Genomic DNA, 115343 nt, shown 5'->3' on the forward strand with positions numbered 1-115343 from the left:
GCAAGATGTCTTATTATAACACCGCGTTTTATTTTTTCTTTCTTTTCACCGTTTTTTGAAACTTCTTCTATTTTAAGCGGAAATTTTTTTATCATCCAGCTGATGCTTTTTTTTGCAACAAGCGGATAATCTTCTGCCATAAAAAGTTTTTTGCTTGCCTTGCTGCTGATTGTTTTAAAATCCGGAAGCCATATATCGACAACATTTTTTAAAAGCTCAAGACTTTCAACTGATTCATAAGCGCTGGAATTCCAGGCAACCGGAATTTCAAGCCCTGAATTTTTTGCTGCTTTTATGAACTGCGCGATTTTTGGAATGTGATGGCTTCCAGTAACTAAATTTATATTTTCAGCTCCAAGCTCTTGAAGCGTGATGCAGATTTTTACAAATTCCTTTTCATCTACATTTGCGCCCATTCCTTGCTGGCTTATCTGATAATTTTGGCAGAACGAGCATTTTAAAGTGCAGCCCGTAAAAAAAATTGTTCCGCTTCCGCCGAAAACTGTAATGAGCGGTTCTTCGCCAAAATGCAATCCTGCAGAAGCGATTTTCAAATTTTCTGTTTCTCCACAGAATCCAGTTTTTCCGCTATTTCTGTCTGACTGGCATTTTCTTGGACACTGAATGCAGTTCTGGTAAAAATTTTTTTCCATATTATTACATTGCCTGTTTGTCTAAAAAAATCATCATCATGCTGTTTAAAGTTTCAATTGGAATTTCTTCTGCCTCGCAATTTGTAATTTGGCAAAGTTCTTTCCAGTCATCTTTGCTCAATGCTTCTGTTGAAAAAATATCATTTTCTATGAGAGCCTGCATTGCTCCAAGAATTTTTATGTGCTCTTCTGTCGGCTCATTCTCTGGCTGGTTTGAATTCAAAATATATTTGTTCATCCAGTAATCAGAAAAAGCGTCCGCAAGCGACTTTAAATTTCTATTTGAGTTTGAAAATAAATTCTGAATTTGAACGCAGACTTTTTTTCCATCGTAAACTGGATTTTCTGAACGATAATGCTTTTTGATTTTTTGAATATCTGAAAAAAATTTTTGAATGTTATCCATGAAGTAAATATACATTTAATTTTCGAAAAATAAAATAGCAGTTTTTAATTGTGTCTATTTTGTGCTATAATATTTTTATGGAAAATAATAGATTTAATTTTTGTCCTGAATGCGGCTCAAAAAAAATCCAGACTCTTTTGAACGGAAGGCAATGGTTCTGCCCTGACTGCGGGCTTGAGCTTTTTAACAATGTTGCTTCTGCGGTTGGCGTGATTCTTGAAAATGAAAAACATGAAATTCTTTTTGAACGCCGGGCAAAGGAACCTAGAAAAAATTTTCTTGCATTTCCAGGAGGATTTTGCGAACCTGATGAAGAGCCTGAAAAAAGCGTGATGCGTGAATGTTCTGAGGAAATTGGAGTTGTGCCGGAAAAAATAAAATTTGTCGGAGCATTTCCAAATACTTATGTTTACAAAAAAATAATTTATAAAACCTGCGATATGTTTTATTCAGCGTCCCTGCCTTCTGGTTTTGAATTCAAAACTCAAAAAAGTGAGGTCATTTCACTTGAATGGGTGAAGGTTGAATCTTTGGCGGATATAGAAAAAATTCCATTGGCATTTGAATCTGCAAAAAAAGCTCTTTTAAAATATCTGGAGATAAAAAATGCGCGCTAGTTTTTTTATTTGTATTGCAGGAATTGCAGCTTATCTTTGCGTTTTGTTTTTTTACTGCATGAAAATTTCAGCAAAAAAAAATGCCATGAAAAAAGAAGACAAGAAAATTCAAAAAGCCAGCGCATCGTTTGTAAGCAGTTTGCTTCTTTGCGCTCTTGTTGAGGTTCTTCCGATTTTGATTCCGCTAAAAACTTACGTGATTGTAATTGTGTGCCTGTGCGGAATTTTTGGTTCTTATCTTGTTTTAAAAGAACGTTTTGAAAAATTGTAAATTCCACTAGACAAGAATCTTTTTTCTTGCTATAGTATTTCCACGTTATGGCGTCATACCCAAGTGGTAAGGGACTGGTCTGCAAAACCACTATGCATCGGTTCGATTCCGATTGACGCCTTTCGCAATTGAAGATGTCTTTTTTTAAGGCATCTTTTTTTTGCGCTTACGGATTTTACAAGCTAAGCTGGAATCCGATTTTATATATTGCTGCCTTCGGGTGGCATTTTTTTTATAAAATTGCATTTTTTGTCTGTTTAAGTTAAAATATTTTTTCAATGAAATTAAAAGTTGTAGCATTTTTTTTCTGTTCAGTAATTTTTACAGTTGCCTTTGCTGATTCTGCAAAAATAGATTTTTGGAGCGACATTCCGCCTGAGCCTCTTTCTAAAAAGCTTGTTGAATCCATGGGCGATGAAGAGCTTCTTGCGCAGATTCTTATGTTCGGATGGGCAGGGGCAGAGCCTAGCGACTTGCTGAATTCCTGGGTGATTCAGCGCGGGCTTGGAAGTGTAAAAGTTTTTGGCTGGAATACTGACAATATTCAGAAAGTGGCAAAGTCAGTGCGGATTCTTCAGCAGGAAGCTGCAAGCAGGTCTTTAAAAATTCCGCTGTTTGTTGCTACAGACCAAGAAGGAGGCTGGATTCGCCATGTAAAAGGTGAAACTTCTGATACCCCGGGGAATCTTGCGATTGGAGCTTCCGGTTATCCTTTGGATGCTTATTATTCCGGCTTTTATATAAACCGCGAAATCCGCGCGCTTGGAATTAACATGAATTTTGCTCCGACTGTGGATTTATATACAAATTTGAATTCAAGCGTAATCGGTCCGCGCTCTTTTGGCTCTGATCCTGTTGATTCTGGAATTTTGGGTGAAGCTTTTGCGGCAGGCTCTATGGACGCTGGTGTTATTCCGACTGCAAAACATTTTCCGGGACATGGAGATACAAGCCTTGACAGCCACGGAAGGCTTCCGCAGATTGAAATTGATGCGCGGACTTTGGTGAACCGTGAGCTTGTTCCGTTTGAATATTTGATAAAGGCGAAAATTCCTGCAATAATGAGCGGGCATCTTTCATTTCCGCAGATTGAAAGCGATGGAACTCCTGCAAGCCTTTCAAAAAAATTTCTAACTGATATTTTGCGCCGCCAGATGAATTACGATGGCCTTATAATTACTGATGACATGATGATGAACGGAGCTACTTTGTTTGCCGGCTCCTTTCATCGTGCCGTGATGATGGCGATCGAGGCTGGAAACGACATTATAATTTCTTCCACGACTGCCGGACTTTATGACAATATGTGGACGCGCAATCTTGAGCGGATGAGAACAAATTCAGAATTTAAAGAACGTGTAAAAGATGCCGCCCGTCGCGTTATTTTTACCAAGCTGAATTATTTTAAAAGTGAAAACCATGCGCCGCTTTATCCTGATGAGAATTCAATTTTTGAGCACATTCCTGATAAGGACGGTCAGAAATTTTTCCTTGAGCAAGCTTGCCGTTCCGTGAGCGTTTACAAGCAAGGCACTGCTTTTCCATTGAAGCCTGCTGAAGGTGAGCGGGTTTTAATAGCAGGACCTTTTCTTGCGCTTTATAGTGAAGGCCGAAAGCGTTATCCAAATGTTTCAACTTTTCACTTTAGTTATGAACTGAAAAACGACAACAGCAATTTTGATAATTGGAATGCAGCCTCTTTGGTTTCCGTGGCTGATAGCTATGACACAATTATTATTTGTGTTTATGACAAGCACACGGCGAATATTGCTAAACGTTTGCGGTACATGGACAAGCGTGTTGTCATTCTTTCGATTATGTCGCCGGTTTTTGTTCTAGATGATTTTGACTGGGCGGACACGATTCTCTGCGGATACAGCTACTCAGGTTATTCGTTTGCGGCTTTGTTTGGAGCTTTGAGCGGAGAATTTATTCCGCAGGGAATTGTTCCGTTGAAGCACTAAAAAAATCCGTCTAACGATAAAAAATCTTCAGGCGGATTTTGAAAATGCTATTCTATCAACTTTAGAATTTCTTCTTTTGGCTGATATCCGACGCTTGTTCTTACCACTTTGCCGTTTTTGAAAAGCACAAGCATCGGAATGCTTGCAATTCCAAATTGTGTTGCGAGGGCTGGCTCTTCATCAACATTTACTTTTCCAACTTTTAAGGTTTCTGATTTTTCCGCCGCAATTTCTTCAATTATAGGCGACAGCATTCTGCAAGGACCGCACCAAGTTGCCCAAAAGTCCACGAGCACCGGCTTGGTTGAATTTAAAACTTCTTCTTTGAAATTTGATTCATTGATTTTTACTTCCATAATTTCCTCCAAAATTATTTTGATTTATAATAAAGCATGCAATGACAAAATCCTTCAAAGTCAGGATCTTTTATCTGGTCTCTGAATTCTTTGCACATACATTTTGTGTCTGGAGTTTTTTCAACTCTGCACGGACAGTAGCCGTTTTTTTGCTTTAAGCCTTCTTTTACAGTTCGCGCAATTTCAGAATTTGGATTTTCAGTTATTTTCATATTTCCTCCAAATAAATTGAATGAATCATGTTTTTAATTCTGGTGCATTTTTCTGTCATAATAAAAGATACAAAATGTTTTCGCGTAAGACAAGTTGATTAGGAATGTCGCTTGCAAAATATGTTTCTTCCATTTAAGTTTGAAATTTGGTATACTTTGCGCATTTAGAAAATTGAAGATCCGGGCTTTTGAGTTTTTGTTTTTCGCTGAAAAATTTTGCTTTAAAAACTTCCCGCTTTTTTAAATAGAGGAACTATGGCTTTTTATGATTCATTCGATGTAGCAGTTTGCGGCGGAGGTCATGCCGGCATAGAGGCTTCCCTTGCTTGCGCCAGAATGGGATTAAAGACAATTTTAATTACGCAGTCGATTGACTCAATTGGAAGAATGAGCTGCAATCCTTCAATCGGCGGAATTGCAAAAGGAAATATTGTCCGGGAAATTGATGCGCTTGGCGGAGAAATGGGAAGGCTGATTGACCGCTCGATGATTCAGTTTAGAATGCTGAACAAAAGCCGCGGTCCTGCAGTTCAAGCTCCTCGTTCCCAAGCCGACAAAATTGTTTATTCATCTCTTGCGCGCCATGTTGTGGAAACTACGGAAAATCTTTCAACATTGATGGACACTGTTGTTGATGTTTTGACTGTAGCCTCGGATGTGCCGTTGCCAAAAGACAGTTCTGGTTCTTTGGAGTCAGGTTCGATTCCAGGAGAAAAACGTTCAGGCTCTTCATACACTTTTGCAACACAAGCTTGCCGCAGCGGAATGAGACAAAAAATTATCGGCGTTGTTACGGAGCGTGGAAGAATTATTCCTTGCCGCGCCGCAGTTCTTACAACGGGAACTTTTTTGGGCGGAAGAATTTTTATCGGAGAATACGATGCTCCCTGTGGACGTTTGGGAGAGTCTGGTGTATTTGGTTTAACAGAAAGTTTGAGCCGTCTTGGATTTACAACAGGCAGATTGAAGACAGGAACTCCTCCGCGGATTTTAAAGCACACAGTTGATTTTTCAAGATTTGAACTTCAGGAAGGCGACAAGGAAATCCTTCCGTTTAGTTTTGATGACGAAAAAATTGAACGCCCTATGGTGCCGTGCCATTTGGTCTATACAAATGAAGAAACTCATAAAATAATCAGAGAAAATATAAACCGCTCGCCTTTGTATTCTGGAAAAATCAGCGGGGTTGGTCCTCGCTATTGTCCGAGCATAGAAGACAAAGTTATGCGTTTTGCTGAACGGAACAGGCATCAGCTTTTTGTTGAGCCAGAAGGACTTGAAACTGATGAGATTTATCTGAATGGATTAAGCTCCAGTTTGCCAGAAGAAGTCCAGGATGCTTTTTTGAGAACTATGCCAGGATTTGAAAATTGTGTTGTAAGCCGTCCGGGGTATGCTGTTGAATATGACTATGTTGAGCCGACACAGCTTTTTCCTTCTCTTGAGACAAAACGTGTTGCTGGTCTTTTTAATGCCGGGCAAATCAATGGAACTTCAGGCTATGAAGAAGCGGCAGGACAGGGACTTGTTGCCGGAATAAATGCCGCGCTTTATGCAAGGGAACATAAAAAATTATGCGGACCGATTTGCGCTTCAGACTCATCATTCGGTTCTTCTCCTGCAAGTTCAGAGCCGGGAAAATTTATGCCCAAACCAGTTTTCAATTCTGATGAGCTTAAAAATTTTTCTGAAATTTCCGCGCGGGAAACAGAAGCCTTGTCCAAAAAATTAAAGGAAACGCAAAAGGAATTTGGCTTTGATTCGTTTGAAAAAATTCCGTCTTACGAGCCGCTTGTTCTTGGACGCGATGAAGCTTACATTGGAGTTCTTATTGATGACCTTGTTACACTTGGAACAAAAGAGCCGTACAGAATGTTTACTGCCCGCGCTGAGTACAGGCTTAAACTTAGGCATGACACTGCTGACAGACGATTGAGGAAAAAAGGCTTTGTTGTAGGACTTATTTCAAAAGCGCAGTTTGAGCAGATGAATTTGAAATATCAGAAAGTTGACGAAGCGCTTGAATTTTTGAGCAAGCATCCGGATGCTGAAAATCCAGGAAACTTTAACAGCCTTGAATGGACTTTGGCGCAAGAAGATTTTAAATACCGCTATTATATTGAAAAGCAGGATTCAAGAGTTGCAAAAATGCATCGTATGGAAAACGCAAGAATCCCGGCTGATTTTGATTATTCAAAAATTGTCGCATTGTCTTCTGAAAGCCGCGCAAAGCTTGAAAAAATCCGGCCGCTGACTTTAGGACAGGCTTCAAGAATAAGCGGAATCAGGAACAGCGACATAATGCTTTTGATGGTTTATCTTCGTTAATGGAAAAAATCGACTGGAACAAAATTGCTTTTTTTTCTGCTCTCTGCTTTTTTCTTTCCGCTTTGGAATATGCAGTTCCAAAGCCGTTGCCTTTCTTTAAAATTGGATTTGCAAATCTTCCAATTTTGATAAGCCTTTCAGTACTGAAAAAAAAAGAAACAATGCTTCTTGTTTTTCTAAAAATTTTCTTGCAGGCAGTTATAAGCGGAACTTTGTTTTCTTATGTCTTTGTTTTCTCTTTTGCAGGTTCTGTTGCTTCCGGACTTTTCATGATGCTTGCATATTTTATTTTTAGAAGCAAAATTTCTTTCATTGGAATTTCCGTTTGTGGCGGACTTGCAAATAATGTTGCTCAGATTTTTTTAGCTGGCATTTTTATGTTTGGCTCGAATGTGAAATTTATTGCGCCTCCAATGCTTTGTGCTTCGTTTTTCACTTCGTTGTCTTTGGGAAGTTTTGCAGAAAATTTTTGCAGGAAATCAGTTTGGTTTAATGAACTTGTTCTTAAAAGTCCGGTGAAAATTGACTCAACATTTTCAGAAATTGAAAAGGTGAATTTTTTTTATGTTTTTCTTTCTGCAATTGGTTTTTCTGTTTTGACTTTTAGAAATTCAGTTTTTGAAATTTATTTTGTTGTTGTGCTTTTTGTCTTTTTAGGTTTTATAAAAAAAAGAACTTTGAAAATTTTTCCGTCTGTTCTTTTGATTTTTTTTATTGTATTTTTTTCTTTGTTTTCTCCGCATGGAAAAATTCTATTTTCTTTTGGGAAATTAAATATAACTTTGGGAGCTTTGAATTTGGGACTTGCAAAAGCAGGTCGGCTTTGTGGCTTTGTTTTTATATCGCAGTTTGTAATTTCAAAAAATATTTTTTTTCATGGCAGAGCCGGAAAGTTTTTTTCTAATGTCATGTCTTATTTTTCAAAATTGACAGAAACAAAAATCCGGCTGAAAAAAGAAAATTTTATTTCTCAAATTGACAGCCGGCTTTGCAAAGTTTGGCAAAATGAAATTTAAATTCTAAAAATTTCTGAGTGCGTTAAAACTTCATTGCCAGTTTCTGTTATTAGAATGTCATTTTCAAGACGAGTTCCGCCAAGCGTTTTGTCGTAAAGACCAGGTTCAAGTGTTATGATATTTCCAGCCTTAAAAACATCATTTTCATTTGCTCTCATGCTTACAAACGGCTCTTCGTGAATTTCAAGGCCTGTTCCGTGTCCAAGTCCGTGAGGCATAACTCTGTTTATTTTTGCGAAAATTTCATCAGCCTTTTTTACTGCGCGTGAAATTTTTTCGTTCGGTATATAAAGTTTTTTACATTCATCCGCGGCTTCTTGCACGGCTTTTAAAAGCTTTTCTTGTTCCTTTGAAAGCGGACTTTTTGCAATTGTGATTGTGCAGTCGCTTGCGTAGCCCTCATAGCAAACTCCATAGTCCAAAATTGACAATCCCTGAGTTCCCCAGTTTCCTTGCGTGTATCCCGGAAAAGCGTGGATTGCAAAGCTTCGCTCTGGTCCTGCGGCGAGCGTGTCAAAACTTGTGCGTTCTGCGCCTTTTATTCTTAGTTCTCGTTCTGCAAAAAGCGCAACATCGGTTTCAGTTTTTATTTTTCCTTGGCGCAAATTTTCCACGATGATTTTTGTCATTTCATCTGTAATTGCGGCGGCTTTTTTTGTGCAGGAAATTTCATAGTTGTCTTTTATGGCGCGAAGTGATTTTACAAAGTCATGCGCAGAATTTTCTTCAGCGCAGATTTTAAAGTTTTCAAGTTTTTCTGAATATTTTTTAAACTGAATGTATGGTGTTTCTGGAGAAATGCAGACTTTTGATTTTTTTTCAGAAATGGATGAAGTTAAAATTTCTTTTGAGGCATTTATATAGCTTCTTTTAAATTTTTCAGAAGGGATTATTTCATCTGCAAATGCTTTGTCTTTTGCTAAATTTTCATCCCACGGAATTAAAAAAGATTTTCCGCTGTCCAAAATAATTAAAGATGCGTCGCTTGGATGTCCGCAAAGATAACGCACGGCAACATCTCTTCGTTGTTCAGAATCTTCAAAAATTGCCGCCTTGATATTGTTTTGCTTTAAATACTCGCTGACTTTTTTCCGCCTGTCTTCATAAATTTGTTTTAAATTAAAATTCATTTTTCCTTCCCTGAAATTTTATTTTTGCTTTGAAATTTTTTCAAATGCTGTTTTTAAAAGTGAATCTTTTGAAATAAAAAGGAGCGCAAGTCCTATTGCTCCGAAAATTGCCGCAGTTATAAAAATAGGAATTCCTTGTGAAATGATTCTTGGATTTCTGCTGAAAAATTTAATGAAATAATTTTTTGTCAAAACGACAGGAACAACTGCAATTACAGAAAATGCTGCGATTTTTATTGCATACAAAACTGCAAGTTTTAAAATGTTTCCAACGTGAATTGATTTTGTTTTTCTTAAAAATATAAAAAGCATCAATGTATTTGCCGCGCTTGCAATTGTGAGAGCCAGCGCAATTCCTTTTCCTTTAAATTTAATTGAAAGAATTGAAGCCAGCGCAATGTTCACGGCGAAATTTATAAGCCCTGCGATTGTGGGGCTTTTTGTGTTTTGCTGAGCGTAAAATGCCGGGGAAACAATTCTGTTTACGGCAATAAAAAAAAGTCCCGCGATGTGAAAGTTAAAAACTTCAACAGTCATCTTGGTTGATTCAGAATTGAATTTTCCGCCTGCAAAAATCAGCGTGATAATATTTTCGCCCATCGCAAGTGAATAAAATGTTACCGGAATTGCAATCAGCGCCATGATTTTTATTGACTGGATCAAAAGCGAATTGAAATTTTCCCACAGATTTTTTTTTGCAAAACCAGTCAAATCCGGAAGAATTACAGTTCCGATTGTTACAGCGCAAATTCCCAAAATCAATTCCTGAAGCCTGAGCGAATATTGAAGGCTTGAAACGATTCCTTCTCCTGCGCGCGCCGCCAGTGCCGAAGACACAATGTCGTTTATCTGGTAGCCCGCCATTCCGATTATCGTCGGACCAATCAGTGCAAAAACTTTTTTGCTTCCTTCATTTGAAAATGCTTTTTTTAAATTTACAAAAGTTATTTTCCAGTTGTTTTTTAAAACGAACGGAAGCTGAAAAAGAGCCTGAATTGTTCCACCGGAAATTACGCCGATTGCCATTGCTCTTGCAGGATTTGCCGTAAAGCGCGAAAGAATGAATGTTGATGAAATTACAATTATATTGAAAAGAATCGGAGTGAATCCTGACGGCGAAAATATTTTAAGTCCGTTTAAAATTCCCTGAAAAAAAGCCGCCACGGAAATTACAAAAAGATACGGAAACATTATCCTTGTCAAGACAACTGCTTCTTCCATTGAATTTTTATCAGCATAAAAAATCCGCAGAATGAGCGGCGCAAAAATAATTCCGGCGATTACAAAAATTGATGTCAGGAAAACAACCAGCGTAAAAGTTGCGCTTATAAAATCCTGCGTTTTTTGTTTTCCTTCTGAAGTTCCGCATTCTTCAAGATGATTTTTAAAAGTCGGAATAAACGCCACGGAAATTGAATTTTCAGCAAAAAGCCTGCGGAAAAGATTCGGAATCATAAAGGCAATTCCAAATGCGTCTGAAAAAGCTGAAGTTCCTAAAAAGCGTGCTTTTGTCATTTCCCTTGCGAGTCCAAGCACTCTTGAAACCAATGTAAGCATTGAAAGTGAAATTCCTTTTGCTAAAAGTGAATTTTGCGCATTTTTTTCTTTATTTTTTTGAGAAGTAGACATATAATATATAGAATAATCCGCTTGATAAAATAAAGCAATTAGTAAAGGATTATTTTTAAAGGAGAGCAACGGGAGGAAAATTTTGAAGACTGGAAAACGTCATTTAAAGTTTTTTCAATATGTTGGCGACACTCCGATTGTTCCTACAAAATTGAAAATAATTATTTTCTTTGTGGCAATGCTTTTGCTTTCCACTTTTTCAACAAATCTTGTTGCGATTATGCTTTCACAAAGAAAAACAATTCAGCTTTCAAATATTGTGCTTGTTGATAAACTTACGGAACTTTACAATGTTGCAAACAGCCAGAAGCAAATTGAAGCTTATTCGCAGGACACGCAAACTTCAATTGATTCAATTGCTCAAAGCGCGAAAAACGGTTTTGCGAAAGATGAAAAAAACAGCGTTGCGCTCGGCGTGAATCCAGATGGTTCTCTTTTATTTTTTTCGACTCCAAATGAAGAGTTAAAATGGGAACGCTTTACAGACAAAGACTGCATCGGAATGATGGAAAATTCTGAAACACACGAAGGTTCCGTTTCTTTTATTTCTCCTGATGGCGATGAATATTTTGGAGTCTACAAATATCATCCGGACTGGCTCACTTATATAATCCGTGCGAACCGCCGCTCCGATACGAACCGCGCGATGTATCAGGTTTTGTGGATTACAGTTGTGCTTGTTCTTATAATGTCAGCGTTTTTCATTCTTATGGGAACAAAAATTCTTGACGGGCTTCTTTCAAATATCAATAAATTTTCAACTCAGCTTTACAAAATGCAGCAGGATAAGAAACTTAATCTTATTGACATTTCAGAATCTCCGAACGACGACATTACTTATCTTGCCGCAAACTTCAATTCGCTTTCTTCTACAATAACAAATCTTCTTCAGATTTTCCAAAAGTTTGTTCCTGAGAATGTTGTGCGTAAGGCGCATGAAGAGCAGTTTATCCGTTTGGAAGGAAGCCAGCGCGAGCTTACAATTCTTTTCAGCGATATAAAAAGTTTTACTTACCGAACTGAAGTTTTGGGAAACGATATCATCGGGCTCTTGAACGTTCATTATGATTCGGTTATCAGGAAAGTCAGCGAAAACAATGGAATTATCGGCTCGATTATTGGAGACGCGATTCTTGCAAGCTACGGAATTGAAGAGCACGTTGAAACAAACAAATCTTATGATGCAATAAAAACCGCATGGGAAATTACGGCTGTCACTTCGGAACTCAGAAAGAAAATGTCAGACCGCCGCGCTATTCTTGAAAAGGAACGTCCGCTTACAGAAAGCGAGGATCGCATTTATCAGGCTGTAATGCTTGATGTTGGCGTTGGAATTGACGGCGGAAATGTTTTTTACGGAAACATCGGTTCTTCAAAGCGAATGGCAAACACCGTAATTGGCGACAATGTAAACTCCGCTTCAAGACTGGAAGGGCTTACAAGAATTTACAAAGTTCCAGTGATTGTAAGTTCGTATATTATGGAAGAAACTCTTAGCAACAATGAGGCTGCCTCACGCTATAAATTTTACGAGATTGATACAGTTCAAGTCAAAGGAAAAACTAAAGGCGTGAAAATTTATTTCCCGCTTGACAAAGAATGTTCTCTTGAAGAATGGAAGTTTGAATACCTTGACGAGAAATTTAAAATTTTCGAATGCGGACTAAAAGCTTATTATGACGGCGACTGGAAAACTGCAAGAGCTGAATTTAAAAAATCCGGCCTGGATGTTGCAAAAGTTTTCCTTGAAAGAATCGGAATGAAATCTTCACCAGAAGACTGGAGTGGAATATGGACAATGACGACAAAATAAATTCAATGGTTCCTGCGGCTGCAAATGTTCACAAGGAAGTTGCGCTTCTTCTTGAAAATGAACTCAACAGAATTGCAATGGACAACAAGCGTGAATCTTTCAGCATAGAAGATGAATTTTCAAAGACAAAGAAAAACAGCTTTTCATTCATGTGGCAAAATATGTGGCTTAGGCTTCTTATTTGCTTTGGAGTTGTTTTTGCGATTACAGTTTTCCTTGTGCTTTTTGTTTCAAATTCAAACAGAGAAATAAAAGTTGAAGTAAGCGAATTTAAAAGTTTGAATCTTGCAAGCTTGCTGAACAAAGTAAACGATATTGACCAGAAAATCCACGAGATTGAAAATGCTAAAAAAGCAATTGAAGAGCAGCGCAATGCGGAAATCGAGCGAATCGAAGGAATCCGTGCAGCCGCATTGAAATCACTTGCCGCGTTGAATATTAAAAATAAAACCCGGCGGCTTCAGCAGGAACAGCAGATTGAGCAGACTTACAAAGCTGATTTGGCTTCTGTGGAAAAATACAACAAGTTCATCGCAAACTACAACGAAGATTTAAAAATGTACACGGAACAGCGGAATGAATTTGATGCGACAAGAGTTCAGGAAGCGGAAAAACAAAAGGCGATTATAAACAGTGAGCGTTTTTTGCATGAAAAGGAAAAGGAAAAAATAATCAATGATTATGAAGCCCGCCTTGAAGATTCAAGAAATCTTTTAAAGCAGACTCAGGCTGAAGATTTAAAGCGTCAGGAAGAACTTCTTGCGTTTACAATAAATCAGTATGATCCGCCGATTCCAAAAGACAGTGCGGATGCAAAGACTCTTGTAAAAGTTGCAGAAAATTTCACTGATGAATACACAGGACCTGTTTACGAGGATATTGAAATTCCTGTTTCCGAAGATGCGTCCGAAGACTTCAAGGATGTGTTTGAAATTCAAAGAGATTTATACGATTCAATTGAAAAAATTTCAGAGCTTTTGGATCAGCTTCCGTTTAAAGATGAAAATGCGGTTGCTTCGTTTGTTCGCTCGATGAAGCGTTATGCTTACACTGCCGGAAATCAAATTTCAGTTGCAAGTGTTTCAGAAGTCAACAGGCTGATTGCGGAAAAAAATTCTGTGGAAAATAACTATGAGCGTGTTTCTTCGGATTACAATGATTTCCTTGAAGCGATTTGCTCAGAGCCTTTTGGAAAAACTTCAGCGAATGGAATTATTGCAAAGCAAGACAGTTTTTCCGGCACAGAAATTTACATTGCCGAATTCAGCCGTAATATTTTCACTAATCCTGAATACCGTGATTTTATTTTTCCTTGTTCACTTTGGCGCGGAAAAGACAAAATTGCGATTGGCGAAATTTCTTTGAACGATGACGGAAAATATGTTTTGTCAAATCTTGCCTTTGGCGGTGGACTAAAAATAAAAACTGGCGACAGAATTATTTTTGGAGAGCCTGTAAATCCCAAAACTAAAAAGTAATTTAAAATAAAATTTTATTTCTTTTGCAGTGAGGCGGCATTTTTTGTTGTTTGCGCTGCATTGTTTTTTTCATAGTTAAAAATTAGGTTGAAAAAATGTCTGATTTAAAAAACACGGAACGCCTTGATAAAATTCTTTCAAACAATGGAATTGGAACGCGTAGGGATGTAAAGCGTCTTATAAGAAGCGGAAAAATTTCTGTAAATAGGATTATTGTAAGAGAACCTGAATTTCACGTTGACGGAAGCTCTGATGAAATTCTTGTGGATGGAAAACCTCTTACCGTTGAACAGAATGCCTACTTTATGATGAACAAGGCAAGCGGCGCGGTTTGCTCCACAAAATCCGACAGAAGAAAAACTGTTTTTGAATATATTTTCTCGGAAGACAACAGAAAATATCCAGGTGGAAATCTTAGCACAGTTGGAAGGCTTGACGCAGATACAGAAGGACTTCTTATCATTACAAGCGACGGAAATTTAATTCACCGGGTTACATTTCCAAAGTATGAAGTTCCAAAAACATATCTTGTCTATTTGCGCGATTCAGTTGACGATTCAGAAAAACTCAGCTATGAAAAAAAACTTGCAGCCGGAGTTCATATCGAAGCGGAAGGAAAAGACGGAGAGGCTGACTGTCGCCCTGCCGTAATTGAATGGAAAGAAAAAAATCAGTATCATACCAAAACTAGCGAATGTCCTTCGGAAGTTTGCTGCCTTACTGTTACGGAAGGCAAATTCCACGAGGTAAAGCGGATTTTCAAAGCCCTTGGAAACGAAGTTGTTTACTTAAAAAGAATAAGAATCAATAATCTTTTTTTGGACGAAACTTTGAAAGAAGGAAGCTACAGACCGCTCACAAAGGAAGAGATAAGACTTTTAGACGTAGAGGAAAAAAATGACTGACATTGAAATTGCCCAGAAAAATGTAATGGAGCCGGTTGAAAAAATCGCGGAAAAAATTGGAATTGACCGGGAATCTTTGGAGCTTTACGGAAACTACAAAGCGAAAATTTCCTTTGAAAAACTCAATGCCTTGCAGAAAAAAGCGCTTGACTCTTCTTCACGCGGAAAACTTGTCTTGGTTACCGCGATGACTCCGACTGCTGCCGGCGAAGGAAAATCAACTGTAACAATTGCGCTTGGAGACGGTCTTAGAAAAATCGGAAGAAAATCTGTAATTGCTTTGCGTGAGCCCTCACTTGGCCCTTGCTTTGGAATAAAAGGCGGAGCTTGCGGCGGCGGATATGCGCAGGTTGTTCCAATGGAAGACATCAATCTTCACTTTACTGGCGACATTCATGCAATCACTGCTGCAAACAATCTTATGGCGGCTCTTATTGACAATCATATTCAGCAGGGAAATTCTTTGAACATCGATCCTCGCACAATTTCTTGGAAAAGATGTGTGGACTTGAATGACCGTTCACTTAGAAATGTGATTGTCGGACTTGGCGGAAAAATCGATGGCGTTCCGCGTGAAAGCCATTTTCAGATTTCAGTTGCAAGCGAAATAATGGCGATTGTCTGCCTGTCAAAGACAATTTCAGAATTGAAAGAGCGCATTTCAAAAATTACAATCGGTGCAGACTACAGCAAAAATCCTGTTACATTCGGAAGTCTTGGCTGCACTGGAGCTGTCGTTGCGCTTTTAAAAGATGCAATCCGCCCGAACTTGGTTCAGACACTTGAAAAAAATCCTGCGTTTATACATGGCGGACCTTTTGCGAATATTGCCCACGGATGCAATTCAATCAACGCCACGCTTTGTGCGCTTGCCCTTGGAGACTACGTTGTTACCGAAGCTGGTTTTGCTGCCGATCTTGGAGCAGAAAAATTCTTTGACATAAAATGCCGCATGAATGGGCTTGTTCTAAATGCCGCTGTAATTGTTGCAACAGTTCGCGCTCTAAAAATGCACGGCGGTGTTGCAAAAACTGAACTTTCCGCGGAAAATATTCCGGCTGTTGAAATCGGATTTGCAAATCTCAAGGCTCACATTGAGAACATGAAAAAATTCGGAGTGCCTGTCGCGGTTGCAATTAATAAATTTATTACAGACACTGATTCAGAAATTGCGCTTGTGCAGAAGCTTTGTGCGGAAAGCGGATGCAGTGCCGTGGTCTGCGAAGGCTGGGAAAAAGGTGGAGCCGGAGCTATTGACCTTGCGCACAAAGTTGTTGAACTCTGCGACTTGACTTTTGAGTTCAAAAATATTTATCCGCTTGATATTCCGCTTAAAGAAAAAATTGAAATTCTTGCAAAGGAAATTTACAGGGCTTCTTCTGTTGAATTTGAAGGAAAGGCTTTGAAAAAACTCAATCAGTTTGAAGAGCAGGGATTTGGCTCGCTTCCAATCTGCATGGCAAAAACCCAGAACTCAATAAGTCATGACAAATCTTTGCAGGGTGCGCCAAAAGATTATGTGTTCCCAATCCGTGATGTTCAGCTTTATTCCGGAGCGGGATTTGTGGTTGCGTTTGCAGGCGACATCGTTGATATGCCGGGACTTCCAAAAGCTCCTGCCGCTCTTAATATAGACGTTGATGATGATGGAATAATTTCAGGACTGTTTTAATACGTCTGGTCAAGGCACGCTTACGCTCAAAACCTTAACTCAGCCTTTTTTAAGGTTTTGATAAACCCTAAATAAAAAAAGCATACTTTGGAAAAAATCCAGAGTATGCTTTTTGCAAAAATTATTATTTCTTAAGCTGGATTTTTATTGCGTCAAGAAGCTCATTGTATTCTTCAAACGCCGGAAGTTCTGGATTTTCCGACTTTATTTTGTCTGTGCTTTTAAATAAAAATCCCGCCTTACTTGCCTTAATCATTCCAAGGTCGTTGTAGCTGTCTCCAGAAGCGATTGTATCGTATCCGATTGCCTGAAGAGCTTTTACTGTTGTTAGCTTGGAATTTTCGATGCGCATTTTAAATCCTGTGATTTCCCCGGAATCAGAAACTTCAAGTGAGTTGCAGAAAATTGTAGGCTGTCCGAGTTTTTTCATCAGAGGGGAAGCGAACTGCGTGAATGTGTCGCTGATTATTATTGTCTGGCAGATTGATCTAAGCTCGTCAAGAAATTCTTTTGCGCCTGGAAGCGGATCTATTTTTTCAATTACTTCCTGAATTTCCTTGAGCCCAAGCTTGTGTTCCTTTAAAATCCCGATTCTCCAGTTCATGAGCTTGTTGTAGTCCGGCTCGTCGCGTGTTGTACGTGTAAGCTCTGGAATCCCGGAAGCCTTTGCGAATGCAATCCAAATTTCAGGAACAAGAACGCCCTCTAAATCTAAGCATGTAATGTACATAGTTTTCTCCGAATAAATTTTGCCTTATTTTATCAGAATCGGAATCATTGTGCAATTTTCAAAAAGAACGCTATTAAAAAAAACATATTTCTGATATATTTTCCGCTATGGAAAGAAATATTGAGATACTTGATTCTACTTTGCGCGACGGTTCGCAGGGAGAAGGAATAAGCTATTCTGTTCAGGATAAAATTCATATTGTGCAGGCTTTGGACGACTTGGGCATAAAATATATTGAAGCTGGAAACCCAGGTTCTAATCCAAAGGACATGGAATTCTTTCAGCGTGCAAAAAACCTTAAGCTGAAAAATTCACAGATTGTTGCGTTCGGCTCAACAAGAAGAAAAGATTCTTCATGCGCGGAAGATGTCAATTTGCAAAGTCTTCTTTCTGCGGAAACAGAAACTGTTGTTATCTTCGGAAAGACTTGGGATTTTCAGGCTACGGAAATACTTCACGCTTCCCTTGAAGAAAACCTTGAAATGATAAGAGACACTTGCTCATATTTAAATCAGCGCGGCCGCAATGTTATTTTTGATGCCGAGCATTTTTTTACAGGATTCAAGGCGAACAAGGATTACGCTTTAAAGGCTTTGGGGGCTGCGATTCAAGGAGGCGCAAGCGTTCTTTCACTTTGCGAGACAAAAGGCGGCGCAATGATTGAAGAGTGCCGTGAAGGTGTCCGTGCCGCTGTTGAAAAATTCGGGGCGGGAGCGGTGATTGGAATTCACACTCACAATGATTCAGGGCTTGCTGTTGCAAATTCTCTTGTCGCAGTTGAAGCCGGCGCAACTCATGTTCAGGGTGTTCTTCTTGGATTCGGTGAGCGCACAGGAAACGCAAATCTTTCTACAATAATTTCGAACCTTCAGCTTAAAATGAACTGCAAGTGCATTCCAGAGGAAAACATAAAGCAGCTCACTCCGATTTGCAAGCGTGTTGCGGAAATTACAAACATAACTCTTGACCCTGGGCTTCCGTATGTTGGACAGAATGCTTTTGCGCACAAAGCCGGAATGCACATAGATGCGGTCTTGAAAAATCCGTTTGCATACGAGCACATCGAGCCAGAATCTGTTGGAAATTCCCGTGTTTTCCTTATGAGCGAAGTTGCCGGAAGAAGCATGGTCATTGAAAAAATCAGAAAGTTTGATCCGTCGATTACAAAGTCAAGTCCGGTTGTTTCAGAAATCATGGCGAAGGTAAAAGAGCTTGAGCATCAGGGCTACCAGTTTGAAGGCGCAGACGGAAGTTTTGAACTTTTGGTCCGCAAGTCTATTGGAAAATACCAGCCGTTCTTTAAATTGCGCTATTATAAAACTTCCGATGAGTCTCCGCTTATTGAGAAAGGACTTTATTCTTTTGCCCAGCTTAAAATTGAAGTTGACGGTCATGAGGAAATTGCCGCCGGTGAAGGAAACGGTCCTGTCAACGCTCTTGACTTTGCGTTGCGTACTGCGCTCAAGTCTTTTTATCCGAGCGTGGAGGATATTCACCTTACAGATTATAAAGTCCGTGTTCTTGACGGAAAATCAGCTACAGCCGCAAGTGTCCGTGTTTTGATTGAGTCTACAGACGGAACAGATATCTGGACTACAATTGGCGTGAGCTGCGACGTTATTGAAGCTTCCTGGCTTGCCTTGGTTGATTCTTTTGAATACAAACTGATTAAGGATATTGAAAAAAAATACCACAAATTCATTTAATGTCCTTTACATAAATGTTGCTTTGGAGTATTTTATAAATACTTTATAAACTTTAGTATTAGTAAAGTTTTCGTTGACTTTTTATAGGAGTTTGATTATGGAAAAAAATATTGCTTTGATTCCTGGAGATGGAATTGGTCCTGATGTTGTTGCTGAAGCTGTAAATGTCTTGAACACAGTTGCTTCAAAATTCGGTCATAAATTTAATTATGAAACTGTTACTGCCGGCGGATGCGCAATCGATAAGTTCGGAAAGCCATTGCCGCAGGAAGAACTTGACAAGTGCCTTAAAAGCGATGCTGTTCTTCTTGGCGCTGTGGGCGGTCCAAAGTGGGACAACCTTCCGTCTGAACTTCGTCCTGAAAAAGCATTGCTTGGTCTTCGCGGAGGAATGAAAGTTTTTGCAAATCTTCGTCCGGCTGTAATGTGGAAGCAGCTTAAAGATGCTTGTCCTTTAAAAGATGAAATTGTCGGCGATGGACTTAACATTCTCATTGTCCGCGAGCTGATTTCCGGAATTTACTTTGGGGACAGAGGAACTGCCGCTGACGGAAAATCTGCCTGGGACACAGAAAAGTATACTTGGAGTGAAATTGAGCGCATTGTCCGCATGGGATTTGAATTCGCACAGAAACGCCAGAAACGTCTTTGCGTAGTTGACAAGGCGAACATCTTGAATTCAAGCCAGCTCTGGAGAAAAGTTACAGAATCTGTAAAAGAAGATTATCCTGATGTTGCGCTTTCTTACCTTTATATTGACAATGCTTCTATGCAGCTTGTTCGCAATCCGCGCCAGTTTGACGTAATTGCAACAAGCAATATGTTTGGCGACATTCTTTCCGACGAAGCAAGCCAGATTACAGGCTCAATCGGAATGCTTGCTTCAGCTTCATTGGGAGATGGAGGCCCTGGACTTTACGAGCCGATTCACGGTTCTGCTCCTGACATTGCCGGAAAAAATCTTGCAAATCCTCTTGCGACAATTCTTTCTGCCGCGATGCTTTTGCGCTACAGCTTCGGACTTGAAAAAGAAGCAAAGGTTATTGAAGATTCCGTTAATTCAGTCCTTGATGAAGGCTACAGAACAGGCGACATTGCCGGAAGTCATCTCGATGAACTTAAGTCTTCTGGAAAACTTGTCGGTACAAAAGAAATGGGCAAGCTTGTTGTAGAGCGCATCTAGCTTCATTTTTACATAAAAGATTTAAGGCCGTTTGCATTGAGCTGAAAAGTTTTTTGCAGGCGGCTTATTTTTTTATTTAAATTCTGCTTTTTTGTTTTTATTTGTGTTTTCTTTTATTTGGGATTACAATTAAGAAAATGCAAAATATTTCTATATTTTCAGATGACAATGAACATGGGTTTTCCCAGATAAAAAAAAGTGTGAGCGGCTACATTTTGGATAGCGGCGATACAAGAACAAATCAGTATAAAAAGGCAATAGCTGCCGACGCAATGATTCTTTACGAATTCAATCTTTCAAAAGATTTGATTGTAGGAAATCCTGTGCAAAGAATGAGCGACCGGATTGTTCAGCTTAAGCCTGCTATGGGACTTCCTGAAAACTGTTCTTACACTGATTTTATTGATGCGCTTTGCTGGGACTTGTCAGACGAAGAAAAAAAACGATTCCTCGAAAAGATGAATGTCTACTGCCTCTTGGATTCGTTTATAATGGAAAAATATGAAATTCAGTTTGACTCAAGCAGATCAACTTACAACGGTGAATCTTTCTGGACACGCACAACAATAATTCTTACAAAAGACGAAAACTCAGGCGACATAATGGGACTTGCCGTTGTAAAAAATATTACAAGCGGCTACCGGCAAAAAGAAGAAAAACTTTATCAGCTGGAAATCATCAATGCGCTTACGATTGAATACAGTAATGTTTTTATGATAAATGTAATGTCTGGAATAATCCGCATTGTAAGAATCAACGACAGAATAAGTTCTTTTTACAATGAATCTTTGGAAGGGCTTCCTTATGATGATGTGCTTGATTTTTATGCCAGCGTTTCAGTTTATGAAGATGACCGCGACATGATCAAACGTGCTTTTTCCCGTGAAAATATTTTAAAGCAGCTTTCCAAGCGTGAAAGTTATTACGTAAATTTCCGCTCGTATATAAACAACAAAATTTCCTACATGAAGCTTACGGTTGTTAGAATTGGAAATATCCGCGAAACAGGAAATGTTCTTATGGGTTTTATGAATGTTGACACGGAAACTGAACACGAGATGAAACAGCGGAAAGCGTTGCAGGAAGCGTTGTCCATGGCGGAACTTGCAAGCCATGCAAAATCGCGTTTTCTTTCCAATATGAGCCACGACATCAGAACTCCGATGAACGCAATTATCGGCTACACTTCGCTTGCGGAAAAACACATCGGAAATCCTGAGCTTATAAAATCAGATCTTGCGCGCATAAAGACAAACTCAAGCTATTTGCTTTGCCTTATAAATGATGTGCTTGATATGTCCCGAATTGAAAGCGGAAAAATAAAAATAAAGTTCACATCGAATACAATTGAAGATATTCTTGCGGAAGTTGACAGCGTTATTCAGCCGCAGCTTCAATCTAAGAAACTTAATTACTCAGTTTTGCGCCATGGAAACTTAAGCCGTAAAGTTTTTTGCGACAAACTCAGGCTCAAGCAGATTCTTATAAACATTCTCGGAAACTCTGTAAAATATACTGGAGAAAACGGTTCAATCAAATTCACCGCGGCGGAAACTCCTTCTGTCTCAGACGGATATTCTTCGTATCAGTTTAGAATCAAGGACAACGGAATTGGAATGTCGGAAGAATTTCAGAAGAAAGTTTTTAATCCGTTTGAGCGGGATGAAAATATTGAAAACTTTCATGTTCAGGGAACGGGACTTGGACTTTCAATTTCAAAAAATCTTGTTGAAAAAATGGACGGATCGATTTTCTTAAAAAGTAAAAAAGATGTTGAAACCGAATTCCTTATATGCTTTGACTTTGAGAATGCCCCTGAAACAGAATCCGGCAAAAAGGAAATTTCTGCTTCCGCGGAAAAAACAGTCGACTTGAAAGGAACTAGAATTCTTTTGGTGGAAGACAACAGCCTTAACCGCGATATTGCAAAGGAACTTTTAAAGGGCGCGGGTTTTATAATTGATGAAGCTGAAAACGGAAAAATTGCGCTGGAAATGCTTTCCGCCAGCCCGGACGGATATTACAAAGTTGTCCTTATGGATGTGATGATGCCTGTTATGAATGGATACGAGGCTTCTATGAAAATACGCGAAATGAAAAGCAATAAGTCTTCTATTCCAATTGTGGCGATGACTGCGAATGCTTTTGAAGAGGACAAGGAGCAGGCTTTGAAATCTGGAATGGATTATTTTGTTTCCAAGCCATTTGACATAAAATCTCTTCTTTCTCTTTTGTCTGAAATCCTTGCAAAATAATTCTCTTAAAAAAAATATGGAAGCAACTTAATATGCGGCAAAAAAAGCGCGTTAATTCGCCAAACTGCGTAAAAGGTGGCTTGTCTTTCCTCCAAAAAAGTGTAATACTAGCGTAAAATTGTTAGCCTGTTTTGGAGGATTTTATGAGTTCAGATTTTCCGTTGAGCCATGCCCAGCTTGTTGAGCTTGCAAAGAAATTTCCGACTCCTTTCTATATTTATGATGAAAAAGCAATCCGCGAAAATGTAAAATATTTTTATAAAGCATTCAGCATTTTTCCTTCGTTTACGGAATATTTTGCGGTCAAGGCGCTTCCCAATCCTTACATTCTAAAAGTTCTTGAAAGTGAAGGCTGCGGCGGAGACTGTTCTAGCTTGCCGGAACTTATGCTTTGCGAAAAATCTGGAATAACCGGGCGCAGAATAATGTTTACAAGCAACGACACTCCCGCCCAGGAATTTGTTTATGCGCAGAAACTTGGAGCAATTATAAACCTCGATGACATTACTCATATTGACTTTCTGAAAAATGCTCTCGGCGGAAAACTTCCAGATACAATCTGCTTTAGATACAATCCTGGACCTTTAAAGGAAGGCGGAAATTCTATAATCGGAAAGCCAGAAGAAGCAAAGTACGGGCTTACTAAAGAGCAGATGATTCATGCTTATAAAATTTGCAAGGCGGAAGGCGTAAAGCATTTTGGAATTCATACTATGGTTGCTTCCAACGAGCTGAATCCTGATTTCTTTGTTGACACTGCGCGCATAGTTTTTGAGCTTATTCTTGAAGTGCAGAAGGAATGCGGTGTTAACATTGAATTTGCGGATATTGGCGGCGGAGTCGGAATTCCTTACAGGCCAGGACAGAAAAAAGTTGATCTTGATTATGTGGCAAAAGGAATAAAAGTTCTTTACGATAAAATGATTGTTCCTGCTGGACTTGATCCTTTAAAGCTCTGCTTTGAATGCGGACGCCCTATTACAGGTCCTTACGGCTGGCTTGTTACAAAGGCGATTCACGAAAAAAATATTTACAGAAATTACATTGGAGTTGACGCTAGCATGGCGGATTTGATGCGCCCTGGAATGTACGGGGCTTACCATGAAGTTACTGTCAGCGGAAAAGAAAACGCTCCTAAAGATTATGTTTACGATGTTTCCGGAAGTTTGTGTGAAAACTGCGACAAGTTTGCGGTTCAGAGAAATCTTCCAAAAATTGAAATGGGAGACCTTTTGATTATCCACGATGCAGGCGCGCACGGAAGAGCGATGGGCTTTAATTACAATGGAAAACTTCGTGCCGGGGAACTGCTTTTGCGTTCAGACGGAACTGTAAAAGAAATCCGCCGCCGTGAAACAATCGAAGATTATTTTGCCACATTGGATTTTGAAGGACTGAAAAATTTCAGCTGATTTTAGCTTTTATAAATTTGCCATTGGAGGTAAAAAGATGGTTGAGAAAATTGAATGGAGCGACTCTTATCTTTTGGGAATTCCTGAAATTGACAATCAGCACAAGAAGCTGATTCAGATTGCAAATGAACTTTACGCTGCGGCTACCGGCACTGATGAAGCTTATGGTCTTAATATGGCGAAGGTTCTGAAAAAGCTTACAGACTACACGGTTTACCATTTTTCAAATGAAGAAGAATTTATGCGCAAGTACGGATATTCTGGCGTTGACATTCACAAGACTGCGCATGACAACTTTATAAATGAAGTTAACCATCAGATTAAGCAGCTTTCTTCTGACCGCAAAAATGACGGAGTAAGATTTTATTCTTACATGGTTGGCTGGATTTTGAATCACATTGCAAAAGCTGACCGTGTCTGGGCGGCATTTGTAAAGCCAAAAATTTAATAAGTAAATTTTTTATTTGAACTTTGCAAGACTTCCGGTTTCTTTTTAGGCTGGAAGTTTTTTTTATTTCCATTCTAAAAAGCAAATTCCTTTTTTCAGCATGTAAACTGTACATATTAAAAGTATAGCATGAAAAATGATTTTTATCATCTATTGAAGTCTTATTTTCTTTGTTGTATTGAGGTTCTGTCTCATCTTTCAGGGCAAACGCATTATAAATAATTTAAGTAAAGTTTGCGCGAATGAACGGTTTCTGGGGCAAAAACACTCTGATTGCTGCGACCGCGTGAGCGGGCAATTCTATAGTTACTTTGCAACAATCAGAGTGTAGCGCATTATTGCGCGATTTTGAACCAGAAAACCGTGTCTGGGAGCCAGTTTTATGCTGAATACATTTATAATGAGTTTGCCCTGTTCAGCAATTAAAGGTTTATTGACATATTATTTTGGTTAGTGTAAGATAACGAAGATTAGAGTAGGTTAATTTTTATTTGTTTTAGGTAATTATTGTTACTCTTTATTAACTTACTAGGAGGTTCTTATGCCATTATTATTTGCAAATCCTGGAGATGAAGTAAAAATTTCTGGTGTGAATGGAAATCCGCAGGTAAAGCAGCATCTGAATGAGCTTGGATTCAATGTTGGCTCTTTAGTCACGATTGTTCAGAAACTAAAGAGTGGTTTGATTGTAAAAGTCAAGGAAGCCCGTGTCGCATTGGACAGCAGCTTGGCGTCCAAAATCATTGTTTGATTTTCTAAAACTAAAATCAAAATTTAAGGTTTCACATTGGCTTTTTATAGGAGTAAAAATAAATGGGTACATTGCGTGAAGCACAGGTTGGTTCAACTGTAAGAGTAAAAAAGTTGAATGGTGAAGGCGCTTTAAAAAGACGTCTTATGGACATGGGATTTACAAACGGATGCGAAGTTTATGTCCGCAAAGTCGCACCGCTTGGCGATCCTGTTGAAGTTACAATTCGTGGATACGAGCTTAGCGTTCGCAAAGATGACGCTGAAAATATTGAGGTAGAATAAAATGTCAGAAATCAGAATTGCTCTTGCAGGAAATCCAAACTGCGGAAAAACCACAATGTTCAACAACCTTACAGGCTCAAACCAGTACGTAGGAAACTGGCCTGGAGTTACTGTTGAAAAGAAAGAAGGAAAAATGAAGGGCGTGAAGGATGTTGTTGTAACGGACTTGCCTGGAATTTATTCACTTTCGCCTTATACTTCGGAGGAGGTTGTTTCCCGTGATTATCTTATCAAGGACAATCCGGACGCAATCCTTGACTTGGTTGATGCTACAAATATTGAAAGAAACCTTTATCTTACAACTCAGCTTCTTGAGCTTGGAAAGCCTACAGTAATTGCCTTGAATATGATTGATGTTCTTAAGAAGTCAGGCGATTCTGTTGATACAGAAAAACTTCAGGCTGAACTTGGCTGCACTATAATTGAAACAAGCGCGCTCAAAGGAACTGGCGTAAAGGAAGCTGCCGCCGCTGCAAAGAAAGCCGCTGAGTCTGGAAAAGCTTTTATTCCGACTGCTGTTTTCTCAAAAGATGTTGAAGAATATATTTCAAAAATGGAAGCTATTGTTCCTTCAACTGTAAAATCAGAATTGAAAAGATGGTATGCGATAAAGCTTCTTGAACGCGATTCTGTTGTGCTTGCCCAGCTTGCTCTTTCTTCTGCGGATTCTGCAAAGGCTGAAGAAATTTCAAAGGAGTTGGAAAAGGCAAAAGATGATGACGTTGAGTCAATCATAACAAATGAACGATACGTTTACATTCAGGGAATTGTAAGCCGATGCGTAAGAAAGTCTGGACAGAAAATGACTCGCTCAGACAAAATCGACCGCATTGTTACAAACCGCTGGCTTGGAATTCCAATTTTTCTTGCAATAATGTGGGGTGTTTATTACATTGCGGTTTCTTCTCTTGGAACAGTTTTGACTGACTGGGCAAATGACGGACTCTTTGGAGATGGATGGAACTTCCTTGGAATTGAAGGACTTGCTATTCCTGGAATTTCGGCTTCCGTTGAAGAGGCTCTTACAAATGCCGGCGCAAATGAAGTTCTTATTGACTGCATTGTCAACGGTGTTATTGGCGGTGTTGGAGCTGTTCTTGGATTTGTTCCTCAGATGGCTGTTTTGTTCCTTCTTCTTTCTTTTATTGAAGACTGCGGATACATGGTTCGCATCGCATTCGTTATGGATCGCATTTTCCGCAAGTTTGGTCTTTCTGGAAAATCATTTATTCCGCTTCTTGTAGGTTCTGGCTGTGGCGTTCCTGGAATTATGGCAAGCCGCACAATCGAAAATGACAACGACAGACGTCTTACAATCTTTACTACTACTTGGGTTCCTTGTGGGGCAAAACTTCCTGTAATTGCGCTTATCTCTGGTGTTATCGGTGCAAAGCTCACTGGATGGGACGGCGGTTCTCTTACACTTTTGATGTATGTAATCGGAATCGGAGCTGTTGTAATGGCTGCAATTATACTCAAGAAAACAAAGCCTTTCCACGGAAAAGCCGCGCCTTTCGTTATGGAGCTTCCGCAGTATCACCTTCCACAGCTTAAGACAGTTCTCATGCACACTTGGGAACGCCTTAGAGGATTCATTGTAAAAGCCGGAACAATTCTTTTTGTTGCTTGTCTTGTAATCTGGTTTCTTTCTTCTTACGGATTCGCTTCTCCAAAAGATGAGGTTGTAGAAAACGGCGAAGTTGTTGAAGAGTCAGTTGAAGGCGGATTCGGTCTTGTTGATGCAGATGAATCTTTGCTTGCCGATGTCGGAAATGTTATCCGCCACGTATTCAAGCCGCTTGGATTCGGTGAGAAAGTTGGCGGATGGCAGAGCGCGGCAGCTAGCTTGTCTGGATTCAGCGCAAAAGAAGCAATTGTTTCTACAATGGGTGTTCTTGCAAATGTTGATGAAGAAAATGTTGAGGATGATGCAGTTGTTGCTGAAGCTATCAGCGGATGGTTTGCTACAGCGTTGGCAGCCTTTGCATTTCTTATGTTCAACTTGCTTGATTCTCCTTGTCTTGCGGCAATTGCTACAATGGCAAACGAGCTTAAGAGCCGCAAATGGTTCTGGTTTGCAATCTTGTTCCAGAATGTTTTTGCTTATGTTTTGACATTGATTGTTTACCAGCTTGGAATGCTTTTTGTTCACGGACACTTTGGTATAGGAACTGTATTCGCCTTTATTTTCCTTGCGGGAATTATTTTCGCTTTGTTCAGAAAAGATCCTTACAAGGGACAGTACTTTGATTCAAAGACCGCATCGTAAAAAACATGGGCGGCTCCATAGGTAAATTTTCTATGGGAATAATGATTGCCGTGCTCGCAGTTCTTTATGTTCTGTGTGTCGCGGTAATCACAATCATAGAAAAAATAAAAAAGCATAAACAAAAAAAGGATGAAGCTTGAGAAAGTTTTGTTCTTAAACTGAATAAGGCTTTCTAAGAAATTTTTCTTGGAGAGTCTTGTTCTTTTTTATAAAGTTTATTTATTTTTTTTCAGAGGCTGATTATGATTGGAAACATTGTAGGAATTCTCGTGCTTGCGGTATGGCTTGTTGCTGTTGCTGTTTATATAATAAAGCAGAAAAGAAATGCTCGTCTAAGTGGAAATCACATCTGCATAGGATGTCCTGGAGCCGCCACTTGTAAAAAATGCCATTGCAAATAGAAATAGAAATGTTTTCTGTTGATTAAATTGAAGAAAAATGATAGTTTGAATCGTCAAGAAAACAGCGTTGTTGATTTTTTGATTCTCTGGAGAGTCTCCATAAATCCTTGTGGAGCGCCGAAGGGTTAAGGCTATTCAAGCCGACATCTCAGGCAAAGTGGACAGAGCATAAAAAATGTCCGTTCATCACTCTTTGGAGAGCCTGTTCAGGTAAAACTGGGCGGCTCTTATTTTTTTTTCTTGCGAGGACACTAAAATGTCTTTTGAAGCAATCCTCAACAAAATTGATGATGTCGTATGGGGACTTCCCACCATCATCCTGATTTTTGTCACAGGTCTCCTGCTGACAATCCGTACCCGCGGAATCCAGTTCACGAAATTCGGACGCGCGTTCAAGACGATTTTCAGGGAGAATGAAGGTCACGGCGAGCTTTCAGGCTTCGGCGCGCTCTGCACGGCTCTTTCCGCTACAATCGGAACAGGAAACATTGTCGGTGTAGCAACCGCTATTCTTGCAGGCGGTCCGGGAGCCCTTTTCTGGATGTGGTTCATGGCGATTCTTGGAACTGCCACAAAGTACTCGGAATGTATGCTTTCAATCAAGTACCGCGAGGTCAAGAAGGACGGACACGTTCTTGGCGGACCTTTCTACGTGATTGAAAAAGGAATGGGCAGGAACTGGAAATGGCTTGCGGTTCTTTTCGCGGTTTTCGGAACTATGGTAGGACTTTTCGGAATCGGAACTTTCACTCAGGTGAACGGAATCTGCGGCGCGGTTCAGAACGCTTTTGACCCGGACAAGGCTGCGGTCGCATTCTCAATCGGCGGAAATTCATATTCCTGGGCAACCGTAATCGGCGGCGCTGTAATCACAATTTCTGTTGCTCTTGTCGTAATCGGCGGACTTAAACGGATTGCCATGGTCGCGGAAAAAATTGTTCCGGCGATGGCTATAATCTACGTGTTCCTCGGACTTTCAGTTCTTATCATGAACGCGACAAAAATCCCCGGAGCTTTCGCGCTCATCTTCAATGGCGCGTTTGGAGCTGACACTGGAATGCAGGCTCTTGCAGGCGCGACAGCCGGAACAATCATCAGAATGGCAATGCAGAAGGGAATCGCCCGCGGTATCTTCTCCAATGAGGCAGGTCTCGGTTCCGCTCCTATTGCGGCTTCGGCGGTTCAGACAAACGAGCCGGTCGAGCAGGGAATGGTCAATATGACCGGAACAATCATAGACACTCTGATTATCTGCACGATGACAGGACTTTCAATCGTAATCGCAGGCGGAGACGTATGGAACAGCGGACTTTCCGGAGCGGCTCTCACTTCTGCTGCGTTCTCAAAAGTTCTTGGCGGCGACCAGCATTCGGTTCAGTTCCTGCTCATGCTCTGTCTTGTGTTCTTCGCATTCACGACAATCCTCGGCTGGGATTACTATTCTGAAAAATGCCTTGAGTATCTTTCAAAAGGAAACATGGCGGTCGTAAAAGTCTACAGGTGGATCTACATCCTTGCCGTTGCAATCGGACCTTACATGACGATTTCCGCAGTCTGGACAATAGCCGACATCACGAACGCGCTCATGGCAATCCCTAACTGCATCTCGCTTATTGTTTTGAGCGGCATTGTGGCAAAGGAGACAAAGACGTATTTCGACAGAAAACCGGCGCTTTAATGCTGTATTGATTTTTACTTTTAGAGGCATGGTGTATTTTGCATCATGCCTTTTTTTTCTTGCAACTTTTTTTATAAAATTGTGTCTTATATTTTAAGAGGTTACAGATTATATGAACCAAATTGTTTCGCCTGCTGCACAGGTTATTGTTTCTATTATTCCGATTGTTGGAATTTGTTTTGCGGCATCAATTATTTTTTTCGCCTTGCTATGGAAGCACCACGAAAATGTAATGCTGATTCAAAAAGATTTGTACAATCCGCCTAAAATCGACTTGCGGAATTTTTCTTTGCTTTTAGGGCTTTGTCTTGTCGGTGTTGGAATTGTTCTTTCATTGATGTTCTTGCTTTTAAAGCATCTTTCCTGGGGACTTTTAGGCGGACTGATTCCGCTTGCAGTCGGCTTAATGCTTTTGCTTTTCCACAGGATTTCAAAGTAATTTTTCAGTTTTAGTTTTTGTCTATGAAAAAAACAATTTCTTCGTCGTTGGAAAATCTTGTTATTCGAAAGGTGATTTTTATTATGTGCAGGAAACTTTGAACGGTTCTTCCCGCGCGTTTTCCAAACTGACGGGTTTTTACTATAAGCGTATTTTTGCAATTGGAATGCGGTTTTTTCATAATCAGGCTGACGCTGAAGATTTTGCGCAGAATGTTTTTTTGAAGGCTTATGAAAAACTTTCAAGCTTTAAAGGCGAAAGTCTTTTTTCAACCTGGCTTACAAGAATTGCCTTTACAACTGCGATGAATCAGAAGGAAAGAAGCCACGATGCGGAAACTCTTTCTGATGAAAATTTGATTCCAGGAAAGATAAAAACGCCTGAGGAAGAGCTGATTTATTCTGCGACTGTTGAAGCCTTAAAAGGCTCTCTTGAAATTTTGCCTGAACGTTACGCTGAATGTGTACGGCTTTATTTTTTCAACGGAATGAGCCATGAGGAAATTTCAAAAGCCACAGGAATTCCCGTGAACACAATCAAGTCGCATATTTTCCGCGCAAAAAAAATTCTTGGAAAAAAACTGGAGGATTATAGATGAAAAAAAACTGCGACTTTTATATGGATAAATTTTTCGCCTTGGACAAAAACGAGAGGCTTCCTGCAAGTCTTACTGTTCATCTTTTCTTTTGCAGAAACTGCAGAAACTTCGTAAGAAAATTTTCACTGCTGGAAAAAAAATGTTCCAAGGAAAACATGAAAAAAATTTCATGCGACTCAAGAAATGTTGTTGAAATAATGCGCCGCCTTGACTCAGCTTATGAAATGTATAATTTGCAGAAAGAGCGTGTTTCAATGCGGCAGTGGCTTGTGGCCGGCGCGACTTTGGTTTTGTGTGTGGTTCTTTTTGAAATGCTTGCGTTTTTTGCTTCCGCGGAATTTTTTATTTTTCCTTTGTCGCTTTTTTTTGCGTTTAGTATAATTATGTATTGTGTGGCTTTTGTTGGAACAAATATGGATTTTTTCATTAAAAAGTGGAAAATCCAATGAAAAACTGATATAATCTTGGCATGGAAATTTTGAACTCTCTACCCGGAACACCACTTCCACTTGGAGCTTCTGTTGCTGAAGGCGGCGTTAATTTTTCAGTTTTTAGCCGGAATGCCACAAAGGTATTTTTGGAATTTTATTCTGCCAGCGAGGACAGCGAGCCTTATGCTCAAGTTGAATTTAGTCCTTCTGAAAATAGAACCGGTGATATTTGGCATGCGTTTGTGCCAGGAATAAAGCCCGGCTCTCTTTATCTTTTTAGGGTAGACGGACCGTTCGAACCTTCAAAAGGCCATAGATTTAATGTGCATCAACGTCTTTTTGACCCTTATGCAAAGACAATCACTCCGGTTTCTGTTTTTTATAATCTTCCGCCTGACTATTCTGCGCCGCTTGACAAGAACGACATTGAGCATGGAAAAAATCAGCGCGCAAAAGTTTTTCCGAAGTGCGTTGTAATCGACAATGAAAATTTTGACTGGCAGGGAGACAGGCCGATTAACAGACCTTTGTCGGAAAGCGTAATTTATGAAGTTCATTTAAAAGGCTTCACCGCCGGAAAAAATGCCGGAGTTTCTTGCCCGGGAACTTACGCCGGCTTCATTGAAAAAATTCCTTATCTTAAAGATTTAGGAATTACTGCGGTTGAGCTTCTTCCTATTTTTGAATTTGACGAATTTGAAAATTCAAATGTGAACCCGCGTACTGGCGAGCGGATGAAAAATTACTGGGGCTACAGCACAATAAATTTCTTTTCACCGAAAGCTTCTTTTGCGGCGGACAAGACTCCTGGCGGCTGCGTAAATGAATTTAAGACTTTGGTGCGGGAACTTCACAAAGCTGGAATCGAAGTTATTCTTGATGTTGTTTTCAATCATACTGCGGAAGGAAACGAGCACGGAGTCGCTTTGAATTTCCGTGGATTTGAAAACAGCGTTTACTATACTCTAGTTGGCAGCCACAAAGAATACTACATGAATTTTTCAGGCTGCGGAAATACCATGAACTGCAATCATCCTATTGTAAGAAATTTTATAATCGACAGCTTGCGTTACTGGGTTTTGAACTATCATGTTGACGGATTCAGGTTCGACCTTGCTTCGATTTTGAGCAGAGGACAGGAAGGCGATCTTTTGAAATTTCCGCCGCTTACAAATGCGATTGCGGAAGACCCTGTTCTTGGCAAGACAAAAATAATTGCAGAGCCTTGGGATGCTGGCGGAGCTTATCAGCTTGGAGGATTCCCAGGCGGAAGAAGATGGGCTGAATGGAACGACCGCTTCCGTGATGACATAAGAAGATTTTGGCGTGGAGATGAATATGTTTCTACAAATGCGGCTACAAGAATCAGCGGCTCAAGCGACTTGTTTACAATTTCCGGACGCGCTCCATATCACAGCATAAATTACATTTGCTGCCATGACGGATTTACAATGAACGACTTGGTAAGTTACAACGGAAAACACAACGATGAAAATGGCGAAGGTAACCGCGACGGCTCTGACTCAAACTGGAGCTACAACCACGGATATGAAGGTCCTACGCTAAATCCTGTAATTGAAAAAATGCGCAACCGCCAAATGCGCAACTATATACTTACTCTTTTGATTTCGCAGGGAACACCGATGCTTTTGGGCGGTGATGAATTCCGCAGAGGTCAGCAAGGAAACAATAATGCTTATTGTCAGGACAATGACATCAGCTGGTTTGACTGGGGAAACTGCAGTTTGAATTCCGCGCTTGTCTCGTTTACAAGAAAAGCAATCAGGCTAAGAAAAGATCATCCAGTTTTCCGCCGAACTAAATTCTTTAAAGGCAGCATGGCAGGAAAGAAGCCGGACATCCAATGGTATGCCGCAGACGGAAGCAATCCCGACTGGAGCAAAATTTCAAGATTCCTTGCATTCAGGCTTTTGGGAACATTTGATTCCGGGGCAAAAAAAATTTCTGATAACGATTTCTTTATCGCCGCAAACACAGACCGTCAGGATATAATGCTTAGAATTCCTGCGATTACGGATTCGCGCAAATGGTACAGAATCGCAGATACTTCTATTGAAGATGAAACGTCGCTTCTTTCAGTGGAAAATGCTGAAACTTTAATTTCGCAAGACCGCTATGTGCTTCCTGCCAGCTCTATGCTGATTCTGGTTGCAAAATAAAATCATGCGGGAACTTGAATAAGGAAACGTTTCCATATTATACTAGGTAAACATAATGCCGTTTTGCTTTTTAGCTTAACAGGCTGATTGGAGGAATATAAAAATGACTTTTGATGCAGAGCAGTTTAAGGAAAATCTCACAGCCCGTCTGCGACGCCAGTATGGAAAAGACATCACACAGGCAAATAAACACGACTTGTTTGATGCAGTAAGCGCAAGTGCGCTCGAAATTATAATGCCAAACTGGATGAATACCCGCAAAGAGTATGAAGCTAAACCTACAAAGCAGCTTTACTATTTGAGCGCAGAGTTTTTGATGGGACGCGCGCTGGGAAACAACCTGATTAATTCTGGCATTATGGAGCAGGTAAAAGATGTTCTTAAAGACATGAACATCAGCTACGATTTTATTGAAGATGAAGAGCCTGATGCTGGTCTTGGAAACGGCGGTCTTGGTCGTCTTGCGGCTTGCTTCCTTGATTCCCTTGCAACTCTTGAATATCCGGGACACGGCTACGGAATCCGCTATGAATACGGAATGTTCGAACAGCACATTATAAACGGCGAACAGGTTGAATTCCCTGACAACTGGCTTAAGCACCGTGATCCTTGGGAAGTAAAAAGAAGCGACCTTGCTGTAACTGTAAAATTCGGCGGACAGATTAAATATGGAAAAACTCCTGACGGACAGGACAGATTCTATCTTGAAAACGCAGAGGAAATTACAGCAACTCCTTACGATATGCCGATTGTTGCTTACGGCTCAAACACTGTAAACACATTGCGCTTGTGGCAAGCTTCAAGTCCTAATGGATTTGACCTTCAGCTTTTCAACGATATGCAGTATCATCGCGCGGTTGAACGCCAGAACGATGCCGAGAATATCAGCCGTGTTCTTTATCCAAATGACAACGGTCCAATGGGAAAAGAACTTCGTTTGCGCCAGCAGTATTTCTTCACTTCTGCATCTCTTCAGGATTTGGTTCATCACTTTGTAAATACTTACGGAGCTGATTTCTCAAAGTTCCCTGAATATCATGTTATCCAGCTTAACGATACACATCCTGTAGTTGCGATTCCTGAGCTTATGAGAATTCTCATTGATGAATACAATGTTGGCTGGGACGATGCTTGGAGCGTTGTTCAGAAAACTTTTGCTTATACAAACCACACAATTCTTTCTGAGGCCTTGGAAAAGTGGACAATCGAAGTTTTCCAGAAACTTCTTCCACGTATTTATCAGATTGTTGAAGAAATCAACCGCCGCTTTGTAATTGAGCTTCGCCAGCAGTTCCCTAACGACTATGAGAAGCAGAACCACATGGCGATTATCCATGACGGAAAAGTTTATATGGCATGGCTTGCAATCCATGCAGGTTTCAGTGTAAACGGTGTTGCTGCCCTTCATACAAAAATTCTTAAGGAACAGGAACTTAAGGACTGGTACAAAATTTATCCAGAGAAATTCAACAACAAGACAAACGGCGTTACACAGAGAAGATGGCTTTTGTTTGCAAACCCTGAGCTTTCTGATTTCATCACAAAGAGAATCGGACACGGCTGGGAAAAAGAACTTTCTCTTCTTAAAGGTCTTGAAAAATACGTTGATGATGACGCTTCTTTGGAAGAGCTTATTGCAATCAAACGCCACAACAAGGAAAAACTTGCTGAATACTTAAAGCACAGCCAGAATGAATTCCTTGACCCGGAAAGCATTTTCGACACACAGGTAAAGCGTCTGCATGAATACAAGAGACAGCTTTTGAACGTGTTCCATATCATGTATCTTTACAACAAGATTGTTGAAGATCCAAGCTATAATCCTCCTGCACGCACATTTATCTTTGGCGCAAAGGCAGCTTCTGGTTACCGCCGTGCAAAGGCAATTATCAAGCTTATCAACACTGTTGCAGAAAGAGTCAACAATGACCGCCGCGTTCGTGGCAAGCTACGTGTTGTGTTTGTTGAAAACTATCGCGTTTCAGTTGCAGAAAAAATCATTCCGGCTTCTGATGTTTCCGAGCAGATTTCAACAGCAGGATTTGAGGCTTCTGGAACTTCAAACATGAAGTTTATGATGAACGGCGCACTCACAATCGGTACTTTGGACGGTGCAAACATTGAAATCGTTGAAGAGGCTGGAGAAGACAATGCATTTATCTTCGGTCTTAAGGCGGACGAAATTGTCAAGATGAAGCAGGAGCATTCTTACAATCCTACAAAATATCTTGACAGAAATCCATCTCTTGCAAAAGTTGTAAATCAGCTTGTTGACGGAACTTACGATCCAAGCGGACTTTTGTTCAAGGAGATTCACGATTCTATTGTTTACGGTGTTGAAGGACAGCAGCCTGACGTTTACTTTATTCTTGCTGACTTTGATTCTTATGTTAAGGCTCATGAAAAACTTGCCGCTGAGTATGCTGACAAAAAAGCCTGGGCAAGAAAAACTTTAATCAACATTGCAAACAGTGGAAAATTCTCAAGCGACCGCACAATTGAAGACTACGTAAAAGACATCTGGCACTTGAAGAAAGTAGCTGTAAAATAACTTTTGATATTTGGATTGTCCGATAAGTTTAAAATGCCATTGTCGTACTTGGCTTGGTACGACAATCTCTACATATATAGTCAGATTTTCGGGAAAAGCCTGAAAATGGCACAAAAGATACTTTTGGGATAGACACTCTCTTGCTCCGTGTGGATTTTTCTGCACGGAGTTTTTTTTCATTTAGGCTTTATCCAAGCCGTATTGACAGGGCAAACCCATTATAAATAATTTAAGTAAAGTTTGCGCGGAGGAACGATTCGTGAGGGCAAAAACACTCTGATTGTTGCGACCGCGTGAGCGGGTAATTCTATAGTTACTTTGCAACAATCAGAGGATGTCCAATAAGTTCTGAATGTCATTGCTGAACAATTTCTAAATGATTGTAATATATGCATTTAGAATTTCGGGTCAAGTCTATAAAAGCCTATGAATGACAAAAAAGATACTTATTGGACATCCCCATTATTGCGCGATTTTGAACCAGGAAACCGTGCCTGAAAGCCAGTTTTATGCTGAATACATTTATAATGCGTTTGCCCTGCCGTATTGACCTGTAGACTGAAAACTTATTATCTTATCCGCTATGGAAAAAAGTGAACTTTCTATTATTTTTGGAGCGGGACTGGTTCTTACTGCCGCAATCTGGGGATTTGCTTTTGTTGTTGTAAAAGACAGCTTGGATTTTGTTGGACCTACCTGGATGGTTGCAATCCGGTTTACAATTGCCGCTGTCTGCTTTGGCTTGTTTTTCATAAAACGTTTTCAGCATTTAAATAAAGACATTTTTTTTCACGGATGCTTTTTGGGAGTTCTTCTGTTTTTGGGTTACCTTACTCAGACGATTGGCTGCAATTTTACAACTGCCGGAAAAAACGCTTTCCTTACAACTTTCTATGTAATTCTTGTTCCGCTTATCGGCTGGCCTGTGTTTAAGAAAAAGCCGGGCTGGTATGTCTGGGTTGCGGCGGCTGTGGCTCTTACAGGAATAGGCTTGCTTGCCCTTGACGGAGATGGCGCCTGGTACATTATGAACCGCGGAGATGTTCTTACTTTAATCTGTGGAATTTTCTTTGCGCTTCACATAATTGCAGGCTCGTTTTTTGTAAAGAAAGAAGATGTGATTCTGCTTACATTTTTTCAGTTTGCGGCGAGCGGTGTTCTGGGCTTTTTAACAGCGCCTTTTTTAGACGGCAACTTTGACGTTTCACTTATAAAAAATTCAACCGTTGTTGTTTCCATGCTTTACCTTGGAATTTTCAGTTCGATGGTTTGCTTCGTGCTTCAGAATGTCGGATTGAAATATGTTCCTTCCGCACTGGCATCTCTTTTCCTTTCGTTGGAAAGCGTTTTTGGAGTTCTTTGCAGCTGTATTTTTCTTGGTGAACGCCTTACGTTAAAAATGTTCGTCGGCTGCGCCTTGATTTTCTGCGCGATAGTTTTAGCGGAAGTGATTCCAAATTTGAAGCAAGACAAGAAATAGTTTTTAATGACATGAAGTTATTTTATGTCATTATGACATTTTTTACAAATATGTCTTGATTAAGTCTCTTATCCGTGCTAGTCTTTTCTCCAGCTAAACTTTATGTTTATTGGAGTAATTATTATGAAAAAAATTGCTTTGCTGGCTTTTGCTGCTGGTCTTGGCTTTGCTTTTGCAGGCGGTGTGGATAACAAGACAAATTTAAATCAGGGCTATATGAGAAATCCTAGCCGCAATACAGAAACTTTGCGTCCGGAAGCTGTTTTCTACAATATCGGCGGAACAGCATTTATGAATGACGGGCTTTACTTTGAGCTTGGAAACCAGTTTGTTTTAAAGAATTACGCTGACAAACTTGACGGACAGAAATTTGAAGACGATGAAAACGTTTACTTTTATCCAAATGCTGAGGTTGTCTACAAGAAAGACAATTGGGCGGCGTTCTTTGGCTTTGGCGTTTTTGGCGGCGGCGGAACTCTTGACTACAGCGACGGAACCGGACTTACTTCATTGGCGCTTAAACAGGGAATGGCATCTGCTGTAAAAGCGAAAGTTACTGCGGCGGTTATGGCTGGAAAACTTCCGCTTGCACAGTCTCAGGCTTATGCCCAAAAACTTTTGGAGCAGCTTTCTTCACATTCTCTTGAAGTTTATTCAGTTCAGCTTGGAGAAATCCTTGGCGCTTCATATAAAATCAACGACATGGTTTCTGTTGCGGCGGCAGGAAGATTTATGCACGGTGAGCAGAACATTACACTTAAATGCGACGGCTTGAAGTCAGTTAACGGCGGAAGCTCAAAAATCGGCTATGAGTCAAACGGATATGGCTTTGGCGGAATTTTCGGAGTTCATATCAAGCCCTGGAATACTCTCGATGTTGGAATTCAGTATCAGACAATTACAAAACTCAAGTACAAATACGATGACTTGACTGGTGCCTATGCGTCTTCTTTCCTTAACGCAGATGAAGGCGACAACTTTAAAAATGATTTGCCGGCAGTTTTAAACCTTGGCGTAGGCTACACTTTCTTTGACAAACTGAATGCCAGCATGAGTTTCAACTATTATTTCAACAAGCAGGCTACAATTGAAAGTCCGATTGACCGCTCTGAATATGACTACGATGATTCTTGGGAAATTGCTCTTGGAGCGGACTACAGATTGAATGAGCAGCTTAGCTTTGGAACTGGATTTTCTTATGGAAAGCAAGGCGCAAAGTCTGATGTAAACAATGTGTTCAGCCCGGTTCTTGACAACTTTGTTATTGGAGCTGGTGTTGAATATTCGCCTGTAAAACTTGTTACAATTTCCGGCTCTGCGATGTACTGCAAATATTTCAGCGAGGATTACAAAAAAGCAGGATACACAATGGAACTTTCAAAGGATGTTGTAATGCTTGCGTTGGGTGTTACTGTAAAACCTTTCTAGGAAAAATCATCCGGACTTGCAACTTCAAGGGCTGCCGATGCTAAGTTTTCATTAAGCTTGCTTCGTGCGGCCTTTTCTTTTGTTGTTCCTGCAGCTCCAATTGAAAGCCTTTGTTTTTGAAGCAAAGCGTTTTGCTCTTGAAAAAGTTTTTTTGCTGAAACTAAAATTTCCTGCGCGGCTTCTTCTGGTACTTTTAAAGTCTCTGAAATTTCATTTTCATTTGATTCTGCAAGGCTTTTTAGCGTGCCGAATTTCTTCATTAAAAGCGCATCGCGTTTTGGACCTATTCCGCGGATTTTTGTAAAAGGCGAAACTGTGTTTTCCTTTGTCCTAAGTTCTTGGTTCCTGCTTGTTGCGAATCTATGTGTTTCGTCGCGCACACGCTGAAGCAATCTAAGCGCATCGCTTCGTTTTGGAAGGCGGATTGGCATGCTGTTTCCAGGACGGTAAATTTCTTCATCTCGTTTTGCAAGACCTGCAATTGGAATGTCAAGGTCAAGCGATTTTAAAATGGAATCAACCGCATTTACTTGTCCGATTCCGCCGTCAATTAAAATCAGATCCGGCAATTCTTTTTTTTCGTTTATAAGCCTTGTGTACCTTCTTGAAACCGCCTCTTTCATTGAGGCAAAGTCGTCTATTATTCCGTCCGTTGTTTTCAGCCTGAAATATCTGTAGTTCTTCTTGTCTGGATTTCCATTGTAAAAACTGATTAAGCTGGCGACTGGAAATTTTCCTCCGATATGCGCAATATCAAAACCTTCAATTCTTGCAGGAAGATTTGGAAGCGACAGTTCTTTTTTAAGCTCTTCCATTGCCGGAAAGTCTCCGCGCTCTCTCATTCTGCGCACTATGTCTTCTTTTGCATTTTGTTGCGCCATTCCTATTGCGGCTTTGTGGACGGCTGGTGAATTTTCATTTACTGCAATTATTTCAGTTTTGATTCCGTAGGTTTCAAAAATCCACCGCTTCATAAATTCAGTTCCGTCGCTTTGCATTATATAAATCTGCGGAGGAATAAGCTCTTTTTCATTGTAATATGAAGCCATGAATTCCGGGATAAGTTCTGAATCCTCGTTTAGGCTTACAGTTCTGTAGTTGTCTCTGCCAAGCAGTTTTCCGCCGCGCATTTTTAGAACTGTAAAGCTTACAAGTTCTCCTTCGCGCCAAGGAGCAATGTAGTCTTTGTCTGTACCTTCAAAACTTTCAACAATGTTTCTGTGCTGAAGAATTTCCAAAGCTTTGATTCCATCGCGCAATCTTGCGGCTTTTTCAAAGTTCAAGTTTTTTGCCGCTTCCTTCATCTGGCCTTGAAGTTTTTTTACAGTTTCTTCGCCTTTGCCCTCAAGTAGCGAGCAAATTTCTTCGATAAATTCATTATAGGTGGATTCGTTTGTTTTTTTGCAGCACGGGGCTTTGCATCTTCCTATATGATAATACATGCACGGAAAATTTTTTTCGCGGAATTTTTTGCACCTTCGCAGCGGATAGATTTCATAGAGCGTTTCTAAAAATGAATCCAATGCCGAGGCGTCAGGAAATGGTCCGAAATAAATAGAGCCGTCATGCGTTATGTTTCTTGTTTTAAAAAGACGCGGAAATTTTTCTTTTGTAACTTTTATTACAGGATAAGATTTTCCGTCCTTCAGGCTGATATTATAGCGCGGTGAATATTTTTTTATGAGGTTGTTTTCGAGTAGAAAAGCTTCATATTCATTGTCGGTTGTAATATACTCAATAGAGCGGGCGCGGCTTATAAGCAGTCTTGTCTTTATGTCCTTGTTTCCGCTGAAATACGAAGTGAGTCTGTTTTTTAAATTTTTTGCTTTGCCTACATAGATTACGGTTTGTTCTTCATTCCGCCAAAGATAAACTCCGCTTTTTAACGGTGCTTTTAGCGCGGTTTGATGAAGAATCTCTCTATGTGAAAGTTTTTGCGTAGAATTTATTTTATGGTCGTTCATATTATGAATAAAAATATTTTGACTGCAATTATAGCATTTTTTTTCGCGCTTTTGAATACTGCCTTTGCTCAGGAAAAATCCATTGTGCTTGGCGGAAAAGATGGCTGGCCGGCACTTTCAAAAATGGATGGAATTGTCCAGGGTAAGGGCAGGTTCGGCTATGACGCGATGGTTCTTGCCACCAACAGCAGACCTTTAGATAAAGACACGGATCTTCTTATTAATTTTGAAAACAATGAAGTAAAAGACATTTCTGGAAATTATTCTGTTACAAGCAATTCTCTGGTTTCTGCGGAAAAATCATTTATGGGAAAATATTCAGGTCTTTCACGCGGAACTGGCGGAGTACGTTTGCGCGGCGGAAAAGATACGATTTTCGGAAAGCAAGGGCAGGGCGGCTCAATCACAATTGAATTCTGGCTCAAACCTTCAATTGCAGAAAACGGAGAAATTGTTTTTTCTTGGCGTTCATCAAGAACAGTCGCAGGCTATCCGCTTTATCAGATGATAACGGCAAGTTTCTTTGGAAATCATCTTGAATGGTCGTTTACGAATGTTTTCAATGGCTATGTAAAAAACGGCGGTGAAATAACGCTTTCAAGCTACACAACTATAATTCCTGAAATTTGGATGCACCATGCGATTCACTTTGATCAGAACACAGGCGCATTTGAATACAGAATCAACGGCAAACTTGAAGATTTAAAATACGTTACAACTTCCGGGCATGAAGCTGGCGGCTCTGTTTACTCTCCGATTATGGGAGTTCCTGCCGACATTGACATTTGTCCGCAATATACAGGCTTGATTGACGACTTTAGAATTCAGCGCACATCAAAAAGCGAAGTTTCAGAAGACCTTGGAATTGACAACTATAAAATTTCAGGCGGAAGATTTGAGACTGAACCAATTCTTTTAAGCCAAGGTTCAAGCGTTGTAAGCCTTAATGCGATTGTGGACAAGCCGTCAGAAACCGGAGTTGAATTTTTTATCCGCAGCGGAGACAACTTTTACAACTGGACAGAGGATTTTCCTGAATGGATTCCTGTAAGGCCTGGAGAAAAAATTGAAAATGTTTCCGGTCTTTATTTTCAAATTGCAGCGGAATTATATCCAGATGGAAAAGGCTCACGTACTCCTTCTGTTACACAGCTAAGTATAAACTACAAAGAAATTCCCTCTCCTCTTGCTCCGTTCAAGTTGACGGCTGTTCCAATGGACGGCTCTGTTGTTTTGACATGGCCTTATTCAGTTGATGACAGCGTTGGCGGCTACTATATTTTTTATGGAGAACGGCCGGGAGAGTATCTAGGCAGAGATGCCTTGGAAGGTCAGTCTCCTATTGACGCAGGAAATTCTGTTTCTATAAAATTAAACGGCTTGAGGAACGGAAAAATTTATTACTTTGCAATAGCCTCTTACTCAAAATATGGCTCAAGGATTATGGGCGAGCTTTCCAAAGAAGTTTTTGCCCGGCCTTCAAAAAAATAGGAAGAAATTATGGATAATGAAAGCAAGCGAAACAATGGAATTTTGGACAGGGCGAACGCCGCGATTCTTTCCAGGGATTTTGAGCAGGCAGCCCGCATTTATAAAGGACTTTTAAAAAGCGATCCGCAGAACATTGAGCTTCTTAGTTCATTGGGAAATCTCTATGTAAAAAGCGGCGATGATGAAAAAGCACTTGCATATTTTAGTGAAATTATCCGCATTGATTCAAAAAATGTTGAAGCCTTGAATTCGCTTGGAGGAATTTACCGACGTCTTAAAAAATATGATGATTCTATTTCTGTTCTTGAGCAGGCAGTAATTTCAGATGAATCAAACGTCCAGTCGTTTTACAACTTGGGCTTTACATTCAAGCTGATGGGGAAATATGACGATGCCCTTAATTGCTTTAACAGAGTTGTCGAAGAAAATCCGGAAGACGTTCTTGCGTTCAACCATATAGGCTCAATTTACGCACTGAAAAATCAGAATAAGGACGCAGTGTCTTCTTATCTGCGCGGACTTAAAATTGACCCTAATCATCCGATTCTTCATTTGAACCTTGCCAAAAGCTATGATGCTCTTGGAGAATTTGAAAAAGCACAGGCTGAATATGAAGCCGCACTAAAAACAAAACCAGGCTGGCTTGAGGCTATAGAAAATTACGCCGACTTGCTTTTGAAAAAAAACAAGACACGCAATGCTGGAGAGCTTGTAAGACACGCTTTGAACTTAAATCCAAAAGACGCAGCCATGCACACAAAGCTTGGAGATGTCTACACAAAGCAAAGCGACTTTGACAATGCGGAAGTTGAATACAATGAGGCATTAAAAATCCGCCCGGAATTTCCAAAGGCACTTTCTGGACTTGCATCTGCTTATGAGTCAACAGGAAGGAATGAAGACGCGCTTGAAATAATGGGTCGCATGGAAAATGCGTCTCCAGAAGATTCATCTATGCTTTGTCAGTATGCGCATATTCTTTTGAGCGCAGACAGGATTGAAGAAGCCGGAAAAAAAATTCAGTGCGCCTACGAAAAAAATCCGGATGATCTCCATGTACTGAATCTTCTTGGACAGTATTACATTTGCATTGGAGACGAGCGCAAGGCTTCCGGCTGCTTTAAAAAGATAAAGGCGATGAATCCTGGCTACTCTGATTTTTACCGTGAAGGCGGAATGCGCTATTCTCAAAAGGGTGATCTAAAAAAAGCCGAGGAATTTTATCTTCGCTATATTGCTCAAAATCCAGAAAATGTTGACGGTCTTCATTCCATTGCAAAAAACTATGAAGCGCAGGGAAATCTTACGCAGGCAATGTCCACTTACAGGCAGATTGAAAAATTCGATTCTGAAAGCAAAGCTTGGAAAAACGGCATTGAACGGATAAACAAAAGGCTTCTTGACTCTACAAATATTTTTGCAAATGCAGAATCTTCTATTGAAGATGAATTCGGCGATGCGGATGAAAACTTTGAAATTGGACTTGGTGAAAAAACTGAATCACCGGAGATTTCTTATTCTGAAAATGAAATGCAGCCTTCTGCTCCAACTGAAATAGAAACTGAACCAGAATCTACCGGTGAACCAGAGCATGACTTTGAAAATCTTCAAAACGAAGAAGTCGCTGTTGAGGAAGTTTTTTCAGACGGAAAACTTGACGCTGAATCGGAAGACGATGACAAGGAAAAATATTCTCATGGTCTTGACAATTTAGTTCCAGAAGAATATCAAGACGAAGATGTTGGCGGACTTGAAGAGGACGAGACTAGTGCGGAAGATTTTTTTGCGCAGAATCCATTTTCATCTGGCGACAAATCTTCTGCGCCTAAAGAAAATTCTTTTGAGCCTGATTTTGAAACAGAAAGTTTTGACTTGGAAGAAGAAAAGCCTGATGTAATATCAATTCCGCCTGAAGAAAAAATTGAAAAGAAAGAACTTCCTAAGCGTGAATATAAAATGCCGGAAGAAAAAATTCCTGCGCCGCAAAAAACAGAACCTGAAACTCCTGCGCCAGAAGAAGAAATTTCTGAACCGGAAGAACTTATTGATGATGAAGATTTTTCCAAAGATGATGTTTTTGACTTGCCTGAACAGACTGACAGTTCAACTGAAGATTCCGCAGACTTGTTTGAAGATAAAAACTTGAATTTTGAAGATGATGATTTTTCCGAAGAGGAAAAAGACCTTGCGGCTCAGGAATTCTTTATGGAAAGCGACGAGCCTGAAAAAACTTCAGCGTCAGTTCAGGCTGAAGAAGAAATAGAGTCTTCTGAATTAAGTGATGAAAAAATGCCAGAAACTGTAGAAGAGCAAATAGGCAATTTGGAAAATTCCCAAATACGGCTTTTTAAGAAATTAAAGTCTTTGTGCCGTTATCTTCCTGAGCAGCAGAAAAAGAGTTTCCTAGAAAGCAAAACAAATCTTCAGCTTGAATATATAATTTCGCGCCTGTCCGGAAATAAAGGTCTTTTTGCTTCTGCGGAAAATGCAAGAAAAGACTCTGGGTTTGTGTCTTCTGTTCAAGAAAACGAAACAGGCATAAAGCTTCTTTTAAAAGTTATTTTATGTTTAAAGGAGCTTGTAAATTATATTCAGGATGAGCAGATTTCAACTTTGCTTTCTGCAGAAATAAACAGAATGTCAGAAATTCTGCTTCCGTATTCCGGCGAATAAAATACGGGCTGTCAGGGCAAACGCATTATAAATAATTTAAGTAAAGTTTGCGCGAAGGAACGGTTCCTGGGGCAAAAACACTCTGATTGTTGCGACCGCGTGAGCGGGCAATTCTATAGTTATTTTGCAACAATCAGCGTGTAGCGCATTATTGCGCGATTTTGAATCAGGAAACCGTGACTAGGAGCCAGTTTTATGCTGAATACATTTATAATGCGTTTGCCCTGGAATAAAATACGGGCTGTGTTGATTTCTTTTATTCATTGTGATATTTTACAGTATGAAAGTTGCTATCTTTTTAGGTTCCAAGTCTGATTTGGATACAATGAAAAAATCCGCCGATGTTCTAAAAGAATTTGGCGTTGAATACAAGGCTTATGTTATTTCCGCGCACAGAGCCGGAGACTTGCTTGTAAAAACTATTGCTTCTGTAGAAAAAGAAGGATGCGATGTAATTATTGCTGGAGCAGGACTTAGCGCGGCTCTTCCAGGTGTTATTGCCAGCCGCACAGTTCTTCCTGTTGTAGGCGTTCCTCTTGAATGCATTAATCCGGGAAAATCAAACGGACTGGCAGGAATGGACTCTCTCCTTTCTATTGTTCAGATGCCGCCGCAAATTCCTGTTGCAACTGTCGGAATCGGAAATGCAAAAAATGCCGCTTATCTCGCGCTCGAAATCCTTGGAATCAAATATCCTGAAATAAAAACAAAGCTTATAGAATTCCGCGCAAAGATGACTGCTGATGCAGAAACAAACGGCGGTTCAGGAATAGAACTGTAATTTCTGGTGCCATTGTCAGTGCAGGGCTGTGTCATTATCGGGCTTGATCAGATAATCTATATAAATATCTAATGGAAAAAAAATGAAGTGCTGTGAATTTCTTGTTGAAGAAGAGGAAGACAAGCTGCGCGATGAATGCGGTGTTGTCGGAATTTATTTGAATCCACCTAAGCAAGGTGAACCAGAAAAAAAAGAATATGTGGCTTATTCTGCCAGTGATTTTAATGCCGCGACTCAGGCTTATTATGCGCTTTATGCGTTGCAGCACCGCGGGCAGGACAGTGTTGGAATTGCAGTAAGCAACGGCGAAGATATTTCCATTCACAAGGCAATGGGAACAACTGCGGAAGTCTTTAAGCCGGAAAATCTTGAAGCCTTAAAAGGAAACATTGCCTGCGGACACGTCCGTTATGCAACAGCAGGAAGCGCGTCTTTGGAAAACGCCCAGCCGCTTCTTTTAAAGTCAAAGCTCGGCGCGGTTGCAGTAGCCCACAACGGACAGCTTGTAAACTATGAGCAGCTCCGCGAAATGCTTGAAGATTCAGGAAGCACATTTTCTTCTACAAGCGACACGGAAGTCATTTTAAAGCTTATTGCAAAGTCTTACAAAAAAGGCCTTGAGCGCGCGCTGACCGATACAATACAGATGATAAAAGGCTCTTTTGCGCTTGTTGTTTCAACAGAAAAATGTCTTATCGGCGCAAGAGACCCAAACGGAATCCGTCCGCTCTGCCTTGGAAAAGTTGAAAACGGCTGGATTCTTGCAAGCGAAACCTGCGCAATTGACTCTGTGAACGGAACTTATGTTCGCGACATTCAGCCTGGCGAAATTGTAATAATAAATGAAGACGGAGTTCTTTCATTTGAATTTGGAGAGCGCACTTCCAAACGGACTTGCGTTTTTGAATACGTTTACTTTGCGCGCCCGGACAGCATAATCGACGGAATCCCAGTTACAGAAGCACGTGAAAAAATGGGAGCCTGCCTTGCACGTGAAAGCGGAGTTCCTGCGGATGTCGTTATTGGAGTTCCTGATTCTGGAATTGGAGCAGCCCAGGGATATGCAAAGGAAGCTGGAATTCCCTATGCAAGCGGAATCATAAAGAACAAATATATTGGACGCACCTTTATTGCGCCGACTCAGCGTGAGCGCGAGAACATGGTTTTTGTAAAGCTCAATGCTGTAAAGTCTGTTGTGAACGGAAAAAGAGTTGTTGTAATCGACGACTCCATTGTGCGTGGAACAACAAGCCGCCGCCTTGTCCAGATTTTAAGACGCGCTGGAGCAAAAGAAGTTCACTTTAGAATTTCAAGTCCTCCTGTAAAATTTCCTTGCTACTTTGGAATAAACACACCAACTAGAGGCGAGCTGATTTCAAGCATTCACAGCGAAGAGGAAATCTGCAAGGAAATAGGAGCAGACAGCCTGGCTTTTATCAGTGCGGAAGGAATGCTGGAGGCCTGCCGTGAATGCAATCCGGAGCAGTATGGATTCTGCAAAGGCTGCTTTACCGGCGAATATCCGATTTCTGTTCCCGGCGAGCTTAGCGGAAAAAAGATTTCTGACTGAAAGTTTTAATCTTCTGTAATGACATTTAGTCTATGGTGGAATTACATTGCGCCGTGCCATTATCAGGCATAGCGTTCTGTCATTATCAGCAAAGGATGAACTCTTGCAAAACTGGGAGTTTGCATTAAAGAAGATGGAGTTGCGACGTATTGCACCGCTTTCTAAATTAAGAATATTACATTTTCCACGGGCAATCCCTTGTGATAATCTTGTCAAAATCAATATCGAAGGTTTCTTCCAGGCCTTTATAGCCGGACGCTGTTCCATTGAAATCCGTATCTTTAAGCCTTATAACGAAATAAAAGCCTGCTTTTAAAGATTCTGATGTAGAGAACTTGGTTAAAAAAATGACAGTAAATATGAGCAAGGGTGGAAAAAGATTTAAAATGCTAAACAGGGTTTATTCTTATAGGCAGTAAGTACTTCATAGTATATGAGATCCATTGGACTCAATGTTTTTTCTTTTCCAGTCATTTTCTGTAAAAAAAAGCATATATATAGTACATGGAAACAAAAGAAAACATTATGCTTTTGGGAATACTTGAAAAAGATGCCGAGCCGATTCTTAATGAAGAGAAAGAGCTCGGCTGTCTTCTTACTGTAAAATCCAAGTCTAGAACTCACAAAGTGGAAGTGTTCTCAAGCCTGCTGCCGGTTTTGTATAAAAAAGCCCTGAAGAATACCCGCGTGCTTGTTCCGGTCTGTAAACAAAAAGAAAAATTGTTCGCGTCTGTTGTTTATCCTGCCTGAAACTCTTGAACGTCCAGAGAAAGCCATTTTAAGAGCGCGCTAAAAAGCTCCCGCCTTTCAAGCACATTGAATCTTTCTTTGAGCCTATGAAGGCAAGTCTGTATGTACCTTTCCTTGCGTCCTGTAAGTGACTGCATTTCTTTTAAAGACAATCCTTCCGCAATTGCAAAGACAAGCAGCCTGTTTGTTTCGCTTAGAGATTCAAGGTTGATGAATCTTCCCAAAAGCTCAGTTTCATTTTTTCTTTGGGCCGCCTTTGATACAAATCTTTTTCCTTTTGTGTAAAACTCTGCGCAATGGGCAATGTCTTCCATGCTTTCCGGGCAGAAAAGAAGTGAAACGTTATCCAGCTTGCGGACAATGCATAAAAAAAGAGCGGTTGGAGGCCTCTCTGAATACAGCGTTATATGAAGCTTTTTTTCTCTTAGAATAAGAAGAGCTTCAAGAGCCTTTCTTTCATCCGCCGTGCATCCAATAAGCACGTGATCAGTTTCCTTGATTTCCTTGCCCTGAACTTCATGGCTTTTAAGATACTCAGAAGCGTAAGACGGACAAAGAGCCCTGAATACAGGAATATGCATTGCATACTCCGACCTTGAAAAATTAACAATATATAATTTGCTCATATATTATTATCGGACTAACTACACATATTCCGCCGGAATCGCCATCACGCCTTTTGCAACAGAAACCGGCTTTCCGCAGTTGCAGACAATGCACGGAGGCGCGATTTCCACATTCTTGATTCTGCCTGTAATAAAAAAATTCTTTGCATCGTCTGCTTTTGGAGTGGCGGTCTTTTTTATTTCAACCGGATAGACAGTGTTGTTCAAAAAAATAATAAGGTCGATTTCAATTTTATCCTTGTCCCTGTAAAAATAAAGCGGCGGCTCAATTCCAGCATTGCAGAATGATTTAAGTACTTCGCCAACAATATATGTTTCAAAAAACGCCCCCGACATGGCTCCAGAACGCAGCACTTCTGAATCCGTCCATCTTGTAAGATATGAGGCAAGTCCTGTATCGACAAAGTAAAGCTTGGGAGTTTTTACAACCCGTTTTTCAACATTCACCGAAAACGGCGGAAGCAGGTAAACAAGCTATAAAAGCCATATTTTCTTCCAAAATCAAGTTTTTCGTGGGATAATCCAAACTGCTACTTTGGATTATCCCACGAAAGAAAAAAAAGACAAGGTTTTCGTTACTTTTGCAGGGCATTAAGCTTTTTACATATCGTCCATACTTAAGCCTTTCATGTTGATTTCAAATCCAGGAACATTTGATCTTAGTGCATTTATTTTTTCTTCCAGTGCTTTATAGTCAATTTTTTTGGCATTTCTTTTTACTTCAAAAATATGACACGTTTTATCCAGTTCATTTACTGCAACAATGTCAATTTCATTTTGAGATTTTTTATCCCACCATCCGCCAATATATGTCAGATGCATCTCTTCATTAATTTTTTCTGTAAAATACTGCTCAAGCGTTTTGCCTGTAAAAGTCTTATAGTCGCGCAAAATCAGTTTCTTTAGTAAATCGTACTGCCCAAGTTCAATTAAATTTTGATTGGAGTAAATGAACCTAAAATAGAATCTTAAGTAGCTGTCTGTAATTTGCCAGCGCACATTGCGGCTTTCTGGCTTTGAAAAAATCGGCCTGACAGGTTTTATAACATTGAACGTTTTATTAAGATTTGAAAGGTAGGAGCCTGTATTTTTTTGAATTATAGAATCAATTTCGCTTTGGACCGTTATCCCGCTGGAAATGAGCGAAAGAATTGAAAAATAGATTCCATAGTCTTTTCCGATTTCACTTATAAGCAAATCTTTTCCGTCTATTAAAAATGGAGAGGAAATTCCTGTTACATAATTTATCATTTTTGTGTGCGTAATGCTTCCGCTTTCCATTAGAAGAAAAATATATTTTGCAACCCCTCCGCTGAGCATATATAGGCAGAGCAAGTCCTCGTTTGTGTATTGCGGGTTAAAGTCTTTTAAAATCTCTTTGCATACAGAAGGTGTAAAAGGTTTTAGATGGATTTTTGCAGTGGCGCGTCCAAATAGCGGTTCTTTTGCGCCTTCAAAAATTTTTATCATCATGGAATAAACTGACCCACAGGCAATAAAGTTGATTTTTGAATTATCTTTGCAGTTGTCCCATATATTCTGCAGATGGCTGAAGAATGAAGAATTTATATTTTGAAGCTCCTGAAATTCATCTATGATTAATATAAAGTGCTCCTGTTTTGAATACTCTATTATCTGCTCAAAAAGTTCCTTTAGTGTTGTTATGCTTCCAAAAATTTTAAGGTCGATTGATTGCTCCAGTTCTTTTTGCCATTGCTGGCATAAAATGGGCTCGGAGCTTCTGGTGGTAAAAAGGTAGCAGCTTTTTTTTGTAGATATGAATTTCTTTAATAGCGCAGTTTTTCCAATTCGTCTTCGGCCTGTGATTATAGTGAAAGCCGCATTTGAGTAAGAGTTCTTTTCTATTTGCTCGAGAATTTTTAACTCATTTTTTCTGTCATAAAATTTTTTCATCTTATTGTAACCTATGTTAATATAATGTCTATTAAAATAATAGTGATTACATTAATGGCTTTCAAGATGAGAATATTTGTTTATGTTAGAATTTCTAAAGAGAGTATTCCTAAAGCCTTAAGTAAGTATTCCTAAGACCCTGAGTGAATATTCCTAAAGCCCTAAGTAAGTATTCCTAAGGCTCTTAGGAAGTATCTCTTCAGGTCTTAGGAAGTATTCCTTAGCCTCTTAGGAAGTATCTCTTCAGGTCTTAGAAAGTATTCCTTTGGTCTTAAGTTTATTGCAATAAACAAAAAAACGGCATGCCGTTTAGACATGCCGCAGAGACTTCTTTTCAGAGTCTCTTTTAGCTTATTGTAATTTCTTTAATAAAGCTGCCATTGTACAGGATTGTGTTTGGCTTTGCCCTTATGCTGACCTTGTATGAGCCGCTTTCAATGTCTGCCGGAAGCATTGCGTCAATCCGCTTGTTTTTGTTCCAGATGTAGTTTTCAAGCCTTATTGAAACATCTCCCTTTGTAAGGAAAATTCCTTGCTCGCTGTCATTTTCGTCAAGCTTAAGGTACTCGCCGATTATCCTGATTACATTTCCTGGCTTTGCTTCTTTTAATGCAATTCCATTTACGTTCTGGATTTCTTCTATTGACGGAATCATCTTATATCTTCCTGACACACGCTCTGTTTTTGTGTTTGCAAGCACTGTCTTTGCTACGGAGCTGTCCACAGTGAGCTTTAGGTTTAGATCGTGGTCGTTGCCGGAAAGGTGCGGCTCAAAAGAAGCAAGCTTGTCATTTGCAGTTCCTTTTGCGCAGATATAGACCTGTCCAAACGGGCAGTATACTTTGTAGCCAAGCTGCACATAGCGAATAACAACTTCCTTGTACACATTCATTGCTCCTGCAATGTCGGCCTTTGTTATAGTCGTGTTGTTTTTTGCCATCTCGTCGATGAGCTCGTCAAATGTGAGCACTCCGGAATTTTCTGAATAGAAATGGTAAGGGGACTTTGCATTGGCTGTCTTGTTCTCTCTTAATGAAATCTTTAACATAATTTTCTCCCGCCGGACTTGCAGGCGCCTTGCTTGCCCGGCATTTTGTTTTTTGAGGCAGAAGTCCGCAACGCGGATGTTTTGTCTGCCGTTCGTTGTGTACAATATACAGCTTGGCAAAGCCCTTGAATTGATAACATTTACGCGCTGTTTTATGAGCGTAAAAGCTATCATTTTTGGCTCATCGTTTGGCTTTATCCTCTTGGAAAAGACTTTCGCATTAACTGCGCAAGCCAATATTTTTACAAGGAGGCGGCTATGGAAAATGAGTTGCTTACAAAGCTCTACGGTGAGTTCTGCTCTATGCGTGGAGAAATGTGCGAGTTCAAGAACAGAACTCTTGAGCGTCTGGGGGCTCTGGAAACAAGCCTTAAAAAATCTTCCGCAGAAAAGGCGGCTAGGATTTGCCAGATTGTTTCTATTGGTACGGGAGCGGTTGCCCTTGCTTCTGCAGGATTCGCTGTGCTAAAAGCATTCTTGGGAGGCGCGGCATGAGCATTCAGCAAAAATACTTTGAGGAACTGAGAAAATTTGAGGGCGCGCCTTATGTGTGGGGAGGCTCTTCTCCAAGCGGAAGCGACTGCTCTGGCTCTGTATGCTCCGCTGTAAGCCATTCTCTTGGAACAAGGCTTCGTGTTACAGCAGATGAATTGTATAGAAGATTTTTTACAGAAAATGTAAAAAGCTTTTGCAACTCAAATTTCCTGTACGCGGCATTCTTTCTTGACGCGCAGGGCAGGGCTGTTCATGTGGCGGGCTGGTGCGGAGCTTGCTATGTAAATGTTTCCCGGCTGGAGGAAAATAAATGCGGCGCATTCCGCAGTGAAAGTGAGATGAAGCTGATGTATTCTCATTTAAGGATGGTAAAAAGAGGGCTTGCTGTATGACAAAGATTGAAAGTATTCATTTTACTTATGCAGAGCTTTTTCAGAATGTATTTAAAAGGCTGCTTCTTCTTGCAGGAAAACTTGCAGGGTACAAGGGATTTGCAGTTTTAATTGCGACAGTGCTTCTTAGGCTTGGATATATAGGGGATGCGGCCTGGGCTTCTGTTGTGATTTCTGCTCTTTGCGGGGCGGTTCTGCCAAAAGCTTTGGGAGGCTATGCCGCTATGGATTCATCTATGGATGTAGGAGGTAAAGAAAATGAGCCATTCTCATATAATGCAAAAAATAGCCGCCGTGGTTCTGGCGGTAAACATGGTTTTTCCGGCGAGTGCAGAAAAATTGTTTCTGACGGAAAAAGCAGAATCAGAAGCGCAGTTAAAAACGCAGGACTTGCCGCCGGATCAGACTCTGGGCAATGAAACCCTTGCAGCTGAACTTGAAAGAATTCTTGAAGAAACGGTTGATGAAGCCTTGTTTTTGCAGCAGGAGGGACTTAAGGCGCAGTTTGAAAAAGAAAACAGGCGCATTCTAAAAAGCCGCTCATTCTGGAGAAAAACAGCTCTGTGCGAGTTTGCCGTTATTCTAGGAGCCGCATTTACAGGCGGCGTTATGTACAGACTTAGAAACTAGCAGAGAGGGGCTGTCCAAAAAGAAACGGGCAGCCCTAATTATTTTAAATTTACAAGAGAATTCAAATCTGCTAAAATTTAAATATGAGCAGAGGCGTAAGCGATAAAATCACATACAAACCATATAACCAGGGCGGGCAGTGGCTCCTGCCACCAAGTCTGGACGAACTGGTTCCACAAAATCATTTTGTAAGAATTGTCAGCAAAACAGTAGATGAACTCGAAATTGAAGAAGCATTTGCACGAAATACAAAAGGCGGCGGAGCAAGCAGATACAATCCGGTCATGCTACTGAAAGTAATGATTTACTGCTACATGACAGGAATATATTCTTCAAGACAGATTGCAAAACAGTGCCGCGAGAATGTAAACGTGATGTGGCTCACTGGATTCCAGAAACCGGACTTCAGAACTATCAATACCTTCCGCAGTGAAAAGCTGAAAGACTCAATCGAGGAAATATTTGTATCGACAGTGAGGCTTCTGAACAGGAAAGGTTATGTCAGCCTTGAAAAATATTTCGTTGACGGAACGAAAATCTACAAAATTCATTTAACATAAAAAAGACCGCCCTTTTTGAAGTCTGTTAATAACTTCTAGGACAGCCCCGTCTTTACTAATGTGCAGTTTGTGAATGCAACGCATTTGCAAACTGCAGTTATAAAAATTACACGGATGTAATTTTTATAACGTATCCTCTAAGGGGAGAGTCAAGAAAAGTTTTAAAATTTTTGTAAAATCTAAATCTAATAAAATCAGTTTTGTTTTCAAAAATATTTTATGTTTACTCCATTTATAATTTCATTGCCATTGCAGAATCATTGCAGCAAAAACCCATTGATTCATACAAAGGCCTTCCTTTTTCAGTTGCATCAAGGCTGATTTCTGTCACTTTCCGAGACTTTGCTTCCTCTATCAGAAGCTCCAGCATTTTTTTGCAAGCCCCTTGCGGCGGAAATCTTTTTTCAAATACACATTCATCAAATGGGCGCGCTTTATTCCCCGATCCACCACTCTGGAGTAATGTCTCCAAGCTTTATGATTCTTTCATTTTCGTAGTCCATTAAAATCTCGATTCCCTTGTAAGTCTTTGGCATGAGCTGAACCATAAGTTCACGGCATGCACCGCATGGAGCTCCGCATTTTCCGTCAGGCATGACAGCGGCAACTTTTGTAAATTCATTTTCGCCGTTGGTAATCATGTTGAAGATTGCGTTTCGTTCGGCACAGATTCCCAAAGTTGAGCAGGTGTCAATGCAAACACCAGTGTAGATTTTTCCACTTTTTGAAAGAATGGCTGCGGCAACTTCTCCGCCAGAAACATAGTCAGAAATCTGTCTTGGATTCTGCACTTCCTTTGCGGCGTTATAAAGTTCTGTCCAAATTGCGTCCATATTATTTTCTCCTGTTATTCTTTTATTCCCCAAAGTTCAAAAGGTCTGTTCTTCAGTTCTTCGGCACAAAGGCTAACCACATCAAGAATATCAAAATACATTACATGACAGTTGCCGATGTAGGTTTCCTTGATAAGTCCTTTTTTGTATACCATGCTTTCAATGGCGGATGTCCGGTTTCTATGAACCATTCTTCAGGCGGATAAATTTTGTTTACAGCATCGCTTGGTGCATACTGCTCATTGATTTCTTTTGGAGTATGAACTTCCATATAGTGCATGGCTGTAAGCTTGTAAATGTCTACTCCAAAAAGAAGTGCCTTACCATACTAACTCTCCGTTACATTTCTAATACGGAATTCCGTTCGCGGCGGGGGCAGCCATTTTCTTTGACGAGAAGACGAGCGCGACAAGTGTTACCGCGTAAGGGAACACCTTGAAGATTACTGTCGGAATCACGGCGAGGGCGGGAATGACCTGTGAGACATTCGCAAGCGTGGTGAAGAATCCGAAGAAGAATGTCGCGCCTAGAATTCCAAGCGGCTTCCACTGTCCGAAAATAAGCGCGGCGATTGAAAGAAATCCGAGTCCCGCGACGCTTCCGTTGAATTCGCCTGAATAAGTCACAAGCATGACAGCACCGCCAAGACCCGACAAGGCACCGCTCACAAGAACCGCGACGTATCGCATTAAATGCACGTTCACTCCGGCGCTCGCAACCGCTGAAGGATGCTCACCGCAGGCACGGAGGCGCAGACCGAATGAGGTTTTGTAAAGCAACCAGAACGAGAATCCCCAGATTCCGAGCACAAGCCAGGTTGACCAGTAGACGCGCGAGAAAATCAGTTTTCCAAGAAGAGGAATTCCTGAAAGCCCGGCGTAGTCCATCGGAATTATTCCCATCATAATCGGAATGTTTCCGCTGCCCGTAACCTGACGCGCGATGTAAATCGTGATTGCGGCGGCAAGCATATTGATTGCAGTTCCTGAGATGACCTGATCCGCCTTGAGCGTTATCGAGGCGAACGCATGAAGCAGCGCGAAGACAGCTCCGAACAGAGCGCCGACGGCAAGTCCGATTATTATGACCTGCGTGTGTCCCACGGAATTCTCAAGCAGCCTGATTGCGAACGCGCTTCCGAAATACCCTGAAAGCATAAGCCCCTCAAGTCCGAGGTTCGTGACGCCGGAACGTTCGCTGTAAAGTCCGCCCAAAGAAGTTATGAGCATCGGCATCGTGTATGCGATTACATAAGGAAAAACCTGATAAAGCAAATTCATTTTTCAGCTCCCGGTTGATTTGAATTTTCAGAAAGTCCCGCAAGCTTCTTTTCGTGAAGCTTATGGAAAAGTCCGTTCCACAGTTTCTCAAAAAGCACGCTCGTCGCGGTAAAATAGATGATTACGGAAATAATCGTGTCCGCGATTTCGGGCGGAACATCGGTGAGCGCGTTCATGAACCCCTTTCCCGACTGAAGGATTCCGAAGAAAAGGGATGCGAACAGAACACCGACCGGTGTTGAAGCTCCAAGCAGGGAAACCGCGATTCCGTCAAACCCCTGGGCAGGCATCACGCCGATCTGCATATTCAGCGCGTAACCGGCATAATACGAAAGTCCTGCAAGCCCTGAAAGTCCGCCGGAAATCGCCATGGAAAGCACGATGCTCCGGTTCACGTTGATTCCGGCGTATTCCGCGCAGAATCTGTTCGCGCCCACAGCTTTAAGTTCATACCCTACTGTGGTTCGGTTCAGGCACCAACGCACAAGAAAAACCGAGGCGACGGCAAAAATTATTCCCAGGTTGATGTATTCCGAACCTGAGAAGACTGCGGAAAGCCAGTGGCTTCTGAGCGACTGCGTAACGGCAAGGGAGGAGCTTTCAGTCTCAAGTGAAGGGCCTTTCAGATACGCCGGAATAAAATAGTAGATGCTCCAGTACGCCGTCCAGTTCAGCATGATTGAGGAAACGACCTCATGCACATTGAACTTCGCCTTGAGAAATCCGACGAGCGCGCCCCACAGTGAGCCTCCTGCAAGCGCGGAAATGACGAGCACGACAAGATAAAGCGGACGCGGAAGAAAAACAAAATGCCCGACAACCGTGGCGAAAAGTCCGCCCACAAGCATCTGCCCTGAAGCTCCGATATTGAAAAGCCCGGTCTTGTACGCAAACGCAAACGAAAGTCCGGTGAACATAAGAGGAGTGGCGGTGGCGAAAGTGTTTCCGATTCTCTCGCGGTTCATCAGCGCGCCCCTGAGAATATAGGCGTAGGCCTCAAACGGATTTTCCCCGATAAAAAGCATGAGAAGTCCGCCCACGGCAAGTCCAAGCAAAACCGCGCTCAGCGCAATCAGGAACGGTCCGCTCTTTCTCTCCTCTTTCTTTGTTTCTGCTGAAAATATTTTTTTTATAACCATTTGTCTTTCCTCACGCCGGCCATCATAAGTCCCACGGAATGCTCGTCGGTCGAAGCCGTGTCCACAATGTCCATCAGCTCTCCGCCGGAAATGACGGCGATTCTGTCCGAAAGGTTGAAAATCTCGTCAAGCTCAAGCGACACAAGAAGCACGGCGTTTCCCTTGTCCCGGTGCGCCACAATCTGTTTGTGGATATATTCAATCGCGCCCACGTCAAGACCGCGCGTAGGCTGAACTGCAATCAGAAGCTTCGGATTCATGGAAATCTCGCGGCCGACAATCAGCTTCTGCTGGTTTCCGCCTGAAAGCTTCCCCGCAGGAGAATTTATTCCCTCGCCGGACCGCACGTCGAATTTCCGCACGACAGCTTCTGAATATGAGTTGATTTCCGGGAAATTCAGGATTCCGTTTCTGCTGAAAGGTCTCTTGTAATACGACTTCATCACCATGTTCCCGGCAATCCGCATTGAGGCGATAAGTCCGCGCTTGATTCTGTCCTCTGGAATATGGCCAAGTCCAAGCTCATTTCTTCTGCGCACGGTCAGATCCGTCGCGTCAGTTCCGTCAATAATGACAGAGCCGCTTTCCGCAGGAAGAAGTCCGCAGACCGCCTCGACAAGCTCAGTCTGCCCGTTTCCGTCAACGCCCGCAAGCCCCACAATCTCGCCGGCATGAACCGTAAGGCTGAAATTCTTCACGCCCAGAACTTTCTTCGCATTCATCACGCAGAGATTCCTCACCTCAAGGACAGGACGGCCGGTTTTGGGCGCGCTCTTCTCAACCTTGAAATTCACAGGACGGCCTACCATTTTTGCGGCCATAAGCGCGGTATCAGTCGAAGCCACATCCACAACGTCAATCAGCTTTCCGCAGCGGATAATCGTGCAACGGTCGGCCACGGCCTTTATCTCGTTCAGCTTGTGCGTGATTATCACGACGGATTTTCCTTCCTTCACAAGATTCCTGATAATCCGCATGAGGTCGTCAATTTCCTGCGGAGTCAGAACCGCTGTCGGCTCGTCAAAAATCAGGATGCCGGCGTCGCAGTAAAGCATTTTCAGAATCTCGACACGCTGCTGCATTCCCACGGAAATGTCCTCAATCTTCATGTCGGGATCAATGTTCAGTCCGTACTTCCCGCTCAGCGCCTTGATTCTCGCGGATGCCTCCTTTCTGTGCAGGACAAATCCGCCTTCCATTCCGAGAATGATGTTCTCCGTAACCGTAAAATTGCCCACAAGCTGAAAGTGCTGGTGGACCATTCCGATTCCAAGCCGGGCCGCGTCATTCGGATTCTTTATTGAAACTTCCTTTCCGCGGATTTTCACCGTTCCCCTGTCCGCATGATAAAGCCCGAAGAGGATGCTCATCAGCGTGGATTTTCCCGCCCCGTTCTCGCCCAGAATCGCATGGACCTCTCCGTCCCGCACCCTAAGCGTAATATCTTCGTTCGCAACAATACCCGGAAACTCCTTCCTGATATTGAGCATCTCAATCACGTAGTTGTCTGCGCCCATTTTTACTCCAATCTCAACTTTCAACATGAAATTATATCACAGCAAACGGATTCCGTGCAAAAAAAAACAAGCCCCCGGGTTTTATGCCGGAGGCCCTTCAAACTGAAATTGAAGTCTTATTTTATGAGTCCGTCAGCGGAAGCTGCGACTTTGATTCCGCCTGATTTTATGAGGGCAAGAACCTCGTCGGCCTTTTTCTGTGCATCCGCGGAAAGGTTCGGATTCTTCACAGGAATTCCGATTCCGTCGTTCGCAGCGGAAAGCTCAAGCTCCTGTCCGCCCGGGAATTTTCCTGCAAGCTGCGCCTCGATCATGTCGTAGGACGCGCGGTCAAGGAATTTCTGTGCGGAAGTGAGAACCGCGCTCTTTCCCTTTGCGTAGATTCCGTCGTTGTACTGGTCAACGTCAACTCCGACCATCCACACATCCTTTCCGGTTGAGCGGCGTGTCTTTGCCTCGTTGATGACTCCGACTCCCACACCGCCTGCAGCCGCGAACACAACCTTCACGCCCTTGTCGTACATTGAGGCCGCAAGCTGCTGTCCCGCAGCGACATCAGAGAAAGTTCCCTGATAGACAACGTTCTCCGCGTCAATCGAAATCTTTGTTCCGTAGTTGGCGTTCGCATAGGCGATTCCCTGCTGCCATCCCCAGTTGAATTTCTGAACCGCAGGAATCTCCATTCCGCCGATGAATCCGAATTTTCCTTCCTTAATCTGAACCGCCGCGGCAACTCCTGCCACAAATCCCGACTCCTGCTCAAGCCATGAGACGGCGACAGTGTTCTTCGCAGTCTCGAAAGTGCTGTAGTCGGCAGTGTGAGGTTTTCCGTCAAGAAGAACAAAAAGAACGTTCGGATATTTTTTCTGAGCGGCATAAACGGCCGTCTCGAATTTGAATCCCGGACAGATAATCATCTGATAGCCGGCATCCGCAAGGTTTCCGATTTCCTTGAGATAGTCCGCCTCGGTTGTTCCGGCAGGCTTGAGGTACTTTGTCTTTATGCCCATGTCCTTCTGGGCGCGGAGAATTCCTTCCCAAGTTCCCTGATTGAAGGACTTGTCATCGATTGTTCCGGAGTCCGTAACCATTCCGACCCTGAGATTCGACTTCTTGGAATCCTTCTTCTTTCCGGCGGCAAACGCTGATGTGGCGATAAGCAGAACACTCACCGCGATTGTAAGAATCTTTTTCATTTTTCCTCCAAAAAAAGTCAATGAGAAAATTTCAATTTTCGATTTGACTTTTTAAGCATATTCGCAATGAAATGAGAATATGCAGTTAAATTCAAGAAGTTTGCAACGCAAACTTGTGAATAAAAACTTTGACGCCATTTCAGGCAAAGTTTTTATTGCACCCTCCAAAAAAAGTCAACTTGACTTTTCTGCAACAAATTGAACCCGCAATGCAGGCTCCTCGATAAATGCTACAATTCACACCGCTCTGTTGTCAAGAAAAAACAGCGGACATGATTTTTGCAGAAGCATGATTCCGGCTGAAAAAGAAAATCGGAAAAAATTACAAAGCGGCGAAATTCCCGGAAATCCTCTCCTCCTCGTTTTTCATAAGCGAGCAGAATTCCTGCAAGTTTTCTGCGTTCCGGGGAATTTTTACGCCAATCACATCGAGAGTTCCAGTGTCGTTCGCAAGGTTTGTCCTGCCCAAAGTGAACTTGGACTTTTTTAGGAAAGCTTATAAGGTGGTTTAAGCCTGCTGCTGTTGCAGCCAATAAGCTTTTCTGTTGATATCTGCAGTATGAAGTTTTTCTCTTCGTTCTGCAAGCCTTGATTCTTTTCTGCCTTCAAAATAATCCGCTGGAGTCAGATAAAGAAGTGCGCTGTGAAGACGCCCGTTGTTGTAAAAATCAATCCACTGTGCCATCTTTTCTTTTGCATCTTCATAACTGAAGTATGGAGTCTTACGGACATGTTCAGTTTTCAGCGTTGAATGAAATCTTTCCAATTTGCCGTTGCTCTGCGGATGACAGACTCTCGCTGCCGTTTCGTAAAGTTCCAGCAGAGAAACCAAAGATTTGAAGTCTTTTGAAATGAACTGCTTTCCGTTGTCGTGGATGATTCGTGCTTTTGCTTCCGGATACTTTTCCTTTACTCTTGCAACCAGAAGCTCAATGTTTATTCCCTCCATGTTTTCGCATAATGCCCAGTCCGGAATTTTTCGGCTGTAGCCGTCCATTATGCTGATAAAATAATAAAACACACCAGGAACCTTGATGTATGAAATATCTGTATGCCACTGCTCATGCGGAGCCTCGGGCTGGTCAAAGCCTTTTTTCTTTGCTTCTCCTTCATTCTTAGCCCATTTATGGACCAAATCGTACTCTTTCATGATGTTGTAGACGCTTGCAGGGCGGACAAAGGCTACATTTTTTACATAACCACTTGACACCCCCCCCCCGATGTAAAATGCCACATATTTTATTTTTTACAAGGAGGCTTTTTATGAAAGCTTTAAAAAAAATTTGCACAGCGCTTATGCTTCTTGCATTTGCGTTCGTATTCGCATCATGCTCTAATGGCAGTGATTCAGACGATGATGATAGCAGCACAAATGGCAAACCATCTTCTGATAGCAGCACAAATGGTTTGCTACCTTCTGTAGGAGAAAATGTTCTTGCCGGAAACTCTTATCGGTATTCACAGACAGATGACAAAAAGACTAAGACAATTACTTATGTCTTTAAAGACGGCACTGTTACAGAAACAGAAGTTAAGCAGCCAACAGGAGAATCACCAAAAACAGAAATAACAGAATACAAATACACTTGCAATGCAAATACCGGGCTTCTTTATTTGAACATTGTTTCTTGGACTGTCGATGGCGAAAAAATGACTTCAATGGATGATGTGTACAAATATTTTGCAAAAGATAACGGCTGCACTGTTGCAGAAGCAAAAGAACAGTTAGGCGATGAGAATATATTTGCAGAAAATATTTCTAAGTGCTATTTCGTAAAGGATGATGGCAATATTCTTTTGGGCGACTACTTTGGCGATGACAAAGATGTTGAAGGTTCTGAATTCGTTTATGCGGAAAATGCTGCACTTAGAGCAGATTTTGATGATGGAAAAATAGAACTAAATGTTGGCAAAAGAAATTACTGGGAAATAGAACTAGATGCAAAAGAAAAAACTTTCTCTGGTGACGAAATTAATGGTTCATACACTGTAAAAACGGCAACAAAAACTTTGAAGGAATTAAATGGTGATTATAATAAACAAAACGAAGAAAATGGATACATCACAATTAATTTCGCAAACCTTCCTGCCACACTGAAATCAGAGCCTTACAATATGAAAACAGGCACAGAGTACAAATTCATTTTTGACCCTGACTGCGATGAATATAAAAAACTGTAAGGTTAAAAAAATAGCATTTTATAGTTGCTAAAAGACAGGCTGTCCAAACGGGCAGCCTTTTTTAGTCTCGTTGTCAATCTGTCAATTTGTCATTGTCGGACTTGATAAGACAATCTAAAAATGATTGCAATATACGCATTTAGATTTTCGGGTCAAGGCCGACAATGACAGAAAAGATACTTATTAGACATCCCCTGGAAAATTCATCTTGCCGTTATCCAGCTTGGCTGTATAATCTATAGGAAAAATGTGATATAATCACTTTATTTATATGGAAAAATGTGATTTTTGAGATAATTATTGTTGGAATTTTGTGATTAATCTTATATTCTGTGAATTAGGAATGATATAAAAGATAGGAATTGCAATCTGTACGCTGCTTGAAAATCAGGCTGCAAGGTGGGCAACGCGCTGTTTTATACTTGCAGCTTAATCGAATTTATTGGCCGCAGACAAAAATAAAAGAGAGCATATATTGTAAATACATTGGGCAAGAGTGTTGTGAAAAGAATATATACCCATTCAGATGTTCTGCATTGCGAGCTGATAGACAGCGTCGCGGAAGAATTTATAAAGCTGATTCTGACGCCGGGCGACTACAACGGAATAGCCAGAATGAACGCATTGGATTGGCTGATGGGGGATTAAATTTTTAAGAGAGGCAGTGGCGGGCGGCAAGGCAAAAACGGTCTACTCGGCTGACTATTTTAGGATTGTTTACTCTGATATACAATTTTTGATGATTTTTGTTTATTGGACTATACAATTTAATTTTATGATGTATAATATTGATTATTTTAAGCGTGATGACAGCTCCAGTGAGGTTGAGCTTTTGATTGAAAAAGAATGTTCTGTTGTGCCGGTTGAAGTAAAGGCTAAAAAAGGCGGCACTTCATCTTTGGATTCCCTTCTTAAAAAAGATGAAATAAAATATGGCTACAAGATAGTAAACGGCAATGTAGAATAACCAGAAACCATCAAAAACTTGGTTTTTAATTTAAAACGGTGCAAAGTTCTATTTTGTACCGTTTTTTTCTTGTCCGGCCAGTATAGTAAAAAAATCAGTACATAAAGCCCAGCAGCCAGATAGGAATCCGCCTGTCAGTGCCGAATTCTATGTCGTCGGCGATAATGTATGAGTCTGGAATTTCTTGAATTTGTTTGCGCTTTTTGTTCTTTCCGCCTACTTCAAAAGTGTATTTTGAGTCTACAAAGAAATCGCTTTCCTCTGAAAAATCAACTTTATGGGAATGTAAGAGCTGGTTTAGAACAAAAGTTTCCCGGCGGCTACCTGTATTGGCGTTTTCTCCGTTAAAAAGTTCTATAAGATTTGTGTTTTCCATGAGAATCTTTTCGGGTTTTTCAAGGACGCTTAATCCGCGTGATTTTTTATAAAGCTGATTTATAAGTTTTGCATCTTCCAGATATTTTAAATATATGAGCAAGGTCTGCCTTGAGATTCCAATTTTTGCGGCAAGCTGTGTTATGTTTGGAATGAACGGGGCTGATTCTCCTATGACAGCCAAAAGTTTCTTTATCCTCGGAATATAGGCGATTTCCAGACCGCGGAGCATGGGAAGCTCAACTTCAAGAATCATGTTCAGTGTCTCATTCAGGCGGTTAAAATAATCGTCTTTTCCTTCCAAAAAATACGGATAATATCCAAATGACAGATAATCGTCAAAGAATTCAAACGGCTTGATTTTTGATGCGATTTCTGCGGAAATCTGCTCGTTGTTCTTTAATATTTCTTCGAGTGTAAAAATTGGAAAATCATGTGCTTTTATCAGCGAAAGGTACTCGCGGAAAGAAAGCCCGGTCAGCTCATAAACTAAAGTTCTTCGGCTTAAATCCGCTCTGCCGTTCAGAATTTCAAGCAGGGAAGAACCAGTGAAGGCGATATGAAGCTCTGGGAAATCATCATAAAGATTTTTGATTTCTTTTGACCAGTTTTCGTATTTATGCACTTCGTCAATGAAAAGGTGTGTGCCGCCACGACTTGCAAATTTTTCTGCAAGTTCAACAAGTGTATTGTTTGAAAAATAAACGTTGTCAAGGTTTACGTAAAGAACTTTGTTCAGATTATTGGAGAAAGTTTTTTTTATGTGCTGCAGGAATAGCGTTGTTTTTCCGGTTCCTCTTGAGCCTCTCACGCTTATAAGCCGCGCATTCCAGTTTATTTTTCTTTCCAGTTCGCGCTCAAAGACCGGAAGTGGACCGGTCATTTTTTTTCTGAAAAGTTCTATCAGTTTTTCCATAACCTGATTTTATAGTATATTGTTCAAGTTGTTAAGTGGTCTTAACAGTTTATGGTCAATTTTGTTAAACGGACTTAACAAAATTGATTGAAAACTCATTTATTATATAGAAAGAAATGCTAAGCACGGCAATCTTGCTAGAGGATTATCAACCGAGTTTCTTTCAGAAACATCGCAGGGGCAAGCCCTATAATGACACTAAAATTTAAAAGTCGAAATTGAACCTTATAGAAAAATATTCATGTTTTGTGCATATCATAGATGAATTTTTCTTCATATTTTGTGTGTATAGCGTTTGAATTTTGTTCATATTTTGTGTATTCTGTGGGCATGGAAAATGCAATCAGGCGGAAGATACTGGATTTTCTGGCAAAATGGAGAAGCTCGGAAAATCATTTGCCTTTGATTATCCGCGGGGCAAGGCAGATTGGCAAGACTTACTCAGTCCGGCAGTTTGGAAAAAACTATAAATCTTTTGTGGAAATCAATTTTGTTGACAGCCCTGAATACAAAGATATTTTTTTGCGGGGCTATTCGACTGATGAGGTTATAAAACGCATTTCTTTTCATAATCCAAAGTTTAAGTTTATCCCTAAAGAAACCCTTATTTTTTTTGACGAGCTGCAGGAGTATCCAGACTGCTCCACGAGCCTTAAATTTTTTGCCGAGGACGGACGCTTTGATGTTATTTGCTCAGGCTCAATGATGGGACTTAATTACAGGCAGATTTCTTCAAACAGTGTGGGCTATAAACTTGACTACCAAATGTACTCGCTTGATTTTGAGGAATATCTTTGGGCAAAAGGCTATGGCGAAAGTTTTACAGAAGAGCTGTATTCCCACTTAAAGAATCTTGAGCCTTTTTCTAAAGAAGAATTGAATCTTCTGAATGACTATTTTTTGGAATATGCTGTTATCGGCGGAATGCCGGCCGTTGTAAAACGTTTTTTGATTGATGGAAACTACTCAAATATACTTCCTCTTCAAAGTCAGCTTGTGCGTGATTACGAGGAGGACATCACGAAATATGCAGACGGACTTGATAAGACGAAAATCAAAAATATTTACAGAAATATTCCGGTGTTTCTAGCGCAGGAAAACAAAAAGTTCCAGATTACAAAAGTGGCAAAAAACGCAAGGTCGCGGTATTATGTCGGCTGTGCAGAATGGTTAAGAGATGCCGGTGTTGTGAACCTTTGCTTCTGCCTTAACAATGTATGCCTGCCTTTAAAAGGAAACTACGATGAGGCAAAATATAAGATTTATTATCATGATACAGGACTTTTAATGGCGAATCTTGATGAGGAGTCTTCTGAGGACTTACGGAAAAACAAGAATTTGGGGATTTTTAAAGGTGCAATTTATGAAAATCTAGTTGGGCAGATGCTAAAAACGGCAGGTTTTGACTTATATTATTATAAAAAAGAAAATGCCCAGCTTGAGATGGACTTTTTTGTGCGCACAACGGAATCTTTGGTTCCTGTTGAAGTAAAGGCAAAAGACGGAGCGACAGTATCGCTTAACAATCTTATAAAATATCCGTCATACAAAGATGTGCGCTTTGGAATAAAGTTTTGCAATAAAAACATAGGATTTAACGGGCGTTTTTACACAATTCCGTATTTCTGCGCTTTTTTGCTAAAGCGATTCCTGCGTGAAGATTTTGTGGTTGCAACAAACAGGGAAAAGCCAGACGGCTTGAAGAAAGATGAGGTTTAAGAGGGGGCGGCTGGAGCTTTGATTCCAATCGTTGCACGGTGGACCACAAGGACTACAACTATGCTGGCTATAAATCTGTGTTTTTAGGCTTCCGCGTTGTGCGCAATGCAGATGAGTAAGCTTATGAATTCCTGTGTTAAGCATGGGAATGAAAAGAAAACAGCATAAAACACTGCGGTGTTTTTAATAGATTCAATTTCATTTTAACGAGGAGTAGAAAAATGAAGAGTTTGAAAAAATGTTTTAGTTTGGCTGGCGGCCGCAAGAGCGTGCTGTCTTTTGCAAGGCTTTTGTGCGGGCTTGTTATGCTTACAGTTCCGCTGTGCACTTCGTGCGGACAGAAAAAGGTTGACGTGCAGAAAGTTCTTGGAAAGGAAAACTACAAGGCAAGCGAACTTATGATTGCAGTTCCGGGGCAGAACTTTTCTATTCTTGCAACAGAAGTTACACAGGAGCTTTATGAGACTGTAATGGGAGAGAACCCAAGCGAGTTCAAGGGAGAAAAGAACCTTCCTGTAGAAAACGTGAGTTGGGTTGACGCTGTTGCGTTCTGCAACGAACTGAGTGTAAAAGAAGGCTTAAAGCCGTGCTACTCATACAAGGAAAACACAAACGCTGCTCAATGGGGCTTGGACAATAATGAAATGAGCGACTGGTCGGAAAACAAATGGAAAAAGTTCAACAAGAACTTTGCCTGCGATACAACAGCCGATGGCTACCGCCTGCCGACAGTGGCGGAGTGGCTGTGGGCTGCAATGGGAGGACAAGTTTTTAAATGCAGCGGAAGCGACAACCTAGATGAAGTGGGCTGGTATTATAAAAATAGCGAAGAAAAGACACATCCAGTTGTGCAGAAAAAGCCTAACGGTTACGGCTTGTATGACATGAGCGGAAACGTGTGGGAATGGTGCGGAGATTTGGACGAGTATTTCTGGGATTTCGACCCCGACTACAGCAACGTACGCTACAACTGCGGCGGCTGGAGCAGCAACGCCTACTACTGCGAGGTGGGCTACGAGTTCTGGAGCGACGCCAATATCACCAGCAACAACTTGGGCTTCCGTATTGTCCGCTCTACAGGCAAGTAATGGCGAGCTGCGGCGGTGCAGTGCCGGTGTAGCGCAGGCGGCAAGCCGCAGCGGAGCAGGTACGGAACAGCTGCAGCGAGCAGGCGCTGTTGTAAAAAAAATAGATTCCTGCATCGAGTGCAGGAATGACATATAAGTAATAACGGGAATGGCACTTGGATATGTGCGGCAGGACACGGAGAGAGTTTTGTGTAAAGGAATTTTTATAAATGAAAACTTTGAGAGAATAAAAAAGACTATCTTAAGCAGCTTTCATCTGTTTACAGTAAGCTTAATTCAAAGACAGATGAGTTCACGGAAAGCTTTTCCGCAAAAATGAATGCGGTGGGCAACCCGAACTTTAAGATGTCGAACAAGATGATAAAAGAGTACCAGGACAAGCTTGCAAAGCTTGCTCCAGCTTCTTCTGACTTGATGGAAAATTATTTCACAATCAACTCAGAAATATATGACGACTTATGCGGCAAGTTTGAGGAAAAGTATGCTGAAAAGCTCAATAAAATATGCGATGCAATAAAGGAAGCCGACAGGCAGGCATATTTTAGCTACCTAAAAAGAACGCTGCCTGGAAAATGGAGATTTGACGATAACAAGGATGACAGAAAAGGCTTTGCGGAACTTGTTTTCAAAGGCGACGGAGCGTCTGGAGAGTTTTCTTATTACTATCATAAAGATTTCGGCACAGAAATAGATTTAAATCCTATGGATCTTTTTAGCTATCATATAAACGAATTTGGACAGCCGCGGGTAGGAAAACTGATAGAACTGCCAGAGGAAGAGTTTAAATATTCCGGCACATATACAATGCTTGAAAATACTGCATATCTAAAGATTAACTCTGCTTCTAGCAAAAATACGCCGGAAAAGAAAGCAGGAGAGTCATTGCAGTCCCGTGTAAGCTTTGAAGATTCAAACACCCTCTATTTTGACGGAAAAATGTTCAAGCGCGCTAGAAGATAGAAGCTGATCCGTGCAAAAAGAAATTCCCGTGCCGCTTGCACGGGAATGAAAAAAACGTTTTATTATTATTATCCGATAAATATGTTCTGGTTGCAGTGCCGTGCTAATTTTCTGTAATAAATTCGATGTAGTTTTCCTTGGTAATTACTGAAAATGGAATCTCAGGATAATTGTTGGAGAATGTAAGCGGACACTTTGCGCCGGATTTTTTTGAACTGTATTTGAATTCAAAGGCGGAAAAAACTCCGTCCTTTTCTTCTATAAAATCAATTTCCTGTTTTTGGGTTGTGCGCCAGAAATAGTACTTTTCCTTTCTGTTGTGAAATGCATTATTCTTGATGCGTTCGCTTATTAGAAAATTTTCCCAAAGTCCGCCGATGTCTGCGCGCAGGCTGCACGGAAAAAAATTATTGATGACAGCGTTCCTTACTCCGTTGTCGTAAAAATAAATCTTTATGCTTTTCTTCAGTTCATTTCGCACATTCCGGCTGTAAGAATGAAGATGAAAGATGACAAATGCCTTTTCCAGCAGATCAATATATCTTTGTACAGTCAGGGTATCAATTCCAAGCAACCTGCCTATCTCGTTGAATGAAACCTCGCTTCCTACCTGCAAGGCTAGTGCCTGAACAAGTTTTTCTATAATAGCGGGTTTTCGTATATCCTGAAATTCAAATACATCTTTATAAAGATAGCTTGAGACAATGTTTGAGAGAATCTCCTTTTCATCACCGGGATTGTTAACAACATCTGGATAAAATCCGTAGACTAAGCGGGTTTCCAGTTGCCTGATTTCATCAATCATGGATGAATTATGGACAAGCTCGTTCGTGGAAAACGGAAAAAGATTGTACTCAAATTTTCGCCCGGTCAGAGGCTCATTCAATGTATTGGAAAGATCTAGGGACGAAGAGCCTGTTACCGCGAACTGCACATCTTGGAAATTTTCGTAGAGGATTTTCAAAATAAGCCCGATATTTTTTACACGTTGCGCCTCGTCAATTACAATGAATTTTGACTTTCCGATAAGCGGTCTAAAGTGCGCAGAAGATTCTTTAGTAAGCATGGAGCGCACATCGCTTTCATCGCAGTTCCAATATTGCGCCGTGTCTAAAAAGCCTGCTTCTGAAATCATTGACTTAAAAAGAGTTGTCTTTCCTACTTGGCGCGGTCCAATTAATATTATAATTTTCCCTTTTCCGATTCTTGATTTAAGAATGCTCTTTAAATCGCGTTGAATTTCAGTCATGATGTTAATATAGATGAAAAAACTAGGCTAATCAATAAATATTATAATATTTTTCGATTATATTCTGAAATTATTATAATATTTTTCGATTAGCTGCCATTGTTCGGTTTGACTGGATAATCTTATGGCATTTTATTATAGTCGGCTCTTCCTTCAAGGACATCCTCAATCATTTTGACATCAAGGGGCTTTCCGTCTTCGGAAGAGAATATTTTTCTTACAGCAAATGTGCCATCTTTCGGGAAACGTTCATAAATTTCAAGGCTGTCGGCAAAGCCTGATTCATAGACTGACTTTATCGTTTCTGGAAGCTGTCTTATCACAAGGTTGTGATGGGCCTTGTCAACCGCCCTTGCCAAAAGCGGATTTGTCTCCTTCATTTTTTCATAGCGTTCCTGACACGACTTCCAGCTGGTCTCCTTGTCGCATATTTGAATCGCGATTCCAGTCCTGTATCCGGCCTGTTTCATCTTTTTCAGTGTCGAGACAGGTGTCGCAGAAGTGCGGAATGTTCCCTCGACAACAATGTTGTATTTTTCAGAAACCGCCTTGTCTATAAGCTCCTCTGTCATGCGTCCTGAAAATTTCGATGTGTATTTCGGCGACTCCTCTTTGTAAAGGCTCTGGATTTCCTCAAAATGAGGATGATATGGGCGGAAGTCATCGCCGGAGATGGAAATTATGTTCTTGTTCAATCTTGCGGAAAGCATATTTGTGAGCGTTGTTTTTCCTGCTCCTGGCTGGCCGCCGAGAACGAAGCCCTCTGGAGATTCCTCTGCCTTAAGAAACGGATTCATCAATTTTATCTGATTCCAGACAATCCTGAATTTGTCCTTGAATTCTTCATCTGTGCAGTTCAGTTCATTGATAAGATACATGGCTACATTGCTCCCAGCTGCTTGATTCTTGTGGTTGTGGCTTTGTAGTCTATGTCATTAAAATCTGTATTTATAAGTTTGTGCTTCAGACTGCACAACGCTCTTTCCGAGTCTGTTCGCTCATCGCTGTTGCTTTTATTGTGCAACATTGCAAGGCTATAAGAAACAAGTTCCAGGAGAACATCCTTTTCCATTATTGTAGCCATAGGCTCGCCTCCATGAATAAATTCTATTTCACACAGTATTATTTTGTCAAGTTCTGTTTTTAGGAACTCTTAACACAGCAATGACACTGCGGCTTTAGCTTTGCGGAGAATAATTGTTTAATCCCCGCATAAATGACCGTAATTTTGCGGAGATTATATTGATATTCTCGATTTTACTGTGTCAATTTTCTTGTAATTGAATAATAACAAAATAAACTGTATATTATAAAAATAATTTTTTTAAGGAACGGAATCATGGCGGAAAAATTTGACTACAAGAAAGCTGGCGTTGATGTTAACGAGGGCTACAAGGCTGTTGACAAATACAAGAAGCAGTCTGAGCGTGCAAGAATCCCTGGTCAGCTGACCGAGCTTGGCGCATTCAATGGAATGTTTGCAGTTCCAAAGAATATGAAGAATCCTGTTATGGTTTCTGGAACAGATGGAGTTGGAACAAAGCTGGACATTGCCTTTCAGATGGGAATCTATGACACAGTTGGAATTGACTGTGTTGCAATGAGCGTTAACGACATTCTTTGCAGCGGCGTAAAGACTTCATTTTTCCTTGATTATATTGCCTGCGGAAAGCTTGATTCAAAGGTTGCCGGCGAGCTTGTAAAAGGTGTAACTGACGGCTGTGTAGATGCGGGCTGCGCTCTTCTTGGCGGTGAAACTGCTGAAATGCCAGGTTTTTACGATGATGGAAAATATGATCTGGCTGGCTTTGGAGTTGGCGTTGCAGATAAATCTGACATTATTAATGGAAGCAAAATAAAAGAAGGCGATGTTTTAATCGGTCTTTCTTCTACTGGTCCGCATTCAAACGGATATTCTTTAATCAGAAAGCTTGTTACAGATTTTGAGGAGAAAATTACAATCGGCGGAAAAGAAAGAAAAATCGGAGAAGTTCTTCTTACTCCTACACGCATTTATGTGCGCCCGGTTATGGACGTTTTGAGCAAGTTCCGTTCAAGTGTTCATGGAATGGTTCACGTTACAGGCGGCGGATTCTATGAAAATGTTCCGCGTATGTTCCCTCACGCAAAAGAGGGCAAAAAGCAGCTTATTGCAATGATAAAGAAAGATTCCTGGGAAGTTCCGGAGATTTTTGATGAACTTATAAAGCGCGGCGCAGATCCGGAAAATGTTTTCTCAACTTTCAATATGGGAATCGGATTTGTTCTTGCGGTAAGCAAAAAGGACGCTGCGGAAATCCTAAAGAGATTCAATGCGAACGCAAAGAAATTCGCTGTAAAGGGAGCTCCTGTTATGAAAGCCTATGAGATTGGCTACGTCGGCCACACAGACAAGGTCATCAAGGGCGACTTCAAGGGCAGCAAGGAAATGACACAGTTCTATGTTTAAGGCTGCTGTTTTGGTTTCAGGCGGAGGAACAAACCTTCAGTCTCTTATAGATTATCACAAATCCCATGCGGACTGTCCTTACAAGATTTGCGTTGTTATCTCAAGCACAAAAAATGCCTATGCGCTTGAACGTGCAAGAACTGCCGGAATTGACTGCGTTGTAAAAAGTCCTTTTTCCGTGATGGGAAAAGAAGCGGCTCAAAAAGCTTCGCGTGAAGAAAAAAATGCGGCGGTTTCTGATGCTGTTCTTGAAGAGTGCAAGCTCCGCGGAATTGACGGAATTGTTCTTGCAGGCTACTTGAGCGTTTTGCAGGGAAAAATAATTCAGGAATATAAGAATAAGATTATAAACCTTCATCCGGCTCTTTTGCCTAAATTCGGCGGAGTAGGGATGTGGGGGCATAATGTCCATGAGGCTGTTCTTGCCGCAAAAGAAAAGGAAAGCGGCTGCACTGTTCATCTTGTGGACGGCGGATGCGATACAGGAAAAATTCTTGTGCAGAAAAAAGTTCCTGTAATGCCAGGCGACACTCCAGATTCCTTGTATGAAAGAATTGCTCCGAATGAACATAAGGCTATAGTTGAAGGTCTTCTTATGCTTTGTTCCGGCAAGTTCTAGGACTTTACAATGTCTTTTATTACTTCGCCTGCGATAATCAAGCCGGCTACGGACGGTACAAATGATGTGCTTCCGGGAGCTGGTCTTCCTGCATTTCCTTTTGTTTCCGCGGAACTGTCATAGATTATTTTTACAGGCTCTTCCTTGGAGTACACAACTTTCAGTTTTTTTATTCCGCGCTCTTTTAAGGTCTTTCGCATTGCGCGGGCAAGAGGACAGACGCTGGTTTTGTAAATATCCGAAACTTCAAGCTGTGTGGGATCTATTTTATTTCCGGCTCCCATGCAGCTGATTATCTTTGTTCCGCATTTTTGCGCTTCTTCTGCAAGCGCGATTTTTCCTGCGACAGTGTCAATTGCATCTATTATATAGTCGTAATTTGAAAAGTCGAATGTTTCTTTTGTTTCCTGCGTGAAAAAAACTTTGTGTGTTTTTACTTCTGCCAGTGGATTTATTTCAAGAATGCGCTCTTTTGCAACATCGACTTTGTAAAGTCCTATTGTTTTGTGCGTGGCTATAATCTGGCGGTTTATATTTGTGAGGCTTACTGTGTCGCTGTCAATTAAATCAAAACTGCCGATTCCGCCTCTTGCCAAGGCTTCGACCGCGTATCCTCCAACTCCGCCGATTCCGAACACTGCGACTTTTGAGCGGTTGAGCTTTTCAATTCCTTCTTTGCCAAAAATAAGCTCTGAGCGTGAAAACTGATTCATGCTATTCTCTTAGAATGTAGCTGCCTTTTGGCATGATTATGATTTCTACACGGCGGTTTAAGGCTCTTCCCTGAGGAGTGCTGTTGTCTGCGACTGGCTTTGTTCCGCCGAATCCTCTGTACGTGAATAAGTTTTTGTCTATTCCGTTTGAAACAAGCTCCTTGATTATTTCCTGTGCGCGCTGAATGCTTAATGTCATTTGCCCGTTCGGCTTGTTTACATCAGCTGTGTGTCCTTCAATCAGAATTGTGTATTCGCCGGAAGATGTGGCTTTTTTAAGCGATTCTGCAATCTGAGCAATGCGCGGTTTTTCCTGCGGAAGAAGCTCATAAGAATCAGCGATAAAGCGCAGGTTCTGCATTGTAATTTGAATTCCTGTTAGGACTTCGTTCAGGTCAACGTCTGGAATTTTTCGCTCAAAGAAATATTTTTTTATCTGGTGATATGCGATGTAATAATTTTTGTCTTTTTTAGGTACAGAAACTTTATGCTCAAGCTGCTCCTTGTCCAAAAGAATTACAACTTTTCCTTTCTTTAGAAGCTCCACGTTTTTTTCAACGGAAGCAATCTTTAAATAGTCTTCTTTTGAAATCACAGGGTCGCATCTGTTTATTCCGTATACTTTTTTTACGGTAATCCAAAGCGGATCTTTTCCGGCTCTTCCGTCATAGTCCTCTATAAAATCTGAGCTTGAGTATTTTACGATTCCTGATTTTTTTGCTATTTCTGGCTGAACCATGTTTCGCTCGTAAAAAAGCTCCATGTCTTCTGTCCATACTTTTGGGAACAGGCACGGATAAACTTCGCTTTCTATGAATTCTCCATGGACTGGCAAAGAGCCGCGCGCGTCAAGAACAATTCCTGTGTATTCCCTGGATGCGACTTGGTCAATCGGCTGCATTTTTTTGTATGGAGTGTGGTGCTTTACAAGGCTTGAAGAAATGTCGTTCATGTCGATTGTGTGTTTTGTTAAAAGAAGGCCGTCTTTTGTAAATACCGCCGGAGTCTTTTTGCTGTTGTCTATAATTCTGGTGAGGCTTTCAAGTGTAACAGTTTCGTCAAGAACAAGGTCGCCGAGAGTTTTTGTGTCGTCCACATAAAGAGAAAGCAGCGGATTTTTTACAAGAATCGGAAGCTTCATTTCAATTTCTTTTACAGAAGTTGATTTTCCGCTTGGAAGTGGAATTCCCGCTTTTTCGATATTAAAAGCCACGTCCGAAGCAAATGTGTTTTTCGTCCAGTTTACAAAGCTTGAAGATGTCATTACGGCATCTTTTTCTGAAACGTGTCCTTGGGCTTTTGCCGCCATGATTGATTCATGCTCAATTTCTATGTCTGAATATGGAACGTAGACGGATGGAGCAGGTTCTGCAGTTTCCGTGGAAAAATCGAATTGCTCTATGTAGCTTTGCCCGAAAATGCAGGCACATGAGATTATTGCAGCTGTGTATAAAATAAAATTCTTTGTTTTCATAAAGAGTCCGTTTTTAAATTTTCGGCATTTTAATAGAAAAAATCAAGTTGATAAATAAACAAAATCTTCTTCTTTGTTGAAATCAGTTTGCTGTCTTTATTGTAAAAAGTGCCATCTTCATGGTTGACCCGAAAATCTATTACATATTCCAGTGTCTAGCAGGGTAATGAGATTCAACTGGGCAAACGCATTATAAATAATTTAAGTAAACTTTGCACAAAGGAACGGTTCCTGGAGCAAAAACACTCTGATTGTTGCGGCCGCGTGAGCGGACAATTCTATAGTTACTTTGCAACAATCAGTGTGTAGCGCATTATTGCGCGATTTTGAACCAGGAAACCGTGCCTGGGAGCCAGTTTTATGCTGAATACATTTATAATAATGCGTTTGCCCTATGACATTCAATCTTTATGGTTGCATATTTTTTTAGTTATGCTATACTTGCGCATTATAAAAAGTTGAGGTTTGCGCTGTATAGGCGGGGGGGGGATAATTATATGGGGGTACTATGAAAAAAAGATTTTCAATTTCGGCGGTTCTTATGCTGTCGAATATTATTGGGCTTGCGGTTTATGCCGCGGCTCTTTCTGTTATTGTTTATTCCAGAATAAAAACCGATTTCTCTGATTATTTTAACAAGTCATTAAAGAGCAGCGTTTCAATTGTTTATGAGGAAATTGATATTTTTAAGAAAACCTGCAAAGATTCGACATTGTATACTTTAAAAACACTTGAAGACATTTACTCAATTTTTGGACTTTCTAAGCCAGAAGTAATACGTGATACTTTCAGCAATGCAATTGCCGCTTCTATGTTTGATGCCTGCACTTTTGTGGGAACTGACGGAACTGCAATAAACGCAGGAGTTATGCATGGAATAGACGACCAGAATAAAAGAAATATCCTTGAGGGAAAGCAGTTTTCAGATTTTGTGCAGGCTGACGGTGTTGTTTCATATATCTGCGGCTATCCTTTGGAGTCAGACGGAAAAGTTGTGGGTGCGTTCTTTACTAAAAAGGAAATACTGAACAATTCATTTGTTGAGCGCATTTCAAAATCAACAGACTGCAACTTTACAATTTTTGAGGGAACAAAAAGGGCCTTTACCTCGCTGGAGGGAATGCTTGGAACGGAAATTGCTGACAAGACTCCGATAGAAAGGGCTTCTTCCGGTAAAGAGACTTTGTACAATGCTAAAATTAATGGTGATGATTACTTTACATACTATTTTCCTTTAAAATATGACGACGGCCGGTTTTTGACAACTCTTTTCCTTGGCAAGAAAGTTTCGCTTGTGAATGAAATAATTTATTCCATATTCTTGCGGATTCTTATTGCTACAGTTTTGTGCGCGGCTGTTATTATTCTGATTCTTGTGGCTATTCTGATTGCAAAAATTATAAATCCGCTTAAGGCCGTCGGAGAGGCAATCAGCAATCTTTCTTCTGGAGATGCGGATCTTACGGCGCGCTTGCCTATAAAATGGAACAATGAATTTGATGATATTTCACTTGACATAAATAAATTTATTGAAATGATTCAGAAGATTATCGTTGAACTGAACGAAGCTCAGAATTCCCTTGATTCAATCGGCCAGAATTTGGGAACAAACGCATCTGAATCTGCCAGCGCGACTGCCCAGATTATGGCGAACATTACCGGCGTAAAAAGGCAGTCAGAAAATCTTTCACTTTCTGTTTCAAATACAACCGGAATTCTTGGAAAGTCTGCCGGAAGCATAAAAGATTTGTCTGGTCTTATTGAAGCTCAGGCGCAGGGAATTTCTGAATCTTCCGCCGCAATTGAAGAGATGCTTGGAAACATTTCTTCCGTTACTGCAAATGTCCATAAAATGTCTGACAGCTTTAAGGAACTTGGCGGAACTGTTGACGAGGGAAAAACAAAGCTTGCGAATGTAGACGGAAAAGTCAACGAAATTGCCGCCCAGTCAAAAATGCTTATTAAGGCGAACCAGATTATTTCGCAGATTGCCTCTGAAACAAACTTGCTTGCAATGAACGCTGCGATTGAAGCCGCCCATGCAGGAAAAGCGGGCGAAGGATTTTCTGTTGTTGCAAATGAAATCAGAAAACTTGCGGAAACTTCAAGCCAGCAGTCAAAAAATATCAATACAGAATTAAAGCAGATTTCTTCTTCTATTAAAGATGTTGTTTCCCTTTCAAAGGATTCGCAGACTGCATTCGGTGAAATTGTTACGCACTTGAATTCGACCGATACGATTATCCGTGAAATTGACAATGCCATGAACGAGCAGGAAAATGCTTCTAGGCAGATTTTCAGCGCGCTTAGCGACATGAGGAGCCAGTCTTCTGAAGTAAACGGAAAATTCAAGGATGTAAACAGCGGAATTGTTGAAGTTTCCAAGGAAATGGATTCTGTTCAGCATGTTTCTTCTACGATTCTTGGAAGCATGGACGAAATGGCGGCGGGAGCAAGGCAAATAAGTTCGGCAGCTCAGAATGTTTCGGACTTGGCGCAGTCTACAAAGGAAAATATTTCTGTAATGGACAGCCGTCTTGGCCAGTTCAGGGTTTAGACTGAAACTTTAAATTGAAATTTCCGCTTGGAATATTTGAACGTGTTTCATTTGTTCCTGGCGGATTTTTTTTGCGTAACTGTTGTTCAGTTGATGAATAAATTCTTTCTACTCTAATTGTAAAGTTTTTGAAATTTCTCTATATTATAATTGTATCTTTTTGCTAAAATGCGGAAAGATTCGGTTTAAAAAATTTATTTTTCTAATAAAATCTTTATTCTTGGGAGGAACTATGACAGTTCTTGAAATGTTCAGTCAAAGTGGAATTCTTACTTTGCTGGGAATGGGTGTGGTTTTCTTTTTTCTGATTATCATGATTTTGGCGATGATTGCGCTTCATGCCGTTGTACATGCCTTGAAATGGGACGCCGAGCCTGCTGGCGAGCAGCCAGTTGCCGCTCCTTCTGTTTCTGTTCCTGCTGAAGACAGTGGAGCTGTTGTCGCCGCTATTGCCGCTGTATTAAAAGATAAAAAAGCTTTGTAATTAATAGATTTTTATAAGAGGTTGATTTATGTCTAAGAAAATTGGAATTTCTGAACTTGTTTTGCGTGATGCCCATCAGTCTTTGCATGCCACACGCATGACAACTGCTGATATGCTTCCTGCTTGCGGAATGATTGATAAAATCGGCTATTGGGCTGTAGAAGGCTGGGGCGGAGCAACTTATGACTCTTGTATACGCTTTTTGAATGAAGATCCTTGGGAGCGTCTTCGCAAGCTCCATGCGGCTCTTCCAAATAATAAGATTATGATGCTTTTGCGCGGACAGAATCTTTTGGGATACCGCCATTACGCTGATGATGTTGTTGACAAGTTTGTTGAAACTGCCGCAAAGAACGGAATTGATGTTTTCCGCATTTTTGATGCCTGCAACGACCCTCGCAACCTTGAGCGCGCTACAAAAGCTGCAAAAAAGACAGGAAAACATGTTCAGATGGCAATTTCCTATGCAGTTACTCCTTTCCATACAAATCAGGTTTATGCTGACCTTGCAAAAACTTACGCTGAATTCGGCGCGGATTCAATCTGTATAAAAGATATGTCTGGACTTCTAAAGCCTTATGAAGCCTATGACTTGGTTCTTGCCATTAAAAAAGCCTGCGATCTTCCTATTGAAATCCACTCTCATGCGACAACTGGACTTTCTGTTGCTACAGAACTTAAGGCGGTTGAAGCCGGCGCGGATGTTCTTGACACTGCTATTTCTTCAATGTCTATGGGAACAAGCCATTCCCCAACTGAAACTGTTGTTGAGATGCTCAAGGGAACTGAGTATGATACAGGACTTGACACAAAGGCTCTTCTTGAAATTGCCGCTTATTTCCGCGAAGTCCGCAAGCATTATTCTTCACTTGAATCTTCTTTCCTTGGAGCCGACACCCGTATTCTTCTTTCCCAGGTTCCAGGCGGAATGCTTTCAAATCTAGAAAGTCAACTTAAGCAGCAGGGTGCGTCTAACAAAATGGACGATGTCCTAAAAGAGCTTCCGATTGTACAGAAAGATGTTGGATATGTTCCTCTTGTAACTCCGACATCGCAGATTGTTGGAACTCAGGCTGTTTTCAATGTTCTTTTTGGACGCTATGAAAGAATGACTGGCGAATTCCGCGATCTTTTGGTTGGAAAGTATGGAAAACTTCCTGCGGAGCCAAATGCGGATCTCGTAAAAAAGGCTCTTGCCCAGAATAATATGAAAGAAGTTGTTACTTGCCGTCCTGCTGACAAAATTGAGCCTGAATGGGACAAAATGGTTAAGGAAGCAAAGGAAAATGGCGGTGATGGAAGCGACGAGGATACTCTTACTTATGCAATGTTCCCGAAAGTTGCTCCAAAATTCTTTAAGGAAAGAGCAAACGGTCCTGTTGACGCTGCGACTGCATTTGCAAAGAAAGAAACTCCGGCTGCTGAACCTGCTTCAAAGGGCGGCTCTTACACAATCACGGTTAACGGTTCTGCATACAATGTAACTTCAGACGGAAACGGTTCTGTTACAGTAAATGGAACTCCTTATTCGGTTTCTGTTGGGACAGGAACTGCTGCTCCGGCTACTGTTTCTGCTCCGGTTGCTACAGGAGGAGTTGATGTAAAAGCTCCTGTTGCCGGAACTTTGCTCAAGCAGTGCTTTGCAAACGGAACAAAAGTTTCAAAAGGTCAGACTATAATAATAATTGAATCAATGAAGATGGAGCTTGAAGTTAAAGCTACAGCCGACGGAACAATCACTTATTCTGTTGCTCCAGGTACACAGATTCAAAGCGGACAGGTTCTTGCTGCTATTGGCGGTGTTGTTGTTCAGCCTGCTCCAGTTGCTAAGCCTGTTGCTTCTCCAGCGGCTCCGGCTCCAGCTGCTCCAGTTTCATCTGGCAATGGAACAAAAGTAAATGCTCCAGTTGCCGGCGTGTTCCTTAGAACTGCTGTTGCTGAAGGCGCTTCTGTAAAGAAAGGCGACAATGTTGTTATTATTGAGTCAATGAAGATGGAACTTGAAATAAAGGCTCCTGTTGACGGAAAAGTTCACTTCCTTGCAAGTGCCGGAACTCAGCTTACAAATGGTCAGCCAGTAGCTGAAATTTGCTAAGATTATCTGCCGTTTTTTTTAGAAGCGGCGGAAGTTTTTTTAAGGAAAAAATATGCCTGATACAAAGAAAATTAAAAATACAAAAATTGCATTTATTATGCTTTCGATTATGGCGGTTGCTGCGGTTCTTTCATTTACAGCAAGAGCTTTTGCGCAGGACAAGCCAGCTCCAGCTTCTGGAATGGAACGCATAATAAAAGGAACTGAAAACTGGAATGGAAAGTACGATATTTCTATTTCAAAGTTTTTAAAGAACATTGGAAAGTCAACTGGAATATATAAAATGATTCATCAGCCTACAGCGGAAGAACTTGCGTTGGAAAAGGCGCAGGCAGAAGCTCAGCTTGTGGTGGAAGAAAACAATCCGTTTGATGAAGCTCCTAAAGCTCCGGGCTGGCAGTCTTTGATTATGATTGCAATTGGTTTCCTTATTATTTATCTTGCGGTTGGCAAGGGTTTTGAGCCTCTTCTTCTTATTCCGATTGGATTTGGAACTGTTCTCGTGAATATTCCGGGCGCGGCAATGGGAGACGCTCCTCATGGAATGCTGCATATAATTTACAGTGCTGGCGTTGGAAATGAATTTTTCCCGATGCTTATTTTCATGGGAATTGGCGCGATGACTGACTTTGGTCCTCTTATTGCAAATCCAAAAACTGCATTGCTTGGCGGTGCTGCCCAATTCGGTGTTTTCTTTACGCTTTTCGGTGTTGCATTTATGAACGCTTTCCTTGGAACTGACTATACAATGCTTCAGGCTAGTGCGATTTCAATTATCGGCGGTGCGGACGGTCCGACTTCAATTTATGTTTCTGGAAAACTTGCTCCTGAAATGATGGCGGTTATTGCGGTTGCTGCTTATTCTTATATGGCTCTTGTTCCGATGATTCAGCCTCCTATTATGAAGCTTCTTACGACAAAAAAAGAGCGCCTGATAAAAATGGATCAGCTTAGACCTGTTTCAAAAACAGAAAAAGTTTTGTTCCCGATTTTGCTTCTTGTGATTTCAATTCTTCTTTTGCCGCCAGCTTGTCCTTTGATTGGAATGCTTGCGTTCGGAAACTTTGTAAAGGAAAGCCATGCTGCGGAACGCCTTTCTAAAACTATGGAAAATGAACTTATGAACATTGTTTCAATTCTTCTTTCACTTGGTGTTGGAAGCCAGATGACTCCAGAAAAAATCATTAAGAAAGAATCGCTTGGAATTATTGTTCTTGGTCTTTTTGCTTTTGCAGTTGCCACAATCGGCGGTCTTGTAATGGCAAAAATCATGAATCTTTTCCTTAAGAAAAAAATCAATCCGCTTATTGGCTCTGCAGGAGTTTCTGCGGTTCCTATGGCTGCCCGTGTTGCAAATAAAGTCGGACTTGAATACGATCCTTCGAACTTCCTTTTGATGAATGCGATGGGACCGAATGTTGCTGGTGTAATTGGCACTGCTATTGCTGCCGGCGTTTTTATTGCGACTTACGGCGCTTAGTTTTGTACGGCAGGACTGCATTTTGTAAAGTGCGGTTCTGTTGTTTTTGTGCCTGGATTAAGATTTTATGCAGAAAAAAGTTTTATATACAATTTTAATTATCTTTTCAGTTTTTCTGTGGATTTTATATCCTGCGTTCAGGCATGAACTTAAAATCTCCAATAAATGCGCCCTTGGGTTTGAAAATGACTCAGGCGCAGTTATTTTGTCTTTTTTTGATAATTCCACTGTTGAAGCGTTTGTGCATGAAGAAAGAAAATTTGAAATTTCTTTTGTAATTTGCTTTGCGTTTTTACATCTTCTTTTTCTTGTAGTTGAAAGGAACGTTGATTTTTCATTATATGTGCTGGCTGTTCCGGTCAAGCATAAATACATTGATTTTATAATAAAGCAAGCTTCTGTCTTGTAAAGTTCCCCATAGTTTTTTTTCACTTTTAATTTTTATACTTTCTCGTTGTTTTTTTTATGGAGGAATTTTTATGTTGTCTTTTTACTCTGCTGGAAATATTAAAAATGCTGAAAAGGATTCAATTCTTTGCTCTTTGGTTGACGCGGTCGATTCAAACTGTGTTATGGACAGGCAGCTTGTAATCAGTGATTTGCAGAAGCATGATGAGGCTGCAGGAGAGGAGACAAAGTTTGGAAATGTGTCTGTTCATGTTGCGATGTCTGTAGGTGTAAAGTCTTTTTGTATTGCGGCTGGAATTTTAAAAGACCGTGCAGAACTTATAATTTTATGGAATGAAATGTCGGAGCATAACCTTGATTTGATGTCAAAAGTTGCCCAGATTCTTGAATATGCAGACAAAAAAGGAATGGACGCAATTCAAGCACTGGACTTTTTAAAGAACAGCATTTGTATCTGTTCAAAGTAAAATATTAGCCGCTGAATTTTTGTTTTTCAAAATCCGGCGGTTTGATATGTTGTGCCATTTGTCAACATAAAAAACTCCTTTTGAGAAAAAATATAAAAAAAAACGGAAGGAAAGCGATAGATCGGCACATGGCCATTCTGATATACGTGGATTCGCCTGAAAATCAGGTTTACCGACAGGTCAATGGTCCGCCTGGAATTCTTTCTCTCTAACTGCGAGCATAGGAAGTTAAAAAGTTTCCCGCTCATAAACCGCTCGAAGATAATTCCTTAAATGCTCACAAATTCCTTCCGTTATGATACAAGTTAATTTTTCGCCAGAATATCTTTAGCGAAAGTTTCATCCCGCAGGTGATTTGATTTCATTGCGCAATAAACTCCTCGACCGTTTTTTGAATGTCGGAAAGCTCCCCCTCATCAATTTTGTTCAAGGCAGTTTTCCTGTTGTCAACAAAATTCATCATTCCCCAGACAAAACATGCAAGCTCCCTTGCCCCCCGCCGTCGTTACTAGATTGTAGGGGAGCCCTTTTTGGGAAAGATAAAGCATTCTTTTTCTGAGCCTGAGCGTGCACTTGTCCGCGTAAGAAACGATGGCGGCGGACGCATTTTTCTGCCGCTCTTTTACCCTGACTGATTTTGCCGTGACAACAGAATGCATTCTAAGGCTTCCCGCACACTCAACAAGAAGACTTCTGACTCTTGAATTCCCAGCTTTCGTAATCGCCGTGTGCCGTACTCTATTTCCGCTTGAATCCTCGCCGGGACAAAGTCCTATAAAGCTTACGAAGGACTTCGCCTTTGAAAAACGGGAAAAATCCCCGATTTCCGCGACAATCGAAATAGCGGAGACATAACTGATTCCAGAGATGCACACCAGGGCATCAATTTTTTCCCTCACTTCATCATCCTTGCAGAGTTCCAGAATCTTCGCCTCAATTCTCTGAACTTTGTCCATGAGCGTTATTACTTCGGCGTGATATTCCTCAAATGATTCCTGAAGCCACTTGTCAGCGAAGTTCATCGTCCTGAGCCAAGCCATGTGAGCCTGCGTCCAGTAATGGCCGCTCTGAGGATAAGGCAAGCCCATTCGCAGCAGGAAAGAAAGGAGGTTCTGCTTTGCTTTTTTGAGCATGGTGATTTTTGCCGTCCTGACCCGTGTATATTCCTTTATCGCCTCAAGTTTTTCAGAAGGAAGGCAGACAGGGCTGTAGGTTTTGAAGGCGAGAGTCTTTGCAAGAAGGCGGGCGTCCATCCTGTCTGTCTTGACTTTCTGACCAGGTGCCTTTGCTATTGTCGATGGGGCGATAATGACGCAGGCGAAGTCTTCTTTTTGAAGTTTTCTGCAAAGTCCGTATCCTGTGGGACCTGCCTCGTATCCAATAAGAAAAACTGCATCTTGCCCGACTGATTTTTGAAGGTTCTTCAGGTAGTGAAGCGTGTTTTCAAATTTGGAAGAGCTTTTGTGCTCCGCGAATAATTTGTCTTCACGGCTGTCATAAGCACAGAAAGAATTTGTGTCCTTGTGCACGTCAATTCCGACATAGATTACTTTTGTGTTCTCTGTTACATTGTTCATTGTAGTGCTCCTTTTTGCATGAGGCAGGTCATGCTTGTTGTTTTCTATTCCAAGTTTACGACCGAACCCTCGATTCTGCAAACCTGGTGGCACTACATATTGTCTAATCTACTGCAAAATTATTTTTTGCCTTAAAACGCTTATTTCTTTATCGGAAAAAGAATTTTCGGCTGCCATTTCTTTAATTTCAGTATTTGAGTATTTATCAGGATAAAGAATGACAATGCTTTCGTCTCCGTCCTTTAGGAAATTTGTTTCCCCGAATTCGGTATAGCGCGTAGCTCCTATGGAAACCATTATTTGTTCAGGCGAACCGATTGAGACAAGATATTTTCCAACGTTTTCCGCAGTACCCTCATCTTTTTGTGTGTTGAATTTTTCTATGAGCCAATTTGTGAGCTTTTCAAAAATGTAACTGTAGCCTTTTACCGGGCTGTCTTCTCCGTATTCAAAGATTTTTCCGTCTCTAAAAAGAAAACAGGCGATTCTATATTTTGCAATGTTTCCTTTTTCGAAAAATCCGTCAATGCTGATTAAATTTTCAGAAAGTCCTTTACTGCATTTGCCCCAGTTTTTTTTCATGCTGATTTTTTTTGCGCCCGGTTTGCGGATTGAGCAGTCGTTTGACGCTCCGAATTTCACGGGAACAAGAGATTTAAGTTTTGCGCCGTTCCATTCAGCGTTTAGAATCAATGCGCATTCCGGTTCAATCTGGAGTTTTTCTTCTCCGTGCGGAAAAATTATTTTGCCTGAGTCAAACGGAAATGTTCCAAGAAATTCCGGCACCAGATTCTTTGCGTTCGGTATATATGTTGGAAAAATTGCTTTTGGCGCATTTTTTTCTTTTGTCTTTACATTCTGAAACTCAACGGCTTCTCCGGCCTGTTCCAGATGTCCTGTAAAATTTCCTGCAACTCCAAAACATGGGAGCTTTTTCAAGTCAAATTCCATAATTTCATTTTATATGAACTTCATGAAAATTTCAATTTTATGAAACAAGTTTGAAAATGCGGCGGTAAATTAAAAGTCTGAATTTTTTATTTATCGGCAGAAATTCTCTTGACCTTAGTTTATGAAATTTGTTAAAATATCTTACTAATTATTGAAATGCTTTCAAGGAACCCGTTACTCCTTGGGGTAAAAAAAATTTAGAGGTTTATAAAATGTACGCAATTGTTGAATTCAAAGGCAATCAGTACAAGGCAGAAAAAGACGCTGTTCTTGAAGTGTCAAAGCTTGATGCGAAAGATGGCGATGTAATCACAATCGATACAGTTCTTCTTGTAAGTGATGGCGATAAAGTTTCTGTCGGTTCTCCTTATGTAAAGGGCGCTAAAGTTACTGTAAAAGTTGGAGAAACTTTCAAGGACAAGAAAGTTCTCGTATTCAAATACAAGTCAAAGAAAGACTACCATCGTCTTATTGGACACCGCGAACAGTATACAAAAGTTACTGTTCAGGATGTTGTTTTGGCATAAGTGACGGAAGTTCTTTTGGTTTGCGGCAAAGATGGAGCGTTGAAAAGCCTAAAAGCTTTTGGTCATGCTTCGTTTGCTGAAAAGGGCAAGGACATTGTTTGTGCTGCTGAATCCATAATTCTTGGCACATCAGTTGAACTGCTTCAAAGTACAAAAGGGCTTGTTTTTAATGCTGACACTTCTACCCGTGGCTTTTTGGAGTTTCGGGTTGAAAAATCCGCAGTTTCTGCTGTGGAACGCTTGAAATGCATTGGGGATTTTATAAGATTTGCTTTTATAAAACTTTCTGCTGAATATCCTGATAATGTGCGGTTTCAAGAAATAATTGAATAATAGTCCGGTTTATGCCGGCGGAGGATTAAAATGGGACGTACTAAAGGCGGTAGCGGTGCTAAAAATGGCCGCGATTCAAACCCTAAACATTTGGGCGTTAAAAGATTTGGTGGAGAAAAAGTTACTGCCGGTTCTATTCTTGTAAGACAGCGTGGAACTCGTATTCATCCTGGCAGCAATGTAAAACGTGGAACAGATGACACTTTGTATTCAGTTGTTGACGGTGTAGTAAAATACACAGAGCGCATGAATCGCAAACTTGTTTCAGTTGAACCTGTTTCTGCCAACTAATAAAGAAAATTTTTGTCTTTAGGATTTGAAATTTTCTAAAATAATTAAAATGCCCGGCTTGGAATAATTGTCCTTGCTGGGCTTTTTTTATGGGAGCAACGATGATTCAATTTGCTGATGAGGCTGTTATTACTGTCCGTTCTGGAAAAGGCGGAAACGGCTGTGTTTCATTTAGACGTGAAAAATATATTCCAAACGGCGGACCAAACGGCGGAGATGGCGGACGTGGCGGAGATGTGATTTTTTGTTTAAAGCGGAATCTTAGAACTCTTGCCCATTTAAGGTATCACCCGATTTTGAAAGCGAAAAACGGTGGCGACGGTCAGGGCTGGAATCGCTATGGAAAAGATGGCGATGATGTTGTGATTCCAGTTCCTCCCGGAACTACAATCCGCGACAATGAAACTGGCGAGCTTATTCATGACTTTACTGTTGAAAGCGAGGACGACCAGTTTGTTTTCTTAAAAGGCGGAAACGGTGGCTGGGGAAATGTGCATTTCAAGTCAAGCACAAACCAAGCTCCGCGCATTGCAAACAAAGGCGCGCCGGGGCAGGAAAGAGTTTTGCGTGTTGAGCTTTCTGTTATGGCGGACATTGGTCTTGTTGGTTTTCCGAATGCAGGAAAATCAAGCTTGCTGGATTTTTTTACAAATGCGCGTCCGAAAATCGCTCCGTATCCTTTTACAACAAAAATTCCTAATCTTGGCGTACTCCATGCTGGCGATGACAAGGATTTTATTATTGCGGATATTCCCGGAATAATAGAAGGAGCATCTGAAGGTGCTGGTCTTGGCATAAGATTTTTGAAGCACATTTCAAGAACTGCCGGGCTTTTGTTTATGATTGACTGCAGCGATGAAAATTTCCTTGAGGCTTATGACTTGCTTTTAAAGGAACTTGACGGTTTTGGCAGGGAACTTACAAAGAAGCCAAGAATTGTCCTTTGCAATAAAATTGACATCGAAGGTGCGCTCGAAAATGCAATGAAAGTAAAGGAAAAAATCCAAAGCAAAGAGCCTGATGTAAAAGTTCTTGCGGTTTCTGTTGCGGCAAGAACAAACATGAACGAAACTCGGCTTGAAATAATTTCGCTTATTGAAAAAATGGAGGTTCTTAATAAGCCTGCTATCGAAGAAAATTCTGTGCCTGCAAAAAGCTCATTTTTGTCTAGCCGTTCCGTGGATGATTCAATGGAAGTTCAGTTTCCGGGAAGTGAAAGCTGAAAATGAAAATCGCAGTTTTGGGCGGAAGTTTCAATCCGATTCATATTGGGCATCTTGCTTTGGCGGACGAAATTTGCGTTTCGCTTGGATATGACAAAGTTCTTTTTGTACCGGTTTTTTCTCCGCCTCATAAAAACATGAACGGAGCTTTGCCGCCTGAAAAACGTGCGAAAATGGTTGAACTTGCCTGCCAAGACGATCCGCGCTTTGAAATAGAGCCTTGTGAAATTCAGCGTGGAGGAATTTCGTACACTTATGATACAGTCTGCTTCATTGAAAAAAAATACAAGCCTGAAAAAATAGGACTTGTAATCGGCAGAGATTTATTTTCGACTTTTCATCTCTGGAACAATGCGTCTTTGCTTGTAGAAAAATGCGAGCTGATTTTGGCGGAACGACCTTTTCAGACTGAAGATAAAAATTTTAAGAACAAAGCGACCGGAAAATATTCACAAGCAGATGATTGTGCAGAAAAAGAATTCCGGATAGAAGATGAACCGCTTTTTAAAAATGCGGTTTCCCTGAAAAATGAGCCGCTCGCAGTAAGCTCAACTAGCATAAGGTTTAGGGCTGCAAATAAAATGGCTTTTCAATATCTTGTGCCTTCAAAAGTTTTCAAGTATATTATTGACGGTAATTTGTATGGAAGCAAAAACTGAACAGCTTATAGAAAAAATCAGGAAATATGCAAAGTCTGTATTGAAGGAAAAACGCTTTGAGCATTCTGTCCGTGTTGCGGAAACGGCGGCTTTTATGTGCGGCTTGTTCGGCTACGACAAAGACATTGGCTATCTTGCAGGCCTTGCCCATGATATTTGCAAGAATATGGAAGATTCTGAAATTCTTTCTCTTGCATCTGAAGACGGAAAGTCTATTTCTGAAATTGAAAAAAACAAGCCTTCACTTTTGCACGGAAGAGCGGCTGCAGTCTTGCTTCAAGAAAAATTTTCTGTAAAAAATCCTGATGTTATTCAGGCAGTTGCGAACCATACACTTGGCGGCTTAGGTTTGTGTCTTCTTGCAAAGATTATTTATGTTGCTGACAAAGTTGAGCCCGGACGTCCGCAGTCAACAGAAGAATATAGAAAAAAAATTTTTTCCATGCCGCTGAATGAAATGACTCTTTTTGTTGTTCAGGAAAACATGGAATATCTAAAAAGCAAGCAGAAAAAAATTGCAGAGCCAAGCTATGAATTTGAAACGGACTTAAAAAATCAGATTGCTACTGAAAATTCTCTGCGTGCCAGTTAAGCTTTAGGAATTGTAAAAATGAGTATTTCAAAAGAACAAAGAAATGGAATTTTTCTTCTTACTATTCTTGTGATTATTATTGGCGTTGTTGGCTTTATCGTTTTATCGCTTCGTATGGATCCTATTGAAGAAAATCTTAAGCTGAATCCTGTTATAAACAGCCTTTGGATTTTAAAGGATGATGACGGAAACGCGCTTTCAACTGATGTTCTCGTTTTTTATCCGCAGACAGGACAGGCATCCGCTTTTGATATTTTGGGAAATACCGGCGCGATTTATAAAAGCCTTGGACGAGTGGACAGAATTGATTCAGTTTACAAGGAAAAAGGTCTTGCTTCTTATAAAGACGAAATTGAAAAACTTATCGGAAAGAAAATTCCTTTTACAATTGAAATAAAGCTTTCAGACTTGGAGCTGCTTGCAGATTATCTTGGTGGACTGAATGTTTTTATTTCATTTCCTGTTGACGAAACCGATGAAAACGGAATGCGTTGCCTTTTTCCGAGCGGTGCTGTCGTTCTGGATGGAGATAAAATCCATGACTATATTATGTACAAAAGTCCGTCTGAAAATGCAAGCGATGTTGAGGACAGGCGTCAGGCTGTTTTTGTTTCCCTTATTTATGCATTAAAAGAAAACCGCAATATTATTTTTGCAAAGAATAATTTTTCAGTTTATGAGGAAAAAATCAAAACAAACATAGACAAGAAGAATTTCTATAACTTGATGAAAAAGCTTTCTTTGATTGATACCGAGCGGTTTTCAATTCAGACTATAACAGGAAGTTTAAGAACTGTTGACGGCCAGACTCTTTTGTTTCCGTATTATGACGGTCAGCTCATAAAGGATGTTATAAATCAGGCTATAAGTTCTCTTGTTTCGGGTGATCTTGGAAATCAAAACCGTGTTTATGTTCTTGTAATTCAAAATGGAACAACGGAGCAGGGACTTGCGCGCAATACTTCTTTCCTTTTGCAGAGTGCGGGATATGAAGTCCTTGAAACAAAAAATGCCGACCGTAATGACTATGAAAAAACTGAAATTATAAATCATATTGGAAACTCTGAAGCTGCAAAAACTTTAGGAAATTTTATTCATTGCACAAATATAATTGACGAGGAAGTTATGCCGGAAAATGCTGATTCCACAAGTGCTGCTCAGGCTGACTTTACAATTATTTTGGGCAAAGATTTCAATGGACGTTTTGTAAAAGGAAGTTCTTCTAAATCGTCCGAGTGAGGAAAAATGGAAAAAACTGTAAAAGAAATGGCGCTGGAAATTGCCAAGCTAATGGAAGATGGAAAAGGCACGGATGTTTGTGTTCTTGATGTTTCTGAGCTCAACAGCTGGACTGATTATTTTGTAATTGCAACAGTTTCAAGCGGTCCGCATTGGCAAGGTCTTTACAAGGAAATAAAAGACTACATAAAAGACACAGATCTTGAAATCCATAAAATTCATAACAAGACTTCACAGGGCAATGACTGGAATCTGATTGACTTGGGTCCGATTGTTGTGCATCTTATGAGCCAGGAAGCAAGAGACTTTTATGAGCTTGAAAAACTTTGGCACGCAGGCAAAAAGATAATGTAAAAAATTACCGAAGGTTTTCTGCGGCGACTTTTGCTTTGCCGGCCGGAAGCCTTAATCTGTAAGTTGTTTCGGGCGGTGTCATTTCCTTTAGAAGCTCGATGTTAAGCATTTTTACAGTTTCTAAAGAAATTCCGGCTGCCTTGGCTACAGTTGAAAGTTTTATGCTGCCTTTTATTGTAAGGTAGCTGAACTTTTCCGGAGGAACTCCTTCAATTCTCTTGTCTGCAACTCCAATTTCAATAGCCCCATAAAAATCCGAATTTTCAACAATGTCTGCAATTGCTATAAGTTTTGGAATATATTCAGAAGCCTGTTTGCTTAAAAGTCCTTTTTCAGACAAAGCCCAGTAATCTTTTCCAGGATTCGCCTTTACAATTCGTCCTACAGCTCCAGCTCCCATATTGTACGCGGCAATTGCTAAATGCCAGTCGTTAAACATTTTGAAATTTTCCGCTAGTTTTGATAGTGCGGCATCTGTTTCTTTCCAGGGATCGCGACGCTCGTCAAAATATTCATTCTTTTTTAAATAAGGATGCATGCTGTTTGCCATAAACTGCCAAAGCCCGGTTGCGCCTGAGCCAGATACCGCTGTTGGCTTGTAGTTTGACTCAACAATCGGAAGATATTGCAAATAAAGCGGCATTTTTTTCTCTTTGAGTTTCGCCCTTATGTATGGTCTGTATGGAATTGAGTCGTAAAGAATATCAGCGAGCCATTGTCTGTTTGAAGATGTAAGGTAACGTTCCCGGTACTTTAACGTCGGTTCCTTGAAAACTCCAGAAATACCGATGTCTTTGCGCTTTGGTTCTGGAATTATATAGTTTTTTTGCGCAGAAGTTTTCTTTTTGTTTTCTGAAGAAATGATTTTTGTTTTTGCCGGACTTTCATTTTTTAAGGCTGAAAAGTCAATTTCAAAATCAGCGACAGGCTCTTCCGCGAAGATAAACGAGGCTAGCAATACTGAAAATATAGAAACTGCAATTTTTTTCTTCATTACAATTTTTCACCAAAGTAAATTCCTGCCCATTCCCAGCGTCCATGGATTTCCGGGTCAGCTGGAAAATTCACTTTTCTAAAATACAGATACCAGACATTTACGTAGTTGCTCCAGCCTGTTGTGCGCAAATATGCTTCTGTTGGAGAAGATGACGGATCGAGTTCCGCGCTGTAACGGATTCTGTTTCCGCGCATAAATGAGCGCATCGAAAAACTTTCCTGGGCATTTATGTCAGTTTCAACTTGCCGCCAGGACATTGCAAAAAAGTTGACTTTTGATTTGTAGCGGTCAAGGGCTCTGTAATTGTATGATGAAATTCCAGATTTTACAGCCGCAACAAGAGCGTCAAGAGTTTCAAATGTCCAGTCTTTTGCTGAATTGCTGAAATCTATAAGCTGCTTTGCATTTAAATATGCGTTAGGGTAGCCTGAAATTTGCAGCGTGGACGCGTCGTCTTGGTCAAGAAACTGCGTGTATGAGCGGATTGCCTGGTTCCATTCGCCTTCCTTTTCGTATTCAAGGGCGAGCCTGTAGAAAAGTTCCGTTGTGCTTACGTTGTTTGGAAATCTGCTTATAAGCTGGTTGAAATATGAAATTCTGTTTGCCGGGCTTGAGCTGATTTGAATTAAATGCTGAAGGCAAATAAAATGAATTGATTTTCCCTGAACAATAAGATCGTTGTAGTTGTTTATAATCCGCTCAAAATAGTATTCAGCTATTGGCTCTGCTTCGTTTTCAAGGTAAGCATAAGCTGTCATCAAAAGCCAGTATGCGTTATAAGAATCGTCTTCGTGCAGTTCAACCCAGTTTGTAAGAAAATGCACAAGCGATGCATAGTCTTTTACGGAAAGCATATTGTTTGCGATTCTGTTTACAACCGCATATCTTGTTTCTCCCTTTGTTTCTTTTTTTTCAAGCAGCGAAATCAAAAGATTCTGTGTGTTCTTGTATTGCTTTGAAAAAGCTTCCGGCAGAATTGCGCCTTTTCTGTCTTTTGCGCATGACATTATAATTATGGAAAAAAAAGCCGCCGCCGCAAATCTAAAAACTTTCCGAATCATTCTTTTATTCTACCATATTATAGAAACTATTTTCAATTAAAAATTTGAATCGCAAAGTTGTTCCTGTAAGTTTTTAAAAGCCGTTGTCAAGAATTGAAATTTATCTTATTATTTAATGAAACTATGGAAAATCTTGAGCGGAAAAAAAAAGTTTCTCCTGCAGGACTAAGAAAACGCAGCCTTTACATTGCATTGGGATTCATGCTTGTTTTTGACAGCATTTTTTTTGCCTTGCTGAACATAGAATTATTACATTTAAATTTAAAAGAACTTTGGCCGGTTATTGTTATTAATGCCGGACTTGCTTTTCTTGTTTCAGATTTATTCATTTATAAAAAAATCAGGGCGGTTTTTCTTTTTCCGTCTGTCGCGCTTTTTGTTCTGGGAATTATTTTCCTGCTTTTTTCGCTTCATGTGTTTCATATTTCGTTTGCAAAATTTATTTCGGTTTTCTGGCCAATAGTCCTTTTTGTTCTGGGAATTCTTCTTATTCTTGTTTATGGAGTTCAAAGAATAAACAGCGAGGAATTTCCGTATATAAAGGATGATTCTTCAGATGACAGCTTTTAGAAAATTTGCTTTAAGGAAAACTGTGGCCGGGTTTTTTAGAGATGCCACAATTTCAGAAAGAATTTCTTTACGGAAAATGCGTGGAACTTTTTATCTTGTTTTTGCTACATTGCCATTTATTTTCTCTTGTGCAAGTTCACCTTCTCCTGCGCCGAAATCCGAAGAAAAGTTGCCGGCAGTCGCGGTTCAAGTTTCTCCTTCAAAAAACAGGTCTTTTTTTTCTTCTATCGACAAAGAAACAATGCGCCTTGTGGAAATCGGTTCTCCACAAAGTTTAAGGCAGGCCGCAGCTTCAATTCATAAAAGTTCTCCCGATGACTATTCCGACGCTGAAAAAAGCATTCTTTATATTTCCGCGGAAATTATGAAACTTGCCTGGCCGTCAGAAGCCGTTACTTGGAGTGTTCCGCCTATTGCAAGGACAAATCAGTACATTGGTGCCGTTGAAAGCGCAAAGAAGGGAATTTATGATTTAAGCATGAACCGCTCTGATTTTCTTTCCATTATGCTTCCATCGTTGGTTCTTTTGACTTCATCAGGAGTAACAATTGAAGATTATTATGAGCTGTCTGAAAACTCTTTGAATTTTGCTCTTGAGCTTTGTCCTGATTCAGTTCTTGCAAATTATCTTATGGGAATTCTTTGTCTAAAGCAGAACGAAAATGAAAAGGCTTTGGAATATTTTAAGCTTAGCAACGGAAAATATGCTGGCGGAACAAAAGAAATTCTTGAGTCTGTGGCAAAGGCTTGTTTTTTGACTGGAAAGTATGAGCTTGCGCTTTCATTTGGAGAAGAACTTTTGTCGCGCTTTCCACAGGATACAGAGCTTTTAAAAACTTGCGCTCTGTCTGCTTTTCATCTTGGGGACTTTGACAAGACAGAAGGCTTTGTTGTGCGTGTGCTTTTGCTTGAACCGGACAACACAAGCTATGTTTTACTGCGTGCAAAAATCCTAATGGAAAATCAGGACTATATCAGGGCTTCTTCTTTGCTTGATGCCGTTGAAAAGAAAAATTCCGCTTCCAAGGAATATTATCTTTTGCGTACACAGCTTTTGCGTGACTGGAGCAAGAATAATGCCGCCGCTATAGAAACCGCCGGAACTGCTCTTAACTTATATCCTTATGATTCTGAAACTTTGCTTGTTGCCGCAGAAACTGCTTCTGTTGCGGGACTTTCTGTAAATGGAATGACAGCTCTTGAGCTTGCTGAAAAAGTTCTTGAAAAAGATTCAGAAAATGTTCAGGCAATGGAAATTCTTTTGGATGAATATATAAAAAAATCTGATTATGCAAAGGCGTATTCCCTAAGCTCACGACTTATGCAGATTCCTTCAGTGCAAAAAACTTCGCTTTTTAGGCATATCGATATTTGCCTTGCATTAAAAAAGAACACTGAGGCGATGAATCTTGCGCTAAAGGATTATGAGAAAAATCCCGCTGATGAGAATTCGTGCATGGCTTACGTAAAAGTTCTTTCTGCTTCCGGACAAAAAAATTCAGCGATGCAGCTCATTTCAAGTCTTTTGTCTTCCGCCAGTCAAAAAATGAAAAGCTTTTTGTATTTTGAACGCAGCCAGATTCAGGGAACAGAAGATTCAGTTCTTGCGGATTTAAGGGCAAGCCTGACTGCAAACCCGCGCAACAAGGATTCTCTTTACAGTCTTTACAAAATTTACTATGCAAAAAAAGACTGGAGGCGGGCGCAGTATTATTTGAAGCAAGTTGTGGCTCTTGACCCGTCAAATTCTTTGTATCTAAGCAAAAATTCAGAACTAGAAAAGTTGCTAGGAAGATAATTTCCTCTTATTGAAAAAAAATTTTATCCCAATTAGCGCAAGAAAGTTTAGAGTTTATGAAATGAATTCCTCTAAATAATTCTCTTGTAAATTTATGCGAATAATGCTATCCTTTCATACCATTTTAAATTAATTACGAAGGAAGGAATTTAATATGTTGTTTAATTCACTTTTGTTACAGGCAGCTGATCCTGCGGCTATGGGCGGCGGATTTGGAATGTTTTTGCCTCTCATTCTTATCATAGGAATCATGTACTTTTTTATGATTCGTCCGCAGAACAAAAAGCAGAAAGAACTTCAGAAAATGCTTGATGCGCTTCAGAAGGGCGACAAAGTAATTACAATCGGAGGAATCCATGGAACTGTCAGTTCTGTAAAAAAAGATTCAAATGTCGTTACAATAAGAGTTGATGAAAATACAAAAATAGAATTCAACCGCTCTGCAATTGCAACTGTTGTTTCTGATAAGCCTGCTGAAAAAACTGAAGAAAAGAAATCAGGAAAAAAGCAGAAAGAAGAACTAAAAGCCAGCACGGAAAACAAAGAGCCTGCTGCTTCAGAGGAAAAGAAAGATGAGTAAAAAAAGCCGGCTTTTTATGATTATTGCAGTGCTGGCTGTTTGCTTTGCCTTTTTGTGGCCGTCAATCAGCTGGTATGTACGCACTCCAAAAGAAGACAAGGTTCTTGCCTTGAGTTCTTTGGAAAATATAAAAAATTATTCAAGCTTCAGGGCTAATTCTGAAGTTAGAAAATTAGTTGATGCTGTAAAAGCAAATCCAGAAGCTCCTGTTCCAGAAGATAACCAGTGGCTTTTAAAGCAGGCAAAGATGAATTTCAAGGCTGCCGGAGAAAAAGCTCCTGCCGCCATCCTTTTGAAAGACGCTTTGAATTCTTTTGATTCAAAATCAGAGCTTGCTTCTTTTATCGAAGGAATTTATAGAAAAAAGATTCTTAAGACAAAAGACTATTATAAGAATTCTGTAAAACTTGGTCTTGACCTTTCAGGCGGAATGAACGTAATTGTAAAGGCTGACCTTGACTCTGTTATTGCAAAGCAGGGCGACGCTGTTTTGGACACTGCAACTTTGAAAGCTGATATAATGGCGCAGGCTGTTGAAACTTTGACAAGCCGCATTGACCGCTTTGGCTTGAGTTCTCCAACAATCAGACAGCAGGGTGAGGATAGAATTTACATTGAGCTTCCTGGTTCTGCAGAAGCTGATCAGATTAACTCGATAATTCAAGGACGCGGAATTTTGAATTTCCGCCTTGTTGACAATGAGGCTACTTCAAATTTCAATGCTTATTATTACAACAATCCTGATACAACTTTTGATATAAGAGGAAATCTTGTTAATCCTTCAATTATCCCTGACGACTGTGAAGTTTTGGGCTACTACACAACGGACGCTTACGGGCTTGACCAGCGCGAAGGCTATCTTGTTGTGAAGAAAGATGTTGCTCTTGACGGAAAGCACATAAAGTCAGCTGATGTCGGTGCGGAAGAGCTTACAGGACGTCCTGCGGTTACATTTTCTCTTGATGCTGAAGGCGCTGAAATCTTTGGAAAATTCACTGGCGAGCACGTTGGTGAAAACCTCTGCATTATCAGCGACAATAAAATCAAGTCAAATGCTACTATAAATACAGCCATTACAGGCGGAAACGTTCAGATTACAGGATTTGGACAGCGTGAAGCCCAGAACTTGCGCAAGGTTTTGCAGACAGCTTGGCTTGATGTTCCTCTTAGCGTAGAAAGCCAGCAGGTAATTGGAGCTTCTTTGGGAGAACAGGCAATCCGTCAGGGACTTTTGGCAGTTGCAGTTGGTCTTCTTTCAATTATGGTTTTCATGCTTATATGGTACAAGGGTTCTGGAATAAACGCCTGTGTTTCTCAGGTTTTGAATCTCTATATCATGTTCAGTATTTTGAGCGCATTTAATCTTACAATCACTTTGCCGACTGTTGCCGGTATGATTCTTACAATCGGAATGGCAACTGATGCTAACGTTATTATCTTTGAACGCATAAAGGAAGAACGTCGCCTTGGAAAAGACAGAGTTTCTAGTGTAAGCGCGGGATTTGACAACGCATTCTGGGCAATCATGGACTCAAATATCACAACATTTATCGCCGCAATATTTATGACACAGCTTGGAAGCGGTGCCGTTCAGGGATTTGCAGTGAGCCTTGCGATTGGTGTAGTTTCAACAGTATTTACAGCTTTGGTTGTCTCTCGCCTTATATTTGATTTCCAGACAGAGGTCTTAAAAGTAAAGAATATCAGCATTGGCTGGGGGATTAAATAATGAAAACAGTAAAAAAATTCAGTAAAGCATTTCCTGCCTGCGCTGTTTTAAGTTCAGTTTTGATTCTTTTTGGAATCGCAGGATTTTTTATCCGCGGAATAAACTTTGGCATTGACTTTGTGCCTGGTCTTTTGGAAGAAGTCCGCATTGGTCCGGCTGCTATTGAAATTTCCTACAACGGTTCTGCAAATATAAGTGTTGGAACTTCAAGCACTGCACTGGAACTTGTTATAACAGGAACTAGCGCAGAAAACGAAACTAAAATTTTTTCTTATGCGCAGAATCCTTCTATAAAAGATATTGCGGCTTCTCTTTCTGAAGTTGACGGACTTTCAGTTTCTGTAAAAGGCGCTGAAAATGTAAGTTCTTACGGAATTTATTTGGACAGCTCTTCAACTTCTCGTCTTTCCGCAGACGCTCCTGTTTTGCTTTATGTTTCAGACGCATCGACAAATGTTTCTATTGATGATGTCCGCTCGGCTCTTGCCTCTGAAAGCGTTGAAGTAAAGGAACTTGGAGATGATTCAAACAGAAGTTTCCAGATTCGCGCGGCAATTTCAAAGAACGATATTTCTTCTGATTCTCTTCAGGCAGAAATTATCGGTTCGCTCAAGGAAAAATTCGGCGAAAGCAATGTTGCGATTATTAAAACTGACTTTGTAGGCTCAGGATTTTCTAGCAGCAATGCAATCAAGTCTGTTATTCTTGCAGTTGTAACTTTGCTTGCAATCTGGATTTACTGTGCTATAAGATTCCACTGGGATTTTGCGGCCGGTGCTATAATCGGACTTGTGCATGACTGTCTTATAATGTTCTCGTTTATTTCATGGACACAGGTTGAATTTTCTGCGACAAGCTTTGCGGCGGTTCTTACGATTTTTGGTTACTCAATCAATGCCACAATCGTTATTTTGGATCGCGTGCGCGAAAATATAAGCTTGATTCAGACAAAGAAATTTAACGATATATTGAATGCTTCGATTTCTGAAACATTATCGCGCTCAATTATCACAACTGTAACAACAATGTTCGCTTCTGTTGCGCTTCTTGTTTTTACTTCGGGAAGCATAAAAGACTTTGCGATTGTTCTTACAGTCGGTCTTGTTTCTGGATGTTATTCTTCTATGCTCATTGTTCCGGGCTTTGTGTCTTTGATGCGCCGTAACTGGGAGCCGGGAGAATTTGCAAAACATGTAAGGCCGCATAACAACAAGAATGTTCTTTCGTTTAATTCAACACAGAATGTTTAAATATTGCTTTAAGCGGATTTTTTCCGCTTGATAAGGAATTATTTTAAGGCCGTAACTTTTTTAGTTGCGGCTTTTTTCTTTTATATACTAGTTTCAGGCGATACGATTTTTGAAACTGGCGTTGGAGTTGCTGTTGAAAGTTGTTCGTGCCAAAGTTCTTGGGTTTTGCATGGGAGTCAGACGTGCAGTTGAAACTGCTTCCGCTGCTCTTGAAAATTCAGAAAAAAATGGACATAAGAAAGTTTTTACTCTTGGACCTTTGATTCACAATCCTCTTGTTATGGATTCTCTTGAAAAAAAAGGCGCGCAGATTCTTGAGCCATCTTCACTTGAAAAGGCAAAGAGCGGTTCAGTTGTTGTAATCCGTGCGCATGGAACTACGCCGCAAGTTGTGTCTGCTCTTGAAAATCAAGGGGCGGAAATTCTTGATGCGACTTGCCCAAGAGTTCACCTTAGCCAGAAGAGAGCGGCTGAATGGAAAAAAAAAGGTTTTCTTGTTGTGATTGCGGGCGACAAAAATCATGGTGAAGTTGTAAGCATTTCAGGCTATGCGGAAAATCATGCTGTTGTTGTGGAAAGCGCAGAGGAAGCTTTGAAAATTGAAATTCCTGAAAAAACGGTTTTGATTGCGCAGACAACATTCAGTCCTGTTGAGTTTGAAAAAATCGCTTCAGCATTGAAGCAGAAAAATCCTTCAGTTCAAATTTTCAATTCTATATGCTCAGCGACAATGGAGCGGCAAAACGCATTGAAAGAACTGGAAGGCAAAGTGGATGCGATTCTTGTCATCGGCGGAAAGAATTCTGCGAATACACGTAGGCTTTTTGAAACGGCTTCTTTAATCTGCGGAAAAACTGCGCTCATAGAAGATTCTTCTGAAATTCCTGATAGTTTTTTTTCTTTAAAAACTGTCGGACTTACTGCCGGGGCAAGCACTCCTGATTTTGTCATAGATGAAATTGAGCGTGCATTGCTTTCCGGTAAATAAAAATTTTATTTCATTTGAAATAGTTTTGTTTTTCGTTATAATTTGAAACTGGAGGTTTGCTTTATGAAAAAAGTAATTTTGGCTGCGTTTTTTTTAGCAGGCATGGCTGAACTGTTTGCTTACAATCCGCCTTATGGTGGTGAAGACCTTTATAGACTTGCACATCCTGAGCTTATGTCTGGTGCCGCGTCTGCTGCTGGCGGTCCGAATTTTACGATTGTTCCTGCGTCCATAACTTATAATCCCGCCCTTACTGCTGGTGTGCAGCGTGCTGATATTGATTTTAGCGGAACTGTTTTTTATAACTTTGATAAAATAAAAATTGAAGGCGAAAGCAGCGATAAGACTGTTGGTGGCGGATTTCAGGCTGGAATGATTGCTCCTACAAAATGGTCTGTTATTTCGCTTACTGCAAACGCTCTTTTTGCTGATTTTTACGGAATGGATTTAAGAAAGACTTTGGTTTTTCACGCCGGATTGGCAAAAGAAGTCAATGAAAGACTTTCCGTAGGCGCAAATGCGTATACCGGTCTTTATATGGGAAGCGGCTCTGATTTTTCTGCTGGAGTGGATTTTGGTGCGCTTTATAAAATGAGCAGCTTTGGCATTTTTACAAATCCGAGGTTTGGAATTTCTCTTTTAAATATTGGAAAGCCTGCTGACTATGAAACACTTGGAATTGATGAAAAGAAGGATTCTTCATCTTATCCGTCTATGCTTACTCCAAGGGTTTCCTTTGCTTCGACTGTTTTTGAAGTAAAAAAATGGACTGGCTCGTTTAGCACGGATTTTGCCTTTCCATTTTTTCAGAATTGTATAATGGATTTAGGAGTTGGATTTGAATATAACAAATTTGTCCGCTTGTCTCTTGGCTGGCAGGCGAATGTCCGCGAAATTTCAGAAGGAAAGGCAGACGGCGTGAACAGTGTTTCAGTTGGCGTTTCATTAAAACTTGGAATAACTTCTAAGAAATTTTCAGAAACTAATTCAGACTGGGAAAAGAGCGAACTAACTCCTTCTGTTGCGACGCAGACTCTTTATTCAGGAATTCAGGCTGTAAGTTTTGGCGCAAGGCTTGACTTGGGATTGAAAGACACCGATGCTCCTGAAATCATTCTTTGGAACGAGGAATAAAAAATGAAAAAAACAACTAGAAAAATTTTTACGGCATTTGCACTTTTCTCTGCGCTCAGTTTCTCTTCTGAGCTTTTTGCCGAGCCTGGCATTGTGTATATTTCACCGAACAACGACGGAATTCAGGATACTCTTGAAGTTCCTTTGAAAATCCGCGAAAAACGCTATGTAAAAGAATGGAGCTTTGTAATCACTGATGAGGGTGGAAATGTTGTGCGCACAATCGGAAACAAAATTTCGCTTCCTTCAAAATTCACTTTTAAAACTTTTTTCAAGACGTTGATAACTCCAAAGCGCGGCGTTGATATTCCTTCAACAATTGTCTGGAACGGATTTTTGGATGACGGTTCGTTGGCGCAGGATGGAACTTATTACTATCAGTTTACGGCTTCTGATGACAATGGAAATACTGCCACAACTTCAAAACTTCCGGTTGTAGTTGACAATACTCCGCCGGAAATCAATCTTGCGAAAATTGAAGGTGCCGATAAAATTTTTGGCGAAGGAAACAAGGCTGTGTTGAAAATCAAGCAGTCTGGTTCAACTGAAAAACTGTGGACTGCAAAAATAACAGATGACCATGGAAATCTTGTCCGCTCATACAAATGGGAAGATTCTTCTCCGCTTGAAATTGAATGGAACGGAACAAACGAAAGCAAGTCCATTATGCCAGACGGAGTTTACAACTACGAAATTACTTCGACTGACTTGGCAGGAAACACTTCTGAGCAAGCAAGAATTTCAAATATAATTTTTTCTGCTGAAAAGCCTGAAACCGCAGTTTCAATAAACGGCTCAAGGTATTTTGCTCCGTCTCCAAAAGGAAGCGTGGCGGTTGCAAGAAGGACAATTAATTTTTCAGTTGCAATTCCTTCTCCATCTGCAAGCGTGAACTCTCTTACCGACTGGCAGATTTCTATTGTAGGAAAAGACGACGACAAAGTTTACTATTCAAAATCTGGAAAAACAAATCCGCCTTCTTCATTTTTATTTGATGGAAAAAATAATTCGGGTAAAGATTTGGCTGATGGCGAGTACCGCGCAAAAATAACTGCAAAGTATTTGAATGGCTATGAGCCTGCTGCTGTTTATTCTCCTGTTTTTGTTCTTGACAATGAAGCTCCAAAGGCAGCTGTTTCTCTTCCTGCAAATACAGTTTTCAATGGAAAAAATAAATTTCAGATTTCTCAGCAGCAAGTTGCGGAGCCAGCCTATACTGGAGAAAAAACTTGGACAGGAAAGATTGTTGATGAGAACAATGCCGCTGTAAAGAATTTTGACTTTGACACAGTTCTTCCTGCTTCTGTTGAATGGGATGGACTTGATGACAACGGACAGTTTGTAAAAGACGGAAAATATAAATATGTTCTTGAAGTTTCTGAACTTGCTGGAAACAGCAATTTGATGGAATCAAAAGAATTTGTGCTTGACACAAGCAAGACTGAACTTGCGCTTTCTGTAAGTTCTGCTGCATTTTCACCGAACGGAGATGGAGTTCAGGACAAAGTTGTTTTGACTCCAGTTGCAAAAGCTTCAAGTGGAATCGACTCTTATGAACTTAAGATTTTCAATGGAACGGCTGTAAGGACTTTTAAAGGCTCTGGAAAAATTCCTTCTTCATTTGTTTGGGACGGACTTGCTGACGATGGAACAAGGTGCGCAGACGGAACTTATTCTGCTGTTATAAAAACTGTCGCAAACAGCGGAACAGAAGCGGAAGCCGCAAGCCAGGAATTCATTCTTGACACAGTTGCGCCTTCAATAAAAATTTCTGCACCTTATACAATTTTTTCTCCAGATGGAATCTCAAGCCGGCAGACTATTCCTGTAAAAGTTGAAGACTGCTCTGTTGAAACAAAATGGAATGCTGAAATTCGTAATGCGAAAAATCAGGTTGTAAAAACTTTTGTCTGGAATAATTCAAAGGCTTTGGGTTTTGCATGGGACGGAACAGACGATAGCGGAAACAAAGCGGCAAATGGAATTTATTCACTTGCGGTTTCTTCAAAGGATGCGGCAGGAAATTCTGGAAGCACAACGATTGCAGGAATTTCCTTGGATGCGCGTCCGGTAACAGGATTTGTTACTGCTGAATACAAAGGCATTTCTCCTAATGCCGACGGAATTCTTGATGCCCAGAAATTTGGTATAAAAGTTTCTCTTGCTGAAGGAATTTCTTCATGGAAATTTGACATTGTTGATTCTGCCAATTCTGTTGTAAAAACATTTTCTAGCAATGACAGTGAAAATCTTCCGGCTGCAATTACTTGGGGTGGCGACACATCGGATGAAAAAATTGCTGAAGGAATATTTGTTGGAAAACTTCATGTTGAGTATACAAAAGGAAACGTTGTAGATGCGGCTTCTTCAAGCTTTATCTGCACTGCTATTCCGCCTGCGCTTTCTGTTAGAACTGCTCCAAAATATTTTAGCCCGGATAACGACGGAAATGATGATGACTTGTTCATTGAACTTGGATGCCAGACAATTGCCGGACTTAAAAATTGGAACTTTACAATCAAAGACAGAAATGGAAAATCATTCTGGAAGACAAGCGGAAAATCTTCAATTACAAAAAGAATCATTTGGGACGGTCGCGGAAACAATGGAGAAATTGTTCAGTCGGCGGAAGATTATCCTTTTGAATTTACAGCTTGCGATGAGCTTGGAATGTCAAGCGCTGTCAAAGGCGTTATAAATGTTGATGTTCTTGTTGTCCGCGATGGCGACAAACTCAAAATGCAAATCCCTTCAATTATCTTTAGAAGCAATGAAGCAGACTTTGGTGTAAGAACTGTTGATTCTAATGGAAAAATTATTAAGGCTGGAATTACACAGGCGCAGGCTGATAACAATGCCCGTGTTCTAAAGCGCGTTTCTGAAATTCTTAAAAAGTTCAAAGATTACAAAGTTACTATTGTTGGACACGCAAATAGAATTTCTGATAACTCTGCGGAAGAAACTGAGGAAGGTGTTTGGGGCAAGGCGTTGATTTCTCTTTCTGAGCAGCGCGCTGAATATGTTAAGAGCCAGCTTGTAAAATTTGGAATTAATTCTTCTCGCCTTTCTGTTGAAGGAAAGGGCGGAACAGAGCCAGTTGCAGACCGCAAGGATACAAATGTGAACTGGAAAAACCGCCGTGTAGAATTTATTCTTGAAAAGTAATTTTGATTCGCACAGAAGGGTATGTACTCGACTGTGATACCTTATGATAATAAGCGACCCCGATGCTTTGTGTCGGGATCGCTTATTTTTGCTTTTTTTTCTATGCCGCGTTTTTTTTATAGAAGTTCTTCTTCTAGCTGGTCAACAAGATCTTTGAATGTGTCAAGAGCCGCTTGAACTGGTTCTGTACTTTCCATGTTTACACCTGCGACTTTTAGGCTTTCGATTGGGTATCTTGAGCCGCCGGACTTTAAGAATTTAAAGTAGTCCTCATGTTCTTGCTTTCCTCCGTTGACAACTCTTTTTGCGAGTGCAAGAGCAGCGGAAATTCCTGTTGAATATTTATAGACATAGAATGCGTTATAGAAATGCGGAATGCGAAGTCCTTCCATGTCGCTGGATTTTTCAAATTTCATTGCAGGTCCGAAGTACTGCTCTAAAAGTTTTCTATAAATACTACGGATTGCTTCTGTGCTTAAAGGTTCGTTGTTTTCTACAGCTTCGTGGCATTTCAACTCAAACTCCGCAAACATTGTCTGACGGTGCAAAGTTGCAAGAATATCGTTCGCGCGCATAGACAAAAGATATTTTTTCATTTCATGGTCTTTTGCATTTTTAAGAAGATACTCGAACACAAGCTCTTCATTGAATGTGGATGCGACTTCGGCTTCAAAAATTGTGTATTCATAAGACATAAATGGGTTGTTGCGGACGCTGTACCATGAATGCATTGAATGACCGCCTTCATGCGCCATTGTGTAAACGTCTCGCAATGAAGTGTCTTTGTAATTTAAAAGAATGTAAGGATATCCTTCGTAGCATCCGCTTGAAAATGCTCCAGAATTTTTTCCTTTGTTTTCGAATCTGTCAACCCAGCCGCCTTTTAATCCGCCACAAAGTGTGTCTGTGTATTCGCTTCCCAAAACTGCAAGCGCGTTTCTTACAATTTCAACAGACTCGTCATAAGAAATTTTTGACTTTATAGATTTTACCAATGGAACGTAAACGTCATAGTGCCGGAGTTCTTCAACTCCAAGAACTTTTTTGCGGATTTTGTAATACCGATGCAGAGTGTCGAGATTCTTGTGAACTGTTTCTATAAGATTTTTGTAAACGCTTACTGGAACTTTGTCGCCGTAAAGAGCTGCTTCCAAAGATGAATTGTAGCCGCGCGCCCGTGCATGAAAAATGTCGTTTTTTACAGATCCTGAATATAAAGCTGCAAGTGTGTTTGCGTGGCTTTCAAATGCTCCGTAGAATTTTTCATAAGCTTCCTTGCGGATTTTTCTGTCCTGATTTTCTTCAAAGTCGCTCCAAGTGCTATGTGTGAGCGGAAGCTGTTTTCCTTCAACCTCTACAGTTCCAAAGTTCATGTCAACATCATTTAAAAGTGAAAATACATTTGATGCTGTCTGTCCGGATTCAGACTGAAGGGCCATTATGCGTTCTTCTTTTTCGCTTAAAATGTGCGGCTTGGCATGAAGTGCTTTTTGAATGTAGATTTTATAGTCTTTAAATTCCGGATGCTCTATCCAGGAATTTATTTTTTCATCTGGAATTGCAAGAAGTTCCGGTGTAAAAAAACTTGTTTCAGAGCAGGCTGCTGTGTATGCCATCATTACGCGGCTGTATTTTTCCTGTGCGGCACTGTCTCCTTGGTCAGCCTCATTGTTAAGACTTGCGTAGTGATAGACTTTTTCAATTTGACGGTCAAGAGCTTCGTCTGCTTTTAAAGCTTCAAGAAAAATGCTGCTGCTTTCCGACAGCCTTCCTTTGAATGATGAAAAATTTTTTACAAGCGAAGGAATCTTTTTTAGATCCGCTTCCCATTCTTCGTCTGTTTTATAAAGTTGTGTAAGATCCCATTTGTATTCCGCAGGGATGTCTTTTCTTAATGGAATTGTTTCGTCTTTCATGTTTTCATATTATATCAAAAATTATAAAAATTCAATTTTGCTTCCTTTGTAGAACTTTATGATAAAATCCTGTAAAATATCCGCCATGAAAAATAGAATCTTTCTTTTTGCATTTTCATTGTTCATGCTGACTTTTTCTTCATGCTCTGGAGTTATTGGCTATGGGGTTCTTTTATGGAATGTCGGCGAAAAAGAAATTCCAGACGGAACAGTTGTTCCTGTTTATTTAAAGTCAAATATTTCCAAAGTTTATGTAATCGGACTTCCTGAAACAAAAGAAAAAATTGAAGTTCCTCTATGGAAACTTTCAGTTCCAGAATCAAAATCAAAGGCATTGAAACGTGCGCAAAAGTATTCTGAATATAAAGGAAAATATGCTTTTTGCATTTTGGACGGACTTCCAATCCGCGCAGAAAAAATGAACACTTCAAAGCAGGTTTACCGTCTGCGCAAAAATGAAGTTGTTCGCACGCTTTATAAAGAAAAAGGCGTTTCTCCTACAAACGGCGGAGTTCCTCTTTCTGGTGAATGGCTTCATGTTCTTACTGACAACGGAACTGAAGGCTGGTGCTTTAGCTACAATCTTAGGCTCTTTGAAATGAACTTGGATGGAACTTACGGAATTGGATCGGAAGTTGTTGAAGCTCAAAAAGCCGATGAAACTCTTGAAAGAATTCTTTCAACTGTCTGGTATCCTGAATATTACCGAGGCATGATTTCTAAAAAGCAGATTGACTTGGATTACATTGTTCCAGTCTACGGTTTTGATTCAGGCTATGTTTCTGGCACTACAAAAATCAGCCTTCCGAATTTAAATGTAAGTTTTCCGTATTCTGAATTTGAAAAATCAGACAACGGAGACTACAAGGCAAAAGACGCTCCTGTTGAAATTGTTCCGCGGAATTCGAAATTCATAATTGTAAAATATATAGATGAAGGCGGAAAACCAAAGACTTACAATTTTGTTTCGCTTGATGAAAATATAAAAATCGAAGAAATAGTTTCTGCAGAAAAAAACAGACGGCAGGGACTTTACAAATCTATCCAAACTCTTGGACCGGATTTCAAGAGCGGAAACTACGGAACACTTTCTTTTAACGATGGGAATATTTTCAGGTGGAGCGGATTTTCTAAGCTTGTTCCGTCTGTAATTCCTTCAGGTTCAAAAGGCTTTGGAATTGTTGAAATGAAATATTTTCTTGACGGAACTTTAAAATCTTCTTGGGACGGAGTTGTTACATTCCATTTTGAAAATGCCAGCCGTGAAGTCAACTTCCTTTATAAAAAAGAAGTCAACGGACTTAGGCTTGCTTATGCGAATATAATTGAAAAATACGACGATAGTTTTGGAAGAAAATATTCTTCAGTTTCTCTTCCTGCGAATTCTATGGTTTTGTTTTTTCAAAAATAAAAATTACTGAGCTAGTTTCAGAATTCAAAAAATTTTTTCTGCTTTGAACTGGCTTATAAAAATAGGTTTTTTATGGCGTTTATTCAGTTTTCAAAAGTTTCGCTTGCATTTGGCGACAGAGATATTTTAAAGAATGTTTCTGTGAATTTGCAGGCAGGAACAAAGGCTGCTCTTACCGGCGCAAATGGAGCAGGAAAATCGACTTTGATAAAGATAATGGCTGGCATTTCAGAACCTGATTCTGGAGAACGGATTGCTCAAAAGGATGCGCGCATTGCATATCTTCCACAGAGCGGGCTTGTTCATTCAGGCTGCACTTTGAAGGAAGAAGCAGACAAGGCGTTTGACTGGGGCTACGAAATTCAAAAGAAGGCAGATACTCTTGGCGAGCTTTTAAAGTCAAATCCTGAAAACTCTGACAAGATTGCACTTGAGCATTCAGAACTTTTGGCGGAACTTGAAAACAGCGGCTGGTATCGGCGTGAAGTTCTTGCTGAACAAATTTTGCTTGGTCTTGGCTTCGAGCGCTCTGATTTTACAAAGCGCACTGAAGAATTTTCCGGCGGATGGCAGATGCGTATTGCGCTTGCAAAAGCCCTTATGTGTGGTCCTGACATTCTTCTTCTTGACGAACCTACAAATTATCTTGACATTGAAGCGCGTAACTGGCTTGAAAAATTTCTTGCGGATTTTAAAGGCGGATTTTTGCTTGTAAGCCATGACCGCTATTTTTTGGATCATACAATAAATGAAGTCTACGAGCTTTTTAATGGAACATTAAAACGTTACCCTGGAAATTTTTCACATTATGAGGAAGTTCGTAAAGTTGAACTTGAATCTCTGATTGCTTCTTATGAACAGCAGCAGCAGGAAATTCAGCATCTTGAAGAATTTATAAAACGTTTCGGCTACAAGGCGACAAAGGCGGCTCAAGCTCAAGAGCGTCAGAAGATGCTTGATAAAATCCTTGAAAACAAAATTGAAATCCCAGAGAACCTTAAAAAAATTCATTTTAGTTTTCCAGAAGCTCCTCATTCCGGCCGGCTTGTTCTTACACTGGAAAATATCTGCAAAAACTACGGCGGACCTGATATAATAAAAGATCTGAATCTTGTTGTGGAAAACGGCGAGCGTCTTGTTGTCGCAGGAAGAAATGGAGCCGGAAAATCAACCTTGCTTAGAATCATTGCAGGAATCGACCATGATTTTTCAGGAACTGTAAAACTTGGAGCTGGAGTTTCAGTCGGATATTTTAGTCAAGACAGCGCGGAAAAAATAAATGGCAGCGAAACAATTCTTGAGCGTCTGGAAAACAATGCGCCTCTTGAACTTGTTCCGAAACTCCGTGATATGCTTGGCGCGTTTTTGTTCCGTGGTGACGATGTTTTTAAAAGCATCAATGTGCTTTCTGGAGGAGAAAAATCCCGCATTGCATTGCTTGAGCTTTTGCTTCGTCCTGTGAATCTTCTTGTTCTTGATGAGCCTACGAACCATCTTGATATGCATTCAAAAGATGTCCTGCTTGAGGCTTTGAAAAGTTTTGGAGGAACAGTTGTTTTTGTAAGCCATGACCGCGGATTCATTGAAGAGCTTTCTACAAAAGTTCTGGAGCTTCATCCCGGTGTTTTCAGAGAATTTGTCGGCGACTACAAATATTATATGCAGCGCATAGAAGAAGAGCAGTCTGCGGAAGGCGAAAAAAATTCAGTCCCCGAAGCAAAAAGATCAGAGCAAAAAACTGAATCAAAACTTTCGTGGGAAGAACAGAAAAAGCGCGAGTCCGAAAAAAGAAAAATTCAAAAGGAGGCAGACAAACTTGAAGCCATGATTCTTGAGTCGGAAGAAAAAAAATCCGAACTTGAAAATCAGCTTTCTTTGCCAGAAGTTTATTCAAATGGCGAAACTGCAAAATCTGTTCAGGCTCAAATTTCAAAAATCGCTTCGGAGCTTGAAGAGCTTAATGCTCAGTGGCTTTGCGCTGCGGAAAAACTTGAGGCGTTTTCGTGATGAAAACTTTGTGCAATTTGTTGCGCATTTTTTTTTATATAAATTGAAAAATTACATTTATTGGATTATTATATTCTCAGTTTAATCCAAGGCGGAGGAGCGAATGAAAGTTTTAGTTATTGGTGGCGCTGGATATATCGGAAGCCACGTTGTAAAAGAACTCATGGCGAAAAATCATGAAGTTACGGTTTTTGACAATCTTTCAAGCGGACTTATCCAGAATCTTTTTAAGAAGAATGAATTTATTGCAGGCGATATTCTTCATCCGGAAGATTTGGACAAAGCATTTGCACGCGGATTTGATGCTTTTATTCATCTTGCTGCGTTTAAGGCTGCCGGCGAGTCTATGATTTTTCCGGAAAAATATTCAATAAACAACATAAACGGAACTTTGAATATTTTGAATGCTGCTGTTGCGCACAACTGCCTTAACATGGTTTTCTCTTCAAGCGCAGCGACTTTTGGCGAGCCTCAGTATCTTCCTATTGATGAAAATCATCCTAAGAATCCTGAAAATTACTACGGATTTACAAAGCTTAAAATTGAAGAGTTCATGGGCTGGTACGATAAGCTTAAGAATCTGAAATTTGCTGCTCTTAGATATTTTAATGCGGCAGGATATGATCCTGAAGGCGTTATTTACGGACTTGAAAGAAATCCTGCAAACCTTCTTCCTGTGATGATGGAAGTTGCCTGCGGAAAGCGCGGCAAGCTTAAAGTTTTTGGAAGCGACTATGATACACGCGACGGAACTTGCATCCGTGATTATATTCATGTAACGGATTTGGCTTCTGCTCACGTTCTTGCTTTGGAATACATTGCAAAGAACAAAAAGAGCCTTACGCTCAACCTTGGAACAGGAAAGGGAATTACTGTTACAGAAATGCTTGAAGCTACTCGCCGCATAACGGGAAAAGAAATTCCTGCTGAATATGTTGGCAGACGCGCGGGAGATCCGGCTCAACTTACAGCTTCTTCTAAACTTGCAAAAGAAGTGCTTGGATGGGAGCCAAAATATAGTGATGTTGATACTTTGATAAAGTCAACTTATGATGCTTACTTAAAGTACTACAGTGAAAATTAGTTTTTCAAAAAGCCGTCTGTTGAAACAGGCGGCTTTTTTGTTTTATAATTTTCCAAAAATATTCTAGGACACAAAAATGAATGTTGATTTTGAAAAGATAAAAAATTACATAGAAAATAACACTTGCAGCATGGTGGAGCTTGAAAAACTTTTGACTTCTATTCCTGCTCTTGCTCCTGAAAACGGCGGTGAGGGCGAAGAAAAAAAATGCGCGGCGCTTGAGAAGTGGCTTTTGTCAAACGGAATAAAAAATCTTAAGCATTATGATGCTCCAGACTCAAGAGTTCCTGCTGGATTCCGTCCGAATTTAGTCGCTGAAATTCCGGGTGAGAAAAATGATTTTTGCATTTGGGTTTGCGCGCATCTTGATGTTGTTCCTGTTGGCGAGCTTTCTATGTGGAATACAAATCCGTGGCAGGCTGTTGAAAAAGACGGAAAAATATTTGGCAGAGGAGTTGAGGACAATCAGCAGGGGCTTTGCAGCGGAGTTCTTGCGGCGTTGAGTTTTGTAAGGCAAAATATTGTTCCTGCTCATACTCTCAAGCTTCTGTTTATGGCTGATGAGGAAGTCGGCTCAAAGTATGGAATGAATTTTCTTATAGAAAACCACAAGAATATTTTTGGAGCAGATGATAGAATTCTTATTCCAGACGGCGGAGATCCTTTAGGACAGACAATCGAAGTTGCGGAAAAAAGTATTCTTTGGCTCAAGTTCCATATAATCGGAAAACAGGCGCATGGTTCTCGTCCTGATCAAGGCTGCAATGCAAAACTTGCTTCAAGCTATCTTGCTTTAAAGGTTCATGAACTTGAAAAACTTTTTAATGCGCATGACAAAATGTTTGAGCCTTCGCGTTCAACTTTTGAGCCGACGATGCAGTACCAGAATGTTTCCGGCGTGAATATAATTCCGGGCGATGATGTTTTCTGTGCAGACTGTCGTATTCTTCCGCAGTATTCACTTGACCAAGTACGCGCTGAAGTGAATAAAGTTATTCGGGAGACTGAAGAAAGTTACGGCGTAAAAATTCAAGTTGAAGAGCTTCAGGCGGAACAGTCAAAAGCAACATCTGTAGAATCCCATGTTGCAAAAGAACTTTTTGAAGCTATAAAAAATGTCCACGGAGTTGAACCTCGCTTTGTTGGCATTGGAGGCGGAACAGTTGCTTCTGGACTTCGAAATGCCGGAATTGACGCTGTTGTCTGGTCAACTATGGATGAACTTGCGCATCAGCCAAACGAATATGCAATCGTAAAAAATATCGCAAAGGATGCTCTTACAATTGCATATATGGTATGCAGGTGATTTTAAATTTCTTTTATCAAGTGAATTGCTGTCGCGGTATGTCCAGAATTTCCAAGCCGTGAAGAAAGTTCTGTAAAGCCGTTTTTCTTGTACATTGAAACTGCGCTTGAAAACTGCGGGAACGATTCAATGTAAAGTTTTTTGTAGCCTGCAAGTCTTGCGCATTCTTCGGCAAGGCTGAAAAGCTTTGTTCTGATTTTCATTCCGCGTGAATCCGGGCAAAGGTAAAATTTTACAATTTCAGCGCAATCCGCCGGAAGTCCTTCAGTTGGAAAATATCCGCAGCCGCCAAGAATTTTTCCGTTCTGTTCCGCAACAAAATATTCTGATTTTTTATTTTCGCTGAATGTTTCAAAAAGAAAATCTGTTGCCTTGTCTGAATAAACGGAATTTTCTTTTGGTGCTCCGAACTCTTCAAATATTGCGCGGATTATAGAAGACAGCTGCCCGTTGTCTTTTTTCTGAATCGGTCTGATTATTATCGCTTCTGAAATTTTTCCTTGTGCAGAAGCATTTTGACTTCTTTTTTTATTCTGTGGGAACCGTTCTTTTTGAACTCGTTTTCTCTGCTCTTTAAGTTCCCTTATGCTCCAAAGACACGCGCCTCCTATAAGTGCGCACAAAACCGAAACAATTCCGCTTGTAAAAATAGAAACTGCGCAAAATAAAATTCCTGCCGTAAGAAAAACCGGACAGATTTTTTCAGAAAAATAATATTCGCCTTTTATAACAATCGGATGAAAAATTCCAATTACAAAAAATGATGCAAACGCAATGATTATTCCGTAAAAATTCAACATACACTTATTTTATTTAATAGATGCGTAAATGTAAAACATTAAAATTTTACAAAAGCTCTTGATGAATCCCGGGTAAGATAGAGATTGCTCTTTGTTGAGCGGCATTGCTATTAATTCTTGGAGGAATTGTTATGAAGAAGTTTTTAAGAATTTCAATTTGTGTGTTTATCACGTTGTCTATGTTCTGTGGATGCAAGGCTGATGGTGCTCTTGATGATGAAAAATTGTCTGACTTGGTAAATTCTGAAAATGGTAGTAATGAAGAAAAAACAGGAATAAATTGCCTTTCAGTATACAACTCGCCAAGCGGAAATGGAATTCAGCTTATGTTTTCAAATTTGCCGGACGGATGTAATGGCGCGGATATTATGTATAAATCGGAAAATGATGAATATTGGAAGACAACAGCTTGGATTGATTTAAGTGGCAATAACAGACTTGTTTATTTTCCTTTTGTTGATGAAGGAAAAATATACAGTTTCTATGCGAATCTTAATCATAATGAAACTGGAAAAGAATCTGTGCGCCTTGGGTATTCATCTGTTGTTGAAATTGTGGCTAAGGCTGAAAATTTGCTTGGTGAAATAAAAATATTAAGCAATCCTTATATTGAAAAAAAATATGAAAACGGAATTCTTAGCTTTGATAAAATTTCAGTCAAAAATCCAGATTGTCTGGGTGATGTTATTTGTGAAGTTTTTGATGGAAGATGGGGCTGGCAGGGAGAGTATAAAGGCGAATTTGCAGATGATTCTGTTTCTTTTGATTTTTCTGATGCGAATTTGAGATTTTTTGACAATCGAGACTTTTCCTATGATAAAAATGGAAGATATAATTTCAATGTATATTTTTTTGATAAATCAAGGCGGCGAAACGGTACGTTTGTTTTTTTACCACACAGTTTATAATTCTGAACCAGGATATGGAAAAAAAGGTGCAAATGATTATTATACCTATAAGTAATCTCTATAAAAAAACAAAAAAAATATAAAAAAAAGCGGTTTCAAGGTGTTGACACATCCGTGTGATATGCGGTATATTAATGTCCACCTGCGGCGGCAAGCCGCAAGCTTTTTGAAAGGCATTTATCAGGGATGGACAGCAAAAGCAAGAAACGCTTGTAGGAGAGCAGTTTTGTCGGTGTGTGTTATAGGCGGTCAGATTCGAGAAGATGAGAGGGCCTTTTGAGGCTCTGCGTGTTTATGGAGATCTCCGGTCCCCTCGGGGGCCGAGGAAATAGGCATGGAGAGTTCGATCCTGGCTCAGAACGAACGCTGGCGGCGCGTCTTAAGCATGCAAGTCGGGCGGGATTCACGCGCTTGCGCGTGGTGAGAGCGGCGGACTGGCGAGTAACACGTGGGCGACGCGCCCTCCGGACGGGAATAGCCTGCAGAAATGCAGGGTAATGCCGGATGCGAACGCACGGGCTGGAGCCGTGCGTGGAAAGCCCCCACGGGGGCGCCGGAGGAGCGGCCCGCGGCCCATCAGCTGGTAGGCGGTGCAAGGGACCACCTAGGCTACGACGGGTACCCGGCCTCAGAGGGCGGACGGGCGCATTGGGACTGAGATACGGCCCAGACTCCTACGGGAGGCAGCAGCTAAGAATATTCCGCAATGGGGGGAACCCTGACGGAGCGACGCCGCGTGGGCGAGGAAGGCCGGAAGGTTGTAAAGCCCTTTTGCGCGCGAGGAATAAGGGGAGGAGGGAATGCCTTCCCGGTGACTGTAGCGCGCGAATAAGCGCCGGCTAATTACGTGCCAGCAGCCGCGGTAACACGTAAGGCGCGAGCGTTGTTCGGAATCATTGGGCGTAAAGGGCGTGTAGGCGGCCCTGCAAGCCTGGCGTGAAATCCCGGGGCCCAACCCCGGAACCGCGCTGGGAACTGCTGGGCTTGAGCCGCTGTGGCGCAGCCGGAATTCCAGGTGTAGGGGTGAAATCTGTAGATATCTGGAAGAACACCGATGGCGAAGGCAGGCTGCGAGCGGACGGCTGACGCTGAGGCGCGAAGGCGCGGGGAGCGAACAGGATTAGATACCCTGGTAGTCCGCGCAGTAAACGATGCACACTGGGTGTCCGGGCATGAGCCCGGGTGCCGAAGCGAACGCGTTAAGTGTGCCGCCTGGGGAGTATGCCCGCAAGGGTGAAACTCAAAGGAATTGACGGGGGCCCGCACAAGCGGTGGAGCATGTGGTTTAATTCGATGGTACGCGAGGAACCTTACCTGGGCTTGACATACACAGGGATTGCCTGGAGACAGGCAAGCGCAGCAATGCGCCTGTGAACAGGTGCTGCATGGCTGTCGTCAGCTCGTGCCGTGAGGTGTTGGGTTAAGTCCCGCAACGAGCGCAACCCCTGCCGCCAGTTGCCAGCATGTAGAGATGGGCACTCTGGCGGAACTGCCGGCGACAAGCCGGAGGAAGGCGGGGACGACGTCAAGTCATCATGGCCCTTATGTCCAGGGCTACACACGTGCTACAATGGCAGGCACAGAGTGAAGCGAGGCCGCGAGGCGGAGCGAAACGCAGAAAACCTGCCGTAGTCCGGATCGGAGTCTGAAACCCGACTCCGTGAAGCTGGAATCGCTAGTAATCGCGCATCAGCACGGCGCGGTGAATACGTTCCCGGGCCTTGTACACACCGCCCGTCACACCATCCGAGTCGGGGATGCCCGAAGCGGGCAGGCCAACCGAAAGGGGGCCGCTCTCGAAGGTATGCCCGGCGAGGGGGGTGAAGTCGTAACAAGGTAGTCGTACCGGAAGGTGCGGCTGGATCACCTCCTTTCTAAGAGAAGGGGAGCGGCAAGTGTGCGCCGCAAGAAGGGCGTTTCTTCTTGACGCTTCTGCTGTCTGTTCCTTGTGCCTGGGGATTTAGCTCAGTTGGCTAGAGCATCGGCTTTGCAAGCCGAGGGTCAGGGGTTCAAGTCCCCTAATCTCCAGTAACGAAGAAAGCTGTTTGAAACTGATAGGGAAGGAAGACGAGACGAGAAGGTAAGAAAGAGGAAGAGGCAATATGGCCAAGCGAGAACAGGTCCATGGCGGATGCCTTGGGGCCGCAAGGCGATGAAGGCCGCGGCAAGCTGCGAAAAGCCCGGGGGAGGAGCACACATCCTGTGATCCCGGGGTAGCCGAATGGGGCAACCCGCGCGCCGGGAGGCGCGCACCGCGCGGGCGAATGAAATAGCCCGGCGGAGCCACACCGCGTGAAGTGAACCATCTAAGTAACGCGGGAGAAGAAATCAACAGAGATTCCCTGAGTAGTGGCGAGCGGAAGGGGAGGAGCCCAAACCGCCTAGAGCGGGGTTGTAGGGCCGCATGGGGATGACCCGCGGAGGGGAACGAATCGGGACGCGCAGCGGAAGGAGCCGGAGAGCTCCGCCGGAGAGGGTGACAGCCCCGTACGCGCAACGCGCCCCGCCTCCGTGATGCGGTGCCTGAGTAGGGCGGGGCACGAGGAACCCTGCCTGAATCCGGGTCGACCACGATCCAAGGCTGAATACTCTGCGGCCACCGATAGCGAAGAAGTACCGTGAGGGAAAGGCGAAAAGAACCCCGGCGAGGGGAGTGAAAGAGAACCTGAAACCATGGACCGCCAAGATGCCGCGGGCACAGGAGCTTGCGGCGTGTCTTTTGTAGAATAAGCCTGCGAGTCGCGGTGCGCGGCGAGGCCAAGGGATTGCAGTCCCGGAGCCGGAGGGAAACCGAGTCCGAACAGGGCGGAGAAAGTCGCGCGTCGCGGACCCGAAGCCAATGTGATCTTACCATGGGCAGGGTGAAGCAGGGGTGAGACCCTGTGGAGGCCCGCACGGTAATCTGTTAAAAAAGGTAGCGATGACCTGTGGTAAGGAGTGAAAGGCTAAACAAACATGGAGATAGCTGGCTCTCCCCGAAATGCCTTTAGGGACAGCCTCGCGCAGGGACGCCGGAGGTAGAGCTCTGGACGGGAGAGGGGGAGTCAAATCCTACCGGTTCCGACCAAACTGCGAATGCCGGCGCCTGTCGCGCGGGAGTGAGACTGCGAGCGACAAGGTCCGTAGTCGAGAGGGAAACAGCCCGGACCGCCGGCCAAG

The 115343-nt window shown here is 41.1% G+C and carries 103 protein-coding genes, 2 tRNA genes, 2 rRNA genes and 1 riboswitch (2 of these 108 running past the window's edge); of the genes, 74 read left to right on the top strand and 33 right to left on the bottom strand.

Annotated elements, in window-relative coordinates:
- Nucleotides 1–653 carry the 5' portion of a radical SAM protein gene (locus tag TRESU_RS04105; RefSeq protein WP_013701035.1) on the bottom strand. 358 nt of this gene lie to the left of the window's left edge, so only the first 653 of its 1011 coding nucleotides appear in the window; its start codon is at nt 651–653; its stop codon lies beyond the left edge, outside the window.
- A 4-nt stretch (nt 654–657) separates the two neighbouring features.
- Entirely contained in the window at nt 658–1059 is a 402-nt protein-coding gene (locus tag TRESU_RS04110) for a hypothetical protein (protein ID WP_148228252.1), read from the bottom strand.
- A 77-nt stretch (nt 1060–1136) separates the two neighbouring features.
- Here TRESU_RS04110 and TRESU_RS04115 point away from each other — a divergent pair, with 77 nt between their 5' ends.
- The 4 genes from TRESU_RS04115 (at nt 1137) to TRESU_RS04130 (ending at nt 3911) form a co-directional block, all read left to right on the top strand.
- Nucleotides 1137–1676 (top strand): NUDIX hydrolase, encoded by a 540-nt coding sequence (locus TRESU_RS04115; RefSeq protein ID WP_013701037.1) that lies wholly within the window; start codon nt 1137–1139, stop codon nt 1674–1676.
- Nucleotides 1666–1947, top strand: coding sequence for a hypothetical protein (locus TRESU_RS04120; protein WP_013701038.1), 282 nt, complete (start codon nt 1666–1668; stop codon nt 1945–1947). The genes TRESU_RS04115 and TRESU_RS04120 overlap by 11 nt, the downstream gene beginning before the upstream one ends.
- A gap of 49 nt (nt 1948–1996) precedes the next feature.
- Nucleotides 1997–2068, top strand: a tRNA-Cys gene (locus tag TRESU_RS04125).
- Between the two features lie 157 nt (nt 2069–2225).
- A complete protein-coding gene (locus TRESU_RS04130) occupies nt 2226–3911 on the top strand; it encodes a glycoside hydrolase family 3 protein (protein WP_013701039.1) in 1686 nt (561 codons plus the stop codon).
- 47 nt (nt 3912–3958) lie between these two features.
- Here the strand turns inward: TRESU_RS04130 and trxA are convergent, their stop codons facing one another.
- Both trxA and TRESU_RS04140 read right to left on the bottom strand, forming a co-directional pair.
- The gene (trxA, locus tag TRESU_RS04135) at nt 3959–4267 is read right to left on the bottom strand and encodes a thioredoxin (RefSeq protein ID WP_013701040.1); all 309 of its coding nucleotides are present in this window, start codon (nt 4265–4267) and stop codon (nt 3959–3961) included.
- Nucleotides 4268–4281: 14 nt separating this feature from the next.
- A complete protein-coding gene (locus TRESU_RS04140) occupies nt 4282–4479 on the bottom strand; it encodes a hypothetical protein (protein ID WP_013701041.1) in 198 nt (65 codons plus the stop codon).
- A 255-nt stretch (nt 4480–4734) separates the two neighbouring features.
- Between TRESU_RS04140 and TRESU_RS04145 the strand changes: the two genes are divergently transcribed.
- Nucleotides 4735–6807 (top strand): tRNA uridine-5-carboxymethylaminomethyl modification enzyme MnmG/GidA, encoded by a 2073-nt coding sequence (locus TRESU_RS04145; RefSeq protein ID WP_013701042.1) that lies wholly within the window; start codon nt 4735–4737, stop codon nt 6805–6807.
- The gene (locus TRESU_RS14655; RefSeq protein WP_013701043.1) at nt 6807–7823 is read left to right on the top strand and encodes a Gx transporter family protein; all 1017 of its coding nucleotides are present in this window, start codon (nt 6807–6809) and stop codon (nt 7821–7823) included. Before TRESU_RS04145 ends, TRESU_RS14655 begins: the two co-directional genes overlap by 1 nt.
- On the opposite strand, the gene TRESU_RS04155 is transcribed toward TRESU_RS14655, so the two are convergent.
- A complete protein-coding gene (locus TRESU_RS04155) occupies nt 7820–8953 on the bottom strand; it encodes a M24 family metallopeptidase (RefSeq protein WP_013701044.1) in 1134 nt (377 codons plus the stop codon). The two genes, TRESU_RS14655 and TRESU_RS04155, sit on opposite strands and share 4 nt — an antisense overlap.
- Before the next feature lie 18 nt (nt 8954–8971).
- Nucleotides 8972–10582, bottom strand: a complete 1611-nt coding sequence (murJ, locus tag TRESU_RS04160) for a murein biosynthesis integral membrane protein MurJ (RefSeq protein ID WP_013701045.1) — start codon at nt 10580–10582, stop codon at nt 8972–8974.
- 82 nt (nt 10583–10664) lie between these two features.
- Here murJ and TRESU_RS04165 point away from each other — a divergent pair, with 82 nt between their 5' ends.
- The 4 genes from TRESU_RS04165 to TRESU_RS04180 all read left to right on the top strand — a co-directional run bounded on the left by TRESU_RS04165 (nt 10665) and on the right by TRESU_RS04180 (nt 16450).
- Nucleotides 10665–12395: an adenylate/guanylate cyclase domain-containing protein gene (locus tag TRESU_RS04165; RefSeq protein ID WP_013701046.1), complete on the top strand. Its 1731-nt coding sequence runs from the start codon at nt 10665–10667 to the stop codon at nt 12393–12395.
- On the top strand, nt 12374–13873 hold the full coding sequence (locus TRESU_RS04170) for a hypothetical protein (RefSeq protein WP_013701047.1): 1500 nt from the start codon (nt 12374–12376) through the stop codon (nt 13871–13873). The genes TRESU_RS04165 and TRESU_RS04170 overlap by 22 nt, the downstream gene beginning before the upstream one ends.
- A gap of 95 nt (nt 13874–13968) precedes the next feature.
- Nucleotides 13969–14778 (top strand): pseudouridine synthase, encoded by an 810-nt coding sequence (locus TRESU_RS04175; protein ID WP_013701048.1) that lies wholly within the window; start codon nt 13969–13971, stop codon nt 14776–14778.
- Nucleotides 14771–16450: a formate--tetrahydrofolate ligase gene (locus TRESU_RS04180; RefSeq protein ID WP_013701049.1), complete on the top strand. Its 1680-nt coding sequence runs from the start codon at nt 14771–14773 to the stop codon at nt 16448–16450. Before TRESU_RS04175 ends, TRESU_RS04180 begins: the two co-directional genes overlap by 8 nt.
- Nucleotides 16451–16574: 124 nt before the next feature.
- Here TRESU_RS04180 and thrH read toward each other — a convergent pair whose 3' ends face one another.
- Complete coding sequence (gene thrH, locus TRESU_RS04185; protein ID WP_013701050.1) at nt 16575–17180, bottom strand: bifunctional phosphoserine phosphatase/homoserine phosphotransferase ThrH; 606 nt, start codon at nt 17178–17180, stop codon at nt 16575–16577.
- A gap of 107 nt (nt 17181–17287) precedes the next feature.
- Between thrH and cimA the strand changes: the two genes are divergently transcribed.
- From cimA to TRESU_RS04265, 17 genes are all read left to right on the top strand, one after another.
- Entirely contained in the window at nt 17288–18886 is a 1599-nt protein-coding gene (cimA, locus tag TRESU_RS04190) for a citramalate synthase (RefSeq protein ID WP_013701051.1), read from the top strand.
- 97 nt (nt 18887–18983) lie between these two features.
- Complete coding sequence (gene leuB / locus TRESU_RS04195; RefSeq protein WP_013701052.1) at nt 18984–20069, top strand: 3-isopropylmalate dehydrogenase; 1086 nt, start codon at nt 18984–18986, stop codon at nt 20067–20069.
- 137 nt (nt 20070–20206) lie between these two features.
- A complete protein-coding gene (locus TRESU_RS04200; protein ID WP_013701053.1) occupies nt 20207–22324 on the top strand; it encodes a response regulator in 2118 nt (705 codons plus the stop codon).
- 143 nt (nt 22325–22467) lie between these two features.
- Nucleotides 22468–23736, top strand: coding sequence for a diaminopimelate decarboxylase family protein (locus tag TRESU_RS04205; protein WP_013701054.1), 1269 nt, complete (start codon nt 22468–22470; stop codon nt 23734–23736).
- 37 nt (nt 23737–23773) lie between these two features.
- A complete protein-coding gene (locus tag TRESU_RS04210; protein ID WP_013701055.1) occupies nt 23774–24184 on the top strand; it encodes a bacteriohemerythrin in 411 nt (136 codons plus the stop codon).
- 541 nt (nt 24185–24725) lie between these two features.
- A complete protein-coding gene (locus tag TRESU_RS04215) occupies nt 24726–24935 on the top strand; it encodes a FeoA family protein (RefSeq protein WP_013701056.1) in 210 nt (69 codons plus the stop codon).
- A gap of 62 nt (nt 24936–24997) precedes the next feature.
- Nucleotides 24998–25219 (top strand): FeoA family protein, encoded by a 222-nt coding sequence (locus TRESU_RS04220; protein ID WP_013701057.1) that lies wholly within the window; start codon nt 24998–25000, stop codon nt 25217–25219.
- A 1-nt stretch (nt 25220) separates the two neighbouring features.
- Nucleotides 25221–27488 (top strand): ferrous iron transport protein B, encoded by a 2268-nt coding sequence (gene feoB / locus TRESU_RS04225; RefSeq protein ID WP_013701058.1) that lies wholly within the window; start codon nt 25221–25223, stop codon nt 27486–27488.
- A gap of 242 nt (nt 27489–27730) precedes the next feature.
- Nucleotides 27731–27889: a hypothetical protein gene (locus TRESU_RS15095; protein WP_013701059.1), complete on the top strand. Its 159-nt coding sequence runs from the start codon at nt 27731–27733 to the stop codon at nt 27887–27889.
- A gap of 76 nt (nt 27890–27965) precedes the next feature.
- Nucleotides 27966–28064, top strand: a riboswitch (glycine riboswitch).
- Between the two features lie 81 nt (nt 28065–28145).
- Nucleotides 28146–29567: an alanine/glycine:cation symporter family protein gene (locus tag TRESU_RS04230; protein WP_013701060.1), complete on the top strand. Its 1422-nt coding sequence runs from the start codon at nt 28146–28148 to the stop codon at nt 29565–29567.
- Nucleotides 29568–29679: 112 nt separating this feature from the next.
- A complete protein-coding gene (locus TRESU_RS04235) occupies nt 29680–30006 on the top strand; it encodes a hypothetical protein (RefSeq protein WP_013701061.1) in 327 nt (108 codons plus the stop codon).
- 85 nt (nt 30007–30091) lie between these two features.
- Complete coding sequence (locus TRESU_RS04240) at nt 30092–30604, top strand: RNA polymerase sigma factor (RefSeq protein ID WP_148228253.1); 513 nt, start codon at nt 30092–30094, stop codon at nt 30602–30604.
- The gene (locus TRESU_RS04245) at nt 30601–31053 is read left to right on the top strand and encodes a hypothetical protein (RefSeq protein WP_013701063.1); all 453 of its coding nucleotides are present in this window, start codon (nt 30601–30603) and stop codon (nt 31051–31053) included. Before TRESU_RS04240 ends, TRESU_RS04245 begins: the two co-directional genes overlap by 4 nt.
- A 20-nt stretch (nt 31054–31073) precedes the next feature.
- Complete coding sequence (gene glgX / locus TRESU_RS04250) at nt 31074–33215, top strand: glycogen debranching protein GlgX (RefSeq protein ID WP_013701064.1); 2142 nt, start codon at nt 31074–31076, stop codon at nt 33213–33215.
- A gap of 103 nt (nt 33216–33318) precedes the next feature.
- On the top strand, nt 33319–35766 hold the full coding sequence (locus TRESU_RS04255; RefSeq protein ID WP_013701065.1) for a glycogen/starch/alpha-glucan phosphorylase: 2448 nt from the start codon (nt 33319–33321) through the stop codon (nt 35764–35766).
- Nucleotides 35767–36349: 583 nt separating this feature from the next.
- Complete coding sequence (locus TRESU_RS04260; RefSeq protein WP_013701066.1) at nt 36350–37246, top strand: DMT family transporter; 897 nt, start codon at nt 36350–36352, stop codon at nt 37244–37246.
- 123 nt (nt 37247–37369) lie between these two features.
- Complete coding sequence (locus TRESU_RS04265; protein ID WP_013701067.1) at nt 37370–38674, top strand: OmpP1/FadL family transporter; 1305 nt, start codon at nt 37370–37372, stop codon at nt 38672–38674.
- Here the strand turns inward: TRESU_RS04265 and uvrC are convergent.
- Nucleotides 38671–40638 (bottom strand): excinuclease ABC subunit UvrC, encoded by a 1968-nt coding sequence (gene uvrC, locus TRESU_RS04270; RefSeq protein WP_013701068.1) that lies wholly within the window; start codon nt 40636–40638, stop codon nt 38671–38673. The genes TRESU_RS04265 and uvrC overlap by 4 nt on opposite strands.
- Here uvrC and TRESU_RS04275 point away from each other — a divergent pair.
- From TRESU_RS04275 to TRESU_RS04295, 5 genes are all read left to right on the top strand, one after another.
- Nucleotides 40627–42129, top strand: coding sequence for a fibronectin type III domain-containing protein (locus tag TRESU_RS04275; protein WP_148228254.1), 1503 nt, complete (start codon nt 40627–40629; stop codon nt 42127–42129). The two genes, uvrC and TRESU_RS04275, sit on opposite strands and share 12 nt — an antisense overlap.
- A gap of 9 nt (nt 42130–42138) precedes the next feature.
- Nucleotides 42139–44802 (top strand): tetratricopeptide repeat protein, encoded by a 2664-nt coding sequence (locus TRESU_RS04280; RefSeq protein WP_013701070.1) that lies wholly within the window; start codon nt 42139–42141, stop codon nt 44800–44802.
- Between the two features lie 280 nt (nt 44803–45082).
- Complete coding sequence (gene purE / locus TRESU_RS04285) at nt 45083–45583, top strand: 5-(carboxyamino)imidazole ribonucleotide mutase (RefSeq protein WP_013701071.1); 501 nt, start codon at nt 45083–45085, stop codon at nt 45581–45583.
- A gap of 82 nt (nt 45584–45665) precedes the next feature.
- Nucleotides 45666–47153 carry an amidophosphoribosyltransferase gene (gene purF, locus TRESU_RS04290; protein ID WP_013701072.1) on the top strand — a complete coding sequence of 496 codons (1488 nt, stop codon included), beginning with the start codon at nt 45666–45668 and terminating at the stop codon, nt 47151–47153.
- Nucleotides 47154–47657: 504 nt separating this feature from the next.
- On the top strand, nt 47658–47903 hold the full coding sequence (locus tag TRESU_RS04295) for a hypothetical protein (RefSeq protein ID WP_013701073.1): 246 nt from the start codon (nt 47658–47660) through the stop codon (nt 47901–47903).
- On the opposite strand, the gene TRESU_RS04300 is transcribed toward TRESU_RS04295, so the two are convergent.
- The 4 genes from TRESU_RS04300 to TRESU_RS04315 form a co-directional block, all read right to left on the bottom strand.
- Entirely contained in the window at nt 47891–48484 is a 594-nt protein-coding gene (locus tag TRESU_RS04300; RefSeq protein ID WP_013701074.1) for a hypothetical protein, read from the bottom strand. The two genes, TRESU_RS04295 and TRESU_RS04300, sit on opposite strands and share 13 nt — an antisense overlap.
- A gap of 63 nt (nt 48485–48547) precedes the next feature.
- The gene (locus TRESU_RS04305) at nt 48548–48994 is read right to left on the bottom strand and encodes a DUF4143 domain-containing protein (RefSeq protein ID WP_081454755.1); all 447 of its coding nucleotides are present in this window, start codon (nt 48992–48994) and stop codon (nt 48548–48550) included.
- A gap of 135 nt (nt 48995–49129) precedes the next feature.
- Nucleotides 49130–50443: an ATP-binding protein gene (locus TRESU_RS04310; protein ID WP_013701075.1), complete on the bottom strand. Its 1314-nt coding sequence runs from the start codon at nt 50441–50443 to the stop codon at nt 49130–49132.
- A gap of 346 nt (nt 50444–50789) precedes the next feature.
- Complete coding sequence (locus tag TRESU_RS04315) at nt 50790–51491, bottom strand: DNA-binding domain-containing protein (protein ID WP_013701076.1); 702 nt, start codon at nt 51489–51491, stop codon at nt 50790–50792.
- A 258-nt stretch (nt 51492–51749) separates the two neighbouring features.
- Here TRESU_RS04315 and TRESU_RS04320 point away from each other — a divergent pair, with 258 nt between their 5' ends.
- The 5 genes from TRESU_RS04320 to TRESU_RS04340 all read left to right on the top strand — a co-directional run bounded on the left by TRESU_RS04320 (nt 51750) and on the right by TRESU_RS04340 (nt 53568).
- Nucleotides 51750–51986, top strand: a complete 237-nt coding sequence (locus tag TRESU_RS04320) for a hypothetical protein (RefSeq protein ID WP_013701077.1) — start codon at nt 51750–51752, stop codon at nt 51984–51986.
- Nucleotides 51983–52378 carry an NlpC/P60 family protein gene (locus TRESU_RS14140; RefSeq protein ID WP_013701078.1) on the top strand — a complete coding sequence of 132 codons (396 nt, stop codon included), beginning with the start codon at nt 51983–51985 and terminating at the stop codon, nt 52376–52378. Before TRESU_RS04320 ends, TRESU_RS14140 begins: the two co-directional genes overlap by 4 nt.
- A complete protein-coding gene (locus TRESU_RS04330; RefSeq protein ID WP_013701079.1) occupies nt 52375–52797 on the top strand; it encodes a hypothetical protein in 423 nt (140 codons plus the stop codon). The genes TRESU_RS14140 and TRESU_RS04330 overlap by 4 nt, the downstream gene beginning before the upstream one ends.
- Complete coding sequence (locus tag TRESU_RS04335) at nt 52769–53008, top strand: hypothetical protein (RefSeq protein WP_041611970.1); 240 nt, start codon at nt 52769–52771, stop codon at nt 53006–53008. Before TRESU_RS04330 ends, TRESU_RS04335 begins: the two co-directional genes overlap by 29 nt.
- A gap of 83 nt (nt 53009–53091) precedes the next feature.
- Nucleotides 53092–53568: a transposase gene (locus TRESU_RS04340; protein WP_013701080.1), complete on the top strand. Its 477-nt coding sequence runs from the start codon at nt 53092–53094 to the stop codon at nt 53566–53568.
- A gap of 434 nt (nt 53569–54002) precedes the next feature.
- Here the strand turns inward: TRESU_RS04340 and TRESU_RS04350 are convergent, their stop codons facing one another.
- The 8 genes from TRESU_RS04350 to TRESU_RS04380 all read right to left on the bottom strand — a co-directional run bounded on the left by TRESU_RS04350 (nt 54003) and on the right by TRESU_RS04380 (nt 60767).
- A complete protein-coding gene (locus TRESU_RS04350; RefSeq protein ID WP_013701081.1) occupies nt 54003–54401 on the bottom strand; it encodes a cytidine deaminase family protein in 399 nt (132 codons plus the stop codon).
- Between the two features lie 14 nt (nt 54402–54415).
- A complete protein-coding gene (locus TRESU_RS15100; RefSeq protein WP_169309740.1) occupies nt 54416–54556 on the bottom strand; it encodes a hypothetical protein in 141 nt (46 codons plus the stop codon).
- A gap of 192 nt (nt 54557–54748) precedes the next feature.
- Nucleotides 54749–55681, bottom strand: a complete 933-nt coding sequence (locus tag TRESU_RS04355; protein ID WP_013701083.1) for an ABC transporter permease — start codon at nt 55679–55681, stop codon at nt 54749–54751.
- On the bottom strand, nt 55678–56820 hold the full coding sequence (locus tag TRESU_RS04360) for an ABC transporter permease (protein WP_013701084.1): 1143 nt from the start codon (nt 56818–56820) through the stop codon (nt 55678–55680). Before TRESU_RS04360 ends, TRESU_RS04355 begins: the two co-directional genes overlap by 4 nt.
- Entirely contained in the window at nt 56811–58337 is a 1527-nt protein-coding gene (locus TRESU_RS04365) for an ABC transporter ATP-binding protein (protein WP_013701085.1), read from the bottom strand. Before TRESU_RS04365 ends, TRESU_RS04360 begins: the two co-directional genes overlap by 10 nt.
- Before the next feature lie 116 nt (nt 58338–58453).
- Nucleotides 58454–59533 (bottom strand): BMP family lipoprotein, encoded by a 1080-nt coding sequence (locus tag TRESU_RS04370; protein WP_013701086.1) that lies wholly within the window; start codon nt 59531–59533, stop codon nt 58454–58456.
- Nucleotides 59534–59855: 322 nt separating this feature from the next.
- Nucleotides 59856–60002, bottom strand: coding sequence for a hypothetical protein (locus tag TRESU_RS15105; RefSeq protein WP_169309741.1), 147 nt, complete (start codon nt 60000–60002; stop codon nt 59856–59858).
- A gap of 39 nt (nt 60003–60041) precedes the next feature.
- Nucleotides 60042–60767 carry an integrase core domain-containing protein gene (locus TRESU_RS04380; protein ID WP_245535707.1) on the bottom strand — a complete coding sequence of 242 codons (726 nt, stop codon included), beginning with the start codon at nt 60765–60767 and terminating at the stop codon, nt 60042–60044.
- A 29-nt stretch (nt 60768–60796) separates the two neighbouring features.
- Between TRESU_RS04380 and TRESU_RS04385 the strand changes: the two genes are divergently transcribed.
- The 3 genes from TRESU_RS04385 (at nt 60797) to TRESU_RS14890 (ending at nt 62681) form a co-directional block, all read left to right on the top strand.
- On the top strand, nt 60797–61714 hold the full coding sequence (locus tag TRESU_RS04385; protein ID WP_013701088.1) for a hypothetical protein: 918 nt from the start codon (nt 60797–60799) through the stop codon (nt 61712–61714).
- A 501-nt stretch (nt 61715–62215) separates the two neighbouring features.
- Nucleotides 62216–62362 carry a hypothetical protein gene (locus tag TRESU_RS15110; protein WP_169309742.1) on the top strand — a complete coding sequence of 49 codons (147 nt, stop codon included), beginning with the start codon at nt 62216–62218 and terminating at the stop codon, nt 62360–62362.
- Between the two features lie 127 nt (nt 62363–62489).
- A complete protein-coding gene (locus TRESU_RS14890) occupies nt 62490–62681 on the top strand; it encodes a hypothetical protein (protein ID WP_148228256.1) in 192 nt (63 codons plus the stop codon).
- Nucleotides 62682–62775: 94 nt separating this feature from the next.
- On the opposite strand, the gene TRESU_RS04395 is transcribed toward TRESU_RS14890, so the two are convergent.
- Nucleotides 62776–63972: an ATP-binding protein gene (locus TRESU_RS04395; RefSeq protein ID WP_013701089.1), complete on the bottom strand. Its 1197-nt coding sequence runs from the start codon at nt 63970–63972 to the stop codon at nt 62776–62778.
- A gap of 330 nt (nt 63973–64302) precedes the next feature.
- Between TRESU_RS04395 and TRESU_RS04400 the strand changes: the two genes are divergently transcribed.
- The 3 genes from TRESU_RS04400 to TRESU_RS04410 all read left to right on the top strand — a co-directional run bounded on the left by TRESU_RS04400 (nt 64303) and on the right by TRESU_RS04410 (nt 67739).
- On the top strand, nt 64303–65691 hold the full coding sequence (locus TRESU_RS04400; RefSeq protein WP_052299620.1) for an ATP-binding protein: 1389 nt from the start codon (nt 64303–64305) through the stop codon (nt 65689–65691).
- A 221-nt stretch (nt 65692–65912) separates the two neighbouring features.
- Nucleotides 65913–66779 (top strand): formylglycine-generating enzyme family protein, encoded by an 867-nt coding sequence (locus tag TRESU_RS14145; protein WP_013701091.1) that lies wholly within the window; start codon nt 65913–65915, stop codon nt 66777–66779.
- Between the two features lie 315 nt (nt 66780–67094).
- On the top strand, nt 67095–67739 hold the full coding sequence (locus TRESU_RS04410) for a hypothetical protein (RefSeq protein ID WP_013701092.1): 645 nt from the start codon (nt 67095–67097) through the stop codon (nt 67737–67739).
- A 103-nt stretch (nt 67740–67842) separates the two neighbouring features.
- Here the strand turns inward: TRESU_RS04410 and TRESU_RS04415 are convergent, their stop codons facing one another.
- The 3 genes from TRESU_RS04415 to TRESU_RS04425 form a co-directional block, all read right to left on the bottom strand.
- The gene (locus TRESU_RS04415) at nt 67843–68988 is read right to left on the bottom strand and encodes an ATP-binding protein (RefSeq protein ID WP_013701093.1); all 1146 of its coding nucleotides are present in this window, start codon (nt 68986–68988) and stop codon (nt 67843–67845) included.
- Between the two features lie 122 nt (nt 68989–69110).
- Entirely contained in the window at nt 69111–69866 is a 756-nt protein-coding gene (locus tag TRESU_RS04420; RefSeq protein WP_013701094.1) for a zeta toxin family protein, read from the bottom strand.
- Nucleotides 69867–69868: 2 nt separating this feature from the next.
- Complete coding sequence (locus tag TRESU_RS04425; RefSeq protein ID WP_013701095.1) at nt 69869–70072, bottom strand: hypothetical protein; 204 nt, start codon at nt 70070–70072, stop codon at nt 69869–69871.
- 255 nt (nt 70073–70327) lie between these two features.
- On the opposite strand from TRESU_RS04425, the gene purM reads away from it, so the two are divergent.
- A complete protein-coding gene (gene purM / locus TRESU_RS04430; protein ID WP_013701096.1) occupies nt 70328–71437 on the top strand; it encodes a phosphoribosylformylglycinamidine cyclo-ligase in 1110 nt (369 codons plus the stop codon).
- The gene (gene purN, locus TRESU_RS04435; RefSeq protein ID WP_013701097.1) at nt 71430–72056 is read left to right on the top strand and encodes a phosphoribosylglycinamide formyltransferase; all 627 of its coding nucleotides are present in this window, start codon (nt 71430–71432) and stop codon (nt 72054–72056) included. The genes purM and purN overlap by 8 nt, the downstream gene beginning before the upstream one ends.
- Here the strand turns inward: purN and TRESU_RS04440 are convergent.
- Nucleotides 72053–72769, bottom strand: a complete 717-nt coding sequence (locus TRESU_RS04440; protein ID WP_013701098.1) for a tRNA threonylcarbamoyladenosine dehydratase — start codon at nt 72767–72769, stop codon at nt 72053–72055. The two genes, purN and TRESU_RS04440, sit on opposite strands and share 4 nt — an antisense overlap.
- A 1-nt stretch (nt 72770) precedes the next feature.
- Nucleotides 72771–74243: an OmpA family protein gene (locus tag TRESU_RS04445; RefSeq protein ID WP_013701099.1), complete on the bottom strand. Its 1473-nt coding sequence runs from the start codon at nt 74241–74243 to the stop codon at nt 72771–72773.
- Between the two features lie 508 nt (nt 74244–74751).
- Here TRESU_RS04445 and TRESU_RS14150 point away from each other — a divergent pair.
- The 4 genes from TRESU_RS14150 to TRESU_RS04465 all read left to right on the top strand — a co-directional run bounded on the left by TRESU_RS14150 (nt 74752) and on the right by TRESU_RS04465 (nt 80859).
- Nucleotides 74752–76800 (top strand): methyl-accepting chemotaxis protein, encoded by a 2049-nt coding sequence (locus TRESU_RS14150; RefSeq protein WP_013701100.1) that lies wholly within the window; start codon nt 74752–74754, stop codon nt 76798–76800.
- A gap of 232 nt (nt 76801–77032) precedes the next feature.
- On the top strand, nt 77033–77284 hold the full coding sequence (locus TRESU_RS04455) for an OadG family protein (RefSeq protein ID WP_013701101.1): 252 nt from the start codon (nt 77033–77035) through the stop codon (nt 77282–77284).
- A 28-nt stretch (nt 77285–77312) separates the two neighbouring features.
- Entirely contained in the window at nt 77313–79379 is a 2067-nt protein-coding gene (oadA, locus tag TRESU_RS04460; RefSeq protein ID WP_013701102.1) for a sodium-extruding oxaloacetate decarboxylase subunit alpha, read from the top strand.
- A gap of 109 nt (nt 79380–79488) precedes the next feature.
- A complete protein-coding gene (locus TRESU_RS04465; protein WP_425358552.1) occupies nt 79489–80859 on the top strand; it encodes a sodium ion-translocating decarboxylase subunit beta in 1371 nt (456 codons plus the stop codon).
- 57 nt (nt 80860–80916) lie between these two features.
- Here the strand turns inward: TRESU_RS04465 and TRESU_RS14895 are convergent, their stop codons facing one another.
- Nucleotides 80917–81291, bottom strand: coding sequence for a hypothetical protein (locus TRESU_RS14895; protein WP_148228257.1), 375 nt, complete (start codon nt 81289–81291; stop codon nt 80917–80919).
- A gap of 47 nt (nt 81292–81338) precedes the next feature.
- Here TRESU_RS14895 and TRESU_RS04475 point away from each other — a divergent pair, with 47 nt between their 5' ends.
- Nucleotides 81339–81734 (top strand): hypothetical protein, encoded by a 396-nt coding sequence (locus TRESU_RS04475; RefSeq protein ID WP_013701105.1) that lies wholly within the window; start codon nt 81339–81341, stop codon nt 81732–81734.
- Between the two features lie 446 nt (nt 81735–82180).
- Here the strand turns inward: TRESU_RS04475 and TRESU_RS04480 are convergent, their stop codons facing one another.
- Nucleotides 82181–83404: an IS110 family RNA-guided transposase gene (locus tag TRESU_RS04480; protein ID WP_245535708.1), complete on the bottom strand. Its 1224-nt coding sequence runs from the start codon at nt 83402–83404 to the stop codon at nt 82181–82183.
- Nucleotides 83405–83419: 15 nt separating this feature from the next.
- A complete protein-coding gene (locus TRESU_RS04485) occupies nt 83420–84262 on the bottom strand; it encodes a DUF5718 family protein (RefSeq protein ID WP_013701107.1) in 843 nt (280 codons plus the stop codon).
- 212 nt (nt 84263–84474) lie between these two features.
- Between TRESU_RS04485 and rplU the strand changes: the two genes are divergently transcribed.
- The 8 genes from rplU (at nt 84475) to rsfS (ending at nt 89480) form a co-directional block, all read left to right on the top strand.
- A complete protein-coding gene (gene rplU / locus TRESU_RS04490; protein WP_013701108.1) occupies nt 84475–84789 on the top strand; it encodes a 50S ribosomal protein L21 in 315 nt (104 codons plus the stop codon).
- A 15-nt stretch (nt 84790–84804) separates the two neighbouring features.
- Entirely contained in the window at nt 84805–85122 is a 318-nt protein-coding gene (locus TRESU_RS14155) for a ribosomal-processing cysteine protease Prp (RefSeq protein WP_169309743.1), read from the top strand.
- Nucleotides 85123–85152: 30 nt separating this feature from the next.
- On the top strand, nt 85153–85413 hold the full coding sequence (rpmA, locus tag TRESU_RS04500) for a 50S ribosomal protein L27 (RefSeq protein ID WP_013701110.1): 261 nt from the start codon (nt 85153–85155) through the stop codon (nt 85411–85413).
- Nucleotides 85414–85514: 101 nt separating this feature from the next.
- Complete coding sequence (gene obgE, locus TRESU_RS04505; protein WP_013701111.1) at nt 85515–86636, top strand: GTPase ObgE; 1122 nt, start codon at nt 85515–85517, stop codon at nt 86634–86636.
- A 2-nt stretch (nt 86637–86638) separates the two neighbouring features.
- Nucleotides 86639–87295 (top strand): nicotinate (nicotinamide) nucleotide adenylyltransferase, encoded by a 657-nt coding sequence (gene nadD, locus TRESU_RS04510; protein ID WP_013701112.1) that lies wholly within the window; start codon nt 86639–86641, stop codon nt 87293–87295.
- Complete coding sequence (gene yqeK / locus TRESU_RS04515; protein ID WP_013701113.1) at nt 87279–87887, top strand: bis(5'-nucleosyl)-tetraphosphatase (symmetrical) YqeK; 609 nt, start codon at nt 87279–87281, stop codon at nt 87885–87887. The genes nadD and yqeK overlap by 17 nt, the downstream gene beginning before the upstream one ends.
- An 18-nt stretch (nt 87888–87905) precedes the next feature.
- Nucleotides 87906–89126: an LCP family protein gene (locus TRESU_RS04520; protein ID WP_013701114.1), complete on the top strand. Its 1221-nt coding sequence runs from the start codon at nt 87906–87908 to the stop codon at nt 89124–89126.
- 6 nt (nt 89127–89132) lie between these two features.
- On the top strand, nt 89133–89480 hold the full coding sequence (rsfS, locus tag TRESU_RS04525; protein WP_013701115.1) for a ribosome silencing factor: 348 nt from the start codon (nt 89133–89135) through the stop codon (nt 89478–89480).
- Between the two features lie 4 nt (nt 89481–89484).
- On the opposite strand, the gene TRESU_RS04530 is transcribed toward rsfS, so the two are convergent.
- The gene (locus TRESU_RS04530; RefSeq protein ID WP_013701116.1) at nt 89485–90474 is read right to left on the bottom strand and encodes a lytic transglycosylase domain-containing protein; all 990 of its coding nucleotides are present in this window, start codon (nt 90472–90474) and stop codon (nt 89485–89487) included.
- Nucleotides 90474–91538, bottom strand: a complete 1065-nt coding sequence (locus tag TRESU_RS04535; RefSeq protein ID WP_013701117.1) for a tetratricopeptide repeat protein — start codon at nt 91536–91538, stop codon at nt 90474–90476. The genes TRESU_RS04530 and TRESU_RS04535 overlap by 1 nt, the downstream gene beginning before the upstream one ends.
- A gap of 123 nt (nt 91539–91661) precedes the next feature.
- Between TRESU_RS04535 and TRESU_RS04540 the strand changes: the two genes are divergently transcribed.
- The 8 genes from TRESU_RS04540 (at nt 91662) to TRESU_RS04575 (ending at nt 102752) form a co-directional block, all read left to right on the top strand.
- Nucleotides 91662–92108 carry a hypothetical protein gene (locus TRESU_RS04540; RefSeq protein ID WP_013701118.1) on the top strand — a complete coding sequence of 149 codons (447 nt, stop codon included), beginning with the start codon at nt 91662–91664 and terminating at the stop codon, nt 92106–92108.
- The gene (locus TRESU_RS04545; protein ID WP_013701119.1) at nt 92095–93906 is read left to right on the top strand and encodes a tetratricopeptide repeat protein; all 1812 of its coding nucleotides are present in this window, start codon (nt 92095–92097) and stop codon (nt 93904–93906) included. The genes TRESU_RS04540 and TRESU_RS04545 overlap by 14 nt, the downstream gene beginning before the upstream one ends.
- 154 nt (nt 93907–94060) lie before the next feature.
- Nucleotides 94061–94486 carry a preprotein translocase subunit YajC gene (yajC, locus tag TRESU_RS04550; protein ID WP_013701120.1) on the top strand — a complete coding sequence of 142 codons (426 nt, stop codon included), beginning with the start codon at nt 94061–94063 and terminating at the stop codon, nt 94484–94486.
- Nucleotides 94479–96215, top strand: coding sequence for a protein translocase subunit SecD (secD, locus tag TRESU_RS04555; RefSeq protein ID WP_013701121.1), 1737 nt, complete (start codon nt 94479–94481; stop codon nt 96213–96215). The genes yajC and secD overlap by 8 nt, the downstream gene beginning before the upstream one ends.
- On the top strand, nt 96215–97465 hold the full coding sequence (secF, locus tag TRESU_RS04560; RefSeq protein ID WP_013701122.1) for a protein translocase subunit SecF: 1251 nt from the start codon (nt 96215–96217) through the stop codon (nt 97463–97465). The genes secD and secF overlap by 1 nt, the downstream gene beginning before the upstream one ends.
- 133 nt (nt 97466–97598) lie before the next feature.
- On the top strand, nt 97599–98453 hold the full coding sequence (gene ispH / locus TRESU_RS04565; protein ID WP_013701123.1) for a 4-hydroxy-3-methylbut-2-enyl diphosphate reductase: 855 nt from the start codon (nt 97599–97601) through the stop codon (nt 98451–98453).
- Nucleotides 98454–98516: 63 nt separating this feature from the next.
- Nucleotides 98517–99587: a porin family protein gene (locus tag TRESU_RS04570; protein WP_013701124.1), complete on the top strand. Its 1071-nt coding sequence runs from the start codon at nt 98517–98519 to the stop codon at nt 99585–99587.
- Between the two features lie 3 nt (nt 99588–99590).
- Entirely contained in the window at nt 99591–102752 is a 3162-nt protein-coding gene (locus tag TRESU_RS04575; RefSeq protein WP_013701125.1) for a FlgD immunoglobulin-like domain containing protein, read from the top strand.
- Nucleotides 102753–102868: 116 nt separating this feature from the next.
- Here TRESU_RS04575 and pepF read toward each other — a convergent pair whose 3' ends face one another.
- Nucleotides 102869–104668 (bottom strand): oligoendopeptidase F, encoded by a 1800-nt coding sequence (gene pepF / locus TRESU_RS04580; protein WP_013701126.1) that lies wholly within the window; start codon nt 104666–104668, stop codon nt 102869–102871.
- Nucleotides 104669–104753: 85 nt separating this feature from the next.
- Here pepF and TRESU_RS04585 point away from each other — a divergent pair, with 85 nt between their 5' ends.
- From TRESU_RS04585 to TRESU_RS04600, 4 genes are all read left to right on the top strand, one after another.
- Nucleotides 104754–106079, top strand: coding sequence for an SH3 domain-containing protein (locus TRESU_RS04585; protein ID WP_169309744.1), 1326 nt, complete (start codon nt 104754–104756; stop codon nt 106077–106079).
- 72 nt (nt 106080–106151) lie between these two features.
- Nucleotides 106152–108086 (top strand): ribosomal protection-like ABC-F family protein, encoded by a 1935-nt coding sequence (gene abc-f, locus TRESU_RS04590; RefSeq protein ID WP_013701128.1) that lies wholly within the window; start codon nt 106152–106154, stop codon nt 108084–108086.
- A gap of 103 nt (nt 108087–108189) precedes the next feature.
- Entirely contained in the window at nt 108190–109170 is a 981-nt protein-coding gene (galE, locus tag TRESU_RS04595) for a UDP-glucose 4-epimerase GalE (RefSeq protein WP_013701129.1), read from the top strand.
- Between the two features lie 76 nt (nt 109171–109246).
- Nucleotides 109247–110476 (top strand): M20 family metallo-hydrolase, encoded by a 1230-nt coding sequence (locus TRESU_RS04600; RefSeq protein WP_013701130.1) that lies wholly within the window; start codon nt 109247–109249, stop codon nt 110474–110476.
- Between the two features lie 2 nt (nt 110477–110478).
- Here the strand turns inward: TRESU_RS04600 and TRESU_RS04605 are convergent, their stop codons facing one another.
- The gene (locus TRESU_RS04605) at nt 110479–111276 is read right to left on the bottom strand and encodes a DUF4491 family protein (RefSeq protein WP_013701131.1); all 798 of its coding nucleotides are present in this window, start codon (nt 111274–111276) and stop codon (nt 110479–110481) included.
- Between the two features lie 131 nt (nt 111277–111407).
- Between TRESU_RS04605 and TRESU_RS04610 the strand changes: the two genes are divergently transcribed.
- From TRESU_RS04610 to TRESU_RS04625, 4 genes are all read left to right on the top strand, one after another.
- The gene (locus TRESU_RS04610; protein ID WP_013701132.1) at nt 111408–112184 is read left to right on the top strand and encodes a hypothetical protein; all 777 of its coding nucleotides are present in this window, start codon (nt 111408–111410) and stop codon (nt 112182–112184) included.
- 331 nt (nt 112185–112515) lie between these two features.
- Nucleotides 112516–114058 (top strand): 16S ribosomal RNA (locus tag TRESU_RS04615).
- 80 nt (nt 114059–114138) lie between these two features.
- Nucleotides 114139–114212: transfer RNA gene (locus TRESU_RS04620), tRNA-Ala, on the top strand.
- A gap of 76 nt (nt 114213–114288) precedes the next feature.
- Nucleotides 114289–115343 (top strand): 23S ribosomal RNA (locus tag TRESU_RS04625) (it continues 1894 nt past the right edge of the window).
- Together the 16S and 23S rRNA genes with 1 tRNA gene alongside form the textbook arrangement of a ribosomal RNA operon.

Origin of the sequence: Treponema succinifaciens DSM 2489 (assembly GCF_000195275.1) — a bacterium.
In the GTDB taxonomy this organism is placed as follows: domain Bacteria; phylum Spirochaetota; class Spirochaetia; order Treponematales; family Treponemataceae; genus Treponema_D; species Treponema_D succinifaciens.

Coding starts and splice junctions, on each gene's coding strand:
- TRESU_RS04110 (WP_148228252.1), bottom strand. CDS start 1,059: ATGGATAACATTCAAAAATTTTTTTCAGATATTCAAAAAATCAAAAAG.
- TRESU_RS04115 (WP_013701037.1), top strand. CDS start 1,137: ATGGAAAATAATAGATTTAATTTTTGTCCTGAATGCGGCTCAAAAAAA.
- TRESU_RS04120 (WP_013701038.1), top strand. CDS start 1,666: ATGCGCGCTAGTTTTTTTATTTGTATTGCAGGAATTGCAGCTTATCTT.
- TRESU_RS04130 (WP_013701039.1), top strand. CDS start 2,226: ATGAAATTAAAAGTTGTAGCATTTTTTTTCTGTTCAGTAATTTTTACA.
- trxA (WP_013701040.1), bottom strand. CDS start 4,267: ATGGAAGTAAAAATCAATGAATCAAATTTCAAAGAAGAAGTTTTAAAT.
- TRESU_RS04140 (WP_013701041.1), bottom strand. CDS start 4,479: ATGAAAATAACTGAAAATCCAAATTCTGAAATTGCGCGAACTGTAAAA.
- TRESU_RS04145 (WP_013701042.1), top strand. CDS start 4,735: ATGGCTTTTTATGATTCATTCGATGTAGCAGTTTGCGGCGGAGGTCAT.
- TRESU_RS14655 (WP_013701043.1), top strand. CDS start 6,807: ATGGAAAAAATCGACTGGAACAAAATTGCTTTTTTTTCTGCTCTCTGC.
- TRESU_RS04155 (WP_013701044.1), bottom strand. CDS start 8,953: ATGAATTTTAATTTAAAACAAATTTATGAAGACAGGCGGAAAAAAGTC.
- murJ (WP_013701045.1), bottom strand. CDS start 10,582: ATGTCTACTTCTCAAAAAAATAAAGAAAAAAATGCGCAAAATTCACTT.
- TRESU_RS04170 (WP_013701047.1), top strand. CDS start 12,374: ATGGACAATGACGACAAAATAAATTCAATGGTTCCTGCGGCTGCAAAT.
- TRESU_RS04175 (WP_013701048.1), top strand. CDS start 13,969: ATGTCTGATTTAAAAAACACGGAACGCCTTGATAAAATTCTTTCAAAC.
- TRESU_RS04180 (WP_013701049.1), top strand. CDS start 14,771: ATGACTGACATTGAAATTGCCCAGAAAAATGTAATGGAGCCGGTTGAA.
- thrH (WP_013701050.1), bottom strand. CDS start 17,180: ATGTACATTACATGCTTAGATTTAGAGGGCGTTCTTGTTCCTGAAATT.
- cimA (WP_013701051.1), top strand. CDS start 17,288: ATGGAAAGAAATATTGAGATACTTGATTCTACTTTGCGCGACGGTTCG.
- leuB (WP_013701052.1), top strand. CDS start 18,984: ATGGAAAAAAATATTGCTTTGATTCCTGGAGATGGAATTGGTCCTGAT.
- TRESU_RS04200 (WP_013701053.1), top strand. CDS start 20,207: ATGCAAAATATTTCTATATTTTCAGATGACAATGAACATGGGTTTTCC.
- TRESU_RS04205 (WP_013701054.1), top strand. CDS start 22,468: ATGAGTTCAGATTTTCCGTTGAGCCATGCCCAGCTTGTTGAGCTTGCA.
- TRESU_RS04210 (WP_013701055.1), top strand. CDS start 23,774: ATGGTTGAGAAAATTGAATGGAGCGACTCTTATCTTTTGGGAATTCCT.
- TRESU_RS04215 (WP_013701056.1), top strand. CDS start 24,726: ATGCCATTATTATTTGCAAATCCTGGAGATGAAGTAAAAATTTCTGGT.
- TRESU_RS04220 (WP_013701057.1), top strand. CDS start 24,998: ATGGGTACATTGCGTGAAGCACAGGTTGGTTCAACTGTAAGAGTAAAA.
- feoB (WP_013701058.1), top strand. CDS start 25,221: ATGTCAGAAATCAGAATTGCTCTTGCAGGAAATCCAAACTGCGGAAAA.
- TRESU_RS15095 (WP_013701059.1), top strand. CDS start 27,731: ATGATTGGAAACATTGTAGGAATTCTCGTGCTTGCGGTATGGCTTGTT.
- TRESU_RS04230 (WP_013701060.1), top strand. CDS start 28,146: ATGTCTTTTGAAGCAATCCTCAACAAAATTGATGATGTCGTATGGGGA.
- TRESU_RS04235 (WP_013701061.1), top strand. CDS start 29,680: ATGAACCAAATTGTTTCGCCTGCTGCACAGGTTATTGTTTCTATTATT.
- TRESU_RS04245 (WP_013701063.1), top strand. CDS start 30,601: ATGAAAAAAAACTGCGACTTTTATATGGATAAATTTTTCGCCTTGGAC.
- glgX (WP_013701064.1), top strand. CDS start 31,074: ATGGAAATTTTGAACTCTCTACCCGGAACACCACTTCCACTTGGAGCT.
- TRESU_RS04255 (WP_013701065.1), top strand. CDS start 33,319: ATGACTTTTGATGCAGAGCAGTTTAAGGAAAATCTCACAGCCCGTCTG.
- TRESU_RS04260 (WP_013701066.1), top strand. CDS start 36,350: ATGGAAAAAAGTGAACTTTCTATTATTTTTGGAGCGGGACTGGTTCTT.
- TRESU_RS04265 (WP_013701067.1), top strand. CDS start 37,370: ATGAAAAAAATTGCTTTGCTGGCTTTTGCTGCTGGTCTTGGCTTTGCT.
- TRESU_RS04275 (WP_148228254.1), top strand. CDS start 40,627: ATGGTCGTTCATATTATGAATAAAAATATTTTGACTGCAATTATAGCA.
- uvrC (WP_013701068.1), bottom strand. CDS start 40,638: ATGAACGACCATAAAATAAATTCTACGCAAAAACTTTCACATAGAGAG.
- TRESU_RS04280 (WP_013701070.1), top strand. CDS start 42,139: ATGGATAATGAAAGCAAGCGAAACAATGGAATTTTGGACAGGGCGAAC.
- purE (WP_013701071.1), top strand. CDS start 45,083: ATGAAAGTTGCTATCTTTTTAGGTTCCAAGTCTGATTTGGATACAATG.
- purF (WP_013701072.1), top strand. CDS start 45,666: ATGAAGTGCTGTGAATTTCTTGTTGAAGAAGAGGAAGACAAGCTGCGC.
- TRESU_RS04295 (WP_013701073.1), top strand. CDS start 47,658: ATGGAAACAAAAGAAAACATTATGCTTTTGGGAATACTTGAAAAAGAT.
- TRESU_RS04300 (WP_013701074.1), bottom strand. CDS start 48,484: ATGCATATTCCTGTATTCAGGGCTCTTTGTCCGTCTTACGCTTCTGAG.
- TRESU_RS04310 (WP_013701075.1), bottom strand. CDS start 50,443: ATGAAAAAATTTTATGACAGAAAAAATGAGTTAAAAATTCTCGAGCAA.
- TRESU_RS04315 (WP_013701076.1), bottom strand. CDS start 51,491: ATGTTAAAGATTTCATTAAGAGAGAACAAGACAGCCAATGCAAAGTCC.
- TRESU_RS04320 (WP_013701077.1), top strand. CDS start 51,750: ATGGAAAATGAGTTGCTTACAAAGCTCTACGGTGAGTTCTGCTCTATG.
- TRESU_RS14140 (WP_013701078.1), top strand. CDS start 51,983: ATGAGCATTCAGCAAAAATACTTTGAGGAACTGAGAAAATTTGAGGGC.
- TRESU_RS04330 (WP_013701079.1), top strand. CDS start 52,375: ATGACAAAGATTGAAAGTATTCATTTTACTTATGCAGAGCTTTTTCAG.
- TRESU_RS04340 (WP_013701080.1), top strand. CDS start 53,092: ATGAGCAGAGGCGTAAGCGATAAAATCACATACAAACCATATAACCAG.
- TRESU_RS04350 (WP_013701081.1), bottom strand. CDS start 54,401: ATGGACGCAATTTGGACAGAACTTTATAACGCCGCAAAGGAAGTGCAG.
- TRESU_RS15100 (WP_169309740.1), bottom strand. CDS start 54,556: ATGGTATACAAAAAAGGACTTATCAAGGAAACCTACATCGGCAACTGT.
- TRESU_RS04355 (WP_013701083.1), bottom strand. CDS start 55,681: ATGAATTTGCTTTATCAGGTTTTTCCTTATGTAATCGCATACACGATG.
- TRESU_RS04360 (WP_013701084.1), bottom strand. CDS start 56,820: ATGGTTATAAAAAAAATATTTTCAGCAGAAACAAAGAAAGAGGAGAGA.
- TRESU_RS04365 (WP_013701085.1), bottom strand. CDS start 58,337: ATGGGCGCAGACAACTACGTGATTGAGATGCTCAATATCAGGAAGGAG.
- TRESU_RS04370 (WP_013701086.1), bottom strand. CDS start 59,533: ATGAAAAAGATTCTTACAATCGCGGTGAGTGTTCTGCTTATCGCCACA.
- TRESU_RS04385 (WP_013701088.1), top strand. CDS start 60,797: ATGAAAGCTTTAAAAAAAATTTGCACAGCGCTTATGCTTCTTGCATTT.
- TRESU_RS14890 (WP_148228256.1), top strand. CDS start 62,490: ATGATGTATAATATTGATTATTTTAAGCGTGATGACAGCTCCAGTGAG.
- TRESU_RS04395 (WP_013701089.1), bottom strand. CDS start 63,972: ATGGAAAAACTGATAGAACTTTTCAGAAAAAAAATGACCGGTCCACTT.
- TRESU_RS04400 (WP_052299620.1), top strand. CDS start 64,303: ATGGAAAATGCAATCAGGCGGAAGATACTGGATTTTCTGGCAAAATGG.
- TRESU_RS14145 (WP_013701091.1), top strand. CDS start 65,913: ATGAAGAGTTTGAAAAAATGTTTTAGTTTGGCTGGCGGCCGCAAGAGC.
- TRESU_RS04410 (WP_013701092.1), top strand. CDS start 67,095: ATGAATGCGGTGGGCAACCCGAACTTTAAGATGTCGAACAAGATGATA.
- TRESU_RS04415 (WP_013701093.1), bottom strand. CDS start 68,988: ATGACTGAAATTCAACGCGATTTAAAGAGCATTCTTAAATCAAGAATC.
- TRESU_RS04420 (WP_013701094.1), bottom strand. CDS start 69,866: ATGTATCTTATCAATGAACTGAACTGCACAGATGAAGAATTCAAGGAC.
- TRESU_RS04425 (WP_013701095.1), bottom strand. CDS start 70,072: ATGGCTACAATAATGGAAAAGGATGTTCTCCTGGAACTTGTTTCTTAT.
- purM (WP_013701096.1), top strand. CDS start 70,328: ATGGCGGAAAAATTTGACTACAAGAAAGCTGGCGTTGATGTTAACGAG.
- purN (WP_013701097.1), top strand. CDS start 71,430: ATGTTTAAGGCTGCTGTTTTGGTTTCAGGCGGAGGAACAAACCTTCAG.
- TRESU_RS04440 (WP_013701098.1), bottom strand. CDS start 72,769: ATGAATCAGTTTTCACGCTCAGAGCTTATTTTTGGCAAAGAAGGAATT.
- TRESU_RS04445 (WP_013701099.1), bottom strand. CDS start 74,243: ATGAAAACAAAGAATTTTATTTTATACACAGCTGCAATAATCTCATGT.
- TRESU_RS14150 (WP_013701100.1), top strand. CDS start 74,752: ATGAAAAAAAGATTTTCAATTTCGGCGGTTCTTATGCTGTCGAATATT.
- TRESU_RS04455 (WP_013701101.1), top strand. CDS start 77,033: ATGACAGTTCTTGAAATGTTCAGTCAAAGTGGAATTCTTACTTTGCTG.
- oadA (WP_013701102.1), top strand. CDS start 77,313: ATGTCTAAGAAAATTGGAATTTCTGAACTTGTTTTGCGTGATGCCCAT.
- TRESU_RS04465 (WP_425358552.1), top strand. CDS start 79,489: ATGGCGGTTGCTGCGGTTCTTTCATTTACAGCAAGAGCTTTTGCGCAG.
- TRESU_RS04475 (WP_013701105.1), top strand. CDS start 81,339: ATGTTGTCTTTTTACTCTGCTGGAAATATTAAAAATGCTGAAAAGGAT.
- TRESU_RS04485 (WP_013701107.1), bottom strand. CDS start 84,262: ATGGAATTTGACTTGAAAAAGCTCCCATGTTTTGGAGTTGCAGGAAAT.
- rplU (WP_013701108.1), top strand. CDS start 84,475: ATGTACGCAATTGTTGAATTCAAAGGCAATCAGTACAAGGCAGAAAAA.
- rpmA (WP_013701110.1), top strand. CDS start 85,153: ATGGGACGTACTAAAGGCGGTAGCGGTGCTAAAAATGGCCGCGATTCA.
- obgE (WP_013701111.1), top strand. CDS start 85,515: ATGATTCAATTTGCTGATGAGGCTGTTATTACTGTCCGTTCTGGAAAA.
- nadD (WP_013701112.1), top strand. CDS start 86,639: ATGAAAATCGCAGTTTTGGGCGGAAGTTTCAATCCGATTCATATTGGG.
- yqeK (WP_013701113.1), top strand. CDS start 87,279: ATGGAAGCAAAAACTGAACAGCTTATAGAAAAAATCAGGAAATATGCA.
- TRESU_RS04520 (WP_013701114.1), top strand. CDS start 87,906: ATGAGTATTTCAAAAGAACAAAGAAATGGAATTTTTCTTCTTACTATT.
- rsfS (WP_013701115.1), top strand. CDS start 89,133: ATGGAAAAAACTGTAAAAGAAATGGCGCTGGAAATTGCCAAGCTAATG.
- TRESU_RS04530 (WP_013701116.1), bottom strand. CDS start 90,474: ATGAAGAAAAAAATTGCAGTTTCTATATTTTCAGTATTGCTAGCCTCG.
- TRESU_RS04535 (WP_013701117.1), bottom strand. CDS start 91,538: ATGATTCGGAAAGTTTTTAGATTTGCGGCGGCGGCTTTTTTTTCCATA.
- TRESU_RS04540 (WP_013701118.1), top strand. CDS start 91,662: ATGGAAAATCTTGAGCGGAAAAAAAAAGTTTCTCCTGCAGGACTAAGA.
- TRESU_RS04545 (WP_013701119.1), top strand. CDS start 92,095: ATGACAGCTTTTAGAAAATTTGCTTTAAGGAAAACTGTGGCCGGGTTT.
- yajC (WP_013701120.1), top strand. CDS start 94,061: ATGTTGTTTAATTCACTTTTGTTACAGGCAGCTGATCCTGCGGCTATG.
- secD (WP_013701121.1), top strand. CDS start 94,479: ATGAGTAAAAAAAGCCGGCTTTTTATGATTATTGCAGTGCTGGCTGTT.
- secF (WP_013701122.1), top strand. CDS start 96,215: ATGAAAACAGTAAAAAAATTCAGTAAAGCATTTCCTGCCTGCGCTGTT.
- TRESU_RS04570 (WP_013701124.1), top strand. CDS start 98,517: ATGAAAAAAGTAATTTTGGCTGCGTTTTTTTTAGCAGGCATGGCTGAA.
- TRESU_RS04575 (WP_013701125.1), top strand. CDS start 99,591: ATGAAAAAAACAACTAGAAAAATTTTTACGGCATTTGCACTTTTCTCT.
- pepF (WP_013701126.1), bottom strand. CDS start 104,668: ATGAAAGACGAAACAATTCCATTAAGAAAAGACATCCCTGCGGAATAC.
- TRESU_RS04585 (WP_169309744.1), top strand. CDS start 104,754: ATGAAAAATAGAATCTTTCTTTTTGCATTTTCATTGTTCATGCTGACT.
- abc-f (WP_013701128.1), top strand. CDS start 106,152: ATGGCGTTTATTCAGTTTTCAAAAGTTTCGCTTGCATTTGGCGACAGA.
- galE (WP_013701129.1), top strand. CDS start 108,190: ATGAAAGTTTTAGTTATTGGTGGCGCTGGATATATCGGAAGCCACGTT.
- TRESU_RS04600 (WP_013701130.1), top strand. CDS start 109,247: ATGAATGTTGATTTTGAAAAGATAAAAAATTACATAGAAAATAACACT.
- TRESU_RS04605 (WP_013701131.1), bottom strand. CDS start 111,276: ATGTTGAATTTTTACGGAATAATCATTGCGTTTGCATCATTTTTTGTA.
- TRESU_RS04610 (WP_013701132.1), top strand. CDS start 111,408: ATGAAGAAGTTTTTAAGAATTTCAATTTGTGTGTTTATCACGTTGTCT.